General features: G+C 67.6%; 93 protein-coding genes (2 of these 93 running past the window's edge). 42 read left to right on the top strand and 51 right to left on the bottom strand.

Translation table 11 applies throughout. The features are described from left to right. The 4 genes in view from AL072_RS18845 to AL072_RS18830 are tightly spaced (at most 25 nt apart) and all read right to left on the bottom strand, a layout consistent with a single transcriptional unit that may run on beyond the window. Positions 1–370, bottom strand: the 5' end (the start) of a protein-coding gene (locus AL072_RS18845) for an ABC transporter permease (protein WP_045582787.1). 383 nt of this gene lie to the left of the window's left edge; the window shows 370 of its 753 coding nt (coding positions 1–370); its start codon is at positions 368–370; the stop codon falls past the left edge of the window. A gap of 8 nt (positions 371–378) precedes the next feature. Beyond that, positions 379–1,350: an ABC transporter substrate-binding protein gene (locus tag AL072_RS18840; RefSeq protein WP_052710065.1), complete on the bottom strand. Its 972-nt coding sequence runs from the start codon at positions 1,348–1,350 to the stop codon at positions 379–381. A 25-nt stretch (positions 1,351–1,375) separates the two neighbouring features. Next, a complete protein-coding gene (locus tag AL072_RS18835; RefSeq protein WP_045582788.1) occupies positions 1,376–2,536 on the bottom strand; it encodes a CaiB/BaiF CoA transferase family protein in 1,161 nt (386 codons plus the stop codon). A 5-nt stretch (positions 2,537–2,541) separates the two neighbouring features. Then, positions 2,542–3,354: a citryl-CoA lyase gene (locus AL072_RS18830; protein ID WP_045582789.1), complete on the bottom strand. Its 813-nt coding sequence runs from the start codon at positions 3,352–3,354 to the stop codon at positions 2,542–2,544. Between the two features lie 280 nt (positions 3,355–3,634). Here AL072_RS18830 and AL072_RS18825 point away from each other — a divergent pair, with 280 nt between their 5' ends. Next, positions 3,635–4,441: an IclR family transcriptional regulator domain-containing protein gene (locus tag AL072_RS18825; RefSeq protein ID WP_045582790.1), complete on the top strand. Its 807-nt coding sequence runs from the start codon at positions 3,635–3,637 to the stop codon at positions 4,439–4,441. A gap of 21 nt (positions 4,442–4,462) precedes the next feature. Here AL072_RS18825 and AL072_RS18820 read toward each other — a convergent pair whose 3' ends face one another. Next, positions 4,463–4,939, bottom strand: coding sequence for an Lrp/AsnC family transcriptional regulator (locus tag AL072_RS18820; RefSeq protein WP_045582791.1), 477 nt, complete (start codon positions 4,937–4,939; stop codon positions 4,463–4,465). 224 nt (positions 4,940–5,163) lie between these two features. Between AL072_RS18820 and AL072_RS18815 the strand changes: the two genes are divergently transcribed. The 4 genes from AL072_RS18815 to lpdA are packed head-to-tail and all read left to right on the top strand — an operon-like array spanning position 5,164 to position 10,156. Continuing rightward, positions 5,164–6,408: a thiamine pyrophosphate-dependent enzyme gene (locus AL072_RS18815; RefSeq protein WP_045582792.1), complete on the top strand. Its 1,245-nt coding sequence runs from the start codon at positions 5,164–5,166 to the stop codon at positions 6,406–6,408. Between the two features lie 3 nt (positions 6,409–6,411). After that, the gene (locus AL072_RS18810) at positions 6,412–7,425 is read left to right on the top strand and encodes an alpha-ketoacid dehydrogenase subunit beta (protein ID WP_200909845.1); all 1,014 of its coding nucleotides are present in this window, start codon (positions 6,412–6,414) and stop codon (positions 7,423–7,425) included. 2 nt (positions 7,426–7,427) lie between these two features. Then, on the top strand, positions 7,428–8,738 hold the full coding sequence (locus AL072_RS18805) for a dihydrolipoamide acetyltransferase family protein (protein WP_045582793.1): 1,311 nt from the start codon (positions 7,428–7,430) through the stop codon (positions 8,736–8,738). After that, on the top strand, positions 8,735–10,156 hold the full coding sequence (lpdA, locus tag AL072_RS18800) for a dihydrolipoyl dehydrogenase (protein WP_045582794.1): 1,422 nt from the start codon (positions 8,735–8,737) through the stop codon (positions 10,154–10,156). The genes AL072_RS18805 and lpdA overlap by 4 nt, the downstream gene beginning before the upstream one ends. Positions 10,157–10,229: 73 nt before the next feature. Here the strand turns inward: lpdA and AL072_RS18795 are convergent, their stop codons facing one another. The 5 genes from AL072_RS18795 to AL072_RS18775 all read right to left on the bottom strand — a co-directional run bounded on the left by AL072_RS18795 (position 10,230) and on the right by AL072_RS18775 (position 15,674). Then, positions 10,230–11,444, bottom strand: a complete 1,215-nt coding sequence (locus tag AL072_RS18795) for an NAD(P)/FAD-dependent oxidoreductase (protein ID WP_045582795.1) — start codon at positions 11,442–11,444, stop codon at positions 10,230–10,232. 36 nt (positions 11,445–11,480) lie between these two features. Next, a complete protein-coding gene (locus AL072_RS34395) occupies positions 11,481–12,431 on the bottom strand; it encodes a CobW family GTP-binding protein (protein ID WP_045582796.1) in 951 nt (316 codons plus the stop codon). Further along, positions 12,421–13,944, bottom strand: coding sequence for an amidohydrolase family protein (locus AL072_RS18785; RefSeq protein ID WP_245636851.1), 1,524 nt, complete (start codon positions 13,942–13,944; stop codon positions 12,421–12,423). The genes AL072_RS34395 and AL072_RS18785 overlap by 11 nt, the downstream gene beginning before the upstream one ends. A gap of 111 nt (positions 13,945–14,055) precedes the next feature. Beyond that, positions 14,056–14,913 (bottom strand): helix-turn-helix transcriptional regulator, encoded by an 858-nt coding sequence (locus AL072_RS18780; RefSeq protein WP_052710066.1) that lies wholly within the window; start codon positions 14,911–14,913, stop codon positions 14,056–14,058. A 74-nt stretch (positions 14,914–14,987) separates the two neighbouring features. Next, complete coding sequence (locus tag AL072_RS18775; RefSeq protein WP_045582797.1) at positions 14,988–15,674, bottom strand: DJ-1/PfpI family protein; 687 nt, start codon at positions 15,672–15,674, stop codon at positions 14,988–14,990. Positions 15,675–15,767: 93 nt separating this feature from the next. Here AL072_RS18775 and AL072_RS18770 point away from each other — a divergent pair, with 93 nt between their 5' ends. The 7 genes from AL072_RS18770 (at position 15,768) to argE (ending at position 23,075) form a co-directional block, all read left to right on the top strand. Then, on the top strand, positions 15,768–16,727 hold the full coding sequence (locus AL072_RS18770) for a GlxA family transcriptional regulator (RefSeq protein WP_045582798.1): 960 nt from the start codon (positions 15,768–15,770) through the stop codon (positions 16,725–16,727). A gap of 497 nt (positions 16,728–17,224) precedes the next feature. Then, complete coding sequence (locus AL072_RS18765) at positions 17,225–18,412, top strand: ABC transporter substrate-binding protein (RefSeq protein WP_045582799.1); 1,188 nt, start codon at positions 17,225–17,227, stop codon at positions 18,410–18,412. 39 nt (positions 18,413–18,451) lie between these two features. Then, complete coding sequence (locus AL072_RS18760) at positions 18,452–19,252, top strand: ATP-binding cassette domain-containing protein (protein ID WP_082109004.1); 801 nt, start codon at positions 18,452–18,454, stop codon at positions 19,250–19,252. After that, positions 19,245–19,967 (top strand): ABC transporter ATP-binding protein, encoded by a 723-nt coding sequence (locus tag AL072_RS18755; protein WP_045582801.1) that lies wholly within the window; start codon positions 19,245–19,247, stop codon positions 19,965–19,967. The genes AL072_RS18760 and AL072_RS18755 overlap by 8 nt, the downstream gene beginning before the upstream one ends. Positions 19,968–19,988: 21 nt before the next feature. After that, positions 19,989–20,876, top strand: a complete 888-nt coding sequence (locus AL072_RS18750; RefSeq protein WP_045582802.1) for a branched-chain amino acid ABC transporter permease — start codon at positions 19,989–19,991, stop codon at positions 20,874–20,876. 39 nt (positions 20,877–20,915) lie between these two features. Further along, on the top strand, positions 20,916–21,857 hold the full coding sequence (locus AL072_RS18745) for a branched-chain amino acid ABC transporter permease (protein WP_425388606.1): 942 nt from the start codon (positions 20,916–20,918) through the stop codon (positions 21,855–21,857). Between the two features lie 45 nt (positions 21,858–21,902). Continuing rightward, positions 21,903–23,075: an acetylornithine deacetylase gene (gene argE, locus AL072_RS18740; protein ID WP_045582804.1), complete on the top strand. Its 1,173-nt coding sequence runs from the start codon at positions 21,903–21,905 to the stop codon at positions 23,073–23,075. Here the strand turns inward: argE and AL072_RS18735 are convergent. Beyond that, complete coding sequence (locus tag AL072_RS18735) at positions 23,050–23,958, bottom strand: LysR family transcriptional regulator (protein ID WP_045582805.1); 909 nt, start codon at positions 23,956–23,958, stop codon at positions 23,050–23,052. The two genes, argE and AL072_RS18735, sit on opposite strands and share 26 nt — an antisense overlap. A 93-nt stretch (positions 23,959–24,051) precedes the next feature. On the opposite strand from AL072_RS18735, the gene AL072_RS18730 reads away from it, so the two are divergent. Both AL072_RS18730 and AL072_RS34390 read left to right on the top strand, forming a co-directional pair. Further along, a complete protein-coding gene (locus tag AL072_RS18730; RefSeq protein WP_045582806.1) occupies positions 24,052–24,918 on the top strand; it encodes an aldo/keto reductase family oxidoreductase in 867 nt (288 codons plus the stop codon). 358 nt (positions 24,919–25,276) lie between these two features. Then, positions 25,277–25,603, top strand: a complete 327-nt coding sequence (locus AL072_RS34390; protein ID WP_144428286.1) for a hypothetical protein — start codon at positions 25,277–25,279, stop codon at positions 25,601–25,603. A gap of 19 nt (positions 25,604–25,622) precedes the next feature. On the opposite strand, the gene AL072_RS18725 is transcribed toward AL072_RS34390, so the two are convergent. The 11 genes from AL072_RS18725 to AL072_RS18675 form a co-directional block, all read right to left on the bottom strand. Beyond that, on the bottom strand, positions 25,623–26,153 hold the full coding sequence (locus tag AL072_RS18725) for an SRPBCC family protein (RefSeq protein WP_052710068.1): 531 nt from the start codon (positions 26,151–26,153) through the stop codon (positions 25,623–25,625). A 4-nt stretch (positions 26,154–26,157) separates the two neighbouring features. Continuing rightward, a complete protein-coding gene (locus AL072_RS18720) occupies positions 26,158–27,144 on the bottom strand; it encodes a VWA domain-containing protein (protein ID WP_045582807.1) in 987 nt (328 codons plus the stop codon). Continuing rightward, positions 27,141–27,758 carry a hypothetical protein gene (locus AL072_RS18715; protein WP_245636850.1) on the bottom strand — a complete coding sequence of 206 codons (618 nt, stop codon included), beginning with the start codon at positions 27,756–27,758 and terminating at the stop codon, positions 27,141–27,143. Before AL072_RS18715 ends, AL072_RS18720 begins: the two co-directional genes overlap by 4 nt. Further along, the gene (locus tag AL072_RS18710) at positions 27,755–28,810 is read right to left on the bottom strand and encodes a vWA domain-containing protein (protein WP_045582808.1); all 1,056 of its coding nucleotides are present in this window, start codon (positions 28,808–28,810) and stop codon (positions 27,755–27,757) included. Before AL072_RS18710 ends, AL072_RS18715 begins: the two co-directional genes overlap by 4 nt. Continuing rightward, positions 28,807–29,742: a hypothetical protein gene (locus AL072_RS18705; protein ID WP_045583305.1), complete on the bottom strand. Its 936-nt coding sequence runs from the start codon at positions 29,740–29,742 to the stop codon at positions 28,807–28,809. The genes AL072_RS18710 and AL072_RS18705 overlap by 4 nt, the downstream gene beginning before the upstream one ends. Before the next feature lie 8 nt (positions 29,743–29,750). Then, on the bottom strand, positions 29,751–30,599 hold the full coding sequence (locus AL072_RS18700) for a DUF58 domain-containing protein (RefSeq protein ID WP_052710070.1): 849 nt from the start codon (positions 30,597–30,599) through the stop codon (positions 29,751–29,753). Next, positions 30,596–31,630, bottom strand: a complete 1,035-nt coding sequence (locus AL072_RS18695; protein WP_200909843.1) for an AAA family ATPase — start codon at positions 31,628–31,630, stop codon at positions 30,596–30,598. The genes AL072_RS18700 and AL072_RS18695 overlap by 4 nt, the downstream gene beginning before the upstream one ends. Before the next feature lie 60 nt (positions 31,631–31,690). Next, positions 31,691–32,032, bottom strand: a complete 342-nt coding sequence (locus AL072_RS18690) for a methanol dehydrogenase [cytochrome c] subunit (RefSeq protein WP_245636849.1) — start codon at positions 32,030–32,032, stop codon at positions 31,691–31,693. 113 nt (positions 32,033–32,145) lie between these two features. Continuing rightward, positions 32,146–32,724, bottom strand: coding sequence for a cytochrome c(L), periplasmic (gene moxG, locus AL072_RS18685; protein WP_045582810.1), 579 nt, complete (start codon positions 32,722–32,724; stop codon positions 32,146–32,148). A 67-nt stretch (positions 32,725–32,791) separates the two neighbouring features. After that, positions 32,792–33,724: a methanol oxidation system protein MoxJ gene (gene moxJ, locus AL072_RS18680; RefSeq protein WP_082109005.1), complete on the bottom strand. Its 933-nt coding sequence runs from the start codon at positions 33,722–33,724 to the stop codon at positions 32,792–32,794. 106 nt (positions 33,725–33,830) lie between these two features. Continuing rightward, positions 33,831–35,714: a methanol/ethanol family PQQ-dependent dehydrogenase gene (locus tag AL072_RS18675; RefSeq protein WP_045582812.1), complete on the bottom strand. Its 1,884-nt coding sequence runs from the start codon at positions 35,712–35,714 to the stop codon at positions 33,831–33,833. Positions 35,715–36,085: 371 nt separating this feature from the next. Here AL072_RS18675 and AL072_RS18670 point away from each other — a divergent pair, with 371 nt between their 5' ends. The 3 genes from AL072_RS18670 to AL072_RS18660 all read left to right on the top strand — a co-directional run bounded on the left by AL072_RS18670 (position 36,086) and on the right by AL072_RS18660 (position 39,140). Further along, positions 36,086–36,646 carry a hypothetical protein gene (locus AL072_RS18670; RefSeq protein WP_245636848.1) on the top strand — a complete coding sequence of 187 codons (561 nt, stop codon included), beginning with the start codon at positions 36,086–36,088 and terminating at the stop codon, positions 36,644–36,646. A gap of 287 nt (positions 36,647–36,933) precedes the next feature. Continuing rightward, entirely contained in the window at positions 36,934–38,472 is a 1,539-nt protein-coding gene (locus AL072_RS18665) for an ATP-binding protein (RefSeq protein ID WP_245636847.1), read from the top strand. Then, complete coding sequence (locus AL072_RS18660) at positions 38,469–39,140, top strand: response regulator (protein ID WP_045582813.1); 672 nt, start codon at positions 38,469–38,471, stop codon at positions 39,138–39,140. The genes AL072_RS18665 and AL072_RS18660 overlap by 4 nt, the downstream gene beginning before the upstream one ends. 219 nt (positions 39,141–39,359) lie before the next feature. On the opposite strand, the gene AL072_RS18655 is transcribed toward AL072_RS18660, so the two are convergent. Both AL072_RS18655 and AL072_RS18650 read right to left on the bottom strand, forming a co-directional pair. After that, the gene (locus AL072_RS18655) at positions 39,360–40,733 is read right to left on the bottom strand and encodes a sensor histidine kinase (protein ID WP_045582814.1); all 1,374 of its coding nucleotides are present in this window, start codon (positions 40,731–40,733) and stop codon (positions 39,360–39,362) included. A 1-nt stretch (position 40,734) separates the two neighbouring features. Next, entirely contained in the window at positions 40,735–41,394 is a 660-nt protein-coding gene (locus tag AL072_RS18650) for a response regulator transcription factor (protein ID WP_045582815.1), read from the bottom strand. Between the two features lie 196 nt (positions 41,395–41,590). On the opposite strand from AL072_RS18650, the gene AL072_RS18645 reads away from it, so the two are divergent. After that, positions 41,591–42,358, top strand: a complete 768-nt coding sequence (locus AL072_RS18645) for a MipA/OmpV family protein (protein ID WP_158511080.1) — start codon at positions 41,591–41,593, stop codon at positions 42,356–42,358. A 94-nt stretch (positions 42,359–42,452) separates the two neighbouring features. On the opposite strand, the gene AL072_RS18640 is transcribed toward AL072_RS18645, so the two are convergent. Further along, the gene (locus tag AL072_RS18640) at positions 42,453–43,682 is read right to left on the bottom strand and encodes an MFS transporter (protein ID WP_052710073.1); all 1,230 of its coding nucleotides are present in this window, start codon (positions 43,680–43,682) and stop codon (positions 42,453–42,455) included. Positions 43,683–44,201: 519 nt separating this feature from the next. Here AL072_RS18640 and AL072_RS18635 point away from each other — a divergent pair. From AL072_RS18635 to AL072_RS36010, 9 genes are all read left to right on the top strand, one after another. Next, the gene (locus AL072_RS18635) at positions 44,202–44,756 is read left to right on the top strand and encodes a TetR/AcrR family transcriptional regulator (protein ID WP_158511079.1); all 555 of its coding nucleotides are present in this window, start codon (positions 44,202–44,204) and stop codon (positions 44,754–44,756) included. A 212-nt stretch (positions 44,757–44,968) separates the two neighbouring features. Further along, complete coding sequence (locus AL072_RS18630) at positions 44,969–45,634, top strand: SRPBCC family protein (RefSeq protein WP_045582818.1); 666 nt, start codon at positions 44,969–44,971, stop codon at positions 45,632–45,634. A gap of 27 nt (positions 45,635–45,661) precedes the next feature. Beyond that, positions 45,662–47,170, top strand: a complete 1,509-nt coding sequence (locus tag AL072_RS18625) for a CoA-acylating methylmalonate-semialdehyde dehydrogenase (protein WP_245636846.1) — start codon at positions 45,662–45,664, stop codon at positions 47,168–47,170. 62 nt (positions 47,171–47,232) lie between these two features. After that, complete coding sequence (locus AL072_RS18620) at positions 47,233–48,102, top strand: FAD binding domain-containing protein (RefSeq protein ID WP_045582819.1); 870 nt, start codon at positions 47,233–47,235, stop codon at positions 48,100–48,102. Then, positions 48,099–48,617 (top strand): (2Fe-2S)-binding protein, encoded by a 519-nt coding sequence (locus tag AL072_RS18615; protein ID WP_144428284.1) that lies wholly within the window; start codon positions 48,099–48,101, stop codon positions 48,615–48,617. Before AL072_RS18620 ends, AL072_RS18615 begins: the two co-directional genes overlap by 4 nt. Further along, positions 48,610–51,039 carry a xanthine dehydrogenase family protein molybdopterin-binding subunit gene (locus AL072_RS18610; protein WP_045582820.1) on the top strand — a complete coding sequence of 810 codons (2,430 nt, stop codon included), beginning with the start codon at positions 48,610–48,612 and terminating at the stop codon, positions 51,037–51,039. The genes AL072_RS18615 and AL072_RS18610 overlap by 8 nt, the downstream gene beginning before the upstream one ends. Before the next feature lie 480 nt (positions 51,040–51,519). Beyond that, positions 51,520–53,685, top strand: a complete 2,166-nt coding sequence (locus AL072_RS18605) for a type I secretion system permease/ATPase (RefSeq protein ID WP_045582821.1) — start codon at positions 51,520–51,522, stop codon at positions 53,683–53,685. Next, positions 53,672–55,135 carry an HlyD family type I secretion periplasmic adaptor subunit gene (locus AL072_RS18600; protein ID WP_245636845.1) on the top strand — a complete coding sequence of 488 codons (1,464 nt, stop codon included), beginning with the start codon at positions 53,672–53,674 and terminating at the stop codon, positions 55,133–55,135. Before AL072_RS18605 ends, AL072_RS18600 begins: the two co-directional genes overlap by 14 nt. A 104-nt stretch (positions 55,136–55,239) precedes the next feature. Continuing rightward, positions 55,240–74,916 carry a calcium-binding protein gene (locus AL072_RS36010; RefSeq protein WP_045582822.1) on the top strand — a complete coding sequence of 6,559 codons (19,677 nt, stop codon included), beginning with the start codon at positions 55,240–55,242 and terminating at the stop codon, positions 74,914–74,916. A gap of 242 nt (positions 74,917–75,158) precedes the next feature. Here the strand turns inward: AL072_RS36010 and AL072_RS18590 are convergent, their stop codons facing one another. The 9 genes from AL072_RS18590 to AL072_RS18550 form a co-directional block, all read right to left on the bottom strand. Beyond that, positions 75,159–75,356 (bottom strand): hypothetical protein, encoded by a 198-nt coding sequence (locus tag AL072_RS18590; RefSeq protein ID WP_045582823.1) that lies wholly within the window; start codon positions 75,354–75,356, stop codon positions 75,159–75,161. Positions 75,357–75,641: 285 nt separating this feature from the next. After that, positions 75,642–76,370, bottom strand: coding sequence for a GntR family transcriptional regulator (locus AL072_RS18585; RefSeq protein WP_045582824.1), 729 nt, complete (start codon positions 76,368–76,370; stop codon positions 75,642–75,644). Positions 76,371–76,421: 51 nt separating this feature from the next. Next, entirely contained in the window at positions 76,422–77,465 is a 1,044-nt protein-coding gene (locus AL072_RS18580; RefSeq protein ID WP_045582825.1) for an AbrB family transcriptional regulator, read from the bottom strand. Between the two features lie 91 nt (positions 77,466–77,556). Continuing rightward, positions 77,557–78,210, bottom strand: coding sequence for an isochorismatase family protein (locus AL072_RS18575; protein ID WP_045582826.1), 654 nt, complete (start codon positions 78,208–78,210; stop codon positions 77,557–77,559). Positions 78,211–78,221: 11 nt separating this feature from the next. Continuing rightward, a complete protein-coding gene (locus AL072_RS18570) occupies positions 78,222–79,388 on the bottom strand; it encodes an ABC transporter ATP-binding protein (RefSeq protein WP_045582827.1) in 1,167 nt (388 codons plus the stop codon). After that, on the bottom strand, positions 79,385–80,446 hold the full coding sequence (locus AL072_RS18565) for an ABC transporter ATP-binding protein (protein ID WP_245636844.1): 1,062 nt from the start codon (positions 80,444–80,446) through the stop codon (positions 79,385–79,387). The genes AL072_RS18570 and AL072_RS18565 overlap by 4 nt, the downstream gene beginning before the upstream one ends. 8 nt (positions 80,447–80,454) lie before the next feature. Next, a complete protein-coding gene (locus AL072_RS18560; RefSeq protein ID WP_045582828.1) occupies positions 80,455–81,288 on the bottom strand; it encodes an ABC transporter permease in 834 nt (277 codons plus the stop codon). Between the two features lie 98 nt (positions 81,289–81,386). Beyond that, positions 81,387–82,325 carry an ABC transporter permease gene (locus tag AL072_RS18555; protein WP_045582829.1) on the bottom strand — a complete coding sequence of 313 codons (939 nt, stop codon included), beginning with the start codon at positions 82,323–82,325 and terminating at the stop codon, positions 81,387–81,389. A gap of 4 nt (positions 82,326–82,329) precedes the next feature. Further along, a complete protein-coding gene (locus AL072_RS18550; RefSeq protein WP_245636843.1) occupies positions 82,330–83,859 on the bottom strand; it encodes an ABC transporter substrate-binding protein in 1,530 nt (509 codons plus the stop codon). Between the two features lie 378 nt (positions 83,860–84,237). Between AL072_RS18550 and AL072_RS18545 the strand changes: the two genes are divergently transcribed. The 6 genes from AL072_RS18545 (at position 84,238) to AL072_RS18520 (ending at position 90,500) form a co-directional block, all read left to right on the top strand. Beyond that, entirely contained in the window at positions 84,238–84,867 is a 630-nt protein-coding gene (locus AL072_RS18545; RefSeq protein ID WP_045582831.1) for an isochorismatase family protein, read from the top strand. Positions 84,868–84,961: 94 nt separating this feature from the next. Further along, positions 84,962–86,359, top strand: coding sequence for an amidase (locus tag AL072_RS18540; protein ID WP_052710076.1), 1,398 nt, complete (start codon positions 84,962–84,964; stop codon positions 86,357–86,359). A 24-nt stretch (positions 86,360–86,383) separates the two neighbouring features. After that, on the top strand, positions 86,384–87,691 hold the full coding sequence (locus tag AL072_RS18535; protein ID WP_045582832.1) for an amidase: 1,308 nt from the start codon (positions 86,384–86,386) through the stop codon (positions 87,689–87,691). Positions 87,692–87,740: 49 nt separating this feature from the next. Next, on the top strand, positions 87,741–88,661 hold the full coding sequence (locus AL072_RS18530; protein WP_052710077.1) for a LysR substrate-binding domain-containing protein: 921 nt from the start codon (positions 87,741–87,743) through the stop codon (positions 88,659–88,661). Positions 88,662–88,846: 185 nt separating this feature from the next. Further along, the gene (locus tag AL072_RS18525; protein WP_200909841.1) at positions 88,847–90,175 is read left to right on the top strand and encodes an acyclic terpene utilization AtuA family protein; all 1,329 of its coding nucleotides are present in this window, start codon (positions 88,847–88,849) and stop codon (positions 90,173–90,175) included. A gap of 1 nt (position 90,176) precedes the next feature. Continuing rightward, complete coding sequence (locus AL072_RS18520) at positions 90,177–90,500, top strand: DUF4387 domain-containing protein (RefSeq protein WP_045582833.1); 324 nt, start codon at positions 90,177–90,179, stop codon at positions 90,498–90,500. Between the two features lie 102 nt (positions 90,501–90,602). On the opposite strand, the gene AL072_RS18515 is transcribed toward AL072_RS18520, so the two are convergent. Next, the gene (locus AL072_RS18515) at positions 90,603–91,499 is read right to left on the bottom strand and encodes a LysR family transcriptional regulator (RefSeq protein WP_045582834.1); all 897 of its coding nucleotides are present in this window, start codon (positions 91,497–91,499) and stop codon (positions 90,603–90,605) included. Between the two features lie 189 nt (positions 91,500–91,688). On the opposite strand from AL072_RS18515, the gene AL072_RS18510 reads away from it, so the two are divergent. After that, positions 91,689–92,936: an NAD(P)/FAD-dependent oxidoreductase gene (locus tag AL072_RS18510; RefSeq protein WP_245636842.1), complete on the top strand. Its 1,248-nt coding sequence runs from the start codon at positions 91,689–91,691 to the stop codon at positions 92,934–92,936. A 21-nt stretch (positions 92,937–92,957) separates the two neighbouring features. Here AL072_RS18510 and AL072_RS18505 read toward each other — a convergent pair whose 3' ends face one another. Next, the gene (locus AL072_RS18505; RefSeq protein ID WP_045582836.1) at positions 92,958–93,863 is read right to left on the bottom strand and encodes a LysR substrate-binding domain-containing protein; all 906 of its coding nucleotides are present in this window, start codon (positions 93,861–93,863) and stop codon (positions 92,958–92,960) included. A gap of 134 nt (positions 93,864–93,997) precedes the next feature. Between AL072_RS18505 and AL072_RS18500 the strand changes: the two genes are divergently transcribed. Genes AL072_RS18500 through AL072_RS18470 form a run of 7 tightly spaced genes read left to right on the top strand, consistent with a single transcriptional unit; the run spans position 93,998 to position 100,151 of the window. After that, positions 93,998–94,843 (top strand): transporter substrate-binding domain-containing protein, encoded by an 846-nt coding sequence (locus AL072_RS18500; RefSeq protein WP_045582837.1) that lies wholly within the window; start codon positions 93,998–94,000, stop codon positions 94,841–94,843. A 44-nt stretch (positions 94,844–94,887) separates the two neighbouring features. Continuing rightward, the gene (locus tag AL072_RS18495) at positions 94,888–96,081 is read left to right on the top strand and encodes an alpha-hydroxy acid oxidase (protein WP_045582838.1); all 1,194 of its coding nucleotides are present in this window, start codon (positions 94,888–94,890) and stop codon (positions 96,079–96,081) included. Between the two features lie 45 nt (positions 96,082–96,126). Beyond that, entirely contained in the window at positions 96,127–96,834 is a 708-nt protein-coding gene (locus tag AL072_RS18490) for an amino acid ABC transporter permease (protein WP_045582839.1), read from the top strand. A 5-nt stretch (positions 96,835–96,839) separates the two neighbouring features. Then, positions 96,840–97,640 (top strand): amino acid ABC transporter permease, encoded by an 801-nt coding sequence (locus AL072_RS18485; protein WP_045582840.1) that lies wholly within the window; start codon positions 96,840–96,842, stop codon positions 97,638–97,640. Next, on the top strand, positions 97,637–98,392 hold the full coding sequence (locus AL072_RS18480; RefSeq protein ID WP_045582841.1) for an amino acid ABC transporter ATP-binding protein: 756 nt from the start codon (positions 97,637–97,639) through the stop codon (positions 98,390–98,392). Before AL072_RS18485 ends, AL072_RS18480 begins: the two co-directional genes overlap by 4 nt. Positions 98,393–98,447: 55 nt before the next feature. Next, on the top strand, positions 98,448–99,473 hold the full coding sequence (locus AL072_RS18475) for a C-terminal binding protein (protein WP_045582842.1): 1,026 nt from the start codon (positions 98,448–98,450) through the stop codon (positions 99,471–99,473). A 24-nt stretch (positions 99,474–99,497) separates the two neighbouring features. Then, positions 99,498–100,151, top strand: a complete 654-nt coding sequence (locus tag AL072_RS18470) for an RraA family protein (RefSeq protein ID WP_045582843.1) — start codon at positions 99,498–99,500, stop codon at positions 100,149–100,151. Positions 100,152–100,159: 8 nt separating this feature from the next. Here AL072_RS18470 and AL072_RS18465 read toward each other — a convergent pair whose 3' ends face one another. Genes AL072_RS18465 through AL072_RS18425 form a run of 9 tightly spaced genes read right to left on the bottom strand, consistent with a single transcriptional unit; the run spans position 100,160 to position 108,041 of the window. Beyond that, complete coding sequence (locus AL072_RS18465; RefSeq protein ID WP_082109009.1) at positions 100,160–101,101, bottom strand: Pnap_2097 family protein; 942 nt, start codon at positions 101,099–101,101, stop codon at positions 100,160–100,162. A gap of 30 nt (positions 101,102–101,131) precedes the next feature. Further along, entirely contained in the window at positions 101,132–101,416 is a 285-nt protein-coding gene (locus AL072_RS18460; protein WP_045582844.1) for an MSMEG_0570 family nitrogen starvation response protein, read from the bottom strand. Further along, positions 101,409–102,590 (bottom strand): MSMEG_0565 family glycosyltransferase, encoded by a 1,182-nt coding sequence (locus tag AL072_RS18455; protein ID WP_045582845.1) that lies wholly within the window; start codon positions 102,588–102,590, stop codon positions 101,409–101,411. The genes AL072_RS18460 and AL072_RS18455 overlap by 8 nt, the downstream gene beginning before the upstream one ends. Then, positions 102,590–103,576: a sll0787 family AIR synthase-like protein gene (locus tag AL072_RS18450; protein ID WP_045582846.1), complete on the bottom strand. Its 987-nt coding sequence runs from the start codon at positions 103,574–103,576 to the stop codon at positions 102,590–102,592. The genes AL072_RS18455 and AL072_RS18450 overlap by 1 nt, the downstream gene beginning before the upstream one ends. Continuing rightward, positions 103,573–104,127 carry an MSMEG_0567/Sll0786 family nitrogen starvation N-acetyltransferase gene (locus tag AL072_RS18445; protein WP_144428283.1) on the bottom strand — a complete coding sequence of 185 codons (555 nt, stop codon included), beginning with the start codon at positions 104,125–104,127 and terminating at the stop codon, positions 103,573–103,575. Before AL072_RS18445 ends, AL072_RS18450 begins: the two co-directional genes overlap by 4 nt. Before the next feature lie 44 nt (positions 104,128–104,171). Then, entirely contained in the window at positions 104,172–105,428 is a 1,257-nt protein-coding gene (locus AL072_RS18440) for an MSMEG_0569 family flavin-dependent oxidoreductase (protein WP_045582847.1), read from the bottom strand. A gap of 15 nt (positions 105,429–105,443) precedes the next feature. Beyond that, complete coding sequence (locus AL072_RS18435; RefSeq protein WP_200909839.1) at positions 105,444–106,553, bottom strand: MSMEG_0568 family radical SAM protein; 1,110 nt, start codon at positions 106,551–106,553, stop codon at positions 105,444–105,446. Beyond that, positions 106,477–107,535, bottom strand: a complete 1,059-nt coding sequence (locus AL072_RS18430) for a Nit6803 family nitrilase (protein ID WP_045582848.1) — start codon at positions 107,533–107,535, stop codon at positions 106,477–106,479. Before AL072_RS18430 ends, AL072_RS18435 begins: the two co-directional genes overlap by 77 nt. A gap of 23 nt (positions 107,536–107,558) precedes the next feature. Further along, positions 107,559–108,041: an MSMEG_0572/Sll0783 family nitrogen starvation response protein gene (locus tag AL072_RS18425; protein WP_045582849.1), complete on the bottom strand. Its 483-nt coding sequence runs from the start codon at positions 108,039–108,041 to the stop codon at positions 107,559–107,561. Positions 108,042–108,598: 557 nt separating this feature from the next. Here AL072_RS18425 and AL072_RS18420 point away from each other — a divergent pair. Beyond that, entirely contained in the window at positions 108,599–110,059 is a 1,461-nt protein-coding gene (locus AL072_RS18420) for an aminotransferase-like domain-containing protein (RefSeq protein ID WP_045582850.1), read from the top strand. Positions 110,060–110,092: 33 nt separating this feature from the next. On the opposite strand, the gene AL072_RS18415 is transcribed toward AL072_RS18420, so the two are convergent. The 6 genes from AL072_RS18415 to AL072_RS18390 form a co-directional block, all read right to left on the bottom strand. Further along, positions 110,093–110,983 carry a LysR family transcriptional regulator gene (locus tag AL072_RS18415; RefSeq protein WP_045582851.1) on the bottom strand — a complete coding sequence of 297 codons (891 nt, stop codon included), beginning with the start codon at positions 110,981–110,983 and terminating at the stop codon, positions 110,093–110,095. A 22-nt stretch (positions 110,984–111,005) separates the two neighbouring features. Continuing rightward, positions 111,006–111,395, bottom strand: a complete 390-nt coding sequence (locus AL072_RS18410; RefSeq protein WP_063840352.1) for a hypothetical protein — start codon at positions 111,393–111,395, stop codon at positions 111,006–111,008. Positions 111,396–111,425: 30 nt separating this feature from the next. Then, complete coding sequence (locus AL072_RS18405; RefSeq protein ID WP_045582852.1) at positions 111,426–111,890, bottom strand: nuclear transport factor 2 family protein; 465 nt, start codon at positions 111,888–111,890, stop codon at positions 111,426–111,428. Between the two features lie 74 nt (positions 111,891–111,964). Next, entirely contained in the window at positions 111,965–114,031 is a 2,067-nt protein-coding gene (locus AL072_RS18400; protein ID WP_045582853.1) for an FAD-binding oxidoreductase, read from the bottom strand. 49 nt (positions 114,032–114,080) lie between these two features. Then, complete coding sequence (locus tag AL072_RS18395; protein ID WP_045582854.1) at positions 114,081–114,692, bottom strand: glutathione S-transferase family protein; 612 nt, start codon at positions 114,690–114,692, stop codon at positions 114,081–114,083. A gap of 240 nt (positions 114,693–114,932) precedes the next feature. Beyond that, positions 114,933–115,343: the final stretch of a beta-ketoacyl-ACP synthase gene (locus AL072_RS18390; protein ID WP_045582855.1), read on the bottom strand. The gene runs 816 nt beyond the window's last position; only the last 411 of its 1,227 coding nucleotides appear in the window; the start codon falls outside the window, past its right edge — the gene reads right to left on this strand; its stop codon occupies positions 114,933–114,935.

Here is a 115,343-nt window from a genome sequence, read left to right as displayed (position 1 = left end):
CCTTCTGCCAGAAGGCGATGCCGAGGATCAGGATGAAGATCGGCAGGAAAATCGATTTCGGGATGCTGAAGACGAAGAAGATCAGCGGCTTGAAGATCAGCGAGGCGAGCCGGCTTTCCTGGACCAGCACCCCAAGCAGCGCGCCCAGCGGCAGCGCGATGGCGAAGGCCGTCAGCGTCTCCAGCAGCGTCAGCTGGACCTGCTGCCAGAAGTCCGCCGTCGCCGCCATGGCGCCGAGGGTGGCGGCGACTTGGGAAAAGGGCGGCAGCAGGCGCTCGTCCACCCAACCCAGCCGTGGCGCCGCTTCCCAAAGGGCCAGGAAGGCGGCTCCCGCCGCCCCGTAGCCCGTGACCGCGCCGCGCGTCGCCATCGCCGGGCTCAGCGCGCGACAGCGACGGGCGTGAAGGAGCTGTCGAACAGCGTGGCCGCATCCAGCTCCTTCTTGCCGCTGGAGTAGAGGTTCAGCGTCTCCTGGACCAGTTCCCGGGTCATCGCGCCGTCGTCGGACAGGTGGCCGAAGGTGCTGGCGTATTCCTGCTTGGCGACCTCGACGGAGACGCCGTCGTATTTGGCGAGCTGCGGGATGACGGCGTCGGGATTTGCCTTGATGTAGGCGACGCCTTCGAACAGGGCGGTCAGCGCCCGCTTCAGCGCGTCCTTGTGCTTGGCGGCATAATCGTCATCCGCCGCCCAGCCGGCCTCGAGATGGGGCGGCATGGCGTCGCCGAAGTCGGTCAGCACCCGGCCGTTGCCGTCGATGGCGACCTGATAGCTGAGCGGCGGATAGATCACTACAGCGTCCAGGTTGCCGCTTATCAGGTTGGGGACGAGGCCGGCACCGCCGACCGGGATGGCGATGAAATCGATGCCGTACTTCTTCTTCACCCAGCTGGAGAGCAGGTCGGTGTTGGACCCGGCCGAGGTGATGCCGACCTTGCGCTTGGCCAGATCGGCGACGGTCTTGATGTCGCTCTTGGGCGGAACCATGATCTGCCAGCCGAAGTTCCGGGTCGCCAGCATGGCGACCATCTTGACGTTCACGCCGGCCTCGCGCCCCTCGCCGACGATGCTGGGATTGCTCGACATCAGGTCGGCGGCTCCCGCGGCGATGGCGGTCAGGGCTTCCGAGCCGCTCTGGTAGACGGTCAGCTCGGCCTTGATGTCATGCTTCTTGAAGAAGCCCTGCTGCTGGGTGAGTTCCGCCACGAAGGAGGGGAACCAGGCCTTGGTGGACAGGCCGATGCGGATCGTATCCGCCGCATGGCCGGTGCCGGTCAGCAGTGCCGTCGTCGCCACCGCGGCCAGCAGGGCGAGCCCGGTGTTCCGGAATTTCGTGAAGCCCGTCTTCATCTCGTTTTCCTCCCGTTCTTGTTGATCAGGCCGCCGGCCAGCGGCCTGGGGCGTCGGACGCCAGTTGAGCGCGGATGGCCGCGCCATGTTCGTCCAGCGTCGGTGGCGGCAGGACCTGCAGGTCCGGCTCGCCGTCGATCGTGTAGGGTGGGCGTACCGTGCGGAAGCGGCCCATCACCGGATGCTCGGCCTCCACGGTCAGCCGCAGATGGACCGCCTGCGGGTCGTCGAGCGCTTCGTCGGAGTCGTAGGCGGCGGAATGGGGCACGCCCTGCTTTTCCAGCATCGCGCACCATTCGGCGCGTGGGCGACCCGCGAACAGCGGCGCCAGGATGTCGATCAGCACGTCCTGGTTCGCGATGCGCGCCGGGCGTTCGGCAAAGCGCGGGTCGCCGAGCAGATCCGGCCGCCCCACCACCTCGGTCAGCCCCTCCCAGAACTTGACGGGAGAGGACAGATGGATGGCCAGCCAGCGGCCGTCGGCGCAGGCGAAGGTGTAGGATTGCGACACCTTGGGACGGCTGAGCGGCCCCATCACCTCGCCCGCGCTGAAATAGTGGGTGAAGCTGTCCAGGTTGAAATGGGTCATCGCCTCCAGCATGGAGATGTCGATCACCCGGCCCTGTCCGCTCGTGGCGCGTTGCAGCAGCGCCGCCATGATGCCGAGCGCCGCATACTGGCCGGTCACCGCGTCGGCGATGGCCGGCCCGATGACGCGCGGGCGGTCGGGTGGCGTCAGCAGGCGCAGGTAGCCGGCTGCGGCCTGGGCCACCGTGTCGAAGGCCGGGCGGTCGCGGTAGGGTCCGGTGCGGCCGAATCCGGAGATGGCGCAATAGACCAGCCGCGGGTTGGCCGCGCGGAGCTGCTCGGGGCCGAATCCCATGCGTTCGGCGATCCCGGGGCGGAAATTCTGGATGAAGACGTCGGCCCCGGCGATCAGACCGTCGAAGGCGGCGCGGTCCTCCGGCTTTTGCAGGTCGAGGGCGATGGAGCGCTTGTTGCGGTTGTAGGTCTGGAAATGCGGCGAGTAGAGGCCGCCCTTGAAGGCGCGGAACGGGTCGCCGTCGCCTGGGCGCTCCACCTTGATGACGTCGGCGCCGAGGTCGGCGAGGTGCATGCCGGCGGCGGGGCCGGTGATGTAGGTCCCCATCTCCACGACGCGGATGTCGGCGAGCAGTTTGGTCATGGCCGTCACTCCGCCTTGCCGGCTGTTTCGGACGACGGGCGGCCGTCATAGCCGATCGCCTGATCGGCCTGATGGGACATGATGAAGCCGATGGGACGCCGCGCCTCCTCGAACAGGTGGGCGACCAGACCGGCGCACCGCGCCAGCAGCGGGATGCCCTTCATCGCCTCCAGCGGCCAGCCGGCATCCAGCATCACCGCGGGGATCGCGCCCGACACGTTCATGGGCAGCGGGCGCCCGAAGATGCCGGCGCCGAGCGCGTCGAGGGTCTTCAGGACGGCGACATGCCTGCCGGCTATGCCGGCCTCCTCGGCGACCGCGATCAGCCGGTGGGCGCGCGGGTCGCCGCCGCTGTGCTGCGGGTGTCCCAGGCCGGGAACCTTCCGCCGCGACGCCTTCATCGCCTCCAGGCTGCGGGCGCAGACCGCCGCCGGCTCGGCACCGGACGCCTCGATTTCCTGCACCAGCTCGGCCAGGTAGCGGCCGGCCACCTCCGAGCTGCCGGCAACCACGCTGCCCATGCCGAGCAGGCCGGCGGCCATCGCGCCCTGCCACGCCTCGGGCGCCGCCGCCAGCGTCATGCGGGCGGCCTGCACGCTGGGCACCAGCCCATGTTCGGCGAGCGAGACGAGGCAGGCGTTTGTCACCGTCCGCTGTGCCGCGCTCGGCCGTTCGCCGGTCACCAGCAGCCAGAAATGGTCCACGAAATCGACGACGCCAATCAACTCGGAGCAGAGGTCGAAGCCGCGGACGGTGATGCTGTCGGCATCCGATGTCGCGATGGCGCTGAAGGCATTGTCCTGCTTCCCGATTCTCAACGGACCGCTCCCGGTAAATTTTTTCTCATAGCGAAAATTCTTTCGCTTATCGGCTATCGAGTCAAGGAAAATGATTGTCGAACGAACGAATCATTGCGACGGTGCGACCGGCCGATGGCTGTGCCCGCTCCCGATCACGACACGGGAACCGGGCCAAGATTTCGGAATGCGAAAACTCTTGATCGGAAATGATCGGGGGCGTTAGCTTCCGCCTTTCCTTCCGGTCTTGCCTCCCAGCGGGGGAGGGCCGGCGGCGAACACGGACGCGCATCAGGCGGGGATGGATTTGGACGATTCGGAAAAGCCCGCGGAGTTCGTCGAAGGGCTCGCCAAGGGCCTGGCGGTCATCGAGGCGTTCGATGCCGAGCATGGCGAGATGACGCTGAGCGAAGTGGCGCGCCGGATCGACGCGTCACCGTCCTCGGCGCGGCGGTCCCTGCTGACGCTGATGGCGCTGGGCTATGTCGGGCAAAAGAACAAGCGCTTTCACCTGCGGCCCAAGGTGATGGCGTTGGGGTCGGCCTACTATGTCTCCGCCCGGATCGAGGAATTGCTGAAGCCGGAGCTGAAACGGATCGTCGACACCTATGGCGATGCGTCCTCCGTCGGGACGCTCGACGGGCCGGACCTGATCTACATCGCGCATGTCTCGGTCCAGCACGCGCGCCGCGCGTCCGCGGTGATCGGCGCCCGCTATCCCGCCCATGCCACCTCGCTGGGCCGCGTTCTGCTGGCCGGCCTGCCGGACGCGGCATTGGACGATTATCTGGAAAAGATGACGCCCCGGGCACTGACCCGCCACACGGTCACCGACAAGGACGCGTTGCGAGCCATCATCCTGCAGGCCCGGGCCGACGGTTACGCGACCACCGTCGACCAGCTCGACTACGGCATCACGGCGCTGGCGGTGCCGATCCACGGAGCCGGCAACGAGGTCGTCGCCGCGGTAAATTCATCGGGCTACACCGGGCTGCTGACGCCGGAGAAGCTGGTCGAGGAGCGGCTGTTCGCCCTGCGCGCGGCGGCGACGGCGATCTCTGCCACCATCGCCCGCTACCCGGTCCTGTCGGCGGCCATCGGCCCCTGACATCAGGGTTCCCGTCCGCTCCTACTCCAGCAGGGACAGGGGCAGGGCGGTGGTGTGCTTGATCTCCGACAGGGCGATGGCGGAGTTGGTTTCGCGCACGGCCGGAAGCTGGGACAGCTTCTCGCGGAAGAAGTGCTCATAGGATTCGACGTCCCGCGCGACCACCTTGATGATGTAATCGGTGGCGCCCAGCAGCGTATAGCATTCCAGCACCTCCGGCAGCCGGCGCACGGTCTCCTCGAACTCGGGCAGGGTCCGGCGGCCATGGGCGGCGAGCTTCACCTGCGCGAACACCAGCACGTTCAGCCCGAGCCTCTTGCGGTCCAGCAGGGTCGCGCGCAGGCGGATGACGCCGTTCTCCTCCATCCGCTTGATCCGGCGCCAGCAGGGAGCCTGCGACAACCCGACCCGCTCGGCGATCTCGGCGCTCGACAGCTGGGCGTCGGATTGCAGCAGGGTCAGGATGCGGCGGTCGATGGCGTCGAGTTCTACCTGCATTGAAGATCGCTCCGGATGGGGAACAGACGAATTGAACAATTCGTAATTCCGTCATAATGGGCATTAGAACGCAAAGAAAATTCGTCAGTCAAACGGTATGATCGCAGCCATGCACCAGCCATGGCGGCATGCGACGCGACCGCTCCTTCACCTTCGGTCCCCCGTCATCGCCGTCCCTCGGACACCCTCGTCCGATGCCATCGCCTGCGTTTGGGAGGAATATCATGGATGCCCCCTTGCCCTGTCCGGCGCCGTTGAGCCTGCATGTGCCGGAACCTCCGCAGCGGCCCGGCAGCGAGATCGATTTCAGCGCCCTGAGCGTGCCGCCGGCCGGAGCCGCTCGACGCCCGGACACCGATTGTTCGGCGGCCGACATGACCGACCTCGCCTATGACCTGGTGCGCGTGCTCGACGATGAGGGGCATGCGGTCGGCCCCTGGGCTCCGGCGCTCGACCCCGATACGCTGCTGCGCGGGCTGCGCTCGATGATGACGGTGCGCGCCTATGACGAGCGCATGCAGCGGGCCCAGCGCCAGGGCAAGACCTCCTTCTACATGAAATGCACCGGGGAGGAGGCCATCGCCGTCGCGCAGGGGATGGCGCTCGACCGGGCCGACATGCTGTTTCCGACCTACCGGCAGCAGGGTCTCCTGATCGCCCGCGACTGGCCGTTGGCCGACATGATGTGCCAGGTCTACTCCAACGCCGGCGACCGGCTGAAAGGCCGGCAGATGCCGGTCTTCTATTCCAGCAGGGAGGCCGGCTTCTTCTCGATCTCCGGCAATCTGGGCACGCAGTACAGCCAGGCGGTGGGCTGGGCGATGGCCTCGGCGATCAAGGGCGACACCCGCATCGCCGCGGCCTGGATCGGCGAGGGCGCCACCGCGGAGGGCGACTTCCACCACGCCCTGACCTTCGCGTCGGTCTACCGCGCCCCGGTGATCCTCAATCTGGTCAACAACCACTGGGCGATCTCCTCCTACCACGGCATCGCCGGCGGGGAGCGCACGACCTTCGCGGCCCGCGGCCTCGGCTACGGCATTCCCAGCCTGCGGGTGGACGGCAACGATTTCCTCGCGGTCTTCGCGGCGACGCGCTGGGCGGCGGCGCGGGCACGCGCCAACCTCGGCCCGACGCTGATCGAGCTGTTCACCTATCGCGCGGCCGCCCATTCCACCAGCGACGATCCCGGCAAATACCGGCCGGAGAATGCCGGTGCCCGGTGGCCGCTGGGCGATCCGATCGACCGGCTGCGCCGGCACTTGATCGGCCTCGGCATCTGGTCGGAGGCCAGGCACGAGGCGTTGGGCCAAGAGGTGGCGGCGGCGGTCCAGGCCGCCGGGAAGGAGGCCGAAGCCCTCGGCACCCTCGACAAGGGGCCGTTCCATTCTGCCCGGACGATGTTCGAGGACGTCTACAAGACCATGCCCTGGCATCTCGAACGCCAGCGCCGGCAAGCGGGGATCTGACCGATGGCGACCATGACCATGGTCCAGGCGCTGAACGCGGCGATGGACGAGATGCTGACGAGGAACGGCGACGTCGTCGTGCTCGGCGAGGATGTCGGCTATTTCGGCGGCGTGTTCCGCTGTACCGAGGGGTTGCAGCGCAAGCATGGCCGCACCCGGGTCTTCGACACCCCGATCACCGAGGCCGGCATCATGGGGATCGCCGTCGGGATGGCCGCCTACGGCCTGCGCCCGGTCGCCGAGATGCAGTTCGCCGATTATATCTATCCGGCCTGCGACCAGCTGATCTCCGAGGCGGCGCGGCTGCGCTACCGGTCGGCCGGCGAGTTCACCGCACCGGTCACGGTGCGGGCGCCCTATGGCGGCGGCATCTTCGGCGGCCAGACCCACAGCCAGAGCCCGGAGGCCATCTTCACCCATGTCGCCGGGATCAAGACGGTGATCCCCTCGACCCCCTTCGATGCCAAGGGGCTGCTGATCAGTGCCATCGAGGATGACGACCCCGTGATGTTCTTCGAGCCCAAGCGGCTCTACAACGGTCCCTTCGAGGGCTACCACGACCGGCCGGTGGTGCCCTGGTCCAGGCATCCCGCCAGCGAGGTACCCGAGGGCCATTACGCCATCCCGTTGGGCAAGGCGGCGACGGTGCGCAGCGGTGCCGCCGTCACCATCCTCGCCTACGGCACCATGGTGCATGTGGCGCTGGCCGCCGCGCGCGATGCGCAGGTCGATGCTGAGATCCTCGATCTGCGCACCCTGGTGCCGGTCGACATCGAGGCGATCGAGGCGTCGGTGCGCAAGACCGGCCGCTGCGTCATCGTGCATGAGGCCACCCGGACCGGCGGCTTCGGCGCCGAGCTGTCCGCCCTGGTGCAGGAGCATTGCTTCCACCATCTGGAGGCGCCTATCGAGCGGGTGACCGGCTGGGACACGCCCTACCCGCATGCCTTCGAGTGGGAGTATTTCCCCGGCCCGGCGCGGATCGCCGAGGCGTTGCGCCGCGTGATGGAGGAGTGATCATGGCGCGCTACGTCTTCAAGCTGCCCGACGTCGGCGAGGGCACTGCCGAGGCCGAGATCGTCGCCTGGCATGTCGCGCCCGGCGACCGCGTCGCCGAGGACCAGACCCTGGTCGACGTGATGACGGACAAGGCGACGGTGGAGATCCCGTCGCCGGTGGCCGGAAGGGTGCTGTCGATCAACGGCGACCCCGGCGCAATGCTGGCGGTCGGTTCCGAACTGGTCGTGCTGGAGGTGGAGGGGGTGGACGACCGGCTTCCCGACGATGCTCCCATGGTGGTGGCCTCGGCGGCCGCCCCGCCGTCGCCTGCCGCCGTTGCCGTTGACGTTGCTCCTGTGCCGGAGCGGGCGGCTGTTCTGCGGGACGCGGCTCCAACCGCTCCTGCGGTCCGCCGTCCGCCCGGCGTCAAGCCGACCGCCTCGCCGGCGGTGCGGCGGCGTGCCTGGGATCTCGGCATTCCCTTGCAGTTCGTCGCCGGTTCCGGTCCCGGCGGCCGGGTACTGCACCGCGACCTCGACCGTCACGCCGACGACGGGGCGGCGGAAGCCGTCGGTGTCGCCGTTGCCGGGCGGTCGTCGCCTCAGGCCCGGACCGCAGTGTCAGAGGTGCCGGTGCGCGGCCTGCGCCGCCGGATCGCCGAGAGCATGCAGGAGGCCAAGCGCCACATCCCGCATTTCTCCTACATCGAGGAGATCGACGTCACCGCCCTGGAGGAATTGCGCCTTCACCTCAACGCCGACGGCGTCGCCAACGGCGGCGCGACGCGACCGAAGCTGACCCTGCTGCCCTTCCTGATCCGCGCCCTGGTGCGAGCGCTGCCCGAGTTCCCGCAGATCAACGCGCGCTACGACGACGCGGCAAATGTCGTCCACCGGTTCGAGGCGGTGCATGCCGGCATCGCGACGCAGACGCCGGGCGGGCTGGTGGTGCCGGTCGTCCGCCATGCCGAGGCGCTGGACCCGTGGCAGACGGCCGATGCGATCCGCAAGCTGGCTGCCGCAGCGCGGGACGGGCAGGCGGGGCGGGAGCAGCTCAGCGGCTCCACCATCACCATCACCAGCCTGGGCGCGCTGGGCGGCCTCGCCACCACGCCGATCATCAACCGGCCGGAGGTCGCCATCGTCGGCGTCAACAGGATCATCGAGCGGCCGGTGGTCCGCAAGGGCGCCGTCGTCGTCCGGTCGATGATGAACCTGTCCTGCTCCTTTGATCACCGGGTCGTAGACGGCTGGGACGCCGCCTCCTTCGTCCAGCGGGTGAAGGCCCTGCTGGAACAGCCCGCTACCCTTTTCATGGACCAGCCGCGATGAGCACGCCCAGCATCAAGACCGTCACCGCCAAGGTTCTTGTGGTCGGCGGCGGGCCGGGCGGCTATGTCGCCGCCATCCGCGCCGGCCAGCTCGGGCTCGACACCGTGCTGGTCGAGGCCGACCGGCTGGGCGGCACCTGCCTGATCCGCGGTTGCATCCCGTCCAAGGCGCTGATCCATGTCGCCGCCCGCTTCGAGGCGATGGAGCGGTCGGTCGGCGGCGGCCATGCCGGCATCGCGCTCGACACGCGGCCGCGCCTCGATCTCGCCGCCGCCACGCGCTGGAAGGACGGCATCGTCGACCGCCTCAGCGGCGGCGTGGCGGCCCTGCTGCGCAAAGCCAAGGTGCGCGTGCTGCACGGCTGGGCGGTCTTCTCCGATGCCAAGACCTGCATCGTCCAGGGCAGGGATGGTCCGCTGACCGTTAAGGCCGAGCATGTGATCCTCGCCACCGGCTCGGAACCGGTGCCGCTGCCGGCCCTTCCCTTCGGCGGGCCGGTGCTGTCCTCGACCGAGGCGCTGTCGCTGGACCGGCTGCCGCGCCGGCTGGTGGTGGTCGGCGGCGGCTATATCGGGCTGGAGCTGGGCAGCGCCTTTGCCCGGATGGGATCCGCGGTGACCGTGGTCGAGGCGCAGCCGCGTATCCTGCCGCTCTATGACGAGGCTCTGACCGACCCGGTGCGGCGCTGGCTGGAGCGGTCGGGCGTGACCGTTCATCTCGGCGCCCGCGCTCTCGGGCTGGAAGCGGAGGGGGAGGGGCATGCACTGGCCGTGCGGGCTGCGGATGGCGGGACGATCCGTCTGCCGGCCGACGCGGTGCTTTCGACCGTCGGCCGGCGCCCCCGGCTGGAGGGCTGGGGCTTCGAGACGATGGGCGTGGATCGCAAAGGCGCCTTCGTCGCGGTGGACGACCAGTGCCGGACCTCGATGCGCGATGTCTGGGCGATCGGCGATCTGGTCGGCGAGCCGATGCTGGCGCACAAGGCGTCGGCGCAGGGCGAGATGGTGGCGGAGATCATCGCCGGCCACCGCCGCCGCTTCGCCCCGGTCGCGATTCCGGCGGTCTGCTTCACCGAGCCGGAGATCGTCAGCGTCGGCCTGTCGCCGGACGAGGCGTCGGCGCAGGGGATCGACGCGATCGTCGACCGGTTTCCCTTCGCCGCCAACGGCCGTGCCCTCACTCTGGATAGCGGCGAGAGCGGCTTCGTCCGGCTGGTGGCACGCCGCGAAGACCGTCGGGTGATCGGCATCCAGGCGGTGGGCGCCCATGTCTCCGAACTGTCGGGCGAGTTCGCGCTGGCTCTCGAAATGGGGGCGGAGCTGGAGGATGTGGCGGGGACCATCCACGCCCATCCCACCCTGGGCGAAACCTTCCACGAAGCGGCGTTGAGGCTGCTCGGCCGGTCGCTCCATTTCTGATCCCCGAAGGGTGGCGGCAGGGGCGGGGAGTGCGACCGGCCTCCTGCCCCGCCTGTCCGCCCCCCTGCGAGGTCTAGGATATGCCGCCGTCGAGGCCGGCGATGGCCCCTGACTCGCCATCGAACGCCCGTGCGAAGCGTTCAGCGGTCACCGGGCCGAGGGTGAAGCCCTGATGGCCATGACCGAAATGGAACCACAGCCCTGCATGGCGCGGCGCCTTGCAGACCAGGGGCAGCATGCCGGGAAGGCAGGGCCGCGTTCCGGACCAGGCCGCCCCTTCCACCGCCTTTCCAAGCTGGAACATGGTTCTGGCGACCGCCTCCCCCCGCGCCAGCTGCGCCGGATGGGCCGCCGCCGCCGCCGTTGAGAGTTCCGCCGCCGTGGCGATCCGTAACCCGGCGAGCATGGGCGAGAGGACGACCGAGTGATCGGCCAGCAGCATCGGCCTGCCCGGGCCGCCGCCGCACTCATAGTGGAGATGGTAGCCGCGCTTGCGGACCATCGGCACCCGGTATCCGAGCCCTTTCAGCAGTTCCGGCGACCAGGGGCCGAGCGCGACGACGGCGTGCTCCGCCGCTTCCCCGCCGACGCGCCAGCCGCGGCCGGATTGCGTCAGTGAGGCCGCGTCCCCCTGGACGATCCTGCCGCCCCTTGTCCGGAAGAGGTCCGCATAGGCGGCGACGAGCTGGCCGGGCGCCACGCAGGTCCAGGGTGCCGTCCAGTGGATCGCGCCCGGGAGTTTGGCCCGGAGGGCGGGCTCCGCGCGTGCGAGCATGTCCGAATCCGCGGCCTCGAAGTCGACGCCATAATGCAGCCTGCGCCGCTCCGCTTCGCGCAGGGCCGAGGCAAGGCCGGCCTCCGTCGCGTGAACGTCCCAATAGCCGTCCCTGCGGATGAGTCCGCCGGCTCCCGACGCGCCGATCAGGGCATCGTGCCGCGGCACCGCTTCCGCAACGAGCTGGCGCCAGACCGGAATGACCTTGCCCAGCGGTGCTTCCGCCGACGAGCGCCAATAGGAATAGAGCGCCGGAAACTGGCGCGGCAGCGACGGCCAATGAAGCGCGACCGCGTTTTTCCAGCCGAACGCCATGCGGAGCATGAGCAGCGGGTTCACCGGCAGGGCATAGGGTTCGACCGCCTCGGCCTGGATGATGCCCGCATTGCCGTAACTGGTCTCCGACCCCGGCGGCCGCCGGTCGACGACCACGCAGTCGTGCCCCCGCTCCTGCAGGGCCAGGGCCGTGCAGATGCCGACCATGCCCGCACCCAATATCGCGATCTGCGCCATGTGCGCCGCCCGTCCTGTCTTTTCGTTGCTTCCGCGCTACGCGAACCTGATCGACTCCAGGGCCGATCTCGCCTGCTCCGTATCGAACTGTCCTTCCCGGCCGATGAAAACCAGCTTCACGCCGGGGCCGGGGCCGTCCCGTGTAGAGGGTGACGGGCCGGGCGACAGGCTCGCCCGCTTTCCGACAAGCTGGAACAGGAACCGCTCGCCCGGCCGCTCCCGGATCGAAAGGAAGCCTTTGCCGCGAGCGAGCTGCGCGGCGAAGCTCTGGACCGCATTCTGGAATGCGGGGAGGGAGACTGGGGCCTCCGACGACCATTCGAGATGCACGAACCTGTCGTCGGTGAGCAATGGAGGGGGGAAAGCCCCGGTCACATCCTGCCGGTCGGGAGGATTGCCGAAAAAGACGTCGAACGGGATGTCATCGGCCTTCCGTATGACGAACACCATCGTCTTCCGCATGGCGTGCAGCAGTGTCCTGACACCAAGCAAATCCTTGTCGGACACGCAATCCGCCTTGGACAGGACGACGAAGTCGGCGGCGTCCAACTGGGTTCTCCAGAGGGGATCGGAGATGTCATGCTCTTGCGCATCGACGACCGCCACCACGGAATCGAGCCTGACCGCGCCCTTGAGCACCGGGTCGAACAGTGCCGCGACGATGCCGCGCGGATCGGCTACGCCGCTTGCTTCGATCACGATTCCGCCGATGCGGGGCCGATGGGACAGAATCGTCCGCAGTGTGCGCAGCAGGTCCCCCTGGAGCGAGCAGCAGATGCACCCGTTCTTCAGGCCGATGACGGAGCGGCCGGATGCCGACAGGATCGTCTCGTCGATGTTGATCGCGCCGAAGTCGTTCACGATCGCGGCGAAGCTCCGCCCGGCGCTGCCCTGCAGGATGTGGTTGATCAGCGTCGTCTTTCCCGACCCCAGGACCCCGGTGACGAGCATCACCGGGACGGGATCGGCAGGCAGGTCAGGGTTCATCGTTCCGGCCCTCGCATCTGACCGCGCGGCCCGGCCGCACCCGCGTATCCAGTGTCCCGCCGAGGATGACGGGCGTTCCCCCCACCAGCACCGCATCCATCCCGGCCGCATGCGCGGTCATGTCGACGAAGCTGGCGCGCTCCGCGATGGTTTCGGGATCGAAGACGATGATGTCTGCGTCGCAGCCTTCCTGCAGCCTGGCCTTTCTGCGCATCTGCGGCAGGCATCCTTCGATGATCCGCGAAGGGATGAGGGTGCATTTTTCGATGGCTTCCATCAGGCCGATCTTGCCGCGTTCGCGGTGGTAATCGCCCAGGAATTTGCTGAAGGTGCCGGCGGATCTGGGATGTGACGACAGCCGCCGGGGAAGGGGCCACTCCGCGCCGCGGTAGAGGGAGCCATCCGGTTCGACCCAGGGCATCGCGTCGGATGCGATGGCGCCGCCTGGATACAGGACGGACAGGTCGAGCAGATCCCGGTGTCCGTCGTTCCGCTCCAGATCCAGGAAGTGCCAGGCGACCAGCGCCCCCGGATCGGCCTGCCTGACCCCGAGCAGCTCGTCCCGGTCGCGCATCTGGTGCCGGTTGTGGATCAGCTCGATGCTGCCGTACGCCGAGCCGGTGCGCTTCGGAAACTCCGGATCGGCAAAGAAGGCGGCGGAAATCACCGTCGAGCCGGTGCCGTACGGATAGGCTTCGACGGTGATCGGCAATCCCATCCTCTGCGCGTTCAAAAGAAGGTCGCGGCATCGGCCGATGTCGTGCAGCGACGTGGAGTTCAGGTGGCAGACATGCATGTGGGCGCCCGTCGCGGCGGCATAGCCGATCAGCCGGACATAGGCCTCCTCCGAGCTTTGCGGATCGGTGTTCGACATGAACGGGATGTGGGTGAATGTCGGGACGCCCGCCGCCGCCGCGACATTGCAGACCGCCGTCATTTCCTTGACGCCCGCTCCCGGCGCATAGCCATGCGGAATGCCGATGCCGATGCCGCCCTCCCGCAAGCCGGTGCACAGGATATCCCGGATTTGGGCAAGCTCGCCGGCCGACGCCACCGCGCTCGACCACCCCCCGTCATCGCCGGCGCCCTGGCCCATCATCTCCATCGGGTGCAGGTCCGGATCCGCGGCGATGCCGGCCTTGACGGTCTTGCGCGCGAAGATCCAGCCGACCGAGACCCCATGGTTTAGGACTCGGCCTTCGGTCCTTTGCCGATCGTACCAGGCCGCCACCGGAAGAACCCCGACCTCCAACTCGAGCGCCGTGGTCACGCCGTCGAACGCCTGCATCCAGTCCGCTGCGACCGACTGGCCATGCGCATGGAGGTCCACGAAGCCGGGGCAGACGACTTTCCCGGAAGCGTCGATGGTCTTGCCGCCGGTTCCCTCCGGGATCGCACCGACGGTGGCGATGAGGCCCGACCTGATGCCGACATCGATGATCTCATCCCGGCCGCTTTCGGGATCGACGACACGACCCCCTCGGATCACCACGTCGTATGTGCTGTTCTGCAACGTCCCTTCACTCCCCGATCCATGCGCCGGCAGCTGGCGCGCCGTTCGATCCTGCGGCGCCCCTTTCATGGTAGGAACGGCGCGAATATTTTAAAATCGCGGTGATCCGTATCAATAACTGCGGGCCATCCGTTCCCTGAGGGAGTTTCCGTAAAGACTGAACAGCTCGTGTATCGTGCCGACCCCAAGCTTCGAGTAGAGGTTCTTGCGGTGGGTCTTCACCGTCGTTCCGGAAATATCCAGGCGAAGGCTGATCGACAGCGTCGAATGGCCGCCGATCAGCAAGCCGACGATCTCCTTCTCGCGCGGGCTGAGGCGCTCGATCCTTTGCAGCAGCCCGTGATCGATCCTGTCGCCCTGGCTGTCGGCCGGCAGGCCGGCGGATTGCCAGTGGCGGCGGAACACCGAGGTCAGGAACGGGAGGACGGCTCTCACGTTTCCCGCCTCCTGGTCCGTAAAGCCCCGTCCGCTGCGCTTGCGCGTGAGGACGATCAATGTGCAGGCATTTCCAGGCATCGGCAGGCAAATGCAGAGTTCGTCATTCCAATCCGGCATCCCGTCCGGCAGGCGATCAAGGTCCCCGGCCGGACCTGCCGGGGCGCTCCGTCGTCCGGCATCCCCGGTGGGGCGGCCGAACCGGACGATGTCGCGCCGCAGGTAGACCCCCGATCTGATGCCGGCCCGATACATCCGATGGAATGGATGTGGCACGGAACCGCAGTTCCGATGTTCGGAGCCGCTCGGTGGTCGGTCCCGACCGTCGCGGCCGGGAACCGGCGGTCCATCACCGTCGTAGAGGAGCTGGGTACATTCGTCGAAGGAGATCAGCGTGGCGAGCGAGCGGGAGAAGACGTTCGGGAACACCGGATCCTCGATCGCTTCGACAAGTTCCGCCGACGTCTCGGCCCAGGCGGCCAGAAGCCCGTGGTGAGAGACGATGCAGGTCCGCGTGTCTTCATAACACACCATTGCGCCCTCGCTTCGTAGAGGCCGGCTTCGTGTCTTCCTAGGCGGTCGCGGCGCGATGGCCGCGCGGTATCGGATCAGGACATCCGCGCGGCGGCTTGCCGTACCGCCTCTATCCTGCGCGCCCGGAACGGGGCGATCCGTTCGCTCATCGATGCGAGAACCTCCGCCGGCGCGGTGTCCGGCGAGCCTGCGTTGAACGGCGGAGCGGGATTGTATTCCAGACGCAGTTGCACCGCTTCCGCGGTCGCGCGGTCGATGAGGGTCGACACCAGGGTCAGCGCGAAATCGATCCCGGCGGTCACGCCGCCGCCGGTGATGCGGTTCCGGTCGATGCAGACCCGTTCCCGGGACGGCGTGGCACCGAAGTGCGGAAGAGCCTCGACCGCGCTCCAATGGGTGGTTGCGCGATAGCCCTTCAACAGGCCTGCCGCCCCGAGCACGAGCGATCCGGTGCAGACCGACGTGATGTAGCGGGCACCCTCCGCCTGCTTGCGGAGGAAACCGAGAACCTCGTCGTCACTGAGAAGATCGTCGGTGCCATATCCGCCCGGTACGCAAATGACGTCAAGTTGCGGACAGTCGGCAAACGTGACGGTCGGCGTCATCGCAAGGACGGAATCGCTCGGTACCGGCTCCATGCTTTTCCAGACCAAATGCACATTGGCACCCGGTACGCTGGAAAAGACCTGCAACGGACCAGTGAGGTCGAGTTGTGTCACGCGGGGGAAGACCATTAGTCCGATTTGCAACGGTGTCGCCATCACGGTGCTCCAAATATTCGGCTTGACGAAAGAAATCTGCCATGATGCCATCCGGTCGCAAACGGCGTAATTCCCTCCTTTTCGGACGGACGCATGATCGGAGTTTTGATCTATCCGGATTTCCAACTGCTGGACGCCGCAGGGCCCATATCCGTGTTCGAGATCGCCGGGCGCTTTGCGGGCAAGGCACCGGCGATCCGGATGTATGCCGCCGATGCGGGGCCGGTGCGGAGTTCCTCCGGCATCGAGACGCTCGCATATGGTCTGCGGTCGGCCAAGTCCGTTACCACCTTGATCGTGGCCGGAGGCGAGGGGGTTACGGCGGCGGCGGGATGCAGGACGACGCTTGCCTTCGTGCGGCGGCTCGCAAGCCGGGGCGTGCGGATCGCGAGCGTCTGTTCCGGTGCCTATGTCCTGGCCGAGGCCGGGCTGTTGCAAGGCCGCCGCGCCACGACCCATTGGTGCCGCACGCAGGACTTCATCGCACGCTATCCCGGGGTCAAGCTCGAGCCGGACAAGATTTTCACCTGCGATGGCGGAGTGTGGACATCGGCGGGCATCACCGCCGGAATCGATCTTGCGCTTGCGCTGGTCGCCGAGGATCATGGCGACGCGATCGCACAGATGACCGCACGCCAGCTCGTGCTCTACCACCGCCGAAGTGGCAGGCAGACGCAATTCTCGCCTCTGCTCGACCTGAAGGATCCGAAGGGCCGCTTCGAGGCGCTGCTGTCCTGGGCCCGTGAGCATCTCGACGAGGCTCTGACCGTGGAGATTCTCGCCGAGCGCGTCGGCATGAGCTCACGGCACTTTGCCCGTACTTTCATCGCCGAGACCGGCATGACCCCGTCGAAGGCGATCGAGAAGCTGCGCATCGAGGTCGCGCGGTCGTGGATCGAATCCTCCAGCGAGATGATCGAACGCGTGGCCCAGATCACCGGTTTCGGCGATCCCGAGCGGATGCGCCGGGCGTTCATCCGGGTCTTCGGCCAGGCGCCGCAAGCCCTGCGGCGCGCCGCGCGCGCTGCGAAGGCTCCCCTCCCGACCCGGTGACAGTGCTTGAATCCCGAGAGAGGTACGGGTCCGCCCGCCATCCTCCCCTAGGAGGATGGTGGTCAAGGGGGCGCCCCGCCAAAGTAAGAAAGTTAACATAATCTGGTAGGCATATCGGCCGGACCTCAACGGTCGGCAAGGGTGCTGCAACCAGAACGGGGAGCTTGCACGTAGTCTCCGCCTTTCAACGACGAATGCCGGGCCGAGTACCGGATTAAGCCACACCGTCCTTAGTCGATGGACGAGTCAAAGACCGCTTGCGATCCGATGATGCCGTTTCAGGGGCGCAATGGGGATTCCGAGGACTGTCGGAACATTCGACTGGCGAAGAGGGCAGGGGCGTCGTCGGGCGGAGGTAACCATCGCGCCACAGCAATCGCAATGACCGACTCAGCGCAGGGACGACGGGAAACATGCACCATCATCGAAGCCAATCCATCAAGTCTTGGTTCCGTTCCGCGATCCGGATATCCACGGCTGCTGCTGCATTTTCGGCCATGGCGATCGTGGCCGATGTTTCGGCGGCTGAAATCTCGGACGGCGTGGTGCGGATCGGCATCATAAACGATCAATCGGGGGCATTGTCCGATTTGGCGGGGCCCGGGTCGGTCGTCGCCGCCAAATTGGCGATCGAGGACTTTCAAAAATTGAAGCCTGACCTGAAGGTCGAGCTTGTTACCGCCGACCATCAGAACAAGGCCGACATCGGTTCCCAGGTCGTGCGCCGGTGGTTCGATGTCGACGGCGTCGACATGATCGCCGATGTCGGAAACTCCGCCGTGGCATTGGCGATCCAATCGGTTGCCCGGGACAAGAACAGGATCGTCATCTATTCGGCGGTCGGAACGACCGAGATCAGCGGCAAGCAATGCTCGCCGACGGGCATCGCTTGGCTTCACGACAATTACAATCTGGTCGCCGCCCCGATCCGCAAGCTCGTCTCCGAAGGACTGGATGGCTGGTTCTTCATTGCCGCCGACTATGCCTTCGGCAGGAACATGGTATCGGAGTCGCAGCGGATATTGTCCGAGGTCGGCGGAAAATCGGCTGGCGCAGTCTTCCATCCGCTCGGCACCGTCGACTACAGCTCCTTCATTCTGCAGGCGAGCGGCTCGCAGGCGAAGGTCATCGCCTTTGCGAATGCCGGCGACCAGCTCGTCGCCGCGATGAAGCAATGGACCGAGTTCGGCATGAACACGGGCTCGCAGAAGGTGGTTGCCGAGCTGATGTTCCTGACCGATGTGCACAGCATGGGGCCGGAGATCGCAAAAGGATTGACGACCGTAACCGCCTGGTATTGGGATCTGAATGACGAGACCAGGGCCTTCGGCCGGCGTTTCTATCAGGCCCGCAACAGAATGCCGACGGCACCCCAGGCCGCCGTCTATTCCGCCGTGCTGCATTACCTGAAGGCCGTCGCGGCGGCCGGTACGGATTCGACCGCAGCCGTCATGGAAAAGATGCGATCGATGCCCGTCGACGATTTCTATGCGCGCGGAGCGATGCTGCGGGCTGACAACAAGCTCGTCCATGATTTCTACCTGGTCCAGGTCAAGGAACCGGCCGAGGTGAAGGGCCCCTGGGAATATTACAAGCTGGTCGCGACGATCCCGGCGAGCGAGGCGTACCTGCCGCTGAGCCAAAGCGAGTGCCCCCTGGTCAACACGGCAAGCAGCCGGAAATGAAGGGTCGGCAGATCGGGGAGACGCCGCCGCGGCTCCTCGATGCCCTTATCCACCGTCAGCCACAAAGAACGCGGGAGCGCGACCTTGAATGACGACATCATTCTGGAGGCCCGGGGCCTTTCCAAGGAGTTCGGAGGTTTCGTCGCGGTCAAGGAGGTGAACCTGCAGGTGAAGCGGGGCACCATCCATGCGTTGATCGGCCCGAACGGCGCCGGCAAGAGCACGGTGTTCAACCTGCTCACCAAGTTCCTGACGCCGACGCGCGGCCAGATCCTCTACAAGGGCCGCGACATCATCCGCACCAAGCCGGCCGACATCGCGCTGATGGGCTTGGTGCGGTCCTTCCAGATCTCGGCCGTCTTCCCGCATCTCAGCGTGCTGGAGAATGTCCGCGTCGCGCTCCAGCGCCCGCTCGGCACCAGCTTCCATTTCTGGAAGTCGGAGTCGTCGCTCTACGACCTGCACGATCGCGCGCTGGAGCTGATCGAGGCGGTCAACCTCTCCCCCTGGGCCGGGCACACCGCCGCCGAGCTGCCCTATGGCCGCAAGCGGGCTCTCGAGATCGCCACCACCCTGGCGCTCGACCCGGAGGTGATGCTGCTCGACGAGCCGCTGGCCGGCATGGGCCATGAGGACATCGAGGGCACCGCGGCCCTGATCAAGCGCGTCGCCGCCGACCGCACCGTGCTGATGGTCGAGCACAACCTGTCTGTCGTCGCCCATCTCTCCGACACCATCACCGTGCTCCGCCGCGGCGAGATCCTCGCCGAGGGGCCCTACGAGGTGGTGTCGAAGAACCCGCAGGTGATGGAAGCGTATATGGGGACCGGACATGCCTGAGGGGATCAACACCAAGACTGCCATGCTGGAGATTTCCGACCTGCACGGCTTCTACGGCGAGAGCCATGTGCTGCACGGCGTCAGCCTGGAGGTGCGGCAGGGCGAGGTGGTGACGCTGCTTGGCCGCAACGGCGCCGGCAAGACCTCGACCATGCGCGCCGTCATGGGCATCATGGCCAAGCGCACCGGCTCGATCCGCTTCCAGGGCCAGGAGCTGATCGGCATGGCCCAGCACAAAATCCCCCGGCTCGGCATCAGCTATGTGCCGGAGGAGCGCGGCATCTTCTCCTCGCTCAGCGTCGACGAGAACCTGACGCTGCCGCCGGTGGTGAAGGATGGCGGGATGACGATCCCGCAGATCTACGAGCTGTTCCCCAACCTGAAGGGGCGCGGTTCGACCCAGGGCACGCGGCTGTCGGGCGGCGAGCAGCAGATGCTGGCGATCGCCCGCATCCTGCGCACCGGTGCCAGCCTGATCCTGCTGGACGAGCCGACCGAAGGGCTGGCTCCCGTCATCATCGAGCAGATCGGCGTGGCGGTGCGGGCGCTCAAGGCCCGCGGCTTCACCATCGTCCTGGTCGAACAGAATTTCCGCTTCGCCGCCACCATCGCCGACCGCCATTACGTCATGGAGGAAGGGCATGTGGTGGACATGATCCCCAACGACCAGCTCCACGCCAACATGGACAAGCTCCACACCTATCTCGGCGTGTGAGCGGGAGACGAGAGACCCACCATGTCCCATCTGCTCGGCATTCCGCCGCAGGCCCTGTTCGGCCAGCTGCTGCTCGGCCTGATCAACGGCTCCTTCTATGCGCTGCTCAGCCTCGGGCTGGCGGTGATCTTCGGCATGCTCAACGTCGTCAACATGGCGCATGGCGCCTTGTACATGGTCGGCGCCTTCGTGGCGTGGCTGCTGCTGAGCCATGCCGGCATCGGCTATTGGGGGGCGCTGGTGCTGGCGCCCCTGGTGGTCGGCGCCGTCGGGCTGGTGCTGGAACGCACGATGCTGCGCCGGCTCTACAAGGTCGACCATCTCTATGGGCTGCTGCTGACCTTCGGGCTGGCGCTGATCTTCGAGGGCGCCTTCCGCCACCAGTATGGCGTGTCGGGCCAGCCCTATCCGATCCCGGACCTGCTGAAGGGCGGCACCAACCTGGGCTTCATGTATCTGCCGACATATCGCGGCTGGGTGGTGGCGGCCTCGCTGCTGGTGTGCCTGGGCACCTGGTTCGCCATCGAGCGGACCAGGCTGGGGGCGTATCTGCGCGCGGCGACGGAGAACCCGACGCTGGTGCAGGCCTTCGGCATCAATGTGCCGGTGATGGTGTCGCTGACCTACGGCTTCGGGGTGGCGCTGGCCGGTCTGGCCGGGGTGCTGGCGGCGCCGATCTACCAGGTGTCGCCGCTGATGGGCTCCAACATCATCATCGTGGTGTTCGCGGTGGTGGTGATCGGCGGCATGGGCTCGATCCTCGGCGCCATCGTGACCGGGCTGGGGCTGGGGCTGCTGGAGGGGCTGACCAAGGTGGTCTACCCGGAGGCCTCCAACATCGTGGTGTTCGTGATCATGGCCGTGGTGCTGATGGTGAAGCCGGCCGGCCTGTTCGGACGGGAGAGATAAGCGATGAGCATGCAAACCCAGGCGCTGCCGCGGACGGGGATGGAGGCGGGGGCGCGCAAGGCGTTGCTGCTGGGGGGCGGTCTGCTGCTGGCGGTGCTGGCACCGTTCCTGCTGTATCCGGTGTTCCTGATGAAGGTGCTGTGCTTCGCGCTGTTCGCCTGCGCCTTCAACCTGCTGATCGGCTTCGCCGGCCTGTTGAGCTTCGGCCATGCCGCCTTCTTCGGATCGGCGGCCTACATCGCCGCCCACACGGTGAAGGAATGGGGCTGGGCGCCGGAGGCGGGCCTGCTCGCCGCCACCGCCGTCGCCGGGCTGATGGGGCTGGTCTTCGGGCTGATCGCGATCCGGCGGCAGGGCATCTACTTCGCCATGATCACGCTGGCCTTGAGCCAGATGGTGTTCTTCCTGGCGCTGCAGCTTCCCTTCACCCATGGCGAGGACGGCATCCAGGGCGTGCCGCGCGGCATGCTGTTCGGGCTGTTCGACCTCGGCCAGCCGCTGACGATGTATTATGTGGTGCTGGCGATCTTCCTCGGCGGCTTTGCGCTGGTGTGGCGCACGGTGCATTCGCCGTTCGGTCAGGTGCTGAAGGCGATCCGCGAGAACGAGCCGCGGGCGGTGTCGCTCGGCTACCGCACCGACCGCTACAAGCTGGTGGCCTTCGTGCTGTCGGCAAGCTTGGCGGGGCTGGCCGGCGGGACCAAGGCGCTGGTGTTCCAACTGGCCTCGCTGACCGACGTGACGTGGCAGATGTCGGGCGAGGTGGTGCTGATGACGCTGCTCGGCGGCATGGGCACGCTGCTCGGCCCGGTGGTGGGGGCGGCGCTGGTGGTGACGCTGGAGAGCTACCTCGCCGCCACCAGCCTGCCGGTGCCGGTGGTCATCGGCTGCATCTTTGTCGGCTGCGTCCTGCTGTTCCGCCGCGGAATCGTCGGGGAGATCGTCGGGCGCATCGACGCCAAGGGCAGGAAGCCCGTTTAACCAGGGGCGGTGGCCGTAAAGCCCTATCGTCATTCGGAGACTGTCATGACGAGTAGAGACATCCTGAGCCGTCTGGTCGGTTTCGACACGGTCAGTTCGAAGTCCAATCTGGCGCTGATCGACTGGGTCCGCGATTATCTGGAGCAACAGGGAATCCGCTCCGACCTGATCCATGATGAGACCGGGACCAAGGCCCATTTGTGGGCGACCGTCGGACCCGAGTGCGACGGCGGCATCGTGCTGTCGGGCCACACCGACGTGGTGCCGGTGGACGGCCAGTCCTGGAGCAGCGATCCCTTCACCCTGACCGAACGCGAGGGCAAGCTCTTCGGCCGCGGCACGGCCGACATGAAGGGCTTCATCGCGGTCGCGCTGAATGCCGTGGAACGCTTCAAGGCGGCATCGCTCGACCGGCCCGTACATCTCGCCTTTTCCTATGACGAGGAGATCGGCTGCATCGGTGTGCCGAGTTTGCTCGAGGCCATCCGCCGGCGCGGCATCCGGCCGGCCGCCTGCATCGTCGGCGAGCCGACCATGATGAAGCTGGTGATCGGCCATAAGGGCATCCTGTGCGCCCATGGCCATGTCCGCGGCTTCGAATGCCACAGCTCGACGGCGCCGGAGGGCGTCAATGCCGTCCAGTACGCCGCCCGGATCATCGACTTTGTCCGGCTGGAGTGCGAGCGGCGCTATCGGGAAGGGCCGTTCGATCACCGCTTCATACCCTCCACGACCACTTTGCATGTCGGCACGGTGCAAGGTGGTACGGCGTTCAACATCGTGCCGCGGGACTGCCGGTTCGACCTGGAGATCCGTCATCTGCCGACCGAGGATCCCCACCGGATCCTGCAATCGGTCGAAAGACATTGCCGCGACGTGCTGGAACCGGAGATGCGCGCCGTCGCCCCCGACACCGGCATCACCCTGTCGGTGTTCTGCGACACCCCGGGATTCGTCGCCGATCCCGGCTCCGACATCGCCGTCCTCTTGCGGCGGATCACCGGTGACAACGACAGCGCCGTCGTCGCCTACACCACCGAGGCCGGCCATTTCAGCCGGGACGGCTACCCGACCATCGTCTGCGGTCCGGGCTCGATGGCCCAGGGCCACAAGCCCGACGAGTTCATCGAAGTATCTCAATTGGCGGCCGGAGACCGCTTCATGGAGGCGCTGGCCGGCGCGCTCGGCCGCGTCAGCCCGCCGCGCCCCTTGCCTTGACGAAATCGAGGAAGGCCCGGAGCGGTGCCGGCACCAGGCGCCGTCCGGGATAATAGAGGAAGGGACCGGCAAAGGACTGCCACCACGGCTCGAGCACCGGTTCCAGCGCCCCGCTGTCCAGATGCGGCCGCAGCCATTGCTCGAACAGGTGGATCACCCCGGTACCGGAAATGGCCGTTTCGATCGCAAGTTCCATGGCGCTTCCCGAACCCACCACCAGCGGCCCGGATGGGTCCAGCCGGATCACCTCCCCCTCGCGCTCGAACTCCCAGGGTGGCATGGCGCCGCTGGAAAAGCGCCCGCGCAAGCATGCATGGGCCATCAGGTCGCGGGGATGTTCGGGACGTCCCCTCGCTGCGAGGTAGGAGGGCGAGGCCGCGGTCGCGAAGCGCTGCCGGCGTGGACCGATGGGGACGGCGATCATATCCTGTTCCAGCCGTTCGTCGTAGCGGATGCCGGCGTCGCACCCGGCGGCCAGCACGTCGACGAAGCTGTCCTCCGCCATCACATCCAGCTGTATCTCGGGATAGGCTGCGAGGAAGGGGGGCACGATCGCCGGCAGGACCAGCCGTGCCGCGACGACGGGCACGTTGAGCCTGAGAGTGCCTGCCACACGGTCACGGAACCCGTTCACCACGTCGAGCGCGGCGTTCACCTCGCGCAGGGCCGGGCCGAGCCGGGCCAGCAGCCGCTCGCCCGCTTCCGTCGGCACCACGCTCCGCGTGGTGCGGTTGAGCAGCCTGACGCCGAGTTGCCCTTCCAGCCGCCGCACGGCTTCGCTGAGGGCGGAGGCGCTGACGTTGCCCGCGCGCGCAGCGTCGCGAAAGCCGCGTGCCCGCGCCACGGCGACGAAGGCGTTCAGGTCTCCCAGGTCATGTCGCATTGTTCGGAAATCCGCACGGGTTGTCCCTATTGTGCAGACTAATCGGATAGGACCGTCCCCGCTAGATTTGGTCGAGCCATCAAGGAGACGATCATGTCCAGTATCGACAAGTCCGGTAGTTTTTCTCTCGGCGGGACTGCCGTAAGGCGGCTCGGCTATGGGGCCATGCAACTCGCCGGTCCCGGCGTGTTCGGTCCTCCGAAGGACCGCGATGCCGCGATCGCCGTTCTGCGCCACGCCATCGCGGCGGGTGTGAACCATATCGACACCAGCGACTTCTACGGTCCGCATGTCACCAACCGGCTGATCCGCGAGGCGCTGGCACCCTATCCGGACGATCTGCTGATCGTGACCAAGATCGGTGCGCGGCGCGGCGACGATGCTTCCTGGTTGCCGGCGGCATCGCCCGACGAACTGCGGCAGGCCGTGCATGACAATCTGCGCAATCTCGGCCTGGACGTACTCGACGTCGTCAATCTGCGGCTGTGGGGCGAGAACGGCCATGCTCCCGCCGAAGGACCGGTCGAGCAGGCGTTGAGCGTGCTGGCCGAACTCCAGCAACGGGGTCTGGTGCGGCACATCGGCCTCAGCAACGCAACGCCCATCCAGGTCGAGGATGCCCGCCGCATCTGTGGGATCGTCTGCGTGCAGAACCACTACAATCTCGTGCACCGGGCGGATGATGCCTTGATCGACGATCTTGCCGGCAAAGGGATCGCCTATGTGCCGTTCTTTCCGCTCGGCGGATTCACGCCGCTCCAGTCCGGCACATTGTCCGGCGTCGCCCGCCGTCTGGGTGCGACGCCCATGCAGGTGGCGCTCGCCTGGCTGTTGCAGCGCGCACCCAACGTCCTGCTGATTCCGGGAACCTCTTCGGTCGGACATCTGCGGGAGAATCTGGCGTCGGCGGAACTGGAGTTGCCCGCCGACGCCGTCGAAGCATTGGATCGCATGGCCTGACTGCCGCATACCGGCCGGTCCGGCTGACGCAGGTCCGGCGAATGCGAGACTCATCCGGCAGAGGCCGGAGTCTGCCGGCAGCCGCCGGCACCCCGATTGGAAATAGTCGAGGTGCCGGCGGCTTCGGGCGGCACCCCTACGGTCCATGGTGCGCCCCTTCGAACAGGATGTTTCCATCCATATCGGGAACGGCAGTCCTATCGACATCGGATCCCTGTCCCGCTGTCGAAATCGATGAGCAGCTTAAGGCGTCGCATATCCAGAAAATGAGACGCTATGATGCGATTACTGCCTGTATAGTGTTTGATTTATGTTCTGCACAACGTAATTCCGCACGATATAAAATAAAAATAAAACAATGCCAATCGCAATGAAGCAATTTTTTCTTGAGGATAATGCTAATTTCGTATTGACATCATATTGGTCGTATTTGTATATTGTTCTGGCACAAAGGGTATTTACTTATGAAGGGCCCGCTCTGTCTCAGGCAGCGGGCTCTTTTTTTGCGATGGAAAATACCCGTCAATTGCAGCTCGTTGTTCGTGTAATAGTTGATCGACATCGCTCCATTCCAGCTCGCGGGGATGCGCGGTTCCAACTTGCGACAGAGCGTGTTCCGGCACAGCTTGAGCTCTTACTGTGGGGCGGGCTGATTGGAACGGCCGAGGCGATCCCGAAACGCTGATGCGCCGCCAGGGCTGAGGTCACCTCCGTTCCATCTTCTCCTTCAGGCCCGCAAGACCGGCCTGCATGAAATTGGCCATCGCAGTCTGGGCGGCCGTATCGTCGAGCGTCTCGGGCGGATAGTTCCCGGTGTCGCCGCGGTAGAAGCGTGCGGACCATCGCACCATGCTGCCGTTGTCCGGGGCTTCACTCACCGTGAGGGTGGCCGAGTAGAAACTGACGGGAAAGGCCTCGAGGTTCGGCTTGATCAGGCGATAGGAAAGGCTGTGTCCGCCAGCATTCAACTCGTCGAGGCTCTCGACCAGCATGCCGCCGTCGCGCAGCGTCAGGGTCCGTTCGGCATTGCTGGCGGTTTCCGCCGCCACCGTGCAGGCGGCGACCAGCGGATGCCATCCCGCGAGACCTGCGAAATCCGCGATCATCCCCCACACCAGCGCGGGGGTGGCCGCGATGACGACGCTTTCCTCCACCTTCTGCGGGGTCGGGCCGTGGGCCGAAACGGGTGCGCTCGATAGGAGGAGTGCGGCGATCAGGAGGAGTCGGTTCAACATCGGGTCAACCTTTTCCGGTGAGCGGATGGGCAGGGCGGCGGCGCAGACGCTCCAGGACCGGCAGCAGGCCGTAGACGGCCAGCAGGGCCAGCAACGCCAAGCCTGCGGGAAGGGGGCGGAGGTCCACCGCGGCCACGATGGGCCGGCCGGTGGCGTGGCGTCTCAGCGCGGCTTCGAGGGCGTCGGGGCCGGTCGGATGGGCGTAGCCCAGCCCGGTCCGCTGCGCCAGCCCTTGCAGATAGGGCTCGCGAACCGCGGTCAGGTGCTCGGATCCGGCGAGCGGGGTCGCGCCGAACGGGGCGTTGCGTGGATGCCAGCCTTCGCGGGCGGCTGCATCCGCCGGCGGCGGGCCGACGCGTGACTCGTGGGGCACGTCGGCGGCCTGGACGAAACCGATCTCGCGCCCCCGGTCGTCGAACCGGGGGATCGGCACCGGAACCGTACCGCCGACGCCGACGATCACGCCGCTCACCTCTCCCGGCCGCCCCTCGAACGGCGGCGGACCCGACAGCGGAAGCGGCGGAGCCTCCTGCCCGTCGGTCAGGAAGACCAGGCTGCTCCCCAGGTCGCGGGCGATGGCGATGGCGCTGTCGAGCCCCGAAGCGATCCGGCTGTCCCCCTCCCAGGCCATGCGCCAGTCGAGCGAGGCGATCGCCCCGTCGATGGCCGCATAGTTTCCGCAGGTCTCGACCGGCCCGAACAGCAGGAAGCTGCGCCGCTCCGTGAAGATGCCGAGGCCGGCGCGGGAGCCGCAGGGCAGGCGGGCCAGCAGCGCGCGAAGCTCATGCTTCACGAACTCCAGCCGGCTCACCGTGCGCCCTTCGACCGTCTGGTCGCGCGCGTTCATGCTGCCGGTGATGTCGGTGACGAACAGCAGATCGAAGCCGAGGCGCGACGCCGTGGCCTCCGGCCGGGCGAGGGCAGCCAGCAGGCCGAGGAACGCCAGGACGAGCAGCCGGAAGCGCATGTCGCCTGAAGCCCGCGGCGTCATGGCAGGCCTCTCGGCAGGCCGGGCAGATCCGACCACAGCCGCACCGGCAACTCGGGCGGCTCCTCCTCCGGCGGGCGGTCGATCTGGGGAAAATCCCGCACCAGGCGCATGGCGACGTCGAGGTTGTATTTCGCGTCCCACAGCCCCGGATCGAGCGCGAGCGAGTGCCGGTAGCCGTCCTTGGCCAACCGGACCAGCGCCCCGGCGGCATCGATCCGCCCGGCTTCGAGCAGGGAAAGCGCCGCGCGCAGACGGGCGTTGGCAAGGTCGTATTGCGCCGCGGCAGCGATCCCGTTCCGGCCGGGCGGCAGGCGGTCGACCATGATCTGCGCCTCTTCGAAACGGTCCCGCACCATCAGGAAATGGGCGCGGGCGAACCGCAGCTCGGCAGCGGCCGTCTCATCCACCGGCAGATCCCGGCCGGCCGACAGCCCGGCGATCAGCCGGTTGTCCCGCATGGCGAGCAGCAGGCCGCCGGCGCAGGCCGCACAGGTGCCAAGCGCCAGCGCCAGCAATCCCCAGAGCGCGCCGGACAGGAGAGGTCCGCGCCACCGCATCGCACGCAACGATCCGGCATGCGCGGCGGCCGGTGCCGGGATGGGGGCATGGGTCATGGCGCCCGCGCCTTTCCGTGCCGGATGACGCCGCCGCCATCCGCCGCGACCCGTCCGCCGGCGGGCCGCCGCTCGGCCAGCTTGGCGAGCATCAGGAGCCCGACGCAGGCTGCCGCGCCGGCATAGGCCGCACCGGCCAGATCGCGGCGCGGGATGCGCTCCCAAAAGCGGACCGGACGGGATTCGAGCGAATCGATCTCGCCGATGGCGGTTTCGACCGCCTGTGCGCTCGTCGCCTCGAAGGCGCGGTAGGAGACGCCGAGACCGGCGAGGAAGCGGTGAAGGTGACGCTCCGGCATCGCCTGCGGCGTGTCCTCGCCCGGAGCCTGCGGCTCGTCGAAAATGCCGCGGCTCCCCTTGGTCCGCAGGAACAGCCAATAGAGATGCAGCGGCGTCCGGACCGCGGCGTCGCGCAGCGCCTCCTGCACCCGCCGGTCGATCACCGCCGCGCCGTCCGACACCAGGAGAACGGCATGGCCCGGGTCGGGCCCGCCGTCGGGCCTGTCCAGCGCCACCATCGAGAAGGCGAGCACGAGGCCCCGCCCGACATCGGTGTAGGCCAGGCCGGGCCGATCGATCGCGCCGATTGCCGCCAGCACCGCCGCCCGCTGGTCGGTGACCGGCAGCACCGGCATCGGCGCCGTCGAGAAGGCGACGATGCCGACGCGGTCATGGGGCCGGCGGGCCAGAAGCTGGATGAGCAGGCGCCGGGCCGTGGCCGACTTCGTTTCCTCGTCGCCATCGGGCGGGCGGCCGGCGAAGCCGTCGTCCATGCTGCTGCTGCGGTCGAGCAGCAGGACGAGCGGCGCCCCCCGGCCGATCCGCTCCACATCCAGCGCCACCCGATGCAGGCCGGCGAGACCGAGGACGAGCGCCGAGATGGCCAGGGCGGCGGCAAGCCTCAGGCCGATGTCGATGCCGGTGGAAACCGGATCCCGCGGCAGGAACGAAAGGGAGGGGAGGGCCGACGGGACGAAGAGCGGCGCCGCCAGAGGAAGTGCGGCGAGCGGCAGCAGCAGGAGTATGGCGGGATCGTCGAAAGCCAGGGTCATCCCGCCGCCCTTTCCGCTGCGGCCAGCCGGCGCCCCAGTGCCACCAGCCCCTCGGGCGGCAGGAGATGAAAGGCCGCGGCACCGTCGGTGCGAAAGAACGCCTGCCTGGACGCCGCAAAGAAGCGTTCGATGTCGCTCTGCAGCGGGCGGAATGCCGGTGCCGCATCGAGGAACATCGGCAGGTCGTCGGCCAGAATCCGCCGCTTCGCGGTGGCGTCGAAGGCGCGATGGAGGGTGAGCAGGGCGGCGCGGTAGGCCTCCATGTCGGCGCCGTCCCGCAGGCCGCGGCGCAGATCGCGGACGGAGCGGGCGAAGGGACGCCGGGCACGGGCGCGGAACGGCCACCAGCCACGGTGACGGGCGATCAGACCGAGCAGTAGAAGGGCGGAGCCGCCGGAACTCCCGGTCGCCATCAGCCAGCCCGACAGCGGAACGCCGCGCGGAGCCGCGTCGGGCCGCAGATAGGTGCCGGTTTCGTCGCGCTGCGGGCGGATCTCGCGCAGCGGCGAGGTCAGGAAGGTCCAGGCGGGGACCGTGGCCTCGGCCCGTTCGGCGCCGTCCTGCAGCGTCAGGGTGATGGGAGGGATCTCCAGCGCCAGCGGTTCGAGCGGCGCGTAGAAGGTCTGATACTCCAGATGCAGCCGGTGACGCCGCAACCCGCCGCGATCGCCGAGATCCTCCAGCTCGACCCCCCTCAACTCGAGCCAATAGGTCAGCGGGCCCGGCCGGGGCAGCGAGGCGGCCACCACCCGGAGGCCCGGATCGGCGGTGATCGTGACCTCGTGGCGGATGATGTCGCCGATGAAGAAGCCGAAGGGCCGCGGACCGGAGAGCTCCACCGAACGGACGGCGGCGGCCGTGGCGGAGGCGGCCGGTACGGCCAGGGCCAGGGCCAGGGCGATGCGGAGGGAAAGGGCCGGTGAGTGGCGCATGGCGGTGTTCATCCGGCGGCCAGATGTTCGGCCAGGGCATCGGGATCGAACCCGTCGGTCAGGATGAACGGTGCGCGCCCATGCCGCCTGAACAGGTGATCGAGCGCGGCCCGGTGGGCCAGGGCTGCCTGGTGCCACGCCGCGCGCAGGCCGGGCCGCATCACCGCAAGCCGCCGCCGCCCGGTTTCCAGGTCGCGCAGCGCAACCAGCCCCCAGCCAGGCAGGTCGGCCTCCTCGCCGCCGTCGCGGAGCAGGACGGGAAGGACATCGTGCCGCCACAGCCGGTCGAACACGGATGCCACCAGATCGAGCGGCAGCAGGAAGTCCGAGATCAGCACGACCAGACTCCGCCGTGCCGGAAGCCGGTCGGCCATCTCCAGCAGCCCTTGCGCGCTCGATCCTTGTGGCATTGCCCCCAGGAGACGCGCCCAGGCATCGCTCTCCACGCCCCGGCGGTGGGTCGGGGGAATGAAGATGTCCTCGCGCACGCCGGCATCGCAGCCGACCAGCCCGAAGCGGTCGCCCATCTTGCCGGCCGAAACCGCCAGCGTGGCGCAGAGCGCGGCGACACTTTCCATCCGCGCGACCCGTCCGGCAAATCCCATCGATCCCGACAAATCGACCACCGCCACCACCGCGACCGCGGTGCGGCGGGCAAAGCTGCGCACCTGCACCTGACCCATCGGATCGCGCGCCGTCTCGCGCAGATCGATGCGCCGCGGGTCGGGATGCTGCCAGAGCGGCCGGTGCCGGAGGAACACGCCGTCGCCGCCCTCGCCGCCGCCGGGATGCGCCCCGGCCCGTGCGCCGCCCGGACGCCAGCGCAGCCGGTAGGGAATGGGGGTGGCCGGCATCATGGCGCCGGCACCCGTTCGAACACCGCGCGGCACAACGCCTGCACGATGGGCGCGCGGCGCCGTTCATAGACCGGATCCAGGAAGATGCGGTGGGCCATGACCTCGAAGAAGACGTCGCGCAGATCCTCGGGCACCACCATGTCGCGCCCCTCCAGCCACGCCCTGACGCGGGCCGCCCGAACCAGGAAGGAGACGCCGCGGGGGCTGGCGCCGCCGATCACCAGCCTTGCGGTGTCGACGCCGTCCAGCACGATCCCATGACGGTGCGGATCGCGGACCGCTCCCCACAGCGCGATGGTATAGGCTTCGATCGCATCGCTCGCCTGTACCATACTCTGGATCGCCTCGGCGGCGGCGGGCAGCCCGGCGACGTCGAGGATGCCCTCGGGAACGGTGGCGACCAGCCGGTCGATGTCGTGGAAGCGCGTGTCGAACACCAGCCGGCGCCGGATCGCCTCGTCCGCCGGCATGGGAACCTCGATCTCCATGAAGAAGCGGTCCCGGGCTGCGGCCGGCAGCTCGAACGTCTCCTCCTGCTCGACCCGGTTGCGGTCGGCGAAGAGCTGAAGATGGGGAAAGCGGTAGTCGCGGTTGAAGGCGGAGACGCTGCGCTCGGCCATCAGCCGCAGCAGCAGCGAATGGACCTGGGGGCGGGCGCGGTTGATCTCGTTGAAGAAGAAGATCGACAATTCCTCTCCCTGGCGCAGGAGCGGCCCGGGTTCGACGCGCGGCCGGCCGTCCTCGGCGAGATGGGCGTGGTAGACGAGATCCGTCGGCATCAGGTCGATGGTGCCGTCGATGCGCTCGAAGGCGCCGCCGACGACGCGGGCGAGCGCGCGCAGCAGCGTCGTCTTGCCGACCCCCACGTCACCTTCCAGCAGGACATGGCCGCGGGCGAAGACGGCGATCGTCAGCAGGCGGATGACCCGCTCCTGGCCGATCACCACCTTGCCCACCTCCCGCTGCACCTCGTCGGCACAGGCCAGCCAATCGCTCAAAGTTGCATCGGCGCCGCGGACAGCACGCATCATGGCCCCTTCCACATCATGCCCGGCCGTCGTGGACGGCGTCGCGACGTTCACCGCGTCCGTTCACTGCGTCGGGATCTTCTTCACGTCATAGACGAAGGTGCCGGTCTTCTTGAAATGGTCGACCCGCTGCCGGTTCCGCTCGTCCATGGCCTTGATGGACTCCTGCTGCTTGTTGAGTTCCATCGGGTCGTGCTTGGGATCGTACTTGGAGCCGGCGATCTTCGCGGGATAGCCCGGCTTCGGCTCCCAGCAATTGCCGGGCGCCTTGCAGTTGGTGCCGTCATAGGCCGCCGCCGGAAGGGCGGTGCCGGCCAGCACCGCGGCCACGGCCATGGCGGCGAGCACGGCACCGGCGCGGCCGGATTCCGCCGTCGGCTTGGTCATCGGCTTGGTCATCGTCATGATCCTTTCTCGTTCGGTGCGGCAGCCGGACGGGCCGCCTCCATGGTTCCACGCGCTGTCCGGTCCAGCCGTTGTCCGGTCCAGGCCGGTTCGACTGCATCGGCTCGACCGCATCAATTCACCGCTGCCCGGCATTGGCCGGGCTCGGCGGGGGCCTGTGCCGTTTCCACCCGCGCCGACGAATAGGGCTTGAAGGCGCGGCGCTGGTCTTCGCTGAGCCACTCCGCTCCGCCCGGAGGGCCGGTGTAGACATGCCGGACCCACGCCATCACCAGCAGGATGTCGTTGAGCGACAACGACCCGTACTGCGGCCCCATTTGCCCCTGCGCGCCGCCGAACACCGTCTCGAACAATCCCTTGTCCGTGGTGTTCTTCGGGTAGGTCCAGTAATCGTCGTTGAGCCCGGGCCCGATCTTGCCTTCGGCCACATGCCCATGGCAGCCGGAGCAGGCCGACAGGAAGATTTCGGCACCGACGGGCAGGCAGGACGCATTCTCGTTGTAGGGATTGTTTCCGGTTTCCAGGAAGGTCTTCACGGCCGGCGTGTCCCGGCCTTCCGGCAGCCCGTGGCTCAGGTCCAGCACCTCTCCGGTGACCGTGTTGTTGAAGGTCAGGGCCGCCTGGGCTCCCCAGGTTCCCACGGCGCCGAGAAGGCTGCCGAGGGCGATTCGCAGGATGGTCTTTCTGTTCATTCCGCTTTGTCGCTCCCAAGGCAGCCATGGCTGGTCGGCGGGATGCCGGGTGGGATGCCGGGCGCAATCATTGCCCGAGCCCCGGTTCCATCGGAGGAATGCCCTCCTCGCGCAGGATCGCCGCGATCTGCGGACGCACCTTGGCAATCGCTGCATCGAGTTCGGAGCGCAGCGCGGCATCGTCCTTGCGCACGGCCATCGACTGGTCGAACTGCTGCGGCACGAGCTTGCCGGCCGCGGTCATGCCGTTGCGGTCGATCATCGTCATCCGCAGCGGAACGCTGGACGCCTTCACGTAGCGCGCCACGTCCGGCGCGAAGGCGACCGCGACATCCGCCGCCCCCTTGGCCACTTCCGAGACGAGGACGTCTCCCGGAACCTGGGTATATTGGTTGCGGCGGTCGGTGAAGTTGATGAGGGAATATTGATAGATCAGGTTGTCCTCGTAGAGGCCGGTCTGCTTGAGCATCTCCTCGGACGGCGAGTGGAACTGGTAGGCGATGCGCCGCACGCGCGCGAGGTCGTCATCGGACCAGTTGGTAAGCTTCAGGTCGCTGTCGGCGCGGGTGATGAAGGCATAGCCGGTGCGGTAGTAAGGGGTGGTGGTGAGCACCCGCGGATCGCCGTCGTCGATCCCGATCATGACGTCGCAGGCGCCCTTGTCGAGCATGTCGCGCACCAGGAAGATCGCCGGCTTGTCGGTCCAGACGAATTCCGCCTTGCGGTTCATGGCCCCGGCGACGATGGCGGCGATGCGGTTCTCGAAGCCGCTTCCGTCGACGGCCGCATAGGGCGCGGCACCCTTGGAGGCGCAGACCCGCAGCGCCGGAGGATCCGCGGGGGCTGCCGCGAGGGCTGCCGACGACAGGGGAAGGGAAAGGGCGATCGCGGCAGTTGCAAGGGGCAGGGCCAAGGCAAGGACATGCCGGTCAATGCGTGAGGTCGATCGGCCCGGAGCCGGTCGGGGAGGCCCTGGTTCGTTGATGAGGACACGGGTCATCGTCGGATGCACTCCATCTCGGATGGCAATCGGGCTCGGGCGGCAAATCGGGCGGCGCTCGCGGGCGGCGTTCGACCGATCCCGCCGCCCGTATCGGCCGCCTGTATCAGCCGCCGTATTCGCCGACGCTGACGTTGTCGAAGGGGCTCTGGCCGTTCAGCGAGAAGACCATCACGCCGCCGCCCATCTGCGTGTAGTGCTGCAGGTTCTTGAAGGCACCCACCGCGCCGAGCCCGGCGGTCGGATCCTGGAGATCGAACACCAGCCCGACCCCGGGCCAGCCCCCGACCCCGTACATGATCGCCACATACTGGGTGCCGGCATGCTCATAGGTGATGGGATAGCCGATCACGCCCGAAGGCAGCTTGAATTTCCACAACAGCTCGCCGGAGTCGCTGTGGCGCGCCTTGATGAAGCCGTCGAGGGTTCCGTAGAAGACGAGGTTGCCGGCGGTGGCGAGCGTGCCGCCCCAGACGGCGAAACGCTCCATCTTCTCCCATTTGAATTCGCCGGTGATAGAGTTGTAGGCCTTGATCTGCCCGAGCCCCTCAAAGCCCTGGCGGTCGCCCTTGGGGCCTGGATACATGTTCAGCGTCGCGCCGACGAAGAACTGGCCGGCCCGGTAGGGCAGCATGAAGGGCTCCCAATCCATGCAGATGTGGTTGATGCCCATGAAGAAGAGCTGCTTGTTCGGATCGTAGGAATCATGCCCCTGGTTATGGTAGCCCATCGCCGACGGACAGATGTCCCGGCCGGTATGGTCCATGCGGGTCGCATATTCGGGATTGCGCACCGGCACGCCGGTCTTCAGGTCGACATGGGTGAAGACGTTCACCGTGTCGTCGATCTTGTCCGCGGAGACCAGTTCGCCGTTCGTGCGGTCGAGGGTATAGACGATGCCGTTGCGGTCGGGATGCGTCAGCAGCTTGCGCGTCTTGCCCGCCTTGTCCTTCTGCTCGCTCAGCATCATCACGTTGACGCCGGCATAGTCCCATTCGTCGTGCGGTGTCTTCTGGTATCCGAACTTGGCCTTACCGCTGCTGGCCTCGCGGGCGAAAATGGTCATGGTCCATTTGTTGTCGCCCGGCCGCATCGTCTCGTTCCAGGGCGCCGGATTGCCGGTTCCGTAATAGAGGAGATCGACGCCCGGATCGTAGGCGTACCATCCCCAGTTGGTTCCGCCGCCGATCTTCCACGCATCGCCTTCCCATGTCTGGAGGCCGAGCCCCTTCTGGCCGTAATGGGGATTGCTGGCATTGAAATCGTCGCCGATCAGCATGGCTTCGTCGGAGCCGGTGGCGAAGGCGCGCCAGGCCATGGAGCCGGTCTTCACGTCGTAGGCCGTCACATAGCCGCGGACGCCGAGTTCGGCACCCGAAGAGCCGATGATCACCAGATCCTTCACCACATAGGGGGCGATGGTCAGCGTCGAGCCGACCTTGATATCCGAATTCTCGATCTTCCAGTATTCCTCGCCGGTGGTCGCGTTGAGGGCGACGACATGGCCGTCGAGCTGCGTCTTGAGGATCAGCGGCGGGACGCGGCCGTCGCCGGGCCAATAGGCGAGGCCGCGGTTGACGATGTCGCAGCAGGCGACGGAGCGAGCGACCGGATCCTGCTTGGGCTTGTGCTGCCACAGGATGCGGCTGGGGTCTTTCAGATCGAGCGCGAAGGTGGTGTTCGGGAACGCACCGTGGACGTACATCTTGCCGTCCACGACCAGCGGCGCGCCCTCGTGGCCGTTCAGGACGCCCGTCGAAAAGGACCAGGCGGCACGCAACTGCTTGACGTTGTCGGAATTGATCTGGCCAAGCTTGCTGAAATTGTCGGAATTATAGTTCTTTCCCGGCATGACCCAGTTCTGGTCACTTTCGGACAGTTGGACCAGCGTCTGGTTCGCCAGAGCCGGTGTGATCGCGCCAAGCTGCCCTCCTGCGGTGATGGTCGCCGTGAGTGCCACAATGGGCAACGACGTCAGGAAGCGGTTCATCAACGTTCCCTCCGATATTATTCTTCGACAGGGCGGTGGGCTCGCGAAGACCCGCCCGGTGTGGTGCGCAGCCATGGCCTTCGCGCCAGCCGCCGTTTCGGCCCCTGCGTTTGCGATGCGTCGGCAGCCCTGCCCAGTACCGGATTGTTTCACCGACCAACAATCCTGTCTTGAGGAAGACTGGCAAATCCGACCGGGAAGATTTGGCAATAATGATCTCCTCTTTGCGGGAGTCATGGCGGGTGATTGCGTCAGGCGATGGCGATCCCCATAGCTGCGAAAGGCGGCGGCCATCCTGCTGCCGACGACCGCAGGGAAAGGAGACGGGCGTGCCGTGCAGGATCCTTGATGCAAGGGTGCGATCCGGCGTGGTGCTGGCCGTGCTTCTGTCGGCAACCGTTGCCTGCGATGCTCAATCCGACGGGAACTCCGGTGCGGAGGACAGCAAGGCGGGGGAGACCGGGGTAGAAGAGACGGGGGCGCCGGCGGAAGCGCTGCCCACATCGTCGATGGCGAACAAGGGCTGGCTCGATGCGAATGACCGCACACCGCCGGAGCAATGGCTGGCCAGCCGGTCGGCACATGCCGACCTGTCCTTGTCCGCCCCATCCGTCGCGTCGTTCCACGCGCTCCTGGTCCGGGCCGACCATGCCTATGACGAGACGCCGCGCATGATCGCCAACCGTGTCGTGCAGCTTCAGGAGATGCTGGCCGGACGTGGCATGGCGGAAGGCACCGACAGCCTCATCGAGGGGTTCCTGTCGCTCGGTGCCGGCGGGGCAGGGGGCGTTGCAGGGGGCGTTGCAGGGCGCGGGTCCAAGCGGCGGTTCGGCGAGGATTGCCAGCATTATTTCTACCTTCGCAGCGCCGGCCTGGATCATCGCGACGCGCTGGCGGCACTCAGGGGGAAGGCGGCCAGGCCGCCCCGGTGAGCCCCCGTTCCACCACGCCGGCGGCGGTCGTTGCTCTGCCTCCCCATATACGATCATCAGCTATGCCGATAATTCGCCAAAAGAGCATTTGCGGCTTCCGCCGACGCTCGTTCACACTCCGGATGGCTTCACAGTTCGCGATCCCTGGAGTTCGGCCATGCCGGGACGGCTGCCCGGCCAGCGCGGCGTCACCATGCCCTTGGGTCTTTCTGCACTGCACCTGAACCGCCGGACAAGAAGGCGATTCGGAAATCCGGCGGAGGGCGCCCCGTCATTGGGAAGGTTGGATGAGAATGGCTGATGTCGGCGTCAAGGATGGTTCCGGCGCGTCCTATCGCCCCTTGCGGACCGCTGGTACTGCCGTGCCGCACCGCAGGGAATCGGCCGCGGCCAGGCTGATCCGCCTGCTCTGGTTCCAACGCACCATCCGTGGCCAGATCCTGTCGGCCTTCGTCCTCATCAATCTGCTGGCCTGCGTCGCGGTGTCGCTGCTCATCGTCTACAACGCGCGGCGGGCGACGCTGGTCGAGATCGGCGCGTCGATGGAACTGGCCGAGCGGCTGGTGCACACGGCTGTCGAGGACCTCGGGCGAACAACCCCGGGCCGCGCAAGGCTGCAGGATCTCCCGCTTCAAATGGGCGGCCAAAGGCATGTCCGCATCGTCACGACGACCGCCCAGGGGGAGCCGGTGTGGCATTCCCGGTCCGCGCCTGCCCATTCCGTGCCGCGGGAGCGCCGCGCCCCGGACTGGTTCGCCGCGCTGGTCGGAGTCGACGTTCCAAGCCGCGAAGTCCCTGTCTTTTCGGACGGCCGGAAGATCGGGGCGGTGACCATCGCCAGCGAAGCGTCCGACGAGATCACCGAGGTGTGGGACGACATGTCCGACCTGGCACTGGTCGCGCTGGTCGTCAATCTCCTCGTCATCGGGGTGCTGCACCTCGTGCTGGGGCAGTTGCTCAATCCCCTACTTCGCGTCGCCGCCGGCTTTCGTGAACTGGAACAGGGGCATTTCCATTACCGCCTGCCGCTGCCGAGAATTCGGGAGCTGGCGGACATCATCGGCCGCTTCAACGCGCTCGCCTCGTCGCTTGCCGGTGCGCAGGCGGACAATGTGCGTCTGAACCGACGCCTGGTCGCGGTGCAGGACAACGAGCGCCGGCAACTCGCCATCGAGCTTCACGACGAGTTCGGTCCCTGCCTCTTCAGCCTGAAGGCGAATGTGGCATCGCTCGCGCGCTTCGCGGAGCAGCTGCCCCCCGACATCGGCGGTGCGGTGCGTGACCGTGCCGGCACGTTGCGGGAGATCGGCGAACGGATCGAGACGACCAATCGCCGCCTGCTCAAGACCGTGCGCCCGATGGCGTTGGGGCACGTCCCCCTGTCGGACGCCATTGCCGGCCTCCTGTCCGAGTTCGAGCGGCTGGCGCCCGGATGTGCCTTCGAGTTCGCGACCGGCAAGCTGGCCCACAGCTACGGCGACAGCATCGATCTCACCCTCTATCGCTGTGCGCAGGAGGGTCTGACCAACGCCGTCCGCCATGCCCGGGCGCAGCGGATCCGGGTCGAGGTGGAGGAATGCGGCGATCCGGCCGGGGGACCACGCGGGATCCGGCTTTCCGTCCAGGATGACGGGCAGGGAATTGCGGAAGGAACGGCGACAGGCTTCGGATTGACCGGCATGAGGGAGCGCGTCACCGCGCAGGGCGGCTCATTTTCGATCTCCGGTTCTCCGGGCGGTGGAACCCGTCTTGCCGTCGCCGTTCCGCTGGATGAGGACGAGTGCGTGCCAACCACATCGGCAAGCAGCCGGGGAGCGGGCTTATGACGCGGGTCTTGCTCATCGATGATCACCCGATGGTGCTGCAGGGCTGTCGATGCGTCCTGCAGGACGCTCATGTCCAGGATATCCATGAGGCTGGTGATGCAGTCGCCGGCTACCGTGCCTACCGCCGGTGCCGCCCCGACATGGTCGTCATCGATCTGGCGCTGCACGGAAACGGTCTCGGCGGTTTCGCGCTGATCCGCCGCATCCGGGTTCACGACAGCCGGACCTCGATCCTCGTGTTCAGCATGCATGGTGACGCCGTCATCGTCAGCCGCGCGTTGGAGGCGGGGGCCAACGGCTATCTGCTGAAGGACACCGCTCCCGAGGATTTCCTCGCCGCGTTCCAGGCCGTGCGCCGCGGCCAGCCTTACCTCAGCCATCAGCTCGCCATGCAGGTCGCCACGCTGGGCATGCGCAGCCGCGAGAACATGATCGGGACCGTCACGCCCCGCGAACTCCAGACGATGGCCTTGATTGCCGACGGGAAATCCTATGGGCAGATCGCCGATGAACTGGGCGTGAGCTACAAGACCGTGGTCAACACATGCTCGCAGCTCAAGGTCAAGCTCGGTGCCCACAATTTGCCCGAGTTGATGCGGATGTCGATCGAGTTCCTTTCATCGTCGCCAAGCCGGCGGCCGGGATCGCTTGTCCGCCATGTCGCCTAAGCAGGATTTCCGAACTCCGCCCACAGATGGGAGGGCTCGGAAATCCTGCAAAACCATAGAGTCCGCAGGTTTGCCCAGGCCGGGCCATCTGTGGCCCGATCTGGGCAAACCTGCTTAGGGATATCGGCCCGGGAACCGATGGAGGGACCTCTGTTCGGACCGCATCCCGTCGCCCCGCCTGCCTCATGTTCCTCGATGCGACCGAGGTCGGCGGAGCCCTCAGCCGTAATGGGAGGTCCGTCGATCCGGCGGAGGCGGCGCGGCCGGAAGCCGCAGGCGGACGTGCAGCCCGCCGAGCGTGCCGGGCTCCAGCCGGTCAACCGGCACCCCCATGCGCAGGCACAGCTCGGCGACGATCGAGAGGCCGAGACCGACCCCGTCGCCGCCGGAGCGCCCGAGCCGCTGGAAGCGTTCGAACGCACGCTCGAACGCCTCCACCGACAGGCCGGGACCGTCGTCCTCCACCAGCAGGTCGGTCATGCCCGGCTCGCCGCCAATGACCGTGACGACCACACGTCCCGGCGAGGCGGCGTATTTCACCGCATTCTCGACGAGGTTGCGCAGCACGATCGCCAGCAGATCCGGACGGGTCATGACGGCGGCGGAGCGTGGCGAGTCCAGCGTGATCTCCACCTTGCGCCGGTTGGCTGCCGGCACCAGCCCGGCGACGACGGACTGTGCGAACTCGACCAGATCGATCCGGCTTCCCGGATCGCCCGTGAGATCGAGCGATTGTGAGCGGGTGACGTCGAGGAGTTGCGCGATCAGCCGGCTCGACCGGTTCGTCGCTTCCAGAATATTGTCGAACCGCGGCTGGACGTGCTCGGGCAGCTCGCCGTCGAGAGCCTCGACCTGGGCGCGGATCGCGGTCAGCGGGGTGCGCAGCTCATGGGCCGCGTTCGAGACGAAGTCGCGCTCGCGGTCCAGCACCAGCTGCAGCCGCGCCATCAGACCGTTCAGCGCCTGGGCCACTCCCCGCAGCTCACTCGGCGCTTCCGCCTCGTCCAGCGGTGCGAGATTCTCTTCGCTGCGGTCGCGGACCTGGGTGGCGAACGCACCCAGCGGCTTCAGGCCGGAGCGGATGCCGAAGGTCAGGGCGAGGGCGACCAGTACCGTCGCGCACAGGACATAGCCGGCGACCAGCCCGGCCACCTGGAGCGACGACATCAGCGGTTCGTAGACATCGACGCCGATCACCACCCGCGTGCCGGTGCGCTCGTCCTCGAAGCCGTGGAGGAGCCGGAGCGCGTTGCCGATTTGAGCCTTGCCCTCCATCGGCACGGCCAGCAATTCCTGCGGCGGCAGCGTCTCCGACGCATAGAGCAATTGCCCGTTCCGGCTGATCACCACCAGATAGTCGTCGAGGTCGAAATCGGGATCGTGCTGCTGCTTGAAGACCGGGAACACCGCCGGTGCCGCCGGCTGCGTCGAGGCCAGGGCCAGCATCAGCTGCGCCGTGTGGGCGGTGCGGGCGTGGAAGGATTCCTTGTACTCCAGCGCGACGGCGGCCACGATCAGGACCGATGCCGGCACCCAGACCGCGGCGATCAGCCAGGCCAGCCGGCGCTGCAGCCGCTTGCGGATCGACGGCATGCTAGTCTTTCGGGAGCATGTAGCCGACCCCGCGGATCGTCTGGATCAGGTCGGGGCCGAGTTTGCGGCGGATCTGCGAGACGAAGACCTCCAGCGTGTTGCTCTCGGCCTCGCCGCTCCAGCCATAGAGGTGCTCCTCCAGCGCATGCCTGGTGAGGACGCGGCCCTGGTTCTCGATGAACAGCCGCAGCAGCGCGAACGCTTTCGGCGTCAGCGCGATGTTTTCGCCGCCGCGCTGGACCGCGAAGGCGGCGGGATCGATCCGCAGGTCCCGGTACTGCAGGACTTCCGACCGGCGGTCGCCGCGGCGCCGGGCGAGCGCGCGGCAACGGGCCATCAGCTCCTCCATCGCGAAGGGTTTGACCAGATAGTCGTCCGCGCCGAGATCGAGGCCGCGCACCCTGCTGTCCAGCTCGTAGCGCGCGCTCAGGATCAGGATCGGCAGGCCATGGCCGCCCTCCCGCTGCTCCCGCAGGATTTCGAGGCCATCCCGGTCGGGCAGGCCGAGGTCGAGGACCATCAGATCGAAGGCGTCCATCTCGGTGACCCCGTCGAGGCTGGCGCCGTTCTCGAGCCAGTCGACGGTCATGCCGGCCCGGGTCAGGCGGGCGCGGATGGCGTCGCCGATCAGCGGGTCGTCCTCGACGAGCAGAATGCGCATGCCTCACTCCCGGTTGGTCGGGCGACAACCTCCCACGGAAACCTGAAGCGAAGCTGAACGGCCGGCTTGGGCGCGTTCAGGTTCGGTTCAGGCAGCGGTGGCAAGGTCCGCGCCGAACCCGATCCAGCATCAAGGCATAATCAATATGACGAGTATCGTGTCCGGTCGTGGACTGCTCCCGGCGATCGCCCTCTGCATGACTGTGGCCGTCCAGATGGCGGCAGGGAGCGCGGCGGCCCAGGGCCGGCCTCCTGCGGAGTGGTCGTTCATGCTCGGCGGCGGCGCGTTGTATGTGCCCGATTATGAGGGCTCCAACGATTACAAGGTGCTGCCGGTGCCGATCGTGGAGCTGTCCTGGCGGGACCGGGTCCGGGTGACCACCAGGGGGGGACCGGGGATCTACGCATCCCCGGTCATGACGGACTCTCTGAAGGTGGAGCTCGGGGTCCGCTACGACTTCGGGCGCGACCAGGACGACAACGACGCCCTCAAAGGGCTCGGCGACATCGAAGGCGGTGCGGTGGCGGTCGCCCGTCTCGGTTACGAGGTCGGCCCCGTCGATCTCGGCCTGGAGGTCGCCCGCGACCTGGGCGGCGATCGCGACGGCCTCATGGCCAGGGCCGAGGCAGAGTATGCGATCCGCCTGCTCGACGGACGGGCCCGGTTCAGCGTGACCCCGTACGTCACCTGGGCCGACGACAACTACATGGGCAGCAGCTTCGGCATCACCGCAGCCCAGGCCGCCCGCTCCGCCCGCCGATACGCCAGATACGACGCCGAAGGCGGCTTCAAGGATGCGGGCATCGCCGTCGGCATCGGCTACACCATCACGGACTCGATCCATGCCATGGGCCGGGTCGGTTACCAGCGGCTGCTCGGCGATGCCGCCGACAGCCCGCTGGTCAAGCGCGAGGGCAGCCCGGACCAGTTTTCCGGTCTTCTCGGCGTAAGCTATCGCTGGTAGTGCCTCGGCCGTCCGTTGGCCCGCAGGGGAGATATCCCCTGCGGGCCAACGGACGGCAAGATGGCGTGAAGCCTGCGGGGATACAGGGTAGCAATCACGCCTCCGCCGCGCTGGCCTGCGTTCCGCCGCGCGCCGCGGCCTTGTCCCCCGGAACCGGATGCGGCGACGAATTGGGCGAAGACTTGGCCGACAGCGTCTCGGGCATGAAGAACAGGACGATCACGCCGGTGAAGAAGACCACGGAGCAGGCCCCGATGCCGAACCCCAGCCCATGGCTCTTGGCCATGGCCCCGATGGTGACGGGAGTGACGACGGCGCCGATGCCGCGCCCGATGTTGAAGGCGAAGCCGCTGCCCATCGCGCGGATGTGCAGGGGGAACAACTCGGCGAAGTAGGAACCGAACAGGCCGAACACGCCGCCGAAGCTGAGGCCCATGATCGGGCTGATCCAGAACAGGAAGATGCCGTCGGGGATGAGCACATAGAGCGGCACGATGATGGAGTCGGCCAGGAAAGCCAGCATCAGCGCATTGCGCCGGCCGATCCTGTCGGCCAGCGCGGCGAACAGGAAATAGCCGACGAACGCGCCGGCGAAGATGACGATGCTGAAGACGCTCATATATTCGATGCTGAGGCCGCGGACATTCACCAGATAGGTGGGGATCCAGGCGCTGACGCCCCAGAAGCCGCCCATCTGGCAGGCGGCGGCGATGGTGGCACCGATGGTCAGCTTCGCGATGCCGGGTTGGAAAAGCTGGGAAAGGCTGATCCGGGGCTTCTCCTGTTTGGCCACGTGCTTCTCGTCGGCCGGCACCACCAGCCAGAACAGCAGGCCGACGAGGATGGCGGTGCCCGTCAGGGCGAACAGCATGCGCCAGCCGACCTCGGAGAGCAGGAAGCGGCCCATGACCGAGGCCAGGATGCCGCCCAGCGCGAAGGTGCTGAGCATGAAGCCGGCGGCGCGCGCCCGGTATCTGGGTGCCCAATGGTCGGCGATCAGGGCGACGATGGGGCCCCACAATCCGCCCATGCCGATGCCCTGCAGGAAGCGCAGGACCATCAGTTCTTCCCAGGAATTGCACCAGTAGACCGCCAGGGTGAACACGCCGAACTCGACCAGCGAAATCACCGCCGCATTCTTGCGGCCGAAATTCTCGGCGATCCAGCCGAACAGAATGCCGCCGAGCGCGGTTCCGATCATGGTGGCCGAGGACAGAAGGCCGGCGTCGGTCAGGGAAATGTTCAACGACGTGATGATGACCGGCATGCAGATCGCCAGGATCTGCAAGTCCAGGCTGTCATACAGATACGCCAGGAACGTCATGATCAGGACTTTCCAGCGATGCGGGCTTCCGCTTGCGCTTGCATGCATTCTGCAAACCTCCCTGTCGAAATGGTTTTGTTTTCAGGCAGAAGCTCATCCGGCCCGCAACGAGGCAGTCCCATCGCCGGGAGCGCGCGGCGGGGTTCCCCCCAGTCGGCGGGTTGACGATGACGTGTTATGGGCGGATAATTAAAGATCCGCTTTTGACCATTTGGTAAATTGTAGGGATGCCCCGGCGGCCCTGTCAACAGGGATGTGCAGTCTACGGATGGTGCGCGTTGCCAATCATGCCGCAGCGGCGGTCGGCCCCGCGCCGGAGGTAGGGTTTGACGCCAACCGCTCCATCCCCTAAGCAGGAACCCCCAGCCACAGCCGTACCGGGCCACAGTGCCTCCTTCCGCCAAGCCTCCCTCAGACGCTCCCCGACCTGGCGTCCAACGACGGCGTCAGCGCCTGTCCACCGAGGAGCGGGAGCGCCAGATCGTCGACGGCGCCATCCGGTTCTTTTCCGACCATGGGTTGGGCGGACAGATGCGGGAACTGGCGACGCAGATCGGCGTCAGCCACCCGCTGGTGTTCCACTATTTCCCCAGCAAGAAGGCGCTGATCGAACGGGTCTACACCGAGGTCTATCTCGGGCGCTGGAAGCCGGAATGGGAGCATTGGGTCAAGGATCGCAGCGAGCCGTTCGAGGCCCGCCTGACCCGGGTCTACAGCGATTACGCCCGCACCATCCTGACCAAGGAATGGGTGCGCATCCTGATCCATTCCGCCCTCGCCGACGGCTATATCAACGACAACTACCTGACCCTGGTGGGCGAGCGTCTGCTGCGTCCGATCATCGGCGAGGCCAGGATCGAGTTGGGCCTCGACGACGACCGCGAGCCGACCGAGGCGGAGAACGAACTGATCTGGGGCCTGCACGGCGGCATCTTCTACATCGGCGTGCGCCACTGGATCTACGGGCACAAATTTCCGGAGAACCTGCCCCAGGTCGTCGCCGACCGGGTGCGGGCCTTCGTGCTCGCCGCCCGCGAGATCTTCCCGCGGGAGGCCGGCAAGGCGGCCGGCTGAGCGCCCTCCACCCCGGTTTCTAGAGATTTTTCACCGGCTGGGCTCCACCGCCGGCTGAGGGCGCATGACCGGTCGATCCGAGCCCAATCGACGCATGGCTGATTATTGACCAAACGGAAAATAGCTTGACCGATATTGACCAAATGGTAAATATGCCTGCCAGGCGAGGCCGCTGACCCAATCGCACCGGCCCACCAGATCGGAGGCCTCCATTGGAACTCACCGGCGAACAGAGGATTGCCGCGCCGCGCTGGCGCGTGTGGGAGTCGCTGAACGACCCGCAGATCCTCAAGCACTGCATTCCGGGCTGTGAGGACGTCATCCGCCACAGCGACACCGAGTTCGAGGCCCGGGTGCTGACCAAGGTCGGCCCCTTGCGCGCCCGTTTCTCCGGCCGCGTGGAGATGCGCGAGATCGAGGCGCCGGCCGGTTGCACTCTGTGGTTCGAGGGCGGTGCCGGACCGGTCGGCATGGCGCGCGGCCAGTCGCGGGTGACGCTGGAGGAGGCGCCGGACGGCACCCTGCTGCGATACGCCGCGGAAGCCGCCGTCGGCGGCAAGCTGAGCCAGATCGGCGGACGCCTGATCGATGCCTCGGCCAGGAAGATGGCCGACGATTTCTTCCGTGCCTTCAACGACCGCGTCACCCGGTCGGCCGGGGATGCAGCCGAAGCCCCTGTAGAATCTCCTGCCGAGCCTTCTGCTGAACAATCCGGCTCGGTCCTGGCCGGTCCCGGGGCGCCGCGGAAGCCGACGGCATCGGCTGCCGCCACCTCCGCCGCCATGGCCGGCGGATGGAGCGGCGAAGGCCAGCGCTTCCTCTGGCTGGCGACCGGCACCGTCCTGGGCGGGATCATCGGCTACCTCCTCCACCTCTGACACACCGACCGTCCAACGCGAAAAGGAATGACGATGACCATCCATGACGCCGTGCCCCATTGGATCGGCGGCGGCGAGCATCGCGGCTCCGGCGACCGCCGGGGCAAGGTCTTCAACCCGGCCACCGGCGAGGTTCTGCGCACCGTCGGCTTCGCCGACGCCACCGACGTGGACGCAGCCGTTGCGGCAGCCAGGAACGCCCTGCCGGGCTGGCGCGCGACACCGCCGCTGCGCCGGTCGCGCATCCTGCAGAACTACCTGACCCTGCTGCGCCGGAACGAGCGTGAGCTGGCCGCCGTCGCCTCGCAGGAGCATGGCAAGACCTTCGACGACGCGCTCGGCTCAGTGCGCCGGGGCATCGAGGTGCTGGAGTTCGCCTGCGGCATTCCCCACCTGCTGAAGGGCGAGCATGCCGCCGACGTCGGCACCGGGGTCAACGCCTATTCCCTGCGCCAGCCGGTGGGCGTCTGCGTCGGCATCACGCCGTTCAATTTCCCCGTCATGGTGCCCATGTGGATGTTTCCCATGGCCATCGCCTGCGGCAACAGCTTCGTGCTGAAGCCGTCGGAGAAGGTGCCGTCCTGCAGCGTGATGCTGGCCCGCCTGTTCGCCGAGGCCGGATTGCCCGACGGCGTGCTGAACGTCGTCCAGGGCGACAAGGCGGCGGTGGACGCCCTGCTTGCCGATCCCGATGTTGCGGCCGTGTCCTTCGTCGGCTCCACCCCCATCGCCCGCGGCATCTACGAGACCTGCGCCCGCAACGGCAAGCGCGTCCAGGCATTGGGCGGTGCCAAGAATCATGCCGTCGTCATGCCGGACGCCGATCTCGATTTCACCACCGAGGCGCTGATCGGCGCCGCCTTCGGCTCGGCCGGCGAACGCTGCATGGCCATTTCCGTGGCGGTGGCGGTGGGCGACGTCGCCGACCGCCTGGTCGAGCGTCTGGCAGACCGGGCACGGGCGCTGAAGACCGGCCCCGGCAACGAGCCCGGCGTCGACATGGGACCGCTGGTGACCGGGGAGCACCGCGACAGGGTGCGCGGTTACGTCGATGCCGGCGAGCGCGAGGGCGCCGCGCTGGTGGTGGACGGTCGCGACATCGAGGTTGCGGGCGCCGGGAACGGCTTCTATCTGGGGCCGACCCTGTTCGACCATGTCGAGCCGTCGATGACCATCCATCGCGAGGAGATCTTCGGCCCGGTCCTGTCGGTGGTGCGCGTGCCGACGCTTGAGGCGGCCATCGCGCTGATCAACGCCAGCCCGTTTGCCAACGGCACCGCCATCTTCACCGGCTCCGGCGCCGCCGCCCAGCTTTTCGAGGAGACCGTCGAGGTGGGCATGGTCGGCATCAACGTGCCGATTCCGGTGCCGATGGCCTTCTTCTCGTTCGGCGGCTGGAAGAACTCGCTGTTCGGCGACCTGCATGTCCATGGCACCGAGAGCGTCAAGTTCTACACGCGGACCAAGGCCGTGACCTCGCGCTGGCGGTTCGGCAAGGCCGCCGCCTCCACCCTCGTGATGCCGACCCTGGGCTGAACCTTCCCGGGCTGAATAGCCCTGGCCTGAATTGCATTGGGTTGAACCGGAGGACATCCGCCATGAAGGCGCCCCCCTTCGCATACAAGCGCGTGGACAGCGTTGCCGCCGCCTCGGCGCTGCTGCGCGAACATGGCGACGAGGCCCGGCTGATGGCAGGGGGGCAGACCTTGCTCGCCACCCTCGGGATGCGGCTGTCCGAGCCCTCGCTGCTGATCGACATCCGCGGCATCGCCGGAATGCAGGGCATCTCGGTCGACGGCGGGCACCTGCGCATCGGTGCCCTGGCCCGTCACGTCGATGTGGAGCGGTCGCCCCTGGTCGCCCGGCACCTGCCGCTGCTGTCGATGGCCGCCCCCCACATCGCCCACGCCGCCATCCGCAACCGCGGCACCTTCGGGGGATCCATCGCCTTCGCCGATCCGGCAGCGGAATGGCCGGCCTGTACCGTGGCGGCCGATGGCGAACTGGTCCTCGGCGACGGCAGAACCGAGCGGACGGTCAAGGCCGCCGACTTCTTCCTGGGCCTCTATCAGACGGCGCTGCGGCCGGACGAACTCGTCACCGCCATACGCTTTCCCTTGCCCGACCCGGCCCGGCGGTTCGGCTTCACCGAGCTGGCCCGCCGCCGCGGCGACTATGCCACGGTCGGGCTTGCCCTGGCCGGGAACCGGGTGGACGGCCGGCTGGACGACCTCAGGATCGTCTATTTCGGGGTCGGCGGAATGCCGGTGCGGGCAAGGTCGGCAGAGGCGGCGCTTGCCGGCAGCGGCGGCGACGCCGACGCCGTCCGGCGGGCGGTGGGCAGCCTCGGCGACGACCTGAGCCCGTCCGGCGACCTCTATGCCGACGCCGCGACCAAGCTCCACCTCGCGGGCGTCCTGCTGCGCCGCGAAATCCACGGGCTCACATCGGAGGGAGGACGACGGTGACCGACAAGGTCCTGGTCAACATGACCGTCAACGGCATGGTGTACGAGCGCTGGGTCGAGCCGCGCCTGCATCTCGGCGACTTCCTGCGCGAGGAGCTGGGCTTGAAGGGCACCCATCTGGGCTGCGAGCATGGGGTGTGCGGTGCCTGCACGGTGGTTCTCGACGGCGACATCGTGCGCTCCTGCCTGACCCTGGCCGTCCAGGCTGACGGCGCCATGGTGGACACCATCGAGGGCAAGTCCGAGAGCGGCGCGATCCGCGATCTCCAGGATGCCTTCCTGGAACGCAACGCCCTGCAATGCGGCTTCTGCACCCCGGGACTGCTGCTGACCGCCGACGCTCTGCTCGATGCCGACCCCGGGGCCAGCCGCGCCGACATCCGCCACCATATCTCCGGCAACTACTGCCGCTGCACCGGTTACCACGCCGTCGTCGATGCCATCGAGGCGGTGGGCCGGCTGCGCCAGTCCGGTTGCCAAACCGGTCCACAGTGCCAGGGGGACCGCCATGAATAGGATCGCACCGGGCTTCCCCTCCGCACTCCGATCCTCCCCCCTCCGGCCCTTTGTCGGGCAGGGCGTGCCGCGCCCGAACGCCCGCCGTCTTCTGGAGGGCCGCGGGACCTATGTGGACGACGTCGAACTGCCGCGCATGGTCCATGTGGCCTATCTGCGCAGCCCCCACGCCCATGCCCGCATCGGCCGGATCGACGCCCTTGCCGCGCTGGATATGCCGGGGGTGGTCGCCATCGTCGATGGCCGCCAGCTGTCCGAGATCTGCACGCCCTTCGTCGGCACGCTGTCCCATTTCGCCGGCATGCAATCGGCGTCGCAGCATGCCCTGGCGATCGACCGTGCCTGCTGGCAGGGGGAGGCGGTGGTGGCGGTGGTGGCGGAGACCCGCGCCCGGGCCGAGGACGCCATGCAGAGGATCCAGGTCGATTGGGAGGTGCTGCCGGCGGTGACCCGCATGGACACCGCGCTGGCGGCCGGCACGCCGGTGATCCATCCCGAACTCGGCAGCAACCTGTGCTTCCACCGCGACATCGACACCGGCGGCGTCGACGACGCCTTCGCCGCGGCGGATCTGGTGGTGGAGGAAACCTATGAGTTCGGGCGCCACACCGGCGTCACCATGGAACCCCGCTCGGTCCTGGCGGATTTCAATCCGGCCGAGCGGCGCCTGACGGTCCACCACTCCCATCAGGCTCCCCACATGATGGGCGACCTCTATTCCCGCCTGATGGGCATTCCGGAAGCCGACGTCCGGGTCGTCTGCAAGGATGTCGGCGGATCCTTCGGCATCAAGGTCCATGCCTATGCCGACGATTTCGCCACCGTCGCCCTGTCGATCCTGCTGGGGCGGCCGGTCAAGTTCGTCGCCGACCGTCTCGAATCCTTCGTCACCGATATCCATGCCCGCGAGCATCGCGTCAAGGCCCGTCTGGCACTGACCCGCGACGGCCGCTTCCTGGCCTTCGACATCGCCGACCTGACCGGGATCGGCCCCTATTCCGTGTTTCCCCGCACCAGTGCGGTGGAGGGCAACCAGGTCGTCAACCTGTGCGGCGGCCCCTACGACCATTCCCAGTACCGCGCCAGCCTGGACGTCGTGTTCCAGAACAAGGTGCAGACCAGCCAGTACCGTGGCGTCGGCCATCCAATCGCCTGCGCCGTCACCGAGGGCATCATTGATCTGGCCGCAACGAGGCTTGGAGTCGATCCGCTGGAGCTGCGCCGGCGCAACGTGATGGCCGACGACAGCTTCCCCCGCAAGGGCGCCTCCGGCATCGTGCTGGAAAACCTGTCCCACCAGCGCTGCCTGGACCGGCTGGAGGAGATGGTGGATTTCGCCGCCTTGCGCCGTGAACAGGCCGAGCTGCGCGCGAAGGGAGTCCATCGCGGCATCGGCATCGCCGTGCTGATCGAGCTGACCAACCCCGGCGCGGCCTTCTATGGCACCGGCGGCGCGCGCATCGCATCGCAGGACGGCGCCACCGTCCGCCTCGATCCGACCGGGATCGTCCATTGCGCCAGCGGTGTCGGCGAGCAGGGCCAGGGCACCGAGACCATCTTCGCCCAGATCGTCGCCGACGGGGTGGGGGTGCCGATGGACAGGGTGCGGGTGCTGACCGGCGACACCGCCGCCACCCCCTATGGCGGCGGCACCTGGGCGTCGCGCGGCGCCGGGATCGGCGGCGAAGCGGTGCTCCAGGCCAGCCGTCAGCTGCGCGCCAACATCCTGGACTTCGCCGCGGTCTATCTTGCCCTGCCGGTGGACGGGCTGGACATCGTTGGCGGCACGGTGATCGACAAGGACGGTGCTTGCCTGATCGAACTGGCCGAACTGGGCCGGCTTGCCCATTTCCGCCCGGACCTGCTGCCCAGGGGCTTCCAGCCGGAGCTGGTCGTGACGCGCCACTGCTCGCAGCGCGACTATCCCTTCATCTTCACCAACGGCATCCAGGTTTCCCATGTGGAGGTGGATGTGGAGACCGGTGTCGTGACGCTGCTCAAGCATTGGGTGGTCGAGGATTGCGGGCGGGTGATCAATCCCCTGCTGGTGGACGAACAGATCCGGGGTGCCGTCGTCCAGGGGCTGGGAGGCGTGCTGTACGAGGAGTGCCTGTATGACGGGAACGGCCTGCTCCGCAACGGCAGCATGGCCGATTACCTGGTTCCGATGGCCGGCGAGATGCCCGACATCGAGGTGGCCCATGTCGAAACGCCGACACGATCGTCCGAGCTGGGCGCCAAGGGGGCCGGCGAGGCGGGGACCGCCGGGGCTCCGGCGGCGGTGATGAACGCCATCAACGATGCCTTGCAGCCCTTCTCAGTCCGCCTCACCTCCCACCCCATCACCCCGGAGAAAATCCTGAACGCAGTGCTCGGCGAAGCACAATTCCGGAAGCCCGGCGAAGGTCCGGAGCATTCATGAGGCATGACGCCGGGGCGATCGCCGGACCGTGTCGCCCGTGCGTCGCGGTCCGGCGATTGCCCCGGACGAGGGCACCGATGGATGGAGCCGATGAATGGACGGGTCCATCGAGGCTCCATCGGTCGGCATCGTCCTTCATCAACGGTTTTTGATGGGTCACCTTCAAAGGCCGTTGAGGAAAGCTGCAGTCAGAATCTCTGCCATGTAGGTGCAATTTTAGGTAAATTTTATTAATTCCTCTAATTGAATACTGTCTTAAGTGGATATTCTCGGCAAGCGAGCAATTTATCTTGATTGCCGCGCCGGATATTTGTTATCCAGGTAGTGAATGATCTGAACCATGCACCAATAATAAGAAACCTGACCGTTTTGCGGCAAATAAGGGCGCAACAAAATTACAACCCTTCACAAGTGGTCGATTGAAAGCACTGCATTCATGGAGCCGGCATGACGCTGGTATTTCATCCAGGAAAATGAGGCATGCCGCGTCTGGTGGAAGACAGCGTGACTCCGGATACCGGGCTGTCATGCCTTACCTTCATGTTGCGTTTCATGGGCCATGGGGCCGATCCGGAACAGCTCCGTCATGATCAGGCGGTTCGCGGCCGGGCGATGGGCACGCTGGAGATTCTGCGCGCGGCAAAGCGCTTGGGCCTGAAGGCTCGATCGGTCACCACCCGCTGGGACCGTTTGGCCGCCATTCCGCTGCCGGCGATCGCCAAGCGGCGCGACGGGCGTTACTTCATCATCGCCAAAATCGACGGCGATCGGGTGCTGATCCAGGATCCGCTGGACCCGCGACCGCTGATGCTGCCGCGTGCGGTGGTCGAACCGGCCTGGTCGGGAGAGCTGGTGCTGATGGCCCGGCGCGCCGGACTGGATCTGGCGCAGGTGCGCTTCGGTATCGGCTGGTTTGTCCCGGCCTTGCTGAAATACCGTCGCCTGTTCACGGAAATCCTGCTCGCCTCCTTCATGCTGCAGGTGTTCGGCCTGATCAGTCCGCTGTTCTTCCAGGTCGTGGTGGACAAGGTGCTGGCCCACCGCAGCCTGACCACGCTGGACATCCTGGTCATCGGCCTCGTCGTCGTCTCGCTGTTCGAGACGGTGCTGGGCGGATTGCGCAGCTATCTGTTCTCGCACACCACCAGCCGGGTCGACGTCACGCTGGGCGCGCGGCTGTTCGAGCATCTGCTGGCGCTGCCGCTGCCCTATTTCCAGGCGCGTCGGGTGGGCGACAATGTGGCGCGGGTGCGGGAACTGGACCGTATCCGCGACTTCCTGACCGGATCGGCGCTGACGCTGGTCATCGATCTGGTCTTCACCGTCGTCTTCCTCGCGGTGATGTGGTGGTACAGCCCGGCGCTGACCGGCATCGTTCTGGCGTCACTGCCGGCCTATGCGGCGATCAGCCTGGTCGTCACGCCCGTCCTGCGCCGGCGGCTGGAAGCCAAGTTCGCCCTTGGAGCGGAGAACCAGGCGTTTCTGGTCGAAAGCATCTCCGGCATCGAGACGCTGAAGGCGATGGCGGTGGAGCCCGAGATGCGCCGCCATTGGGAGGAGCGGCTCGCGGCCTTCGTCGGCGCCGCCTTCCGTGCGTCCAGCCTGGGGGTGGTCGCCGGGCAGGCCGTCCAGCTCGTCAGCAAACTGACGATGGCTGCCCTGCTGTATGTCGGCGCACAGGAGGTGATCGACGGCGTGCTGACCATCGGCGCGCTGGTGGCGGTGAACATGCTGGCGGGCCGGGTTTCGTCGCCGGTGCTGCGGATGGCCCAGCTGTGGAACGACTTCCAGCAGGCGCGGGTGTCCGTCGAACGGCTGGCCGACATCCTCAACACCACGCCGGAGCCGGCGGCCAAGCCCGGCCGCCTGCCGCTTCCCGCAATCCGCGGCCGCATCCGCTTCGACCGGGTGGGCTTCCGCTACCGTCCCGACGCCTCGCCGACCCTGCAGGCCATCGACCTGACCGTGGAGGCCGGGGAAACGATCGGCATCGTCGGTTCGTCGGGGTCGGGAAAGAGCACGCTGACCAAGCTGGTGCAGCGGCTCTTTGTCCCCGAATCCGGCCGGGTTCTGATCGACGACGTCGACCTGTCGCTGGTGGATGTGGCGTGGCTGCGGCGCCAGATCGGCGTCGTGCTGCAGGAGAACGTGCTGTTCAACCGCTCGATCCGCGACAACATCGCCCTGGCCGATCCCGGGATGCCGATGGAGCGGATCGTCGAGGCTGCGCGGCTGGCCGGGGCGGACCGCTTCATCCTGGGGCTGCCGGAGGGTTACGATACGGTGATCGGCGAGCGCGGCGCCAGCCTGTCGGGCGGACAGCGCCAGCGCGTCGCCATCGCTCGCGCACTCATCACCGATCCCCGCATCCTGATCTTCGACGAGGCGACGAGCGCGCTCGACCTTGAGAGCGAGGCGGCGATCCAGGCCAACATGCGCCTGATCTGCGACAACCGCACGGTGCTGATCGTCGCCCACCGGCTGTCCACCGTGCGCGGCTGCGACCGCATCGTCGCGGTGGAGGAGGGGCGGATCGCGGAGCAGGGCACCCATGACGAACTGATCCGGCTCGGCGGGCGCTATGCGGCGCTGTGGCGGATGCAGTCGGGCCGCGGGCAGGCGGAGGCCGATCATGGCATCGCCTGAGACGGCCGGCGGAGCGGTGGCGGCGCCTGGCGAACCGCCTGCACCCGGGGCCCCGCCGCCGGTAACGCCGCGGCTCCGTCCGCGCCGCGGGCATGAGCTGGAATTCCTGCCGGCGGCGCTGGAGGCGATGGAAACGCCGCCATCCCCGCTGGCACGGGCGGTGTCGCTGCTGATCGTGGCCTTCGTGGTGATCGCCGTCGCCTGGGCCTGGATCGGCCACATCGACATCACCGCCGTCACCCGCGGGCGCATCATCTCCGCCGACCGCAACAAGCTGGTGCAGACGCTGGAGCCGGGCATCGTCCGGGCCATCCGCGTCGCCGACGGACAGCGGGTGGACCAGGGAACGGTCCTGCTGGAACTGGACCCCACCGACAGCGCCGCCGACGCGGGCCGCGCCGAATGGGAGCTGGCGGTGGCCGAAACCGAGGCGGCACGGTTGCGGGCGGCGCTCGCCGGGCGGCGGAGCTTCGATCCGGCGCCCGGCGCGGACGCCGCCCTGGTCGCGCTTCAACGCTCCATCCTCACCAATCAACTGGCCGCGCGTGACGCGGCGCTCGACGCCATCGGCAGCCAGGAACGCCAGCGCCGCGCTGAAATGGCGGCGCTGGCCGCCGAGAAGGCCCGGCTGCACGCAACCCTGCCGCTGATCCGCGAACAGGTGCAGGCGAAAAGGAACCTGTCCCAGCGCGGCTACAGTCCGCGTTTCGACCTGCTGGAGCTGGAGAAGGAGCTTGCCGAGGTCGAATATGGCGAAATCGCCGCGACCAACCGCGAAGCGGAGGCCGCGGCTGCCCTGAAGGGGTTGGCCGACGAGCGGCGGCGGATAATGGCGGAGTTCGACGGCAAGGCGATGGCCGACCTCGCCGACGCCGAGAAACGGGCCGCCGCCCTGCGCCAGGAACTGACCAAGGCCGAGCGGCGGCGGGAGCGCCAACTCCTGACCGCGCCGGTGGGCGGGGTGATCCAGCAACTTGCCGTCCATACGGTGGGCGGGGTCGTCACCGCGGCGGAACCGCTGATGGTGATCGTGCCGGCCAACCGGACCCTGGTGGCGGAGGTGCAGATCGACAACAAGGACATCGGCTTCCTCCATCCTGGCATGCCGGTGGAAATCAAGATCGACGCCTTTCCCTTCACCCGCTATGGGCTGCTGCCGGGCAGCGTCGCCGCGGTGTCGCATGACGCCATCCTGCCGCCCGACGGAGCCGCCGCGCGCACCGGCGCCGGCGATGCGGCCACCACCGCTGCGGCCGACCGGGACGGGCCGAAATTCTCGGCCCGCATCTCCCTGGACCGCACCACGATCCGCGGCGAGACCGGCGAGGACATCGCGCTCGCTCCCGGCATGGCGGTGACCGCGGAGGTGAAGACCGGCCGCCGCCGCATCCTCGATTACCTGCTTTCCCCTGTGCTCTCCCACGTCCACGAGGCGATGCGCGAGCGCTGATCCCCAAGCCTTCCCATCCCGACACCGCAGCCGCAACCCACAGCTGCAACTCACAGCCGCTTGGCCTGGGTGCAACCGGGCCGAACTTTCCGGAGGACAAGCCGATGACGAGCACCGTGACCACCGATGGCGACGATCTCCTGACCGGCGACTGGCGGGCCGACACGCTGCGTGGCGGCGCCGGAAACGACACGCTGCTCGGCGGTGATGGCAATGATTGGCTGGATGGCGGCGACGGTGACGACCGGTTGGACGGCGGGACGGGGACCAACAGCCTGTTCGGGGGAGCCGGGAACGACACGCTTCTGGGCGGCAGCGTCAGCGATACACTGGACGGCGGCGCCGGCAACGACGTGATCTCCGGCGGGACGGGCAACGACCTGATCTCCGGCGGCGACGGGGCCGACAGCATCGATGGCGGGGAGAACGACGACAGCGTCGATGGCGGCAGCGGCAACGACTCCATCGTCGGCGGCGGCGGACGGGACGTAGTCACTGCCGGCGATGGCGACGATCTGGTGACGGATGGCAACGGTGTCTGGAGCGACGACCGCTTCGACGGTGGGGCCGGAAACGATACGCTGGATGGCGGCTTCGGCAGCGATACGCTGACCGGCGGAGCGGGCAACGACCGGCTGACGGTGGGGAACGACTACAATGGCGACCTGCTGGACGGCGGCGACGGCGACGACACGCTGACCGGCGGCATGGGGGCGGATCGACTCGCCGATGGTGCGGGTGCCGATCTGGTCCGGGCCGGCGGCGGTGACGACCTGCTCGACCATGTGCTGTCCGATCAGGCAGGAGCCGACACGCTCGACGGCGGTGCCGGCTATGACCGGCTGCGGGTGGCGCTGACCGCCGGGCAGGTTACGGCGGCCGTCGCCGCCGACCTCGTCCAACTGGCCGAGTTCATCCAACGCCATGGCGACGATGGGCAGAGCTTCGCCGGACAGGCGATCCGGCTCGTCGCCAACAATTGGAACGCCCTGGAGGTGACGGTGGACGGCCGGGCGGTGGCGCTCGGCGACCTCGCCGGAATGGTTGTCGCGGCGCCCAACCGGGCACCGATGGTTAGCGACCTGTCCTTGACGGGAAGCGAGGATACACCCGTCACCGGGTCCGTCGGCGCGGTCGATCCCGATGGCGATCCGCTCGCCTACGGCATCGGCGCGGGGCCGGCCCATGGCCGTCTGGTCCTGGGCGGTGATGGCCGCTTCACCTACACGCCCGATGCCGATTATGTCGGCAGCGACAGCTTCCGCATCGATGTGAGCGACGGCCGCGGCGGGGTCGCCGCCCAGACCGTCACCGTCGCGCTGGCCGCCGGCAACGACGCTCCGGCCGCCGCGACGCTCGACGGCGTCGCCATTGCCGAACATGCGGCGGCCGGGACCGTCGTCGGCACCGCCCGCAGCCAGGATCCCGACGGGGACGCGCTGGCCTACAGCTTGAGCGACGATGCCGGCGGGCGCTTCGTCATCGATGCGGCGACCGGCGTGCTGTCGGTCGCGGCGGGGGCCGATCTCGATTATGCACAGGCGCCGGCCCATGCTGTGACCGTCCGTGTCACCGACGCCGCCGGGCTGAGCACGGACACGGTATTCCACATCGGCATCACCTCCGCCCGCGACGATGGCGCCGCCGATGTCGAGGGGCTGTCCCCGGCCGAGGAGCAGGCGTTCGAGGCGGCCGAGGCGCAGGACGGCGGTGACGACGCTGTCACCGGCGACTGGCGCGCCGAGACGCTGGAAGGCGGTGGCGGCAACGACACGCTCGGCAGCGGCGGTGGCGGCGACACGCTTCTCGGCGGGGTCGGCGACGACCTGCTGAACGGCGATTGGGGCGAGGACAGCCTGCGCGGCGGGTCGGGAGCCGATACGCTCCGTGGCGGCTCCCAGAGCGACCGGCTGTTCGGCGGTTCCGGCGACGATGTGCTGGACGGCGGCAGCGAGAACGACACGCTGGATGGCGGCACCGGCAACGACAGCTTGTCCGGGGGCAGCGGCGCCGACCTGCTTTATGGTGGCATGGGCGACGATCTGCTGGATGGCGGCACCGATGCCAACAGGCTCTATGGCGGCAGCGGCGCCGACACGCTGCTGGGTGGCGACGTGGCCGATACGCTGGACGGCGGCAGCGGCGACGACGTCATCAGCGGTGGCAGCGGCGGCGACAGCATCCGCGGCGGGGCCGGCGGCGACCGGATCGAAGGCGGGGAGAACGACGACGTCATCGACGGCGGCAGCGGCAACGACACCATCGTCGGCGGCGGCGGCCGGGACGTGGTCGATGCCGGAGACGGCGACGATCTGGTGAGTGACGGCAATGGCGTCTGGAGCGACGACCGCTTCGACGGCGGGGCCGGCAACGACACGCTGGACGGCGGCCTGGGCAGCGACACGCTGATCGGCGGAGCGGGCGACGACCGGCTGTCGGTGGGCAGCGATTACAACGGCGATTATCTGGATGGCGGCGACGGCGATGACACGCTGACCGGCGGGCTGGGCACCGACACCCTGCTGGGTGGGGTCGGCGACGACGTGCTGGTGGGAGGCGGCGGCAACGACGTCCTGATCGGCGGCGACGGCATCGACATCGCCGACTATTCGGCCGAGACCGGCGCCATCTCCATTGATTTGCAGACCGGCGAGGTGCGTCACGGCGGTTGGATGGCCGACCGACTGTCGGGCATCGAGACCATCCTTGCCGGCGGCGGCAACGACGCGCTGGCGGGCGACGGCGGCGACAATCGCTTGTCGGGCGGGGCGGGAGACGACAGCCTGTCGGGCGGGTCCGGCAACGACGCACTGGACGGCGGCAGCGGCGCCGACACGCTGGACGGCGGTGCCGGCATCGACACCGCCACCTATGCAGCGTCCGCTGCCGGCGTGACCGTTGATCTGGCGGTGGGCAGGGGGACCGGCGGCGACGCCGAGGGCGACCGGCTGACCGGGGTCGAAAATGTCACCGGCTCCGACCAGGGCGATCGGCTGACCGGTGACGCCGGGGCGAACCGCCTTGACGGCGGAGCCGGTGACGACCTGCTCGCCGGGGCCGGCGGAGCCGACACGCTGGTCGGCGGCGAGGGAACCGACACCGCCGATTACTCGGCCTCCGGCGCGGGGGTGGCGGTCGATCTGGCGGCCGGCCCGGGGGTCGGCGGCGATGCCGAAGGCGACGTGCTGGCGGGCGTCGAGAACCTCATCGGCTCGGCCCAGGGCGACCGGCTGACTGGCGACGGCGGCGCGAACGCCCTGGACGGCGGAGCGGGGGACGACACGCTGGCCGGCGGCGAGGGCGCCGATACGCTGACCGGTGGTGAGGGTATCGACACCGCCGACTATTCGGCGTCGGCGGGAGGCGTGAGCGTCGATCTGTCGTTGGGGACGGTGGCGGGGGGTGACGCCAATGGCGATGTGCTGTCCGGCATCGAGAATTTGACCGGCTCCGAGCACGACGACCTGTTGGTGGGCGATGCGGCCGCCAATCTGCTGGACGGCCGGGGCGGTGACGATACCCTGATCGGGCATGGCGGGGCCGACAGGCTGGTCGGCGGCGACGGCACCGACCTTGCCGATTATTCGGCCTCGACCGATGGCGTGGGCGTCGATCTGTCCAGCGGTACGGGGGCCGGTGGCGACGCCGAGGGCGACCTGCTGAGCGGCATCGAGGATCTGACCGGCTCCGCCTTCGGCGACCGGCTGACCGGCGATGCCGGGACCAACCGCTTCGACGGCTCCAGCGGTGACGACACCCTGGCGGGTCTGGGCGGGTCTGACAGCCTGACCGGCGGCGACGGCATCGACCTTGCCGATTATTCGGCCTCCGCTGCCGGGGTGACGGTGGATCTGGCCGCCGGGACCGGTGCGGGCGGCGATGCCGAGGGCGATGTGCTGGCGGGAATCGAGAACGTCACCGGCTCCGCTTTTGGCGACCGACTGACCGGTGACGGCGCCGCGAACAGTCTCGACGGCGGAGCGGGCGACGACCTGCTGGCGGGCGCTGCCGGCGCTGACAGCCTGTTCGGCGGCGAAGGATCGGATACCGCCGACTACTCCGCATCGACCGGCGGTGTCGCGGTCGACCTCTCGGCCGGTGCCGGGGCCGGCGGCGATGCCGAGGGCGACGTCCTGTCGGGCGTCGAGAACGTCACCGGGTCTGCCGCTGCCGACCGTCTTTCGGGCGATGGCGGGGCCAACCGGTTGGATGGCGGTATCGGGGACGATTGGCTGTCCGGCGGGACCGGGGCCGATACCCTCATCGGTGGCGACGGCACCGACAGTGCAGACTATGTGGCGTCGGCGGCGGGCGTCGATGTAAACCTGTCCAGCGGCTTCGGTTCCGGCGGCGAGGCAGAGGGCGACGTCCTGTCGGGCATCGAGAACCTCACCGGCTCCGATCATGACGACCGCCTTACCGGCGATGCGAACGCCAACCGGCTCGACGGGCGTGGGGGCAACGACACGCTGGTCGGGCTGGGCGGGGCGGACACGCTGGTCGGCGGCGACGGCATCGACATCGCGGAGTATCTGGCGTCGTCCGCCGCCGTGACCGTCAGTCTGGCGAGTGGCACCGGGACGGGGGGCGATGCCCAGGGCGACCGGCTGAGCGGCATCGAGAATCTGACCGGCTCCGCTTTCGGCGACCGGCTGACCGGCGACGGCGGCGCCAACAGCCTGGACGGCGCTGGCGGCAACGACACGCTGGTTGGCGGGGCGGGGGCTGACACGCTGATCGGCGGGGCCGGCAACGACACTGCCGATTATTCGGCCTCATCGGCTGCGGTGACGGTCGATCTGTCGGCCGGAACCGGCCTCGGCGGCACGGCGGACGGCGACGTGCTGATCGGGGTCGAGAATTTGTTCGGCACCACCCGCGCCGACCGGCTGGTCGGCGATGGGCAGGACAACATCCTGCGTGGCGGGGCGGGGGCAGACACGCTGGTTGGCGGCGACGGATCGGACACCGCCGATTACACTGGCTCGGCGACCGGCGTGACCATCAATCTTGCCGATGGAACGGCCGATGGTGGCGACGCCACCGGGGACGTGCTATCCGGCATCGAGAATCTGACCGGCTCGGCTGCTGCCGACCGTCTGACCGGCGACGGTGGGGCCAATCGTTTGCGCGGCGGCTCCGGCAATGACACGCTGATCGGCGGAAGCGGGGCCGACACGCTGAGCGGCGGGGCCGGCATCGATACCGCCGATTATTCGGCATCCCTTGCCGCGGTGTCGGTCGATCTGGCGACCGGCGTCGGCCATGGCGGCGATGCGGAAGGCGACCGGCTCGACGGGGTGGAAAACCTGATAGGCACCGGTCTTGCCGACCGGCTGGCCGGCGATGCCGCCGCCAATTACCTCGACGGTCGCGGCGGTGCCGACAGCCTGTCCGGCGGGGCCGGCGACGACACCTTGCGGGTGCTGGACGACGGCTTCGCCAGCCTCGACGGCGGCAGCGGCTTCGACACGCTGCGTTTCGAGGGCGAGCGGCTGGTCGTCATCGGTGCCGATTCCGGCGGGGTCCGCGGCATCGAGATGATCGACCTGACCCATCCGGGCCGCCAGATCCTGATTCTGAACGAACAGGGCATCCTGGCCAATACCGGCGGTGCACCGCTGTACGTCACCGGCGACCGCGGCGATCTGGTGACCTTCAAGGAATCCGGCTGGCGGCGCGGTGGCAGCGAAACCGTCGGGGCGGTCCTCTACAACCTCTATTCCCGCGGCACGACCACGGTCCATGTCCAGGACGGGGTGCGGATGTTCGGCGATCTCATCGTCACCGGCACCGCCGGAGACGATCTGCTCACCGCGCCGTCGGGCGCCGGCCATGTCGTGGTGTTCGGCGAGGGCGGCAACGACAGCTTGCGGCTCGGCTCCGGATTCCGACATGAGATCGCCCATCTGGTACGCATCGACGATGATCTGCACATCCTGTTCGACGCCCAGGGCGGCCCGGCCGGGGAGGACGGCTATGCCCGCGACCGCATCACCATCATGGGTCATTTCGCCGCCAACGGCGCCGCCGGGGCTGGGGACGGCAGCGTCCGGCAGATCCAGTTCGCCGACGGGGTGGTCTGGCCGGTGTGGGGCGATGATCTGCTGCTGGGCGGCACTGGCGACGACATCGTCGCCATCGAACCGGGCTTTGCCAGCCACAGCCTGCATGCCGATGCCGGCGTGAACCTCATCCGCTTCGGGTCCGACGTGAGCGCCGACGATCTGCGCCTGTCGCGCAAGGGCGACGATCTGGAGATCCGCATCGCCGGCACCGACCGCTCGCTTCTCCTCTTCAACCATTTCTCGGCGGAGGCGCTGGCCGGGGCCGGCAATGGCGGGGTGGAGGCGATCGAACTGGCCGACGGCAGCCGCTGGCGCGTGCGCGGTACCGACATCCGCATCGGCAGCGACGGCGACGACCGCATGGTCTTCGGCCTGGATGGCGGACAGACGACCCTTTATGGCAGCACGGGTGCCGACGGCATCGCCTTCGCGCTGGACATCGACCCGGACCGCATGCGGCTGAGCCGGGAGGGCGACGACCTGCGCATCTCCTACCAGGGCACCGGCGCCTCCTGGCTGATCAAGCAGCATTTCGACGGCAATCCCGATGGCTACCGGGCGATCCGCTTCGGCGACGGCACCGAATGGGCCATCGACAACACCCGCCTGCTCGCCGGCACCGCCGCCGACGAGCGCGTCGAGATCGGCAGCGGGTTGGGCGAGCGCGTGCTGGCGACCGGCGGCGGCCGCGACGGGCTGGTCCTGGCTGCCGGCATCGTGCCGTCCCAGGTGGCGCTGCGCCGCGACGGCGACAAGCTGGTCATCGAGATCGGCGGCGGCACCGACCGGGTGGTCGTGCTCAACCATTTCAACGGCACCGGTGCCGGCAACGGCGTGCTGCCCAGCCTGACCTTCGCCGACGGGACGGTGTGGCCGCTCGACGCCGGGGCCGGTTTCCGCATCGGTGGCGACACCGGCGACGTCTTCGCCTTCAAGCCGGGCGACGGGGCCGTCACCCTGTTCACCGGCAAGGGTGTCGACACGCTGAACCTCGCGTCGGCCATCGGCGCCGACAAGCTGGACTTCGCCCGCGTCGGCGACGACCTCGTCATTGCGGTGAAGGGCTCTACCGACAAGGTGACGGTGCTGAACCATTTCGCCGGCGGTTGGGGCGCGTCGCTGCTGGAGACTGTCTATGCCGGCGGGCGCTTCTGGAACCTGTCCGATCCGGCCCTGCTGATCGGCGGGGCCGGCGACGACAGCTATACGCTGACGGTGGGCGGCGGGGCCAAGTCGATCCTGCCCGGCGGCGGCAACGACCAGATCGTCATCGGTCCCGGCATCGACAAGGCGAGCGTGACCATGCAGCGGGTCGGCGACGATCTGGTGATCGGCCTGCGCACGCTGCCCGACAAGCTGACCGTGCAGAACCACTTTTCCGGCGGGGCGAGCGGCGGCGTCCACACGCTGCGATTCATCGATGGCGATACCTGGAACATCTGGGGCGCCAGCATCATGGTCGGCACCAGCGCCACCGATAGCTTCACCGCCGATCCGGGCATCGGCAACGTGTCGCTTTATCCCGGCGGCGGCAGTGACCGGCTGCGGCTGGGCACCGGTTTCGACAGCCTGGACACGCTGGTGCGTCGGGTGGGTGACGATCTGGAGATCGTGCTGCGCGACGGGAGCGACAGCGTCAAGGTGCTGAACCATTTCCTGGGCAACGAGGCGCGCGACATCGCCTTCGCCGATGGCAGGATCTGGACGGTCGGCGGCCCCAATGCCCGGATCGGCACCGATGGCGCCGACCGCTTCGTCCTGTCGCCCGGCATGGGAAATGTCGTCATCTATGGCGGCGGCAATCAGGGCGGCGGCGACCGTATCGAGGTGGCTGTCGGCATCGACCCGTCGACCGTCCGGCTGACCCGTGTCGGCAACGACCTGCGCGTCACCGCCGGCAGCGACAGCATGACCATCGTCAACCAGTTCGCCACCGGCGGCGTGGTGACGATCCCCGAGATCGTTTTTCCCACTGGTGTCGTCTGGCCGATCGCCGGAACCAACGTCTTCATCAGCGGCGGCGGGGCGGAGACGATTCCAGCCGGCCCGATGTTCATCTATCCCGGCGCTCCGGGCCAGCATCTGGCCATCGACGCCGATCCGGCCACGACCCGCATCGTGCGCGTCGGCAACGACCTGCATCTGACCATCGTCGGCCTGCCGAACGAGATGATCGTGGTCAACCATTTCGCCATGAACGGCATCGGCGATCTCGTCTTCAACAACGGCACGACTTGGAACATCCAGGGCGGCAAGGTTCTGATCGGTGGCACCGGCCATGACGAGTTCGTGATCCAGCGCGGCATGGGCGACGTGATCGTCTATCCCGACAGTGCCGGCGACGACCGCCTGCGCTTCGTCGACACGGTGGATGGATCCAAGATCCGGGTTGCCCGTGTCGGCGACAATCTGCGCATCACCATCGACGGCACCGCGGATGCGCTGACCATCGTCAACCACTTCGCCGGCACGCCGATGGAGTCGCTGATCCGGCCCGACGGCTCCGAACTGCCCTTGACCGGCGACGGCCTGCTCATCGGCGGCCAGGGCGGAACCGTCTTCCTGGTCGGCGAGAACAGCGGGTCGAAGACGATCTATGCCGAGGGCGGCGACCGCGTGGTCTTCGACGACATCGACAGCACCGAGGTGCGGCTGATCCGCACCGGGTCGGACCTGCAGGTCTTCATCGACCGCACCCATCAGGTGGTGACGGTCCTCAATTACTTCGGCGGCGTCGGGCTGCTGGAGTTTGCCGATGGGCGGAATTTCGACCTGTCGTCGCCCTACACGCTGATCGGTGGCGGCGGTGGCGACCGCTTCACCATCGGCAAGACCGGCCCGGCCACTCAGATCGTCCATGCCGGCGGTGGCGGCAGCCAGATCGTCTTCGGCCCCGACGTATCGCCCGGCGACGTCACCCTGCGCCAGGACGGCGTCGACTTGGTCGTCGCCTTCGTCGGCAGCGGTCGGGTCGTGCGTGTGGTCAACCACTTCACGGCACCCACCGACGGGCTGGCGCGCGGGCTGGACGCCGTCACCTTCTCCGGCGGGGTGACGTTGAACCTGCAGGGCGACAGCGTGATGTTCGGCCAGCAGGGAACCGACGACTTCACCGTGCTTCCCGGCCAGGGCCACCGCTATCTCTTCCCCGGCGGCGGCAGCGACAGGCTGACCTTCGGCCCCGGCATCGACCCGGCGCTGGTGCGGATGGAGCGCGACGGCGTCAATCTGCACATCTTCACCGACGACGGCAGCGTCGATCTGAGGGTTGTCAACCATTTCGGCCCAACCGGGCTGGCAGGCAGCGGTTCCGGCCTGTCCACCGTCAGCTATGGCGACGGCCAGACCTGGTCGGTCGCCGGCAACGGCATCCTGATCGGCAGCCGTGGCAACAACAGCTACAGCGTCGGCTCCGGCAGCGGCCCGATGACGATCCACCCGTCGGGCGAGGACAACCGGCTGGTCTTCGGCGCCGGCATCCCGCCGGCCAACCTGCGCCTCGTGCGCGAGCACGACGATCTGCGCATCGTCTCGGCCGACGGCACAATCAACGTGCTGGTGGTCAATCATTTCCAGTTCCACCTCGACCAGGTGGCCTTCCCGACCGGCGCGCCGTGGAATCTGGGGGCCGGCAACGTCTTCATCGGCGGCGACGGCCCGTCGGTCTTCCGGTTCAGCAGCATCGACACCGACCTGATCGTGTTCCCCGGCAGCGGCGACACGGTGGGCCTGCCCGACGGGATCGACTGGAAGGACGTGGTGGTGTCGCGCTCGGGCGGCGACCTGATCGTCCAGGTCCGTGCCACCGGCCGGCAGATCCGCATCGTCAACCATTTCTCGGCGAGCGACGGCACCAGCGGGCTGGCCGGGCTGACCTTCGCCGACGGCACCACCATGCCGCTGGGTGAACTGGCGATGCTGGGCGGCACCGGCGGCGATCTGCTGACCGGAACGGCGACCGACGACCTGCTGCTGGGCCAGGACGGCGACGACCGGCTGAGTGGCGGTGGCGGCAACGACACGCTGATCGGTGGCATTGGCAACGACACGCTTGATGGCGGGGCCGGCAACGACGTCTATGTCTATCGCATCGGCGATGGGCGCGACTTCATCCTGGACAGCGCCGGCCTCGACCGCATCGAGTTCGGACCCGGCATCGAGCGCGGCGATCTCTATTTCGCCCGCTTCGGCAACGACCTCCACATCCGCTTCCGTGGCCGGTCGACCGACGAGATCGTCGTCACCGGCCGGTTCAGCGGCGCTGGCGATGGACCCTCCTTCGTCGAACGGCTGGCCTTCGCCGATGGCACCGGATTCGATCTGACCCGCACCGACATCGTGCTGGAAACGGTGGGCGTGGCGGCAGCGGAGTATCTGCAGGGCTACAATGTCGGCGACCGGATCGAGGGGACGGGCGGTAATGACACGATCCTCGGTTATACCGGCAATGATACGCTGATCGGCGGAACCGGATCGGATTCGATCGACGGCGGTACGGGCGACGATCTGATCGATGGGCGCGACGATCCCGGCACCGATGGCGCGAGTGACGTGATCCATGGCAGTGACGGCAACGACACCATTCTGGGCGGCGGTGGCTCCGACATCCTGTTCGGCGGCACCGGCGATGACAGCCTGTCGGGCGGTGGCGGCAACGACAGCATCGACGGCGAGGATGGCGATGACAGCATCGAGGGCGGCGATGGTGCCGACACCATCTATGGCCGTGCCGGCAACGACACGCTGGCCGGCGGGGCCGGCAACGACACGCTCTATAGCGGGGGCGGCGACGACCTGATCCGCTATGGCGGTGGCAGCGATACCCTCACCAACGAGGGCGGCGCCGACGTCCTGGAGATGGGGGCCGGCATCACCCGCGCCGACCTCCATTTCGCGCGCTTCGGCAACGATCTCTACATCCGCTTCCGCAATTCGGTGGAGCAGATCGTCCTGACCGGCCGCTTCAACGGGGCTGGCGACGGGGCCATCTTCGTGCAGAAACTGCGCTTCGCCGATGGCACGGAGTTCGCCGTCACGGCGCAGGACATCGCCTTGGAAACGGTGGCGACCGACTTCAGCGAAAGGCTGGAGGGCTACAATGTCGGCGACATCATCCGCGGCCAGGGCGGCAACGACACCATTTACGGCTATGCCGGTGACGACAGCCTCGACGGCGGCGCCGGCAACGATTTCCTCTATGCCGGCGGCGGCAGCGACAGTGCCGACGGCGGCGACGGTGCCGACGCCCTATATGGCGACACCGGTGACGACACGCTGTCGGGCGGAACCGGCAACGACAGCCTCTATGGCGAGGCGGGGGCGGATTTCCTCTCCGGCGGCGACGGTGCCGATTTCCTGTCGGGCGGCGACGGCACCGACAGCCTGACCGGCGGGGCGGGGGCCGACTCGCTGGACGGTGGGGTGGGCAATGACCTGCTGGAAGGGGGCGACGGCGACGACAGCATGTTGGCCGGTGATGGCGACGACACGCTGGTGGGCGGCGGCGGCACCGACAGGCTGTTCACCGGGGGCGGCAACGACACCATCCGCTTCGACGGCGGGCGCGAGACCATCACCAACGAAGGCGGCTTCGACACTCTGGTGATCGGTGGCGGGCTGACCAAGCCGGACATGTATTATGCCCGTTTCGGCAAGGACCTGTATCTGCGCTTCCGCAACCGCAGCGACGAGGTGGTGCTGACCGGCCGCTTCAACGGTGACGGCGATGGAACGAGCTATGTCCAGCGCGTCCTGTTCGCCGACGGGCAGGAAGCCGACCTGACCGATCCGGCCCTGGTGCTGGAAACGGTGGCGAACGAGTTCAACGAAACGCTGGAAGGCTACAACGCCAACGACACCGTCAGCGGCCTGGGCGGCACCGACACCATCCTTGGCTATGGCGGCGACGATTTGCTGGATGGCGGAGCCGGCAACGACGTGCTGTTCGGCGGTGCCGGCGACGACCGGCTGGTCGGCGGCACCGGGGCCGACCGGCTGGAAGGCGGCAACGGCGCCGACACGCTGGACGGTGGCGATGATGCCGACCTTCACTATGGCGGAGCTGGCAACGACCAGATCGCCGGCGGTGCCGGCACCGATTACATGGAGGGCGGCGACGGCAACGACAGCCTGTCGGGCGATGCCGGCAACGACACGCTGTACGGCGATGTCGGCAACGATAGCCTGCTGGGTGGCGATGGTGACGATTTCCTCCAGGGCGGCGACGGGGCCGACACGTTGGAGGGCGGATCTGGAACCAACACCATCCTGACCGGTCAGGGTGACGATGTGATCCGCTACAGCGGCGGGCACGAGACCATCACCAACGAGGGCGGCAGCGACGTCCTGGAAATCCGCACCGGGTTGAGGCGCGAGGATCTGTATTTCGCCCGCTTCGGCAACGATCTCTATCTGCGTTTCCGCAATGCCGCCGACGAGATCGTGCTTAAGAACCGCTTCAACGGCGCAGCCGACGGGGCGAGCTATGTCCAGCGCGTTCTCTTCGCCGACGGGCAGGAGGTGGATCTGACCGATCCGACCCTGAAGCTGGAGACGCTGGCGCATGACTGGTCGGAGACGTTGGAGGGCTACAATGTCGGCGACATCATCAGCGCTCTTGGCGGCAACGACACCCTCTACGGCTATGCCGGTGACGACATGCTGGACGGCGGAAGCGGGAACGACCAGCTCTATGGCGGGACGGGCAACGATACGCTGACCGGTGCAGTCGGCGACGACCGGTTGGACGGCGAGGATGGAAACGACCTGTTGCAGGGAGGCGACGGCAACGACAGTCTGACCGGTGGGGCCGGCGACGACACGATGCTGGGCGGGCTGGGTGCTGACCAATTCTATGGCGGGGCGGGCGACGACCTGATCGACAACCGCGACGATGCCGGAGCCGGTGCTTCGCTGAACGTCGCCTATGGCGAGGCGGGAAACGATACTATCCTGGGAGGCGATGCCGGCGAGACCTTCGCCGGTGGCGACGGCGACGACCGGTTGGAGGGCAATGCCGGCAGCGACTGGCTGGAGGGCAACGCTGGCAACGACAGCCTGCAGGGTGGCGATGGCAACGACAGCCTGCAGGGCGGCGACGGGGCGGACACGCTGGAAAGCGGTTCGGGGGCCAACACCATCCTGACCGGTCAGGGCGACGATGTGATCCGCTACAGTGGCGGGCGCGACACCATCACCAACGAGGGCGGCAACGACGTCCTGGAAATCCGCACCGGGTTGAGGCGCGAGGATCTCTATTTCGCCCGCTTCGGCAACGACCTCTATCTGCGTTTCCGCAATGCCGCCGACGAGATCGTGCTGAAGAACCGCTTCAACGGCGCGGCCGGCGGGGCGAGCTATGTCCAGCGGGTCGTCTTTACCGACGGGCAGGAGGTGGACCTGACCGATCCGACCCTGAAGCTGGAGACGCTGGCGACCGATGGGTCGGAGAAATTGGAGGGCTACAATGTCGGCGACCTGATCCAGGGGCTTGGCGGCAACGATACCGTCTATGGCTATGCCGGCGCCGACACGCTGGAAGGCGGGGCGGGCAACGACCAGCTCTTTGGCGGGGCGGGCGACGACACGCTGATCGGCGGCATCGGCCTCGACCTGCTGCAAGGTGGCGACGGCCTCGACACGCTGGATGGCGGCGAGGGGGACGACACGCTCTATGGCGATGCCGGCGACGACACGCTGATCGGCGGTGCCGGCAACAACACGCTCTATGGCGGAACCGGCAGCAACCTCATCCGTTTCGATGGCGGCCAGGACACCGTTTACAACACCGGGGGCAACGACGTCATCGAGCTGGATGCGTCCTTCGACAAGGCAAAGCTCTATTTCTCCCGCTTTGGCAACGACCTTTACGTGCGCTTCACCGGCCGCACCGACCAGATCATCGTCAAGGACCGTTTCAACGGTGCCGGCGACGGCGCCGCCTATGCCCAGACGCTGCGGTTCGCCGATGGATCGTTGGAGGATCTGAGCCGCAAGGATCTGGTGATCCAGACGATTGGCGGTGCCGGAAGCGAGAAGCTGGAGGGCTACAATGTCAGTGACACCCTCGACGGGCAGGCCGGCAACGATACCATGTACGGCTATGGCGGCGACGACACGCTGACGGGTGGGGCCGACAGTGATGGTATACATGGCGGCGATGGCGCGGATCATCTCGATGGTGGATCGGGCAACGACCTGGTTTATGGCGGTGCGGGCAACGACAGCGTTTCCGGTGGAAGCGGCGAAGATCGCCTTTGGGGTGATGAGATATCAACAACGGGCAATGAAGCCATTACAATCCGTGTCCGTGCACAGACCTATGGGTTGCTCAGCTCGGTGCTTAGGGTATGGCTGGATAATACCGTGGTTGGCGAAGCGACGGTCACGGCCGTCGGAGTCTATAACCATATTGGCTATGACCAGTGGCAGGACCTTGTGTTCACGGTCCGTGATCGGGATTACGCTGGAACTCTGCGGCTGGAGACGGTTGCCACATTCCCTTACAGTGGCCTGACCTTCATAGGGCTGTTCTTTGCGGGCGCTGAAATCAACGGAATCCCGATTCCGGGTGTCGGCGGTGCGCAGATCAAATTCGGCAACTCAAGCGGCTTTGGTGTTTCCGCGGCTTTGCCCCCTCCTGCGGTCGAAGGGCCCATCGGCAATGATTCATTGGCGGGCGATGCCGGCAACGACGCGCTCAGCGGCGGCCAGGGCGACGACAGCCTGTCGGGCGACAGCGGCAACGACACCATCCTGGGCGGTGCCGGCAACGACACCATCCTCGGCGGCACCGGGTCCGACGAGATGCATGGCGGCGCCGGCGACGACTTGATCGACAACCGCGACGATCCGAACGCTGGCGGGATCAATGACGCCTCCTATGGCGGCAGCGGCACCGATACCATTTACGGTGGCGGCGGCACCGACGTCGCCTATGGCGGGGTTGGAAACGACCTGATCGACGGCGGCGGCGGCACCGACTACATCTATGGCGAGGATGGTGCCGATTCCATCTTCGGCGGTGCCGGGGCCGACTATCTCCATGGTCAGGCCGGCAACGACACGCTCGACGGCGGTGCCGGCAACGACACCATCGACGGCGGGGCCGGCGACGACCTGATCCGCTTTACCGCAGGCGAGGGGATTGACAACATCACCGGCGGTGGCGGCGCCGACGTGCTGGAACTGGGTGCCGGCCTGAACCGAGAGCAGATGTATCTCTCGCGCATCGGCGCAGATCTCCACCTGAATTTCCGCGACACCGGCGACCGGATCATCCTGGCCGGCCGTTTCAATGGCGAGGGCGACGGGGCAAACTTTGTCCAGACGGTGAGATTCGGCGATGGAAGCAGTGTCGATCTTGCGGCCCAGACCATCGTGATGGAGACCCACGGCCAGGACACGGCGGAAATCCTCTACGGTTACAAGGCCAACGACAGCATCGATGGTGCTGGCGGCAATGATACCGTTTACGGCTATGCCGGCGACGATTTGCTGACCGGTGGCGACGGCAATGACGTGCTTTATGGCGGAACCGGTGCGGACCGGCTGATCGGCGGTGCTGGGGCCGATACCCTCGACGGTGGCGAGGGGGGCGACAGTCTGACCGGCGGCGCCGGCAACGACAGCCTGTATGGCTATGGCGGCAATGACACGCTGTCGGGTGGCGACGGTGCAAATTACATCGATGGCGGTGCCGGCAACGACGCTATCCTGTACGAGGGCGGTGCCGACACCATCGTCGGCGGCGGCGGCAACGACGAACAGGTCTTCGGTGAAGGCTATACCTTGGCCGGCCTGCGTCTGGAGCGTTTCGGCAATGATCTGCATCTGGTCTTCGACGATCTCGGCAAGCGGATCGTCATCGCCAACCGCTTCAAGGACAATGGCGAGGGGGGGAACTATGTACAGACCCTGCGCTTTGCCGACGACAGCACGTTTGACCTGTCGCGCACCGATCTGGTGATCCTGACCCGCGACAGCGATGCCGGCCATGTACTGGAAGGCTACAATGCCGGCGACGTCATCCGCGGCAATGGCGGTACCGACTCCATCTCTGGCTATGGCGGCGACGACACGCTGTATGGCGGCGCCGGTACCGACGCCCTTTACGGCGGCGATGGCAACGACCTGATCGACAGCCGGGACGAGACGGCGAGCGGCGACTCCGCCTATGGTCAGGCCGGCAACGACACGCTCTATGGCGGTTCCCTCAACGACGCGCTCCATGGCGGCGACGGCGACGACCTGATCGAGGGCAATGCCGGCAACGACTCCATCCAGGGCAATGACGGCCGGGACAGCCTGTCCGGCGGCGCCGGCACCGATAGCTTGGTTGGCGGCGCCGACAGCGACACCCTCTCCGGCGATGACGGCAACGATTACCTGAACGGCGAGGCCGGGGACGACAGCCTGTCGGGTGGGGCCGGGACCGACACGCTCTATGGCGGGGCAGGGGCGGACAGATTGTCGGGTGGCGACGATGCCGACTCGCTTTTTGGCGAGGATGGCAACGACACGCTGGCCGGTGGCGCCGGTGCCAATTGGATCGTCACCGGCGCCGGCGACGACCTCGTGCTCTACCAGGGCGGCGCCGACACGGTGGTTGGCGGCGGCGGCAACGACACGCTGTCCATCGGCGTCGGCTACAGCCGCGACGACCTGCGGTTCGAACGCTATGGTGCCGACCTGCATCTCCGCTTCAACGGCAAGTCCGACCGTATCGTCATCGCCAACCGCTTCAGTGGTGCCGGCAATGGTGCCAATTATCTGCAAACCCTGTTATTCGACGACGGCCGCACCGTCGACCTGAGCGATCCCGCCCTGGCGATCGACACCTGGGACGATGCGGCAGCCCGCACGCTGGAAGGGTATGCCGCCTCGGACACCCTCCGCGGCGGCGGCGGCAACGACGCCATCTATGGCTATGGCGGCGACGACAGCCTGTATGGCGGGGCGGGAAGCGATCTGGTGTATGGCGGCGTCGGCAATGATCTGCTCGACAGCAGCGATGACGAAATCGGCAACGACTCGCTGTCCGGCGAAGACGGTGATGACAGCCTGCGCGGCGGGGGCGGTGCCGATGCCCTTGTCGGCGGTGCCGGCAACGACACGCTGGACGGCGGCACCGGTAACGACACCCTTTCGGGCGGCGACGGTGCCGACACGCTGTCCGGCGGTGCCGGTAACGACACCCTTTCGGGCGGCGACGGCGCCGACACGCTGTCCGGCGGCGCCGGCAATGATATCCTCAGTGGCGATGCCGGCAACGACATGCTCGATGGCGGCACCGGCAACGACGCCCTGTCGGGTGGTGACGGTACCGACGAGCTGTCCGGTGGCGATGGCAACGATACGCTCAATGGCGGTGCCGGCAACGACCTTCTCCATGGCGAGGCGGGCGACGACAGCATTCAAGGCGGCAACGGGGACGATGTCGTCCATGGCGGGGCCGGCAACGACCTTCTCCAGGGCGAGGCGGGCAACGACACCATTCAGGGTGGCGCCGGCGACGATGTCATAGACGCCGGTGCCGGTGATGATCTGGTGATTTACGACGGTGGTCGGGACACCATCCTGGGGGGCGGCGGCAACGACACGCTGCTGTTCGGCGAAGGGTTCGGGGCCGACCAGCTTTATTTCGCGCGCTCCGACAACAATCTGGTGCTGCAATTCCGCAATCGGACGGAGCAGGTCGTCATTTCCAACCGCTTCAACGGCGTGGGCGACGGCAGCAACTATCTGCAGACGGTCCGCTTCCAGGACGGGACTGAGGTACTGCTGTCGAACCCGGCTCTGCGGCTGGAAGCCGTTGGCGGCGAGGGCGGCGACACGCTGTTCGGTTATGTCAACGGCGACCTGATCGACGGGCGGGGCGGCAACGACATGCTGTTCGGCCAGGGCGGCAACGACACGCTGATCGGTGGTACGGGCCGCGACGAACTGCATGGCGGCGCCAGCGACGACCTGCTGGACAGCCGGGCCGACCTTGCGGAAAGCGGTGACTACGACGTTGCCTATGGCGAGGCGGGCAACGACACCCTGCTGGGCAGCGGCGGCAACGATAACCTGTCGGGTGGCGACGGCAACGACGCGATCGACGGCGGCGATGGCGGGGACATCTTGTCCGGCGGTGCCGATGACGACAGCCTGATCGGCGGAGCCGGCGCCGACACGTTGGTGGGTGGTACCGGCCGGGATTTGCTGGAGGGTGGTGACGGCAACGACATCTTGATCGGCGATGCAGGGTCGGGAACAGGCACCTATCTGTTCGACGCGATGACGACGGTGTTCAACGGCGCCTTCTCCGTTACCTGGACGACCCAGGACCGCTTCCCCCGCCTGGTTGGCGACGTGAACGGTGATGGTCGGGCGGACATCGTCGGCTTCTCCAGCACCTCGGTTCAGATCGCCCTGGGACAGGCCGACGGTGCCTTCGGACCGGTCCAGGTCGCCTACAACGGCGGATTTACGACCGGCTATGGCGGCTGGACCAGCCAGAATCAAAATTCCCGGCAGTTGGCCGATGTGAATGGCGATGGCCGGATGGACATCGTCGGCTTCGCCAATGACGAAGTACTGGTGGCCCTTGGCAAGGCGGATGGCACCTTCGCTTCCGCACAAATGGCGTTGAGCGGGAATTTCACCTACAACACCACCTGGACCAGCATGAGCCAATTTCCTCGTCTGATTGGGGATGTGAACGGTGATGGCATGGCCGACATCGTGGGTTTTTCCAGCACCTCCGTGGTCACCGTCATGGGACAGTCGGACGGAACCTTCGGGGTTGGCAGGGTCGCTTACAATGGCAGCTTCACAACCGGTTCCGGCTGGCCCAACGGAAATGACTACCCCCGTCTTCTGGGAGACGTTGATGGCGACGGCATGGCCGACATCGTTGGTTTCGGTGCTGATCAGGTCTTCGTCGCCCGTGGCCGGGCCGACGGCACCTTCGCCCCGATGATCGTTGCCTACAGTGACAATTTCACCAAAACCAAAGGTGGGTGGCAGACGCAGGACATCCATCCTCGTGAACTGGCCGATGTGAATGGCGATGGTCGGGTGGACATCGTCGGCTTCGCCACCGATGGGGCCTATGTGTCGTACGGGCAGGCGGACGGCACATTCAGTCGGATCCGTTTGGGCATCAGCGACTATGGCTATTACGGCTGGAGCACTCAAAACACCTATCCGCGGCAGGTGGCCGACGTCGACGGCGATGGCCGTGCCGACATCATCGGCTTCGGTTCCAACAGCGTCGTGGTGTCCAGATCCGTCCTCAACGACGACACCTTGAGCGGCGGGGCAGGGGACGACACGGTGGCCGGCGGGCTGGGCGATGATGTCTACCGGTTCGGCCGCGGGGATGGCCGTGACCGCATCGTCGAGAATGACGGCGACATCGGCACCGACCGGCTGGTGTTCGATGCCGGCATTGATGCCCATCAGCTGTGGTTCAGCAAGTCGGGCAGCGATCTGGAGGTGCAGGTGGTCGGCACCGCCGACACGGTGACGGTCGCCGGCTGGTACAGCGGTGCCGAGCACCACATGGACAGCATCGAAACCGCCGATGGAACCGTGCTGCTGGATTCCATGGTGGACCGGCTGGTCCAGGCGATGGCGGGGTTCGCTCCGCCGCCGGCCGGTACGATGAGCATCGATCCCGATGTTTATCCTCAGGTCGAGACAGCCATCACCGCCTCGTGGCGGTGAGAGGCCGTGGCGGCCGGACGCAATGGGTTGGAAACGGGCATGGACATCGGTCAAATCATCCGCTGTCATCGGCAGGACGATCTGGCGGGGGTTGATGCGGGATACCGGGCATTCCTGGCAGGCACGCCCGGCCATCTCCAGGCCATTCAGATGCCGGGTCTGCTGCTGATGCAGATCCGGCGTTCCGCCGAGGCAGCCGACCATTTCCGCCTTGTGGTGGAGGCTCAGCCGGGAAACCTGGATCAATGGGCCAATTTCGCCAGCTCGCTGCGCAGCACCGGCCGGATGCGGCCGGTCATGTTGGTCGGCGGGCGCTCGCGCTCGATCCGTTCCAGTTGGGGGCTCTCGACGGCCGGCGGCTTGGATGGGTGGCCGGTGCGGCGTGGCGACGCCGGCCCAGCGACCGCAGGGATGTCCTGTCGCCCTCGCTGGCGGGCCATCACGTTTATCGCCGTGGCCGCCTGTCCCTTGCTTCGCGGTTGCAGCTCATGTTCTCGGCGGGCTAAACGCCGGCGGAGTCGGAGAGCGTGGAGGAATTCGGTTGCTGGTCGATGCTGCGGGCGGACGATGCGTTCTTCGAACGCCTGCCGCCCCTTGACAGCGTGATCGCCCGGCTGCCGGATGATGACCATCGTGGCGGACGTGCCCGAGGGACGCGGTCCCGTCATCATGGCGTTTGGCGGTGGTGGCGGATGCGCAGCAAGCCGGCATGGATCGGTAGCGTTTCATCCTGCACTGCGTAGAGACCCGGTATCCATCTCCTCCATCCGGCGGCTGATCAGGTCGCTGGGCCCCTGCAGATGTTCGCGGACCAGGAACTCGACGCGGCTTCCCTGGCGTCGGACGATGGCGTCGAGAATGCGGCGGTGCTCGTCGTTGTAGGTGCGCAGGGTGGCGCAATCCCGCTCCATCTCCAGCACGTCGTCGATCTTGGGAACCCGGTAGACGAGTTGGAACATGCGGCTGAACAACCCGTTCGGCACCAGCCCCATCAGGCCGTTGTGGAAACGCTGGTTGAGCTGGCGCCACTGATCCAGGGCATCCCCCTCCAGCGGCCCCTCGCCGCCGACCAATGCCTCGGCACGCTCCAGCCCCGCCTTCAGGGTCCGCTCGACGTCCGTCGGCAACCCGCGCTCCGCCACGATCCGGCAGCCGTGGCCTTCGAGCAGGCCGCGCATCTCGTAGCTTTCCAGCAGGTCGCGCAGGGTGAACTGGCGCACGGTATAGCCGCGGTTGGTCTCGTAAGTGACCAGCCCCTCCCGCTCGGCCGCCACCAGCGCCTCGCGCACCGGGGTGCGGGAGACGCCGAAGCGGGCGGCCAGTTCCGTCTCGCGCAGCTTGGTGCCGGGCGGCAGCTTGCCTTCCAGCACCTGGTTGCGCAGGGCGATCATGATGGAGCCCACCTGCTCGGAGCGGTAGGGCTCCGCCGCTTTGGTCTCTTGGAACTCGGGCATGGACATCCTCCAGCTTGCGGCGGCGGTGCCGGCGGACCGGGCGGTTGGGTTCTAGCCGCGGCGCAGGACCCGCACAAGCAGAACGCTGAGCAGGATGGTCCCGAACAACCGCAGCGTCTGCAAGGTCAGGATGAAGGGCACGTCGGCGGCGCTGCCCAGCGCCACCACCGTGACGGAATCCAGCCCGCCCGGGCTGGTGGCGAGATAGGCGGTCAGCGGATCCTTGCCGGTCAGCGCGCTGAGCATCCAGGCCGACCCGACCGACAGCGCCACGAGGCCGAAGGTGGACAGCAGCATCACCGGCACCGACGCCAGGAGGTCGCGCAGCAGGTCGCGGCGGAAGCGCAGGCCCGTGGTCCAGCCGATGATGGCGAAGGCGATGGCGATCAGCCAGCCCGGCGCGTCGAGCGTCACCGATCCCGACATGTTGAGCGCCCCGCCGAGCAGGATGGGGCCGAGCAGCGGTCCCGCAGGCAGCCGCAGCACGGTCCCGAGCCAGCCGCCGAGCAGTGCCACCGCCACCAGCGCCAGGGAGGAAGCCGTCGTCGCCACCGGGATGGGCACCGCCGGCGCGACGGGAAGCCCGGCCGGGGCGCCCAGCAGGAAATGGCAGGCGAGCGAGGCGAGCACGACGACGACGATCACCCTGAGATACTGCATCACCGCAACGAAGCGAGGGTCGCCGCCGAAGTCGCCGGCCATGGCGATCATCGCCGGAGCCGCCCCCGGCATGGTCCCCCACAGGGCGGTGCCGACCGGCAGCCGGCCCGACCGCTCCAGCAGCCAGCCAACCAGCACGGCCCCGGCCATCATGCTTGCCAGAGCCATCAGCATGGGGAACCAGTGCAAGGCGACGTCCTGGATGATCGAGGCGTCGAGCGACCGCGCCACCACCCCGCCGGTCAGCGCCTGGGCGAGCCACAGCGAGCGCCTCGGCAACTCGATGGTGGTGCCGCGCACCCCCAGGATGACGGCCGCGACCATGGGGCCCAGCAGCACGGCTCCGGGGAGGGCGACCGCCGAGAAGAGAGCGGTGAACAGGAGAGTGGCGACCGCCAGCAGGGACCACTGGAGGGGAATCGGAAGGGTACTCATGATGGACGGTCTGTCCGGTGGCCCGCCCGCCGGTCGGACGCAGGCGGGCCACCGCTCCTTGGGACTGTTGCGGAAGAGGAAGGACGCCGGATCAGGCCGGTACGGCCGCCGGCTGTGCCTCGACATGCGCCATCACCTCGGCCACCGGCAGCACGTCGCCGTATTTGGCGTTCATGTCGAACAGTGCCGCCTCGTGCGGGGCCGGGTGGCGGTCGCCGACGCATTCCGCCGGGACGATGACGCGGAAGCCGTGCGACACGCCGTCCACAGCGGTGGCGCGGACGCAGCCGCTGGTCGAGCAGCCGGTGACGATCACCGTGTCGCACTCCAGCACGCGCAGCATGGTGCTGAGCGGCGTGCCGAAGAAGGCGGAGGAATGATGCTTCACCAGCACGATGTCCTCCGGTTCGGGTGTGACGCGCGCGTCGAAGCCGGCCAGCGGGTTGTCGGCGGTGAAGGCACGCAGCGCCGGGATCTTCTTCACGAACATCCCGCCTTCGCTGCCCGCTTTGTCGTAGACGACCTTGGTGTAGATCACCGGCAGCCCGGCGCGTCGAGCGGCGGCGTAGAGAGGGACGCTCGCCTCCACTGCGTCGACCACGCCCTGTCCGAAGAAAGGGGCGCCGGGCTTGGTGTAGAAGTCGATGAAGTCGATCGACAGCACGGCGGCCTTGCGGCCGAAGCCGATCCGGTTCTGGAAGACACCGGAGTAGTTGTCCTTGAGGTCCTCGGTCACGCTGAACATGGGATTTCGCCTCAGGCTGATTGCAGGGGGAGCGGGCGGATGGGCGGATAGCCGATGTCCTGGAGGACGGCTGTCGCCACCTCCGACCGGCTCTCCGGGGTCTCGGGAAAATGGCAGGCGACCTGATCGGCGCCGCCTGTGTCGGTTTTGGCGCCGCAGGCGCGCAGGGCAGGCTCCTCCATCAGGCAGGCGCGTGGCAGCAGGGCGTCGCCGCTGCGTTCGGTCGGCACGCCGCCGCCGGACGCCACCAGCCGGGCGCGGTAGCAGCGGGGATGGAAGCGGCAGCCTGTCGGCACGCTGGTGGCGGAGCCGATTTCGCCCATTGTCACCGGGGCCCGGCGGCGCTTGCGCATGCGGAGGTCGGCGATGGGGACCGCCGACAACAGCGAGACGGTGTAGGGGTGCAGCGGCCGGCGGTAGAGCGTGTCGCGCGAAGCCAACTCCACCAGCTTGCCGAGATACATCACGGCGATGCGGTGGCTGACATGGCGGACCACCGCCAGATCATGGGCGATGAACAGGTAGGACAGCCTGCGCTCCCGCTGGATGCGTTGCAGCAGGTTGATGATCTGCGCCTGGATCGACACGTCGAGCGCCGACACCGGTTCATCCAGCACCAGGATCTTCGGATCGAGGGTGAGGGCGCGGGCGATGCCGATGCGTTGGCGTTGGCCGCCGGAGAACTGGTGCGGGTAGCGGTCGGCATGCGACGGGTCGAGCCCGACCAGGCTCATCACCCCCGCCACCTTCTGCGGGCCGTCCTTCGGATCCCACAGGCCGTGGACCTTCAGCGGCTCGGCGATGCTCCGGCCGATGGTGACGCGGGGGTCGAGCGAGCCGTAGGGATCCTGGAATACCATCTGGATGTCGCGGCGCATCGCCTGCATTTCGGCCTTCGGCACCTCGGTGACGTCGCGGCCGTCGACCAGCAGCCGGCCGCTGCTGGGCTCGACCAGCCGCAGGGCGAGGCGGCCGAGCGTGCTCTTGCCGCTGCCGCTCTCGCCGACCAGCCCCAGCGTCTCGCCGGGGTGGATCGCCAGCGAGACGCCGTCCACCGCCCGCACCGGCGTGCCGGCCTTGCGGAACAGCCCGCCGCGCCGGGTGAAGACACGGGAGGTCTCGACCAGTTCCAAGGCCGGCGGCGGCCCGGCCTCGCTCGCAACGCGGGATTGGTTCATCGGGCGGCCTCCATCTGGTCTAGCCGGTCGGCGTGGAAGCAGGCGCTGCGGTGTCCGGCGCGGTCCCCGGCCAGCGGCAGCGGCCGCTTGGTGCAGCAGTCGGTCCGCCCGCGGCCCAGCGTGCAGCGCGGCTCGAAGGCACAGCCCGGCGGCAGGCGGGCGACGTTGGGCGGCTGGCCGTCGATGGCCGGCAGGTCCTCGTCGACCGGGCCGTCGAGACGCGGGATGCTGCGGAACAGCGCGCGGGTGTAGGGATGGCGGGGAGCGGAGAACACCTCTTCGATGGAGCCCACCTCCACCAGCCGGCCGGCGTACATCACGGCGACGTCGTCGGCGTAGCGGGCGACGAGCCCGAGGTCATGGGTGATCAGCACCAGCGCCATGCCCGTCTCGGCCTGGAGATCGGCCAGCAGGTCGAGGATCTGTGCCTGCACCGTCACGTCGAGCGCGGTGGTCGGCTCATCGGCAATCAGCACCTTGGGCGACAGGGCGATGGCCATGGCGATCAGCACGCGCTGGCGCTGGCCGCCCGAGAACTGGTGCGGGTAGTCGTCGATCCGGCGGGACGGGTCGGGGATCTGCACCCGGGCCAGCAACTCCACGGCGCGGGCCCGGGCGGCGGCGCGGCCGAGGCCGCTGTGCGCCCGCAGCACCTCGACGATCTGCTCGCCGATGGTGAAGACCGGGTTCAGCGCGGTCAGCGGATCCTGGAAGATCATCGAGACCACCGCCCCGCGCAGGCGGCGAAGCTGTTCGGGCGTCCGGCCCAGGATTTCGGCGTCGCCGATCCGCACCTCGCCGCGCCGGACCCGGCCGGGGGAGGCGACGAGGCCGAGCGCCGACAGGAAGGTCATCGACTTGCCCGAGCCGGACTCGCCGACCACCGCCAGCGTGCCGCCTGCCCGCACGGCCAGCGAGATGCCGTCGATGACGGTGACCGGTCCGTCGTCGCCGGGGAAGACCGTGGTCAGGTCGCGCAACTCGAGCGCCACCGGGCGCGGTGCCGGAACCGGTGCAACCGGCGGGGGAGGGGCGATGGAAAGATTGGGGTTCGCCATGGAAAGCCTCACAGCATCTTGCCGGACGTCCGGCGCATCTGGGGGTCGAGCGTGTCGCGCAGCCCGTCGCCCAGCAGGTTGAGGGCGACCACCATCAGGGCGATGCACAGGCCGGCGGACAGCGAGATCACCGGGTTCGACGCCAGGAAGCTCTGGCCGTCGGCGATGACATTGCCCCAGGTCGGGGCGGGCGGCTGGACGCCGAGCCCGAGGAAGCTCAGCCCCGCCTCGGCCAGGATGGCGGTGGCGGCGCCGATGGTCGCCACCACAATCACCGGCGGCAGGCTGTTGGGAACGACATGCAGGAACAGCAGCCGCATGTTGCCCATGCCGATGGCGCGCGACGCCTCGACATAGGGGCGCGGCTTGATGGTCAGCACCACCGCCCGCATCACCGCGGCGACGCGCGGGGTATAGGCGAGTGAAACGGCGACGATCACCGATTCCAGCGAGGAGCCGCGCGCCGCCACCAGTGCCAGCGCCAGCAGGAAGCCGGGGAAGGCCAGCAGGATGTCGATGACCGAGACGGTGACCCGCTCGACCCAGCCGCCGAAGAAGCCGGCGACGGCGCCGATCGCCATCCCCAGCGTCAGCGACAGCACCATCACGGCGACGGCGACCTGCAGCGAGATGCGGGTTCCCCAGATCAGTCGGGACAGCACGTCGCGGCCATACTGGTCGGTGCCGAGAAGATGCTGGGCCGAGGGAGCGGCCAGCGTGTTGCCGAGGTCGGTGTCCAGCGGCGACCAGGGCGCGATCCAGGGGGCGGCCACGGCGACGACCAGCATCGCCGACAGCAGGATCCCCCCGATCAGGAAGCCCGGATGGCGGAGATAGCGCATCAGGGACGACCGCCGGGGGACGGCGGATGCGGTTGCGGTTCCGGAGATGGGCGTGGATGTGGACATGGGCGTGGACATGGGCGTGGACATGGGCGGGCTCACCTTGCGGACAGGCGCGGATCGACCAGCCCGTAGGCGAGGTCGAGCAGGCTGTTGACGAGGACGACGGCGACGGCCAGCACCAGGACGCCGGCCTGGACGAGCTGGTAGTCGCGGGCCGAGACCGCCTTGAGGATCATCGAGCCGATGCCGGGCCGGCTGAACACCACCTCGATCAGGATGGCGCTGCCCAACGACCAGGCGAAGGTCACGCCGACGATGGCGAGGATCGGCACCAGCGCGTTCTTCAGCGCCAGCCGCCAGACGATCCGGCGCTGCGGGACGCCCATTGCCCGTGCCACCCGGACATAGTCCTGGTTCAGCACCTCCAGCATCGCCGAGCGGGTCAGCCGGGTGATGTAGGCGGCGACGGAGACGCCGAGCACGCCTGCCGGCAGCACCAGATGGTGGATCTGGTCGATGAGGCCGCCGCCCGAGCTGGCGCCCAGCGCCGGGAACCATTTCAGCTCCTGCGAGAACAGCAGCACCGAGGCGAGGCCGAGCCAGAAGACCGGGAAGGAGATCCCGAACAAGGCGACGACCATGATCAGCAGATCGCTCCACGAGCCCTGGCGCTCCGCCGTGACGATGCCGAGCGGGATGCCGATGACCACGGCGATGGCCAGACCGGCGAAGGCCAGCAGGGCGGAGTCCGGCAGGCTGTACAGAATCTCCTCCAAAGCCGGCCGACCGGTGACGACCGAGGCGCCGAAATCGCCGGTCAGCGCGCGCAGCGCATAGAGCCCGTACTGCACGATCACCGGGCGGTCGAGGCCTAGCTGGACGCGCAGCGTCGCCAGTGCTTCCTCGGTGGCGTAGTCGCCCAGCATGTATTGGGCGGGATCGCCCGGGATCATGCGGACGAGGAAGAAGGTCACGGTCACGATGCCGAACACCGTGATCGCGAGCTGCGTGAGTTGGCGGACGAGGCGGTCCATGACGTCAACCCGCCAGCACGACGGGATAGGCGCTCATGGTGAAGAGCGAGTTCTGGACGAAACCCGTCACCGCCTTGGTGTGGGCGATGTAGAGGCGATCGGCGTAGAGCGGCACGATGGGGGCGTCGCCCATCACCTTGGCCTGGATCTTCCCGTAGACCTCCTTGCGGGCGGCATCGTCCTTGGCCTGCCGGGCGGCGGCGATCAGATCCTCGATCCCCTCGTAGTGCGAGGTGTTGAGCCCCGGCGGGAAGGAGGATTTTGCGAACATCGACAGGATCGGGCTGTCGGGGTCGGGGGCGCCGACCACGCCGGTGATGCAGGTCGGGACGGAGCCCTTGTTGCGGGCCTGAAGGTAGGCGCCGCGCTCCAGCACCTTGATCTTGGCGTCGATGCCGATGGCGGCGAGGTCGCTGGCGATCGGCACCACGATCTTGTCATAGGGGTTGGCGCCCGGCGCCACCAGATCGAGGGTGAAGGGGCCGACTCCCGCCTCCTTCAGCAGCGCTTTGGCCTTCTGCGGGTCGTAAGGATAGGCTGGCACCGCATCGGTGAATTCCTGGAAGGAGGAGGTGAGGAAGCCGCTCGCCTCGGTCTTGGTGCCCTTGAAGAAGCCGTCGATCAGCGCTTTTCGGTTGATGGCGTGGCTGATCGCCTGACGGACGCGGAGGTCGCCCAGCGGCTTGATGCCGGTGTTGAGGATCAGGTTGATGGTGTGGTTGGCATCCCGATCGTGCACCGTCACCTGGCCCGCGCCCTTCAGCCGCTGGATGACCTCGGGCTGTTGCAGACCGAAGAAGATATCGATCTCGCCGTTCTCCAGCGCGATGGCCGCCGCCGTCTCGTCCTTGATGACGCGGAACAGCAGTTCCTCCACCTTGGGCGCACCGGCGAAATACTCCTTGTTGGCGGAGAGCTTGACCTCGCGGCCGGGCGTCCAGACCTGGAAGACGAAGGGGCCGGTGCCGACCGGGTTGAGTGCGTAGGCCTTCTCGCCGATCTCGCCCAGCGCCTTGCGGCTCAGGATCCAGCCCTGGTTGAAGGCGGAGACCTTGTGCAGGAAGCCGGAATTCGGCTCCTTCAGGGTGATGACCACCCGGTCGGGCGTCGGCGTCTCGACGGACTTGATCGAGGCGAGCTGGCTGCTGTAGCTGCTGCCGGTCTGCGGATCGAGCACCCGCTCGAACGAGAATTTCACGTCGTCCGAGGTGAAGGGGCCGTAGTTCTTGTGCCAGAAGACGCCGCTGCGCAGGGCGAAGCTGTAGACGGTGCCGTCGTCCGAGATCTCCCAGGAGGTCGCGAGGTCGGGGACCAGCGCATTGGTCGCCTCGTCGTACTTGACCAGCCCGTTGTAGATCTGGGTGGCGACAGTCTGGTTCTCGATCTGGAAGATGCGGGCCGGGTCGAGGTTGCCAATGTCGCTGCCGATGCGCACGCGCAGCACAGGCGGGGCGGCGTCGGCGCCGAGCGGCCAGCCGCTGCCCGCCACCAGCGCGCCGACCGCCAGCAGGCTGCCGAATTGACGGCGTGTCACCCCGTTGCGCTCCTGTCGATGGGTTCCGACCATGGCCTGCTCCTCTGTCGTCCGGAATTGGTTGGGTGGCGGCGGCAGACAGGCGGCTTTCAAAAATGCACACAATCTGCGCCATACCGATGCGATGGAAGCTACGCAGGAACCGTACCATTTCCGATGAGTAAACTCTGGTTTGAAGGAAAACGTTATTTTTCAATGTATTAATAGGATTCTTTTGGAAATGTTCGTGCATACCCCGATATAGAAAATTGCGCAATTTGAATGCATGTGCACGAATGAATTGGCGAAACTATGGGCTTTGAATGCAGTCATCTATGAATGTATGCTTTTTATGCGCTTGTCATCCGGCGCCCTAACCGGAAAAGGACATCCCCCGACATGAGCGACCTTTCCATCTACGATCGTCAGGAATTCGGCAAACCGCTCGGTTTCGGCCGCAAGACGGCTTTGCTGGTCATCGATTTCCAGCTCGGCTTCACCCGCGAGGACGCGTTCGGCGGCTTCAACATCAATGACGCCATCGCGTCGACCGCCGAACTTCTGGTCCACGCCCGTGCCGCCGGTCTGCCGATCGCCCATGCCTGCTTCATCGCCCCGGATGCGGTCGGCGGCATCGGTCCCTTCGGTGAGAAGATCCCCAACCTGCTGAAGCTGGCCGCCGATGCGCCGGACACCGCCTTCGCCCCTGCGGTGACGCCGTTGAAGGGCGAATACATCGTCCGCAAGCAGCATGCCTCTGCCTTCTTCGGGACCAGCCTGTCGAGCTGGCTGCGCGCCAACGGCGTCGATACGTTGCTGGTGACCGGCTGCACGACCTCGGGCTGTGTGCGGGCCAGCGTGATCGATGCCTCCGCCCACGGGCTGCGCCCGATCATCGTCGAGGAGTGCGTCGGCGACCGCGCCGAGGAGCCGCACCGCGCCAACCTGTTCGACATGCGGCAGAAATACGCCGACGTGATGTCGCTTGAGGCGGTCATCGGCCAAATCGGCTTGGCCAAGGCCGCCTGATCCAGGGAAGGTCCGGCGCCTCGCTCCGGACCTTCCACCCGAACCCCGCCTCTGCCGGTCCCGGCCGGTCCACGCCAACCGAAAGCAGCAGCGCATGTCCACCGCGACCATTCCGGTCGGGGCCGCCGGCCCGGCCGGCGACGCCCCCTCCTTGCCCGGAGCCTGCGAATGCGAGGTTCTCGCCTGCCTGGACGCCATCGATCGTCAAAATCCTGCTCTCAACGCCGTCCTGGCCGTCACCGGGCAGGCGGCGCTCTACTGTGCCCGCAAGCTCGACCGCGAACGGGCGGTCGGTGACTGGCCGGGGCTGCTCGACGGCGTGCCGGTCACGATCAAGGACTGCTTCGAACTGGCGGGCGAGACGACCAGCTACGGCTCGATCCGCTTCGCCGCCGAAGGGCGGCGTGACGCCGCCGTGGTCCGGCGCCTGAAGGCGTCGGGCGCCGTCATCATTGGGCGCAACAACCTCAGCGAATTCTGCCTGGGCTCGACCAATCAGAACGAACATCACGGCTCCTGCCGCAACCCGTGGAACATCGGCCATGTGCCGGGCGGGTCGAGCGGCGGGTCGGCCGCCGCCGTGGCCGCCGGCCTGTGCCGGATCTCCATCGGCACCGACACTGGCGGGTCGGTCCGCATCCCCGCTTCGCTGTGCGGCGTGGTCGGGCTGCGGCCCAGCGTCGGCCGGGTTTCGAACGCCGGTGCGATCGCCTGCAGCGTCGATTTCGACACCATCGGCCCGCTGGCCTATACGGTTTCCGACGTCGCCCGCGCATTCGCCGCCATCGCCGGCTACGACCCGGAGGATCCCAACTCGGTCGATGCGCCGCTGGGTAATTTCCTGCCGACGCTGCGCAACGGGATCGCCGGGCTGCGCATCGGCCTGCCGCGCAACTTCTACTTCGACGGGCTCCAGCCCGCGGTGGCCGAGCGGTTGCGCGAGGCGGCGGCGGTGCTGGAGCGTGCCGGCGCCACGCTGGTGGACGTCACCGTCGAGGACGCCGAGGTGGCGCAGGCGCGCACCGGCTTCTCGCTGCTGGTCGCCGACATGGCCCAGTATCACCTGGACAAGATCGAGACGGCGCCCGAGGCGGTCGGCCCGGAGGTGCTGCGTCGCCTGAAGCTCGGTTTGCCGGTGAGTGGCGTCGACTATGCCGGATCTCGGCGCTGGCTGGCCGGCTGGAAGCTGCGGTTCCGCGCACTGTTCGAGCAGGTCGACCTGATCGTGACGCCGACCACGCCGATCGTCGCCCCGGCCATTGCCGACACCGCCGACATGATCGAGGCGACGCGGGCGGTCAGCCGCTTCACCTACGGCTTCGGCGCGCTCGGCTTGCCGGCGATGACCGTGCCCTGCGGCTTCGGCGCCGGCGGTCTGCCGGTCGGCATGCAGGTCGTCGGCCGCTGGTTCGACGAGCCATCGGTGCTGCGCGCCGGCGCCGCCTTCCAGGCCGCGACCGACCACCACCGCCAGCGCCCGCACCTTGCCTGACACCCGTTTCGAAGGAGGCACCTCATGGAACCCTATGAACTCACGGCCAGCGAGGCCGCCCGGTCCATCCGCGAGGGCCGGCTGACCAGCGAGGCGCTGGTGCGGTCATGCCTGCAACGGATCGAAGCGCGCGATCCCGAGATCCGCGCCTGGATCCACGTCGATCCCGCCCTGGCGCTTGCAGCCGCCCGCGAGGCCGACAAGCGCTTCGCCAGCGATCCTTCGGTCGTCGGGCCGCTGCATGGAGTGCCTTTCGGCGTCAAGGACGTGATCGACACCGCCGACCTGCCGACCACCCACAATTCGCCGATCTTCCAGGGCCACCGGCCGAGCCGCGATGCGGCCTGCGTCGCCATCGCGCGCAGTGCCGGTGGCATCCTGCTCGGCAAGACCGACACGGTGGAGTTCGCGTCCGGCGGCCGCAAGGCGGCGACCCGCAATCCGATCGACATCGCCCACACGCCGGGCGGCTCCTCGTCGGGGTCGGGGGCGGCGGTCGGCGACCGCCATGTGCCGCTCGCCTTCGGCACCCAGACCGGTGGCTCGCACATCCGCCCGGCCGCCTTCAACGGCATCTACGGCTTCAAGCCGACCTGGGGCGCGGTCAGCCGTGAGGGCGTCAAGCATTACGCGGTGTCGCTCGACACCATCGGCTGGTATGGCCGGTCGGTCGGCGACCTCGCTCTGATGGCCGAGGCCTTCCGGTTGGAGGGGACGGGCGAGGCCGCGCCGGTTTCCCTGGCCGGGCTGCGGGTCGGGGTCTGCCGCTCGCCGGTCTGGTCGAGCATAGAACCGGCCGGCGAGGCTGCGCTCACCCTGGCCGCCCGGAGGTTGGAGGAGGCAGGGGCAATCGTCGAACCATTCGAGTTGCCCGACGATTTTTCGGCCCTTGCCGAGGTCCAGGACGTCATCCGCCGTGGCGAGGGGCGGGCCGCCTTTCTGGACCTCTATCTCAGCGACCGCCACCGGTTGCATGACGAATTGGCCGACCATTGCCAGCACAACCGGGGAATCACCGCCCGCAGCCTGACCGAAGCCTATGACGTCGCCGGCCATTGCCGCGCCCGCTTCGCCGGGCTGTTCGATCGCATCGACGTGATCCTGACCCCGCCGGCCCCCGGCGAAGCGCCGAAGGGGCTGCACACCACCGGCGACCACGTCTTCAACGGCATCTGGACGGTTCTACACGCGCCTTGTCTCGCCATGCCCTGCACCCGTGGACCGCAAGGACTGCCGGTCGGGGTGCAATTCGTAGCGCCCCGCTTCGCCGATGCCCGCCTTCTGGCGATGGCGGAGGCGATGGCTTCGGCGGTGGATCCGGCGGCGGCGTGACGGGCATCGCCCCCTCGCATCGCGTTGCGATCCGCGATAACCTGGGGTTATGAACATCAAGCAGCTCGAAGCCTTCAAGGCCGTCGTCGAACTGGGAAGCTTCACGCGGGCGGCTGAAAGGCTGCATCTTTCCCAGCCCGCGGTCAGCAAGCTGATCATGCTGCTCGAGCGCAGCTGCGGCTTCGCCCTGTTCCATCGGCAGAAGAACGGCGTCATTCCCACCGCCGAAGGCGAGATGCTCCATTCGGAGGTCGAGCGGGTCTTTCTCGGCGTCGAGTCCGTGTCGGCACGGGCGCGTGCCATCCGGCAGCTCGACTACGGCGAGATCGAGATCGTCGCGTTTCCATCGCTCGCGACCCGTGTCCTGCCGCCGATCCTGGCGCACTTCCTTCGGTCGAAGCCGGGGCTGCGGGTGACGGTGTCGAGCCGCAATTCCTGGCTGCTCGTCGACCGGGTCGCCTCGCAAGGGGTCGATGTCGGCTTCGGCATGGTCGCCATCGAGCGTCCCGGCGTCCGTTTCGACAGGCTGTGTTCGATGGACGCGGTCTGCGTTCTTCCGGCCGGCCACAGGCTGGCCGCGCGCCCGGTGATCGAGGCCGGGGACCTGCACGGCGAGCGCTTCGTCGCCATGGTCGAGGAGGATCGGGCCCAGCTCAAGGTCGATCGGGCCTTTTCCGATTGCGGTGCCCGGCGCGACGTCGTCCTCAAGGCACAGCTGACCGAAGCCTGCTGCTCCTTCGTGGCTGCCGGGATCGGGGTCGCCGTCGTGGACCCGTTGAGCACCGTCGATTTCGCCCCGGGCCAGCTCGTCGTTCGCCCCTTCCGGCCGCTGGTGACCTACGACATCTGGACCGTCACGCCGAGCTATCGGGAAATCCCGTTGGCCGCTCAAGCCCTGATCGCGCATGTCCGGACCGGCTTGACGGCGAGAATCGCGGAGCTTGCAGGAAGGATCGGCACTCCGGAATAGGTGCCCCGGAACTGGGCGGCGGCAGACATATCCTCCGGTTATGACAGAGCTGTCACAAGCGATTTGACCGCACCGGCGGGCATGCCCCTCAATTCCATCGCAATGAACGGGAACCGGTACAGGCGGAGCCTTCCTGCCGATGTCCCGTCGTCGATGATTTGAGGTGGATGATGGACGCTATTACCGTGCTTACCCCGACGGGGACGCTTGGATACGGTTTCGGCGCGGACGCCTTGGCCCGCGGCATGTCGCTGGGGCCGGCCGTCATTGCAGTGGACGCCGGTTCGACCGATCCCGGGCCGCATTACCTCGGTTCCGGCAAGCCGCTGGTATCGGATGTCAGCATCAAGCGGGAACTGACCACGCTCATCCGCGCCGGACGGCAGGCCGGCATCCCGGTCATCGTCGGCAGCGTCGGCGGTTCGGGATCGGGGGTCCAGGTCGAGCGGACCGCCCAACTGGTTCGCGAGATCGCCCGGGAGCAAAATCTGTCGTTCAGGCTCGCGACCATCCGCTCCGACATTCCGATCGAACGGGCCAAGTGGGCAGTCGCGGCCGGCGAGATCGTCGATTTCGAGGCCGGCAGCCCGCTGACCGAAGACCTGCTGGACGAGACCGTCACGCTGGTCGCGCAGATGGGGCACGAGCCGATCTGCGCGGCGCTCGACGGCGGCGCGGACGTCATCATCGCCGGCCGAGCCTGCGACGATTCAGTGATCGCGGCCTTCCCGATCTGGCGCGGGGCGGACCCGGCCCTGGCGATCCATATGGGAAAGATCCTCGAATGCGGTGCCTTCTCGGCCGAGCCGTTCGCCATGGACGTGATGCTCGGCACGGTGGAGGGGGACAGCTTCCTGCTGGAGCCCGGCAGCATGGCACGGCGCGCCTCGGTCAAATCCGTCGCCGCCCATTCGCTCTACGAGCGGGAGAATCCCTTCAGGCAATCCGGCCCCGGCCATGAGATCGATCTGTCCGGCTGCTCGTTCGAGCAGGTCGGGGTGCGTCAGGTCCGGGTGCGCGGTGCCACGCTGACGGAGACGGCCGACTATTATGTGAAGCTGGAGGGAGCGAGGCTTGCCGGCTACCGGTCCATCGCGATCGCCGGCATCCGTTGCCCGACCACCATCCGGGCGCTCGACGCGATCCTGGCCGATGTCCGCGGCAAGGCGTTGGATTATTTCGCTCCGGCACCGATTGCCGTGGCCTTCCATGTCTATGGCGGCAACGGGGTGATGAAGGAGCTGGAACCGGAAACGGCACCCCAGCGCGAGATCGGCCTGGTGATCGAAGTGACGGCTGCCGACCAGGAACTGGCGCATGCGGCCTGCCACCAGATCAGCGGCGCGATGCTGCATTATCACTATCCGGGGATCATCAACACCTCGGGCAACCTTGCCTTCCCCTATTCGCCTTCGGACCTCGATCTGGGGCCGGTCTACGAGTTCAGCGCCTACCACCTGATGAAGGTCGACACGCCGACCGAGCTTTTTCCCATCCGCTACGAGGATCTGTGAGATGAACACGCGTCCCCTCAAGGATCTCGCCGACATCGTCCGCAGCAAGAACGCCGGTCCCTACCGGATCACCTTCGACATCCTGTTCAAGGACAAGGCACGCTACGAGGCCGTCCGCGCGACCGGCGCGATCAGCGCGGTGTCGGTTGCCAAGGCCTATGGCATCGATGTCGCACAGGTGTCGTCCTTCTTCGAGATCGACATGGCCAATGCGATCAAGATCACCATCAAGCGTCCGCGCACCCAGGGCTCGTCCGGGGACGGCGACATGTACGGCTGCCAGCATCATGTTCCGCTGATGCTGATCGAGGTGCCGACGCCATAGCGTTCGGCCGACTCCGGCGGATCGGCGTCAGAGACATCTATCCTGACGCCGGTCCCGGCCGGGCCTCCGTTCATCATCATTCCGCCAGGGAATGGCTTGGCGCTACCGGTCCGGCGCGGTTTCCTCCAGCAGCCAGTCCCGGAACGCGACCAGCGGCGGGTGCAGGGCACGTTCGGAGGGCCAGACGAGATAATAGGCCTCGGCGCTCTTCATCGGCAGGTCGAGGGCCTTGACGAGCGTGCCGGTGCGCAATTCGTCCTCGATCAGGAATTCGGGCAGCAGGGCGATTCCCACGCCGGCCGCCGCCGCCTGGGCCGCCGTGGCGAACTGGTCGAACAGCATGCCATGAACGGCATGGGCATCGGCACCATGCTGCATCAGCCAGCGTTCCCAGGCATCGGGGCGCGTCGTCAGGTGCAGCAGCGGCGCCTTCCTCAGATCGCCTGCCTCCTGGAAGCCGTGCCGGTCCCGCAGGTCTGGGCTGCAGGCGGGCACCACCGTTTCCGAACGCAGCAGGGCGCAGTCCGCCCCGGACCAATCGGCGGTGCCGAAATGGATGGCGGCGTCGATCGGTTCGAGCCGGAAGTCGAAATGCGACAGCCGGGTCATCAGGTTGATGGTGATGCCGGGATTGCCGGCGATGAATTTCGGCAGCCGGGGCGCCAGCCAGCGGGCTCCGAAGGTCGGCAGGATGGCCAGCGTCAGGGTGCCGCCGAACGGGTTGGCCCGCAGGTTCAGCGACGCCGTGCTGATCTTGCGCAGGGCGTCGCGGATTTCGCGGGCGTAGCCGATTCCCCCGGCCGTCAGCCGGATCGTCTGACGCTCCCGATGGAAAAGCTCGACCTCCAGCTGCTCCTCCAAGGCCCTGATCTGCCGGCTCACGGCGCTCTGGGTCAGCGACAGCTCGCGCGCGGCCGCGGTCACGCTGCCCGTCCGCGCCGCCGCCTCGAAGGCGGACAGCAGGGCGAGCGAGGGCAGAAAGCGGCGGGGACCCTGCATGTCATTCTCCAGGCGAATAACCTCGTGCAGAAAGATCGCTTGGCGGCCCGGTCCGGCGCAAGCCAGTCTGGCGGGGCATCGCGCGATTCCGGCGGTGGAACGCAGCCCGCGCGACCTCGCAGAACCTTGTATGGGCAGGGAGACCCCGTTGGCATGCTGAACGATCCGCGCTCTCATGGGCTTTGGGAAATGACCGCGCCGCCTGCGCCCCCGACCGTTGCCCTGGCCGGATCGCAGCGGGCCGACGTCGTCGTCGTGGGGGCCGGCTACACCGGCCTTTCGGCGGCGCTTCATCTGGCCGAAGGTGGCGCCGGGGTGGTGGTGGTGGAGGCGGCGGAAGTCGGGTTCGGTGGTGCCGGCCGCAATGTCGGTCTGGTGAATGCCGGCATGTGGGTGATGCCGGAGGCCCTGGTCGAGGTGCTGGGATCCGAGTATGGCGAACGCTTGCTGGATTTTCTCGGGAACGCACCGAGGGCGGTGTTCGATCTGGTCGAGCGGCACGGCATCGCCTGCGAGGCCGAGACGAGCGGCACGATCCATTGCGCCGTCGGGGCCAAGGGCCTCCGTGAACTGGAGGACCGCGCGGCGCAGTGGCAGCGTCGTGGTGCGCCGGTGGAACTGCTGACCGCGGCCCAGATGGCGGACAAGGTCGGGACCTCCGCCTATGCCGGCGGACTGCTCGACCGTCGTGCCGGCACCATCCAGCCGCTCGCCTACGCCCGCGGTCTCGCCCGGGCGGCCATGGCCGCCGGCGCCCGCATCTTCACCGGCAGCCCGGTGCTCTCCACCGAGAAAACCGGGGGAGGGTGGACGGTGCGCACCCCCGCCGGGGATGTTTCCGCCGACTGGGTCGTCGTGGCCACCGACGCCTATTCGAGCGGGCCATGGGCGGCGATCCGCGAGGAGCAGGTTCATCTGCCCTATTTCAACTTCGCGACCGAGCCGCTGAGCGAGGCGGCGCGAGCCGAGATCCTGCCCGAACGCCAGGGCGCGTGGGACACCAAGGAGGTGCTCAGCTCGTTCCGGTTCGACCGGGCCGGGCGTCTGGTGTTCGGCAGCGTCGGCGCGTTGAAGGGTGCCGGTGCGGCGGTGCATCGGGCCTGGGCCAGGCGCGCGCTCAAGCGGCTGTTCCCCCGCATCGGCGATGTGCGGTTCGAAGCCGAATGGTATGGCCTGATCGGCATGACGAGCGACAACCTGCCGCGCTTCCACAAGCTGGACCGGAACGTCCTGTCCTTCTGCGGCTACAATGGGCGCGGCATCGCTCCCGGCACCGTGTTCGGCCGCGCTCTGGCGTCCCACATCCTTGGGCAGGTCGGGGAACAGGATCTGCCGCTTCCGCTGTCGATGCCGGAAAATCCACCGTTCCGGGCCGCCAAGGAAGCCTATTACGAGGTGGGCGCGCAGTTGGCCCATCTGGCCGGCGCGCGCCTGTAGGCGGTTCGGCTGGGGCGGCGGTCAGGCCGCGTTGAGGGTCGACGCGAACAGGTCGAGCCGCTCCAGCGTGAACGAGACGAAACTGTCGACGAGATTGAACGAACGCGCCGCCTTCGGCCGGATCAGCCAGATGTCGAATTCGACGGTGGGCTCGAACCGGCGGACGACGATGCGCGTGTCGTCGTTGTTGAAGGCGCTGATCGGATCGACCACGGCGACGCCGGCCTTCGCCGCGACGAAGGAAAAGGCGGTTTCCGATTGGCCGGCTTCGATCCGGCTGCGCCGCGTCACCTTCAATTCGTCGAATACCCGGTCGATCATGAAGCGTGAGTGATCCTGGGGACCGAGGGAAACGAAATCCTCGTTCGCGAGGTCGTGGGCGTGGATCGTCTGGCGGTCGGCCAGATGATGCCCCGCCGGCAGGATGCAGACCCCGCGCAGTCGGTGCAGATGGGCGCTGACCACCTCGGGCCGGTCGCCAGGCAGGATGCTCAGTCCGAAATCCACATGCTGGGCGGCGACGGCGTCGATCAGGCTGCGTGAGCGCATGCTTTCCAGCCGGAAGCGCGTGTCGGGATGCGCCTCGCAGAAGCCCCACACGATGTCGGGCAACACCCGCCGGGCGATGGCGGGAAATGCGCCGAGGCTGACCGACCCCCAGTTCTGGTCGCGCAGCGCAGTCGCCACCCGTGCGATCTGGCCGACGCCGATGAACATGCGCTGGACCTCGTTGTAGAGGGCTTCGGCCTCGCGGGTCGGCGTGATCTTGCTCCCCTGCCGGTTGAACAGACGGAAGCCGCAGCTGCGCTCGAATTGTGCGATCAGTTGGCTGACGGCGGGTTGCGAGATGCTCAGCCGCTCGCCGGCACGCGTCACGCTACCGCTTGCCATGACCGCCTGGAAGGCTTCGATCTGTCGGACGTTCATCGCAAGCCTTCATAAGTTCAGCTTATTCTCATGGGCAAATTATCTATTATAACATTATGAAAGACAACGCGATCATGGGCTCCGAAGCGCCGATCCCATCGGTTTTTCGTCCGCTCAAGCAAAGGGGGATCTCCATGACGCCTCGTTTCGCCAAGTCGCTTGCACTCCTCTCCATCCTGGCGACCGGCCTTGTTTTTGGTGCGGGTGCCCAGGCCGATCAACTCGACCGCGTCAAGCAGCGCGGCAAGCTGATCGCCGGCATCCGGAACGATTACGTGCCCTTCGGCTTCCTCGACCAGAAGGGTGAATTGACTGGATTCGAGATCGATCTCGCACGGGCCGTCGCCAAGGACATGTTCGGCTCGGAGACTGCGATCGAACTGGTCCCGGTCGTCGCCTCGAACCGAATCGAGCTGTTGAATGCCGGGCGTATCGACGTGATCTTTGCGACGCTGGGCAAGACGGCCGAGCGTGAAAAGGTCATCGACTACACGGCCGAATATTATCTGATGGCCGGCATGGTTCTGCTGGCGCCGAAGTCGGCCGAGTATAAATCCTGGAACGACGTCAAGGGCCACAAGCTCTGCGGAAGCCAGGGGAACGTCTACAACAGGACCCTGATCGAGAAATACGGCGCGGAGCTGGTCCTGTTCACCGGAACCTCTGAGATCTACAAGGCGTTCCAGGACAACCGCTGCGACGCCATCGCCTATGACGGCCCGAACCTGCACATGAAGGTGAACGAGAGCGGTTGGAGCGACAAGTACAAGATCGCGCTCGATACGTTCGACTACATCCCGATTGGCGGCGGCGTCCGCAAGAACGAGCCCGCCTTCCTGAATGCCGTCAACAAGGCGATCATCCGGGCCGAGGCATCGGGGCTGATGGCGGACGGTGAGAAGAAATACAATCTCGGCGTCAGCGACTACGTGACCAAGCGGGCCGCGGACGCAAAGGTGAAGGCAGCCGCGGCGAATTGAGCCACCATGGCGGTCAAGCCCTTCGCGCCATCGGAAAAAAAGCCATGCACAAGATCAAGGTCGTGTCGCGGCGAGCGCCGCGGGTGGTGGAGCAGGCCCTGTGCCTGGATGATTTCGAGCCGCTCGCCGAGCGGAAGCTGCCACGGGCGATCTTCAAATACGTCTCCGGCCATGCGGAGGACGGCGCGACGCATCGCCGGAACCTGAAGAGCTTTGCCGAACGCTCCTTCGTTCCGAATATTCTTGTCGACGTCTCCCGGACGGACGCCTCGACCCGCATCTTCGGGGTCGATTATGCCAGTCCCTTCGGGATCGCCCCCATGGGGTTCAGCCGGCTGGTGGCGCCGGATTGCGACGTGCTCTTCGCGCAGGAGGCGGCGCGGGCGAGGCTTCCGTTCATCCTGAGCGGAGCGTCCCTGACCCGGTTGGAGGAGGTGCGGCAGGCCGGGGCGACGAGCTGGTTCCAGGCCTACATTCCGGGTGACGAGACGCGCATCCTTCCGCTGGTCGAACGGGTGGAGCGGGCGGGATTCGACACGCTGGTGGTGACCGTCGACACGGCGGTGCATGGCCAGCATGAACTCGCCGCGCGCCATGGCTTCCGCTCGCCGGTGCGGCCGACCGCCGATCTGGCGTGGCAGGGAATGACGAGGCCGGTCTGGCTGTGGCGGGTGCTGCTGCGCAGCCTGTTGACGCGCAACGCGCCGCATTTCGAGAACATGGACGCGGAGCGCGGGCCGCCGGTGTTCTCCCGGACGCTCGTCCGCGACATCGGCCTGCGGTCGAGCCTGTCCTGGACGCATATCGGACTGCTTCGCCGGCGCTGGACGGGCAAGCTCGTCCTCAAGGGGGTGATGTCGGCCGCGGACGCGCGGATGGCCGAGAAGGTCGGTGTCGACGGCGTCATCGTCTCCAACCATGGCGGCCGGCAGATCGACTGCGCCCAAGGTTCGCTCGACCTGCTGGAGCGCATCGCCGGTCAGGTCGACCGTCTGACCGTGATGTTCGACGGTGGCATCCGTCGCGGCAGCGACGTCCTGAAGGCGGTGAAGCTCGGCGCGCAACTCGTTTTTGTCGGGCGGCCTTTCCTGCTGGCTGCGGCGGCCGGCGACCGGGTGGGGGTGGAGCATGCCATCGCCCTGCTGAAGGACGAGATTACCCGGACCATGGCGCTGCTGGGCATCAACCGGCTCGACGAGTTCGACGACATTCCACTCATTCGTGACAGCCGGGGCTGACCGCATGCGGACACCTGTTCGATTCCCGATTGCAGGAGCGCCGGCATGACGCTTGATTTCAGCTGGCTGCTCGACCCGCTCTATCAGACATGGCTGTTGCGCGGCATCGGCACGACGATCCTGCTCAGTCTGCTGGGCATGGTCCTGATGTTCGCCATCGGCATCGCCGGCGCCGCCTGCCTTCACCTGAAGCTGCGGTTCCTGCAATCGCCGGTCACGATCTTCGTCGAGCTGTTCCGCAACACCCCGCCGCTCGTCCAGCTGTTCTTCCTGTACTTCATGCTGTCCGAGATCGGCCTGACGCTGACCGATCCGGTGACGGGCGGCCGGATCCCGCTGTTTACCGGTTTCACCTGCGTGGTGCTGTCGCTCGGCCTCTACAATGGGGCGATCGCGGTCGAAATCATCCGGTCCGGCCTGCTGGCCGTGCCGGCCCAGACCGTCGAGGGTGCCCGCTCGCTGGGATATTCCCGGCTGCAGACCTTCCGCTACGTCGAACTGCCCATCGGCCTCAGGATGAGCATCCCGCCCATGACAAGCAACATCGTCAGCCTGATCAAGACCTCGTCCCAGGCCGTGCTGGTGGCCGTGGCGGACATCATGTACGGGGCGACGCAGATCATGCTGGAGACGTTCCGCAACCTGGAGGTCATGCTGCTGATCTGGGTCATCTATCTCGTGATCGCCAGCCTTGCCGTGCTGGTGGTGCGAAGGATCGCCGCCCTCTTCCGCATCCCCGGCTACGGATCGTGACGGCCATGAATGCGGAGCTCAAGCTTTTCGCCCTCGGCACCGCCGGTGTCACGCTGGTCCTCGCGGCGCTGCTCGTCATCGTCTATGGCGCGGAGACCGGGCCGGTTCTCCAGGCGCTCGCCGCGCGGACGCCGCTTCTGCTGAGCGGTTCCCCCGATTTCAGCCGGTTCGAAGGAGGTTTCGCCGCCAACATCGTCATCAGCATCTGGGCGATGGCCATCGCCGCCGTCGCCGGCACCGCGCTCGGCGTAGGGATGATCTCGCAATCCTCGCTGGTCCGGACCCCGTCATTCCTGCTGATGAACGTGCTGCGGAACTCGCCCTGGCTCGTCGTGCTCTACGCGATGCTCTATCTGCTGCCGTTCGAGATCGCGCTGTTCGGCACCGTCTTTTCGTTCTCGCCGATGATCAAGGCGGTCATCGGGCTGGCGCTGCCGGTTACTGCCAACGTCGCCGAGGTGTTTCGCGGCGGCGTCGAGGCCGTCCCGACCGGCCAATGGGAATCGGCCCGCTCGCTTGGCTACCGCCGGCTTCAGATCCTGCACCGCGTCGTGGTGCCCCAGGCGATCCAGTTCATGACGCCGAACCTGATGACGACCTACGCGATGCTGTTCATCGGCACCAGCCTGGTCGTGGTGACAGGGGCCGACGACGTGCTGTCGGTCGCCCGCACCGTCATCGCCAGCGACGGCGCGCAGTACGCCACCGCGATCTACCTCTACGTCCTGTTCCTCTTCTTCATCTTCTGCTTTCCGATCGCCATCCTGACGCGTTGGCTGGAACAACGGGTGCGAGTTCGCCAATGACAGATCATCAGCAATCCGCCCCGTTCATCGAGATGCGGGACGTCTATAAATCCTTCGGTTCCACCGCGGTCCTCAAGGGCGTGACGCTGTCCGTCCGCGACGGCGGGGTGGTCTGCATCATCGGGCCGTCCGGCTCGGGCAAATCGACGATCCTGCGCTGCATCAACGGCCTGATGACGATCGACCGGGGCACGATCCGCGTCGGCTCCTTCGCGGTCGAGACGCTGAAGAGCGACAAGCAGTTGGTGCCGCTGCGGCATCAGGTCGCCATGGTCTTCCAGCAGTACAACCTCTTCCCGCACCGTACGGTGCTGCAGAACCTGACCATGGCGCCGGTCCAGGTGCTGGGCGAGAATCCGGCCGCCGTGCGCGAACGGGCGCTGGCCCTGCTCGCCAAGGTCCGGCTGACGGGAAAGCAGGATTCCTATCCCGGCGAATTGTCCGGCGGCCAGCAGCAGCGCGTCGCCATCGCCCGTGCGCTCGCCATGCAGCCGAAGGTCATCCTGTTCGATGAGGTCACCGCCGCGCTCGACCCCGAGATGGTCAGCGAGGTTCTGAACGTCATCCGCGATCTGGCGCGCGAGGGCATGACCTGCGTGCTGGTCACGCACGAGATGCGTTTCGCCCAGGAGGTCGCGGACGAGGTCTTCTTCACCGACCGCGGCGTGATCGTCGAGCATGGCCCGCCCGGCACGATCTTCCAGAACCCCACCGACCCACGGCTGAAAGCCTTCCTCGACAAGGTTCTGTGACGTCAATTCCAGACAAGAGCCATTCCAGACAAGGGCCATTCCCTCAAGGAACGCGATGACACACCCTCTCAAAATCCTGGTCCCCGATGCCCATCTCCGCGACCTCGACGTCGAGCGCGGAGTCTCGGGCGACCGGCTCGACTATCTCGTGTTCGACGAGACCGACCCGGCGGCCATTCCGGACGAGGCCTGGCGCTCCTGCGACGCGATCCTGGTCTGGCACCGCATGCGGATCACGCCGGAAGTCGTCGCGAAGCTCGACAACTGCCGCCTCATCGTAAGGGTCGGCGTCGGCTTCGACAATGTCGACGGCGCGGCGTGCCGGGCGCGCGGCATCCCGGTCTCCAATGTGCCGAACTACGGCACATCGGAGGTGGCCGACCACGCCCTGGCCATGCTGCTCCACCTCGTGCGCGGGCTGGGATCCTATGAGGCCCGGCTGAAGGCCGATCTTGCGGCCGGCTTCATGGCGGAGGACGTTCCGGTGGTGCGCCGGATCCGGGGCGCCACCTTCGGCGCCATCGGCATGGGGCGCATCGGCACCGCGATCATCCGCCGGGCCGCCGCCTTCGATATGAAGGTGATCTACGTCGACCCCTACCTCCCGGAGGGCCATGAACTCGGCCTGGGCATCGAGCGGGTGAGGACGCTGCCGGAACTGCTGTCCCGCTCTGACGTGGTCAGCCTGCATGTGCCGCTGTCGGAGGCGACCCGCAACCTCATCGGCAGGCCGGAGCTGGCGCAGATGAAGCCCGGCGGCATCCTGCTCAACATCGCCCGCGGCGGCCTCGTCGATGTGGACGCCGTGCACGATGCGCTGAAAAGCGGGCACCTCGCCGCCGCCGGACTGGACGTGCTGCCCAAGGAACCCCCTGTCCCGCCGCCGCCGCTGATCGCGGCCTGGCAGGCGGAGGAACCCTGGCTCGCCGGCCGTCTCGTCGTGACGCCGCACGCCGCCTTCTATTCCGCGGCGGGCTATCTCGACATGCGCACCTTCTCCGCCGAGATCCTGCTCGATTTCCTGTTCGAGGGACGGCTGCGGAACAACGTCAACCCAGGCTGGGACGCGAAGGCGTCCTAAGCCCTCCTTCTTCAGGAACGAGCCATGGCCTTCCAGCAGCACGAAACCCACTTCAGGGCCCTGAGCGACGAGGAACTCGACGCGTGGCGGGTGATCCCGCCGGCGGTCGCCTCGGACTGCATGAACCGCACCCAGGTGATGAACGCCGCGATCAAGCCGATTCGGGACGGCCAGATCCTGTGCGGCCAAGCCCGCACGGTGACGACCATGGTCGGGGATTGCGGCCCGATCTGCGCCCTCATCAGCAACGCCCGGCCCGGCGAAATCGTGATGGTCGATGCCGGCGGGGTCGAGGATACGGCGGTCTGGGGCGGCGTCATGGCGGAGGAGGCGATTCATCGCCGGCTGGGCGGTGCCGTCATCGACGGTGCCATCCGCGATGTCGCCGACATCCGCAAGGCGGGCTTCAGCATGTTCTGCCGGTCGGTGGTGCCGCGTGGGCCGCATCACGGCTTCGGCGGCATCATCGACGGGACGATCTCGGTCGCCGGCGTGCCGGTGCGCTCCGGCGACATCGTGCTCGGCAACGACGACGGCGTGGTGGTCGTTCCGCTGGAGCAGGCTGCGACCGTGCTGGCGGCCGCGCAGGCCCATCTGCTCAAGGAGGAAAGCTGGATTCGGGACATCCGCAGCGGCGTGTCGATCCCGAAGATGTTCGAGCTGCCGAGCGCGAAGTGAAGCCAAGGTCATGCCAGGCGTAAGGCGCCATGGACGTTGCCCATGTTGCCCATGCCCGGTTCCGCTTCTGCAGATGGAACCAGACGTCTGGTGGTGAAGCCGTCGGCGATGCGCGCCCCGTCGCTGTCCCGCAGGATCTCGAACCAATGGGACAGCGACGCCGTGCCGTCGCGGCGTTGCCCGCACAGCCGCACGCTCAGGCGGTCGCCCGGATTGATGTTGCCGTGATAGAACAGGTCGCGGCCGGTGGTGACCGCACGGGCGCTGACGTCGCGGAACAGCGCCCATTCCGCACGGTCGAGGATCGACTGGAAGGACGCGAAATACAGGAATCCCGCCCCGTTGAAATCTCCATGCGGGCATGGGTCGATGGCGACGCTGGCGATTTCCTGGCGAGCACCGCGGCTGAAGCCGCGATGCTCGAGCCAATCCTTGCGGCGGAAACCCTGGCACAGTCGGGCGAGGGATGAGTCCTGCCCCGCATCCGTCAGCATCGGCGGGCAGGGATGGGGCAGGGCTCGGAGAACGCTGCGGTTGTCGTCCGCCACCGCGCGGCGCAGGAAGATCGACAGCAGTTCCAGCGTCGCGACCGGGCGTCCGTCCACCGTGACGGTCTGGACGCTCTGATATTGGGTGCGGGACACCTGCGCGATCCGGCCGGCGAAGTGCAGACGGTCATGCTCGGCCACATGATCGAGCCTGCCTCCGCTCAGGCGCAGGCCGGTGAAGGTGGCATAGAGCGTGGCGCCGTCCCGGTCGCGGAAGGCCGGAACCGGCAGCCCGAGGGCGTCGGCCAACATCAGCCAATGACGGTGCCCGGCCTCCTTCAGCAGCCAGTTTTCCGATAGCCCGTTCCGGGACAGCTGCGGCATTCCCAGCGTCACGGTATCCGACGCGGCGTTGCGTGGGGAAGCGCCGGACATGGGCGGCGCAGGCAGGGCGTGGAGCATGGCGCAAGGCCTCCGTGGCGCGAAACGGGATCAGGCGAAGGTGACGACCCGCACCAGGGCCGCCGGATCCCCGGCGAAACGGGCGGCCCGTGCGTCGATGTCGGCGATCTGGCGCGCTGCGCGCGAGCAGGGAAAGCCGTAGCGGGCGGCCACCCTGTCGCTGGCGATGGTCAGGGCGGCCCGGCTGATCCGGGCAAACTCGGCAACGGGATAGGCCGCGCCCACGCTCAAATGCTCCTGTACGACGAGGGACGGCGAATAGCAGTCGTACACTTCGCCGTCCGGCCATTGGACGCGGAAGATCATTTCAGGCATGGGCGAGGCTCCGCTGCTGGGTGAGGAGGGCGTTGTAGGCGTCGAGATGGCGGCGCGCGCAGTCGTCCCAGCCGAACCCGGCGGACCGGCGCAGGCCGGCGGCGCGCAGATGGCGGGCGGTGGCGGGCTGCAGGATGTCGGTCATGGCGGCGGCGATGGCGGCGGGGTCGAGCGGGTCCACCCACAGGGCGTCGTCGGGGTGCAGATGCTCGGTGAAGGGGGCGATGGCGGGAACGATGGCCGGCGTCCCGCTCGCCATCGCTTCGAGAACCACCAACCCGAACCCTTCACGCAGCGACGGGAAGACCAGCGCGTCGGCCAGCCGGAACAGGGCGGGCATGTCGGCGTCGGGCAGCGGGCCGGTGCGGATCACCGACGCGGCGGCGGCGGGGTCGCGCGCCAGCAGCGCGTCGAAGGCGCGGGCCTCGCCGCTGTGGTCGAGCAGGGAGGCTCCGCCCGCGACGACCAGTTGGGCGTCGGGCCGGGTTCGTTTGATCATCAGAAAGGCGTCGAGCAGGCGGGCGCTGTTCTTGCGCGCCTCCACCCCGCCGACCGACAGGTAGACCGGGCCGGGTCCAAGCCCCAGCCGGGCCCGCAAGGAATCGTCGTCCGGCCCGGCCTGCGGGGAAAAGCGGGTCCGGTCCACGCCGTTGCCGACCAACAGGGCGTCGACGCCATGGTCCCGCGCCAGGATCTCCCGCCACAGATGGCTGACGCAGAACACGCGGTCGGCATTGGCGATGGCACGCCATTGCCGGGCCTCTACAGCGGGATCGGCGAAGCGGTCGAGGTGATGGACGGTGTAGAGATAGCCGGGGATGCGCCCGGCCTCGCGCAGGCAGGCCAGGGCGTTACCGCTGATGCCGTCCTGTGCGTGATGGATGTCGTAGCGGGCGGCGTCGCTCCGGGTGAAGAAGGCCAGATAGTCGGCTATCCGCGTCTCCACCAGGGCGGCCAACCCGGTTTCCGCGACGGGACGGGCGGGCACGCCGACGGCGCCGCAGCGGGTGGGACGGAAAAAGCCGCCCCCGTCCGGGTCGGGTGCGTGGACCACGGCGCGGTGGCCAAGCGCGGTCAGCGCCTCGGCCAGCTCCAGCGCGTGGACCACACCGCCGCGCGGGTTGGTGGAGTGGGCCAGCAGGGCGATGGACAGGCTTTGGGCGGATCGGCTCATCACGCGGCCACCATCCGGCGAGGGCCGCAGCCGATCAGCGGGCTGTCGGCGAAATTCCAGACCGGCAGGGACTCCACCCCATCGGTCAGGGTCAGGGCGGTTGCGTCCTTCACCTGGCCGATGACGGCACAGCCCAGGCCGCGCGCCTGGAAGCGGGCGGCGACGGTGGCGCAATCCTCCGGTGCGACGCTCAATAGAAAACCGAAGCTGGGAAAGGACAGCAGCCAGCGGTCGAGCGGCACGCCGGCCGGCCGGGGGATCGCGCGCAGATCGATGGTGCCGCCGACGCCCGAGCATTCCAGCAGCATCAGCGCGGTGCCGACCAAGCCTGCCATGCTGATGTCCTTGGCGGCACGGCACAACCCGTCCTCGGCCAGCCCGGGCAGCAGGGCCAGATCGCCGCGCAGCCGGTCGGCCGGGGCGGCGGTGGCGGCGTCGAAGAAGGGGTTGGGCTCGTGGTAGCGGCCGCGCAGGTCGATGGCGGCCATCAGCCGGTCGCCGGGCCGGGCGTCGTGGCTGGTCAGCAGCCGTTTTCCCGCCCGCCCCAGAATGGCGACGGCCAACTGTGCCCGGTCGTTGCGGGTGTTGGAATGGCCGCCCACCACCGGCACGCCATAGGCCGCCGCCGCCGCCCGCAGGCCGTCGAGGATGGGCTGTGCGTCCGCCGCGCCGTTGCTCCACAGCGCATCGACAACGGCCAGCGGACGCCCGCCCATGGCGGCGACGTCGCTGACATTCACCATCACGCCGCACCAGCCGGCGAACCAGGGCTCGGCGGCGACGAAGCCGTTGACGAAGCCCTCGGCGGCGAACAGCAGATGGCCCTCGCCGTCGGGGATCGCCGCGCAATCGTCACCCAGGGCGATGGCGGACGCATCCGATACCGGCGGCTTCGCCAACGCCGACACCACGGCGTCGATGTCGCGCTTGTGGGTGAAGCCGGGGCTGGCGCGCAGGGTGTCGATCAGGCTGGACAGGCTGCTCATGCCGCCCTCCGCGTCAGCGTCAGGAAGCCCTGGGCGCCGTCAGGCCAGGGCGGGTAATGGGACAGGTCGGCTTGCATGCGGTGGTGCGGGCGGCCATGCAACTCGACCTCCTCCAGCGTCGTCCAGCGCAGGCGGCGGAAGAGCAGGGCGTTGCGGCTCTGGACATGGGCCTGGAAGCAGCGGCAGCCGCGCGCCGTCGCGGTCGAGACGGCCAGCCGGATCAGCGAGGCGCCGAGCGAGGCGCCCATCGATCCGGCGCGCCGGTGCTCCTCCGCCACCGCCAGCCGGGAGCCGATCCACAGGCCGGGTTCCGGCTGGTGGATGCGCACGGTTCCCACCACCGAGTCCGGCATTCCGCACAATTCGGCCAGCGCGACAATGGGGACGGCCATGGCATCGATGGCGTCGCGGTCGTCGCCGTCGAACAGCCCCTGTTCGACGCAGAAGACCCGGCGGCGCAGGGCCGCCGCCCCGGCGACCTCCCACGGCTCGGTGGCGAGCTTGACCCGGTGGACGCCGGCGACGAAGGGGGGCGGCGGACCATCCATCATGGCGGACTCCTCATGCGGCGGCGGGCGATGACAGGGGGAGCGGGTCAGGCGGCGACGGCTTTGCGGGCGTTCAGCCGGGCGTCCATCACCTCGGCCAGATGGGCGGCGTCGTCGGCGATGCCGAGGAAGCGGCCCGATCCCCAGGTGTGCAGCCAGGGCAGGCCGATGAAATACAGCCCCTCCACCGGGGAGACGCCGCGGTCGTATTTCGGTGCGCCGCGCCCGTCGAAGACCGGCAGCTCGATCCAGGAATAGTTGGGGCGGAAGCCGATGGCCCAGACGATGGCGCCGATGCCCTGCGCGGCGCAATCGACGGCCAGCGGCGTGTCCTGCGGCTGCCAGACCGGAACGAACGGCTCCTCGACCGGCGCGTCGATGCCCCTGGCGGCGATGAAGGCGTCGATGTCGCGGCGGATCGAGACATAGACCGCGTCGGCGTCGTCGAGGTTGGCCGCCAGATCGTCGGCGAAGCGGACGACGGACCCGTCGATTCCCGCCATGCTGCCGTAGAGCGACACCCCGTCCCGTGCGAAGCGGCGCAGGTCGATCTCATGGCCGCCTGCGCGCCCCGACAGGTAATGGTTGGTCTTCTCCTTGGCCTTCTCGCCCTGCGGGTGCTTGTCGATGGTCATGGCGTAATAGCCCATCTCCATCAGCCATTCGGTCGCCTCCTTGCCGCGATAGACGCGGGGCGAGCGGGGAGCCGGGCCGACGCACAGATGGACCTTGCGCCCGGCCAGATACAGATCCTCCATGATCTGGACGCCCGACTGGCCGGAGCCGACGACCAGCACCTCGCCCGGCGGCAGCTGGTCCGGGTTGCGGTAATCGACCGAATGGATCTGGGCGATGGATTTGTCCAGCCCGTGGGCGTAGGGCGGCACGATGGGCACGTCGTAGCCGCCGGTGGCGACCACCACATGGTCGGCGGTCAACGGGCCTTCGCTGGTTTCGACCTCCATCACGCCGCTCTTGCCGCGCCCGACGCGGGTGACGGCGACGCCCTCGCGGATCGGCGGATCGACCATGCGGGCGAAATCCTCCAGATAGGCGACGATCTCGTCCTTCAGCATGAAACCCTTGGGATCGTTGCCGGCATAGGGGAAGTCGGGCAGGCGGCACTGCCAGTTGGGGGTAACGAGGCAGAAGCTGTCCCAGCGGTCGTTGCGCCAGGAATGGCCGATGCGGTTCTTTTCCAGAACCACATGGTCGACGCCGCGCTTCTTCAGCTCGTGGCTGACCGACAATCCGGCCTGTCCGCCGCCGATGACGACGACTGGAAAATGGGTGGCTTTGGTCATGGCAGAGGACTCCGCTTACTCTTCGAAGGTGGACAGGGAGGAGCAGGCGCCGCATTTGCCGCAGCCGGCCTTGCTGTCGGCGGCGCGCAGGCCCGCCTGTTTCAGCATCGCGCCCAACGGGGCGAGCAGCGCGCGCATGAAGGCCGGGCTGGGCGCCGGGTGATCCTCCAGCGGGGTGCCGGACACCGGGACGAAGGGCACGACGAAGGGATAGACGCCCATTCCGATCAGACGCTCCGCCTTCGCCAGGATGGCGTCCGGCGCGTCGCCCAGCCCGGCGAGGATGTAGGTCGAGACCTGCCCGCGTCCGAACACCGGCACCGCGGCGGCGAAGGCGTCGAAATAGCGCTCCAGCGGTACCGAGGCCTTGCCCGGCATGATGCGGGCGCGGATTTCCGGCGTCACCGCCTCCAGATGCATGCCCAGCGTGTCGATGCCGGAATCGTGCATGCGCCTGAACCACGCATCGTCGTCGGGTGGCTCGCATTGCCCCTGGATCGGCAGGTCGACGGCGGCCTTCACGGCGGCGGCGCTCTCGCACAGGATGGCGGCGCCGCGATCCGGGGTGGGCGGCGTGCCGGTGGTCATCACCATGTGGCGGACGCCGTCGAGCAGCACGGCGGCGCGCGCCACCTCGGCCAACTGCTCCGGCGTCTTGCGCAGGATGGTGCGGCCTGCCGCCAGCGACTGCCCGATGGAACAGAACTGGCAGGTCTTGGTCCGGCTCTGGTAGCGGATGCAGCTTTGCAGAACGGTGGTGGCCAGCACGTCAGCGCCGTGCAGCACCGCGATCTTCTGATAAGGCACGCCGTCCAGCGTCTGCAGCCCGTAGAAGCGCGGCTGGCGGGGAAAGCGGATCGCGCCGACCGCCAGACCGTCGCGCCACACCACGCTTGCCCCGTCATCGCCCGGCCGGTCGGCCTGATAGGGCGATTCGAAGGCGCCGGCGGTGTGGACCGGCACCATCACGGTGCGCCCGTCGATGGTGACGGCCTTGTGGTCGCTCGGCCCCGCGCCGCCGCGCCGGCTGGGGGCGCCGGCGCGCGGGTCAGCCAGCCGGATGCCGAAGGACTGCAACTCGCTGATGAGCAGGCTCGCCGGGGATGGGGAAGCGGGCATCGTCATGGTCGGTGTGCTCCTGTTCGAGCGGGGCAGCGGGAGGGATGGCGGCAGGAATGGCTGTCGTCATCGGCATGGCGGGACGGTTGTCCAGCCGCAGCGACAGCAGTTCGGGGCGGGCGTAATGGCCGACCGAATCCATCATCCGCTTGCGCTTGGTGATGAGGCCCATGTCGAGGTCGGCGATCAGGATCCCTTCGCCCGAGGTCAGCGGCGGCACGACATGCTTGCCTTCGGGCGAGACGATGGCGGTCATGCAGCCGCCGCGCAGGGCGTTCTGCAGGCTGGCATCGGCGGTGATGGCGGCGATCTGCGCCTCGGTCAGCCAGCCGGTGGCGTTGACGACGAAGCAGCCCGATTCCAGCGCGTGATGGCGGATCGTCACCTCGATCTGATCGGCGAAGATCTGGCCGACCAGCGAGCCGGGGAACTGGGCGACGTGGATTTCCTCGTGCTGAGCCATCAGGGCGTAGCGGGCGAGCGGGTTGTAGTGTTCCCAGCAGGCCAGCGCGCCGATGCGTCCGACCGCGCTGTCCACCACGGTCAATCCGGTGCCGTCGCCCTGGCCCCAGATCATCCGTTCGTGATAGGTCGGGGTGATCTTGCGCCGCTGCAGGATCAGGCTCCCGTCGGCGTCGAAGACCAGCTGGGTATTGTAGAGCGAGCCGTGGTCGCGTTCGTTGACCCCGAGGACCACCACCACCCCATGCGACCGCGCCGCCGCGGCGACGGCGTCGGTGACCGGACCCGGCACCACCACCGCGCGCTCGTACAGGGTCAGGTGATCGGCCCCGGCCAGGACGGGCGGACGCACGAAGGAGAAGTAGGGGTAGTAGGGAACGAAGGTCTCCGGGAAGACGACCAGCGCCGCCCCCTTGGCCGCCGCCTCGGCGATGGCCTGACAGACCCGCCCGACCGTGCCGTCGGCGCTGTCCAGATCGGGGGCGATCTGCACCGCCGCGACCCGCACCGTTCGTTTCTCCGTCATGATCCGCCCTCCGGTGGCCGCGCTTACAGGGTCCAGGTGTTCAGGATGAATGCATTCGATTTCCGGTGGAGCAGGACGATGTCCAGCACGTCCAGCGGATTGATCGGGCGGATGCCGGGGATCAGCGCGCCCTCGCCATGGCCGTACAGCGCCTGGAGCGCGAAGCGGCAGGCATAGACCTTGCCGCCTTCCTCCATGAACTTGACCAGCTGCTTGTTGATCGCCTGATGGCCGGGGAACGCCTCGTCGCCCAGCGTCGGGAAGCCGCGCTGCACGCCCAGCGTCACGCCCGGCCCATAGAGCAGGATCGAGGTCTCGAAGCCCTTGCGCAGCAGGCGGGTGGCCTGGAGCAGGTTAACGAGACCGATCGAGCCCTCGAACGCCACGGTGTGGAAGGTGACGAGCGCCTTTTCTCCCGGTTCCGCCTTGACGTCCTCGAACACCTTCTCTTCGTAATCGACCAGAACATCGCCCTTTTGGTTCGCGGGCTTGGTCACTGCGGGCATCTCTCATCCTCCTTGCTTCGATGGATCCGGCGTTTGGCGCCGGAGGCTCCTGCCGGAGCGACCGGATGGCCGCTCGGGTGGTTTCCGATCATTAGCAAGCGGTGTGCCAGTCGATTTTAGTGCATGATCACATTCTAATGCAGTCGATAAAGCCTCATTGAATGGTGGTTTTCCCGATATTGACTGTATTGATCGGATCTCGCGCGGTGCTTCACGAACGGGCGGCTTCTGGTCAAATGATGTGCGGTCCGCTGGTTTGCAGTCGAATTAGGCAGAAGTCGGGTGCCGCAGATGACTGGATCGTATGGATCGGCGGCAGGGCGTAGCCAGCCGCATAAGCCGACAGGTGACGGCGCGAGCGCCTGGAAAGCCTTGAGCGACCAGGGCTGCGGCGTTAGGAAGCGCTTCGCTGTGGAACGGTTGCCAGACGGATGCGGCCCGCATAGGATGCGGCGCGATGTCCCGCACCGTCTGCCTGCGGATCGGGCGTTGCCCAGTTTGGATCCACATGCTGCGGATCATTGACCGCAGTCGAAAGCCAAGGTTCCGTAGAGTCGATGCAGTCGTCCCCACATCCGTGGCTGCCCCTTATCCGCACCAGCGAGAAGCCGCGCTACCTTGCCATCGCCGACGTGATCGCCGAGGAGTTGCGTCAGGGACGTCTGGCTCCCGGCGACCGCCTGCCGCCGCAACGGACCCTGGCGGACGCGCTCGAGCTCGACTTCACCACCATCGCCCGCGGCTACAGCGAGGCGCAACGGCGCGGCCTGATCGAATCCCGTGTCGGCAACGGCACCTTTGTCCGCGATCTTCCCGCATCCGCATCCGCATCCGCATCCGCATTGCCCGAGCCGGCCCAGGCCGAACGCGCGGTGCCCGCACCCTGCCAGCCGGCGGCGCGTGCGCCGCGGCCCCGACGTACCGCCGACCTGTCGATGAATCTGCCGCCGGAGATCGAGGATCCGGCGCTGCTGGCCCGCATGCGCCAGGGTCTGGCCGAGATCGCCGAGGATCTGGTTGGCGTGTTGCGCTATCAGGAATTCGGCGGTGCGCCGGAAGACCGTCAGGCCGGAGCCGACTGGCTGGCGCGTCGCGGGTTGATCGCGCCGTTGGACCGGCTGCTGGTCTGTCCGGGCACACACAGCGCGCTGCTGGCGGTGCTGGGGTCGGTGGCCAAGGCCGGGGACGTGGTGTGCGCCGAAGCGCTGGCCTATCCCGGTCTGCGCGGACTGGCGGCGCAACTGGGGCTGGAACTGGTCGGCCTGCCGCTGGATGCGGACGGCATCCGGCCCGACGCCTTCGCCGAGCTGTGCCGGACGCGCGCGCCCAAGGCGCTCTACTGCAACCCGACCCTGAACAACCCGACGACGATCACCAGTTCCCTGGACCGCCGCACCGTGTTGATCGACATCGCCCGCCGCCACAACGTCGCGATCATCGAGGACGACGCCTATGGGGCGTTGCCGGTCGGCGGGCCGCCGCCGCTGGCGGCACTGGCCCCCGATCTGGTCTTCCACATCGCCGGTCTGGCCAAGAGCCTGGGCGCCGGCTTGCGCATCGCCTATCTGGTCGCGCCCGAGGCTCGGCGGATGTGGCAGCTGTCGGCCTATCTGCGTGCCACCACGGTGATGGCGTCGCCGTTGACGGCGGCGCTGGCGACCCGCTGGATCGCCGACGGCACCGCCGACGCGATGCTGGACGCCATCCGCGCCGAAGCCGCCGCACGCCAGAGCTACGCCCGCCGGGTCCTGCCCGTCACCGACACCGTATCGAAACCGGAGGCCTTTCATCTCTGGCTGCCGCTGCCGCCGGACTGGAGCCGGTCGGGCTTCGCCGCCACCCTGCGCGCATCGGACATTGGCCTCGTCGTCAGCGATGCCTTTGCCGTCAGCGGCCCGCCGCCCGAAGCGGTGCGGGTCTGTCTCGGCGGCGGGGCCGCGGCGGACATCCGCAGCGCACTCGACAAGATCGCGCACACCCTGTCGCAACCGCCGGAATTTGCCTCGGCCTTCCTGTGAGCGGGAATGCCGGGCGAAGGCCCGTCGCGGACGTCAGTTCAAAAGCCGGTTCTCCCGCAGCCGCGCCGCGGCCAGATCGACGAACGCCCTGACCTTCGCAGGGGCGTGACGTCCCTCGGGGTGGAGAATGTGGATGGGCAGTGGTGGTTCCTCATGATCGCCGAGCACGATCTGCAATGTCCCCTCGAGGAGTGCCGGGCCGATCTGATAGTGCAGAACCCGTGTCAAGCCCCACCCGTCCTTCGCGGTGGCGATCACCGCCTCGTTGGTGTTGCACTGGAGGATGGGGTCGATCGTCACCCGCTGGTCCCCGGCGAACCGCCATTCCGGCGACGCCCATGCACTCGTGGAGGCTGCGATCCGATGGGCTTTGAGGTCGGCCGGCGTCATGGGCACGCCATGGCGCTCGAAATAGGCAGGCGAGCCGCAGATCACTCGCCGGATCGTGCCTACTCTGATGGCGGTGAAGCCCGAATCCGGCAAATGGCCGATCCGCACGGCGACGTCGATGCCCTCTTCGACGATGTTGACGGGCCGATCGATGAACAGCGTCCGGGCACGCATCGTGGGATAGCTGTTCAGGAACTCGGTCAGGATCGGCAGCACATGCATCTGGCCGAACAGAGCGGATGCCGTGATGGCGAGTGTTCCGCTCGGCGTGGCATAGGAACCGCCCGCCGCGGCTTCGGCCACGGCGATGTCCGACAATATCTGGCGGCAATCCTCGAAATAGCGGGCGCCCGCTTCGGTCAACTTGACCGAGCGGGTCGTGCGGACGAACAGGCGGGCGCCGATCACCTCTTCGAGGGATGCCACGGCGCGGGTCACCGCCGGCGCGCTCATGTGCATGTGACGGGCGGCTTCGGCGAAGTTCCCGGTTTCCGCGACCTTCACGAATATCCGCATCGCCTGCCAACGATCCATCGGTCCGCCCCTTTCCTGCGCGTCAGAGGATGTTCATCAGGATCTCCGGAGTGATACCGGGATCCAGCCTCAGAATCTCCTCGCAATAATCCGGCGACTGCCAAGCCGGTATGAGGGCTGCCGCCAGATGTTCGATCTCCAGGCATGCCCGTCCGTCGATCCCGGCCTTCGCCGCTCGCTCGCGCCGTGACGAGCGATCCTCGTCGTTCGACGCGAGCGCCAGAGCGATCGCCCGCGATATCGGGAAGTCGAAGCTGGATCCCCGTCTTGCCGCGTCGACCTCGGCTCCGGTCATGCCGAGTTTTTTGGCATCGGCATCCTGCCGCTGCAACAGCAGCGTGTCGCCGCTGCCTGCGGTCAGGGCCAGCTCGATCGACAGCCGGGCCCGTTCGTCAAGCCTGAATCCAGCCATGGTAACACTCCTCTTTCGGAAGGACCCGTGTCAGAAGCCGAAGTGGCTGAGGCCGGGATGATCGTCGGGGCGGCGCCCCAGCGGCCAATGGAATTTCCGGTCCGCTTCGGCGATCGGATGCTCGTTGATGCTGGCATGGCGGTTGCGCATCAACCCATCCTCGGCGAACTCCCAATTCTCGTTGCCATAGGCGCGGAACCACTGGCCGCTGTCGTCGTGATATTCATAGGCGTAGCGCACCGCGATGCGGTTTCCCGTGAAAGCCCAGAGTTCCTTGATCAGCCGGTAGTCGAGTTCCCTGTTCCACTTGCGGGTCAGGAAGGCCTGGACCTCCGCGTGGCCATTCGCGAACTCGGCGCGGTTCCGCCACCGGGTATCCTCGGTGTAGGCGAGAGTGACCTTGGCAGGGTCGCGGCTGTTCCAGCCATCCTCGGCGAGACGGACCTTCTCGACGGCGGACTGCTCGGTGAAGGGGGGAAGCGGCGGACGGGACATGGCATTCTCCTGTGGATCGGATGATAGGGGGAGACGGGCGGCGGGGAGGGGAAGCTTACCGCCCGTAACAGGTGTCAGAGGGCGAGCTGGATGCGGTTCTCCTCGCCGGGCTCCGGTTCGGCCGGCACAGCGCAGCAGATCAGGACCTCGTCGGCGCCGACGCCGGCGGTCGGTTCCCTGACATAGGTGACGGCACCTTTGAGCAGCTTGGTCCGGCAGGTTCCGCAGGTGCCTTCGCGGCAACTGTATTCCGGCTCCAGGCCGCGCGCTTCCGCCAGCTCGAGCAAGCTGCCGGAGCCCGGCGTCCAACTGGCCTCCTTCAGCGAGTCCATGAAGGCGACGGGCACCGGTCCGGTCGACGGCAGGGGGCGGACGGGCAGGGCGGCGCCGGCATCCGCCGTGCGTTTCAAGGACGACGGTCCGAACGCCTCGGCGTGGATCCGCCGGTCGGCGATGCTGTAGGCCCGCAAACCGTCATACAGCGCCTGGGTGAAGGCGGGCGGGCCGCAAAGATAGAAATCGTAGTCGTTGAAGGGCAGGATGCGCGTCAGCAGGACCATGTCGATGCGGCCGGAGACGTCATAGTCGATGCCCTCCTCGGCACCGTCGGGATCGCTGAGCACCCGTATCCACCGCACCGCCCCTTGTGCGGCATTCACGAGCGCAGCGATCTCCCGCTCGAAGGGACGATCCGACTTGGAACGCGCGGCCTGTACGAGGATGGTCGGCCGCATCCGCTGCCTGCGCAGCCCTTCATAGACGACATGACGCAGCATCGCCAGCAGCGGGGTGATGCCGATCCCTCCGGCCAGCAGGACCGCGGGCCGCGTTTCGAAAGGATCGATGGTGAACTGCCCATCGGGTGCGCGCGCCTCGATGACGTCGCCGACCCGGATGCTGTCGTGGAGGTGACGCGATACCGCACCGTCCCGCTTGACGCTGATGCGGTACAGACCGTCGGACGGCGCGACGGACAGTGTGTAGGTGCGCATGACCGGCTTGTCTGTGCCGGAAACGTTAACGCGGATCGGCAGATGCTGACCGGCAATATGGGGTAGCAGGCCGGCTCGGTCGTCCGGCTGGAGGTGGAAGGAGCGGATCGACGGGCTTTCCTCGACGATCCGCGTGACCTTGTAGGGCCGCCAGCGGATCGCGAGGTCGCTCGCCTGCAGGCGGGCTGCCGCCTGGGTCCAGTCCCCGGTCATCAGCGAACTGGGCGACCAGCCGTCTTTCCGGAACGACCAGCGCAGCGCCAGCGCGCCTTGCCGGCGCAGGATACGGCGCGGCCGGAAGCTCCACAGCCTCTCCGCGCCCTGGAAGGCGGCGATCTCCGGCGAGTCCAGGATGACCTCCGCGTCGCCGGTCATCTGCAGCAGGTCGCCGTTTTCGTAATCGATGAAGACAAGCCCGGCCTTGCCGTTGAGGACGATGTTTCCGAGAGTCGAAAAGAAGAGGTTGCCGTTGAAATCGGGCACGGTGAGGGTACCGTCCCCGGCGATACGGACAAATCCCGCCTTGCCGCCACGATGGGACACGTCGACCTGCCGGCGCTCCTTGCGGTCGGCATAGGTGGCGACGAAGAAGGCGTCCGCCGCCGCGATCATGGCGCGGGCCGGAGCATCGAGTTCAGGCAGATCCTCCACGACGCCCGTGAATTTATCCCCGGGATCCCGGGCGAAGGCAATGTCGCGAAGCTGGATATAGCGGGGACAATTCCCGAAGCTCTGGTCGACCTCCACCCGGATTCCACCCTCGCCGACCGAGAGGATGCCGTTCATGCGGTTGCGGCGCCGGCTGTGCATCTCGATCCCCAGCAGGCCGACGGCATCCCCGTCCCGCATGCCGTCGGCCGCCGGGTCGCCGGGGTCGGCGTGGGCGGCGATGTCGAGGGTTGTCGGTGTCGGCGACGACAGGAAGCCCGGCTTGCCGGCGAGCAGCGTGGCCCAGGGGGCGCCCTGGGGATCGACGCTGCCCAGCACGATGAAGGGAAGCTGGGCATAGAAGTCGCGGTGCTGGTCGGGCATGTGATCGCGGAGCGCCCGCTGGCCTATGGCTGCCATCCGCTCGGCGACACCCAGCTTTTCCTGGATGAACGTCTCGCCTTCGTGCCAAGTCGGCAGCGTCGTCAATGTCGCGGTCATCTCGGGTGTCCTTATGCGGATCCAGGTTGCGGGCGTGCCGATGCGGGGATCAGGCGGCGAGGCCGACCGGCGTCCGGACGAAGGGGACGAAGCCGGGCAGGCCCTCGACCCGGCGGAGGAACGCGTTGACCGCGGGATAGCCCGAGAGGTCGACGTTGCCTTCCGGTGCCTGGGCGACATAGCTGTAGACCGCAACGTCCGCGATGGTCGGATTCTCGCCGACCAGCCAATCCTGTCCGCCCAGCCGGCTCTCGAGCCGCTTCAGCAGGACATGCGCCCGGGCGATGACCTCTTCGGCATTGTAGGCCGCTCCGAACACGGTGATGAGCCTGGCAGCCGCGGGGCCGTACGCCACCTCTCCGGCCGCCACCGAGAGCCAGCGCTGAACGGCGGCAGCACCGCTCGGGTCTTCCGGCAGCCAGTCGGTGCGCCCCGCCTTCTTGGCGAGATAGACGAGGATGGCGTTCGAATCCGTGATGATGACGCCGTCGTCATCCAGGACCGGTACTTGGCCGAAGGGGTTGAGCTTCAGGAACTCGGGGCTCTTGTGGGCGCCGGCCTTGAGGTCGACCTCGACCAGTTCATGGGGAATCCCAAGAAGAGAGACGAAAAGGGCGGCGCGATGCGAGTGGCCCGACAGGGGGTGATGATAGAGTTTCATGTCCTGATCCTGCGATTTACTGGCCGGGTCCATTCCCGTGCCGCATCGCCAGACTGCTCCATCGGTCACATGACGGGAATGACCCGCTTTGGCACTTCTTCATTGCATAAAGTGGAATGATGGGCTCGGGCGGCTGGCCAAGCGGCCAGGGGAGGATCACGCCGTGCTGTCGCCGATGACCCAGGAGGGGGGCGGCACGCCATCCCTCAAGACCGCTGACATGAACGATCGGCCCAGGCGTCAACTTTCCTTGCGGAATATCAGCGACGTGTTTATTCCGCCAAACGCAAAATTGTTGGACATCAGATGGTCGATATCCAGTCGCCGCGCTTCATTCTGCACGTAGTCCAAAGGAGCGCAGCGCTCGTCGACGACATCCAGGTTGGCGGTGGGGACGAACAGACCTTCCTGCATCATGGCGATGCCGAGCCAGGCCTCCATGGCCCCGCAGGCGCCCAGGGAATGGCCGAAATAGCTCTTGAGCGAATGGATGGGCATGCGCTCGCCGAACACCGCGTGGGTGGCGGCGGTTTCCGCGATGTCGCCCCATTCGGTCGCGGTGCCGTGGCCATTGACGAAGCCGACCGCTTCGGGCGGCAGGCACGCGTCCGCCAGTGCCTGCCGCAAGGCGATCTCCATGGTACCGGCCTG

It is taken from the genome of Azospirillum thiophilum, assembly GCF_001305595.1.
Taxonomy (GTDB): Bacteria; Pseudomonadota; Alphaproteobacteria; order Azospirillales; family Azospirillaceae; genus Azospirillum; species Azospirillum thiophilum.
The sequence above is the reverse complement of the archived record's forward strand: the minus strand, read 5'-3'. Positions and strand labels throughout refer to the sequence as shown.

What these genes read in the sequence shown, in the direction of transcription:
- AL072_RS18840 (WP_052710065.1), bottom strand. Translation starts at nt 1,350, where the DNA reads ATGAAGACGGGCTTCACGAAATTCCGGAACACCGGGCTCGCCCTGCTG.
- AL072_RS18835 (WP_045582788.1), bottom strand. Translation starts at nt 2,536, where the DNA reads ATGACCAAACTGCTCGCCGACATCCGCGTCGTGGAGATGGGGACCTAC.
- AL072_RS18825 (WP_045582790.1), top strand. Translation starts at nt 3,635, where the DNA reads ATGGATTTGGACGATTCGGAAAAGCCCGCGGAGTTCGTCGAAGGGCTC.
- AL072_RS18820 (WP_045582791.1), bottom strand. Translation starts at nt 4,939, where the DNA reads ATGCAGGTAGAACTCGACGCCATCGACCGCCGCATCCTGACCCTGCTG.
- AL072_RS18815 (WP_045582792.1), top strand. Translation starts at nt 5,164, where the DNA reads ATGGATGCCCCCTTGCCCTGTCCGGCGCCGTTGAGCCTGCATGTGCCG.
- AL072_RS18810 (WP_200909845.1), top strand. Translation starts at nt 6,412, where the DNA reads ATGGCGACCATGACCATGGTCCAGGCGCTGAACGCGGCGATGGACGAG.
- AL072_RS18805 (WP_045582793.1), top strand. Translation starts at nt 7,428, where the DNA reads ATGGCGCGCTACGTCTTCAAGCTGCCCGACGTCGGCGAGGGCACTGCC.
- lpdA (WP_045582794.1), top strand. Translation starts at nt 8,735, where the DNA reads ATGAGCACGCCCAGCATCAAGACCGTCACCGCCAAGGTTCTTGTGGTC.
- AL072_RS18795 (WP_045582795.1), bottom strand. Translation starts at nt 11,444, where the DNA reads ATGGCGCAGATCGCGATATTGGGTGCGGGCATGGTCGGCATCTGCACG.
- AL072_RS34395 (WP_045582796.1), bottom strand. Translation starts at nt 12,431, where the DNA reads ATGAACCCTGACCTGCCTGCCGATCCCGTCCCGGTGATGCTCGTCACC.
- AL072_RS18780 (WP_052710066.1), bottom strand. Translation starts at nt 14,913, where the DNA reads ATGGTGTGTTATGAAGACACGCGGACCTGCATCGTCTCTCACCACGGG.
- AL072_RS18775 (WP_045582797.1), bottom strand. Translation starts at nt 15,674, where the DNA reads ATGGCGACACCGTTGCAAATCGGACTAATGGTCTTCCCCCGCGTGACA.
- AL072_RS18770 (WP_045582798.1), top strand. Translation starts at nt 15,768, where the DNA reads ATGATCGGAGTTTTGATCTATCCGGATTTCCAACTGCTGGACGCCGCA.
- AL072_RS18765 (WP_045582799.1), top strand. Translation starts at nt 17,225, where the DNA reads ATGGCGATCGTGGCCGATGTTTCGGCGGCTGAAATCTCGGACGGCGTG.
- AL072_RS18760 (WP_082109004.1), top strand. Translation starts at nt 18,452, where the DNA reads ATGCCCTTATCCACCGTCAGCCACAAAGAACGCGGGAGCGCGACCTTG.
- AL072_RS18755 (WP_045582801.1), top strand. Translation starts at nt 19,245, where the DNA reads ATGCCTGAGGGGATCAACACCAAGACTGCCATGCTGGAGATTTCCGAC.
- AL072_RS18750 (WP_045582802.1), top strand. Translation starts at nt 19,989, where the DNA reads ATGTCCCATCTGCTCGGCATTCCGCCGCAGGCCCTGTTCGGCCAGCTG.
- AL072_RS18745 (WP_425388606.1), top strand. Translation starts at nt 20,916, where the DNA reads ATGGAGGCGGGGGCGCGCAAGGCGTTGCTGCTGGGGGGCGGTCTGCTG.
- argE (WP_045582804.1), top strand. Translation starts at nt 21,903, where the DNA reads ATGACGAGTAGAGACATCCTGAGCCGTCTGGTCGGTTTCGACACGGTC.
- AL072_RS18735 (WP_045582805.1), bottom strand. Translation starts at nt 23,958, where the DNA reads ATGCGACATGACCTGGGAGACCTGAACGCCTTCGTCGCCGTGGCGCGG.
- AL072_RS18730 (WP_045582806.1), top strand. Translation starts at nt 24,052, where the DNA reads ATGTCCAGTATCGACAAGTCCGGTAGTTTTTCTCTCGGCGGGACTGCC.
- AL072_RS34390 (WP_144428286.1), top strand. Translation starts at nt 25,277, where the DNA reads ATGCCAATCGCAATGAAGCAATTTTTTCTTGAGGATAATGCTAATTTC.
- AL072_RS18725 (WP_052710068.1), bottom strand. Translation starts at nt 26,153, where the DNA reads ATGTTGAACCGACTCCTCCTGATCGCCGCACTCCTCCTATCGAGCGCA.
- AL072_RS18720 (WP_045582807.1), bottom strand. Translation starts at nt 27,144, where the DNA reads ATGACGCCGCGGGCTTCAGGCGACATGCGCTTCCGGCTGCTCGTCCTG.
- AL072_RS18715 (WP_245636850.1), bottom strand. Translation starts at nt 27,758, where the DNA reads ATGACCCATGCCCCCATCCCGGCACCGGCCGCCGCGCATGCCGGATCG.
- AL072_RS18710 (WP_045582808.1), bottom strand. Translation starts at nt 28,810, where the DNA reads ATGACCCTGGCTTTCGACGATCCCGCCATACTCCTGCTGCTGCCGCTC.
- AL072_RS18705 (WP_045583305.1), bottom strand. Translation starts at nt 29,742, where the DNA reads ATGCGCCACTCACCGGCCCTTTCCCTCCGCATCGCCCTGGCCCTGGCC.
- AL072_RS18700 (WP_052710070.1), bottom strand. Translation starts at nt 30,599, where the DNA reads ATGATGCCGGCCACCCCCATTCCCTACCGGCTGCGCTGGCGTCCGGGC.
- AL072_RS18695 (WP_200909843.1), bottom strand. Translation starts at nt 31,630, where the DNA reads ATGATGCGTGCTGTCCGCGGCGCCGATGCAACTTTGAGCGATTGGCTG.
- AL072_RS18690 (WP_245636849.1), bottom strand. Translation starts at nt 32,032, where the DNA reads ATGACGATGACCAAGCCGATGACCAAGCCGACGGCGGAATCCGGCCGC.
- moxG (WP_045582810.1), bottom strand. Translation starts at nt 32,724, where the DNA reads ATGAACAGAAAGACCATCCTGCGAATCGCCCTCGGCAGCCTTCTCGGC.
- moxJ (WP_082109005.1), bottom strand. Translation starts at nt 33,724, where the DNA reads ATGACCCGTGTCCTCATCAACGAACCAGGGCCTCCCCGACCGGCTCCG.
- AL072_RS18675 (WP_045582812.1), bottom strand. Translation starts at nt 35,714, where the DNA reads ATGAACCGCTTCCTGACGTCGTTGCCCATTGTGGCACTCACGGCGACC.
- AL072_RS18665 (WP_245636847.1), top strand. Translation starts at nt 36,934, where the DNA reads ATGAGAATGGCTGATGTCGGCGTCAAGGATGGTTCCGGCGCGTCCTAT.
- AL072_RS18660 (WP_045582813.1), top strand. Translation starts at nt 38,469, where the DNA reads ATGACGCGGGTCTTGCTCATCGATGATCACCCGATGGTGCTGCAGGGC.
- AL072_RS18655 (WP_045582814.1), bottom strand. Translation starts at nt 40,733, where the DNA reads ATGCCGTCGATCCGCAAGCGGCTGCAGCGCCGGCTGGCCTGGCTGATC.
- AL072_RS18650 (WP_045582815.1), bottom strand. Translation starts at nt 41,394, where the DNA reads ATGCGCATTCTGCTCGTCGAGGACGACCCGCTGATCGGCGACGCCATC.
- AL072_RS18645 (WP_158511080.1), top strand. Translation starts at nt 41,591, where the DNA reads ATGACTGTGGCCGTCCAGATGGCGGCAGGGAGCGCGGCGGCCCAGGGC.
- AL072_RS18640 (WP_052710073.1), bottom strand. Translation starts at nt 43,682, where the DNA reads ATGACGTTCCTGGCGTATCTGTATGACAGCCTGGACTTGCAGATCCTG.
- AL072_RS18625 (WP_245636846.1), top strand. Translation starts at nt 45,662, where the DNA reads ATGACGATGACCATCCATGACGCCGTGCCCCATTGGATCGGCGGCGGC.
- AL072_RS18620 (WP_045582819.1), top strand. Translation starts at nt 47,233, where the DNA reads ATGAAGGCGCCCCCCTTCGCATACAAGCGCGTGGACAGCGTTGCCGCC.
- AL072_RS18610 (WP_045582820.1), top strand. Translation starts at nt 48,610, where the DNA reads ATGAATAGGATCGCACCGGGCTTCCCCTCCGCACTCCGATCCTCCCCC.
- AL072_RS18605 (WP_045582821.1), top strand. Translation starts at nt 51,520, where the DNA reads ATGCCGCGTCTGGTGGAAGACAGCGTGACTCCGGATACCGGGCTGTCA.
- AL072_RS18600 (WP_245636845.1), top strand. Translation starts at nt 53,672, where the DNA reads ATGGCATCGCCTGAGACGGCCGGCGGAGCGGTGGCGGCGCCTGGCGAA.
- AL072_RS36010 (WP_045582822.1), top strand. Translation starts at nt 55,240, where the DNA reads ATGACGAGCACCGTGACCACCGATGGCGACGATCTCCTGACCGGCGAC.
- AL072_RS18590 (WP_045582823.1), bottom strand. Translation starts at nt 75,356, where the DNA reads ATGGCCCGCCAGCGAGGGCGACAGGACATCCCTGCGGTCGCTGGGCCG.
- AL072_RS18585 (WP_045582824.1), bottom strand. Translation starts at nt 76,370, where the DNA reads ATGCCCGAGTTCCAAGAGACCAAAGCGGCGGAGCCCTACCGCTCCGAG.
- AL072_RS18580 (WP_045582825.1), bottom strand. Translation starts at nt 77,465, where the DNA reads ATGAGTACCCTTCCGATTCCCCTCCAGTGGTCCCTGCTGGCGGTCGCC.
- AL072_RS18575 (WP_045582826.1), bottom strand. Translation starts at nt 78,210, where the DNA reads ATGTTCAGCGTGACCGAGGACCTCAAGGACAACTACTCCGGTGTCTTC.
- AL072_RS18570 (WP_045582827.1), bottom strand. Translation starts at nt 79,388, where the DNA reads ATGAACCAATCCCGCGTTGCGAGCGAGGCCGGGCCGCCGCCGGCCTTG.
- AL072_RS18565 (WP_245636844.1), bottom strand. Translation starts at nt 80,446, where the DNA reads ATGGCGAACCCCAATCTTTCCATCGCCCCTCCCCCGCCGGTTGCACCG.
- AL072_RS18560 (WP_045582828.1), bottom strand. Translation starts at nt 81,288, where the DNA reads ATGCGCTATCTCCGCCATCCGGGCTTCCTGATCGGGGGGATCCTGCTG.
- AL072_RS18555 (WP_045582829.1), bottom strand. Translation starts at nt 82,325, where the DNA reads ATGGACCGCCTCGTCCGCCAACTCACGCAGCTCGCGATCACGGTGTTC.
- AL072_RS18545 (WP_045582831.1), top strand. Translation starts at nt 84,238, where the DNA reads ATGAGCGACCTTTCCATCTACGATCGTCAGGAATTCGGCAAACCGCTC.
- AL072_RS18540 (WP_052710076.1), top strand. Translation starts at nt 84,962, where the DNA reads ATGTCCACCGCGACCATTCCGGTCGGGGCCGCCGGCCCGGCCGGCGAC.
- AL072_RS18535 (WP_045582832.1), top strand. Translation starts at nt 86,384, where the DNA reads ATGGAACCCTATGAACTCACGGCCAGCGAGGCCGCCCGGTCCATCCGC.
- AL072_RS18530 (WP_052710077.1), top strand. Translation starts at nt 87,741, where the DNA reads ATGAACATCAAGCAGCTCGAAGCCTTCAAGGCCGTCGTCGAACTGGGA.
- AL072_RS18520 (WP_045582833.1), top strand. Translation starts at nt 90,177, where the DNA reads ATGAACACGCGTCCCCTCAAGGATCTCGCCGACATCGTCCGCAGCAAG.
- AL072_RS18515 (WP_045582834.1), bottom strand. Translation starts at nt 91,499, where the DNA reads ATGCAGGGTCCCCGCCGCTTTCTGCCCTCGCTCGCCCTGCTGTCCGCC.
- AL072_RS18510 (WP_245636842.1), top strand. Translation starts at nt 91,689, where the DNA reads ATGACCGCGCCGCCTGCGCCCCCGACCGTTGCCCTGGCCGGATCGCAG.
- AL072_RS18505 (WP_045582836.1), bottom strand. Translation starts at nt 93,863, where the DNA reads ATGAACGTCCGACAGATCGAAGCCTTCCAGGCGGTCATGGCAAGCGGT.
- AL072_RS18500 (WP_045582837.1), top strand. Translation starts at nt 93,998, where the DNA reads ATGACGCCTCGTTTCGCCAAGTCGCTTGCACTCCTCTCCATCCTGGCG.
- AL072_RS18495 (WP_045582838.1), top strand. Translation starts at nt 94,888, where the DNA reads ATGCACAAGATCAAGGTCGTGTCGCGGCGAGCGCCGCGGGTGGTGGAG.
- AL072_RS18490 (WP_045582839.1), top strand. Translation starts at nt 96,127, where the DNA reads ATGACGCTTGATTTCAGCTGGCTGCTCGACCCGCTCTATCAGACATGG.
- AL072_RS18485 (WP_045582840.1), top strand. Translation starts at nt 96,840, where the DNA reads ATGAATGCGGAGCTCAAGCTTTTCGCCCTCGGCACCGCCGGTGTCACG.
- AL072_RS18480 (WP_045582841.1), top strand. Translation starts at nt 97,637, where the DNA reads ATGACAGATCATCAGCAATCCGCCCCGTTCATCGAGATGCGGGACGTC.
- AL072_RS18475 (WP_045582842.1), top strand. Translation starts at nt 98,448, where the DNA reads ATGACACACCCTCTCAAAATCCTGGTCCCCGATGCCCATCTCCGCGAC.
- AL072_RS18470 (WP_045582843.1), top strand. Translation starts at nt 99,498, where the DNA reads ATGGCCTTCCAGCAGCACGAAACCCACTTCAGGGCCCTGAGCGACGAG.
- AL072_RS18465 (WP_082109009.1), bottom strand. Translation starts at nt 101,101, where the DNA reads ATGCTCCACGCCCTGCCTGCGCCGCCCATGTCCGGCGCTTCCCCACGC.
- AL072_RS18460 (WP_045582844.1), bottom strand. Translation starts at nt 101,416, where the DNA reads ATGCCTGAAATGATCTTCCGCGTCCAATGGCCGGACGGCGAAGTGTAC.
- AL072_RS18455 (WP_045582845.1), bottom strand. Translation starts at nt 102,590, where the DNA reads ATGAGCCGATCCGCCCAAAGCCTGTCCATCGCCCTGCTGGCCCACTCC.
- AL072_RS18450 (WP_045582846.1), bottom strand. Translation starts at nt 103,576, where the DNA reads ATGAGCAGCCTGTCCAGCCTGATCGACACCCTGCGCGCCAGCCCCGGC.
- AL072_RS18445 (WP_144428283.1), bottom strand. Translation starts at nt 104,127, where the DNA reads ATGATGGATGGTCCGCCGCCCCCCTTCGTCGCCGGCGTCCACCGGGTC.
- AL072_RS18440 (WP_045582847.1), bottom strand. Translation starts at nt 105,428, where the DNA reads ATGACCAAAGCCACCCATTTTCCAGTCGTCGTCATCGGCGGCGGACAG.
- AL072_RS18435 (WP_200909839.1), bottom strand. Translation starts at nt 106,553, where the DNA reads ATGACGATGCCCGCTTCCCCATCCCCGGCGAGCCTGCTCATCAGCGAG.
- AL072_RS18430 (WP_045582848.1), bottom strand. Translation starts at nt 107,535, where the DNA reads ATGACGGAGAAACGAACGGTGCGGGTCGCGGCGGTGCAGATCGCCCCC.
- AL072_RS18425 (WP_045582849.1), bottom strand. Translation starts at nt 108,041, where the DNA reads ATGCCCGCAGTGACCAAGCCCGCGAACCAAAAGGGCGATGTTCTGGTC.
- AL072_RS18420 (WP_045582850.1), top strand. Translation starts at nt 108,599, where the DNA reads ATGCAGTCGTCCCCACATCCGTGGCTGCCCCTTATCCGCACCAGCGAG.
- AL072_RS18415 (WP_045582851.1), bottom strand. Translation starts at nt 110,983, where the DNA reads ATGGATCGTTGGCAGGCGATGCGGATATTCGTGAAGGTCGCGGAAACC.
- AL072_RS18410 (WP_063840352.1), bottom strand. Translation starts at nt 111,395, where the DNA reads ATGGCTGGATTCAGGCTTGACGAACGGGCCCGGCTGTCGATCGAGCTG.
- AL072_RS18405 (WP_045582852.1), bottom strand. Translation starts at nt 111,890, where the DNA reads ATGTCCCGTCCGCCGCTTCCCCCCTTCACCGAGCAGTCCGCCGTCGAG.
- AL072_RS18400 (WP_045582853.1), bottom strand. Translation starts at nt 114,031, where the DNA reads ATGACCGCGACATTGACGACGCTGCCGACTTGGCACGAAGGCGAGACG.
- AL072_RS18395 (WP_045582854.1), bottom strand. Translation starts at nt 114,692, where the DNA reads ATGAAACTCTATCATCACCCCCTGTCGGGCCACTCGCATCGCGCCGCC.